The sequence below is a fragment of the uncultured Eudoraea sp. genome, from assembly GCF_947258925.1.
Classification (GTDB): Bacteria; Bacteroidota; Bacteroidia; order Flavobacteriales; family Flavobacteriaceae; genus Eudoraea.
The window spans coordinates 1-115343 of sequence record NZ_CAMYKG010000007.1 but is presented as its reverse complement, the minus strand read 5'-3'; the positions used below and the strand labels follow the sequence as shown (position 1 = coordinate 115343).

At 36.9% G+C, this 115343-nt stretch carries 110 protein-coding genes and 1 pseudogene (1 of these 111 running past the window's edge); 58 read left to right on the top strand and 53 right to left on the bottom strand.

Translation table 11 applies throughout. The features are described from left to right. A protein-coding gene (locus tag Q0X77_RS04080; RefSeq protein ID WP_297793434.1) for a peroxiredoxin crosses the window boundary here: on the top strand, positions 1-188 show its final stretch. It extends 1033 nt beyond the left edge of the window; the window shows 188 of its 1221 coding nt (coding positions 1034-1221); the start codon falls outside the window, past its left edge; the stop codon is at positions 186-188. 41 nt (positions 189-229) lie between these two features. Here Q0X77_RS04080 and leuB read toward each other — a convergent pair whose 3' ends face one another. Together leuB and Q0X77_RS04070 are read right to left on the bottom strand one after the other, a co-directional pair. Further along, positions 230-1348 (bottom strand): 3-isopropylmalate dehydrogenase, encoded by a 1119-nt coding sequence (gene leuB, locus Q0X77_RS04075; RefSeq protein WP_297793431.1) that lies wholly within the window; start codon positions 1346-1348, stop codon positions 230-232. Continuing rightward, positions 1349-2521 carry a 2-isopropylmalate synthase gene (locus tag Q0X77_RS04070; protein ID WP_297793429.1) on the bottom strand — a complete coding sequence of 391 codons (1173 nt, stop codon included), beginning with the start codon at positions 2519-2521 and terminating at the stop codon, positions 1349-1351. A 145-nt stretch (positions 2522-2666) separates the two neighbouring features. Here Q0X77_RS04070 and Q0X77_RS04065 point away from each other — a divergent pair, with 145 nt between their 5' ends. Next, complete coding sequence (locus Q0X77_RS04065) at positions 2667-4211, top strand: hypothetical protein (RefSeq protein ID WP_297793426.1); 1545 nt, start codon at positions 2667-2669, stop codon at positions 4209-4211. Here Q0X77_RS04065 and Q0X77_RS04060 read toward each other — a convergent pair. The 3 genes from Q0X77_RS04060 to panB are packed head-to-tail and all read right to left on the bottom strand — an operon-like array spanning position 4201 to position 6304. After that, positions 4201-4728, bottom strand: coding sequence for a DUF4252 domain-containing protein (locus Q0X77_RS04060; protein WP_297793423.1), 528 nt, complete (start codon positions 4726-4728; stop codon positions 4201-4203). The genes Q0X77_RS04065 and Q0X77_RS04060 overlap by 11 nt on opposite strands. Positions 4729-4781: 53 nt before the next feature. Then, the gene (locus Q0X77_RS04055; RefSeq protein WP_297793420.1) at positions 4782-5480 is read right to left on the bottom strand and encodes an RluA family pseudouridine synthase; all 699 of its coding nucleotides are present in this window, start codon (positions 5478-5480) and stop codon (positions 4782-4784) included. A gap of 5 nt (positions 5481-5485) precedes the next feature. Next, the gene (gene panB, locus Q0X77_RS04050) at positions 5486-6304 is read right to left on the bottom strand and encodes a 3-methyl-2-oxobutanoate hydroxymethyltransferase (RefSeq protein ID WP_297793417.1); all 819 of its coding nucleotides are present in this window, start codon (positions 6302-6304) and stop codon (positions 5486-5488) included. Between the two features lie 108 nt (positions 6305-6412). Here panB and Q0X77_RS04045 point away from each other — a divergent pair, with 108 nt between their 5' ends. The 3 genes from Q0X77_RS04045 to Q0X77_RS04035 all read left to right on the top strand — a co-directional run bounded on the left by Q0X77_RS04045 (position 6413) and on the right by Q0X77_RS04035 (position 10005). After that, positions 6413-6874, top strand: a complete 462-nt coding sequence (locus tag Q0X77_RS04045; protein ID WP_297793414.1) for a nuclear transport factor 2 family protein — start codon at positions 6413-6415, stop codon at positions 6872-6874. 174 nt (positions 6875-7048) lie between these two features. After that, on the top strand, positions 7049-8956 hold the full coding sequence (dnaK, locus tag Q0X77_RS04040) for a molecular chaperone DnaK (RefSeq protein WP_297793411.1): 1908 nt from the start codon (positions 7049-7051) through the stop codon (positions 8954-8956). A gap of 104 nt (positions 8957-9060) precedes the next feature. Next, positions 9061-10005 (top strand): hypothetical protein, encoded by a 945-nt coding sequence (locus Q0X77_RS04035; protein ID WP_297793408.1) that lies wholly within the window; start codon positions 9061-9063, stop codon positions 10003-10005. 55 nt (positions 10006-10060) lie between these two features. On the opposite strand, the gene Q0X77_RS04030 is transcribed toward Q0X77_RS04035, so the two are convergent. Further along, on the bottom strand, positions 10061-10618 hold the full coding sequence (locus tag Q0X77_RS04030; protein WP_297793406.1) for a GNAT family protein: 558 nt from the start codon (positions 10616-10618) through the stop codon (positions 10061-10063). Continuing rightward, positions 10615-11265: an esterase gene (locus Q0X77_RS04025; protein WP_297793403.1), complete on the bottom strand. Its 651-nt coding sequence runs from the start codon at positions 11263-11265 to the stop codon at positions 10615-10617. The genes Q0X77_RS04030 and Q0X77_RS04025 overlap by 4 nt, the downstream gene beginning before the upstream one ends. 58 nt (positions 11266-11323) lie before the next feature. Between Q0X77_RS04025 and Q0X77_RS04020 the strand changes: the two genes are divergently transcribed. From Q0X77_RS04020 to Q0X77_RS03975, 10 genes are all read left to right on the top strand, one after another. Next, positions 11324-11746, top strand: a complete 423-nt coding sequence (locus Q0X77_RS04020) for a PaaI family thioesterase (protein WP_297793400.1) — start codon at positions 11324-11326, stop codon at positions 11744-11746. Between the two features lies 1 nt (position 11747). Then, entirely contained in the window at positions 11748-12797 is a 1050-nt protein-coding gene (locus tag Q0X77_RS04015; RefSeq protein ID WP_297793398.1) for a chorismate-binding protein, read from the top strand. 49 nt (positions 12798-12846) lie between these two features. After that, positions 12847-14604, top strand: a complete 1758-nt coding sequence (gene menD, locus Q0X77_RS04010) for a 2-succinyl-5-enolpyruvyl-6-hydroxy-3-cyclohexene-1-carboxylic-acid synthase (RefSeq protein ID WP_297793395.1) — start codon at positions 12847-12849, stop codon at positions 14602-14604. A 34-nt stretch (positions 14605-14638) separates the two neighbouring features. After that, the gene (locus Q0X77_RS04005) at positions 14639-14983 is read left to right on the top strand and encodes a DUF2853 family protein (RefSeq protein ID WP_297793392.1); all 345 of its coding nucleotides are present in this window, start codon (positions 14639-14641) and stop codon (positions 14981-14983) included. Between the two features lie 60 nt (positions 14984-15043). Then, entirely contained in the window at positions 15044-15874 is an 831-nt protein-coding gene (locus Q0X77_RS04000) for a S1-like domain-containing RNA-binding protein (RefSeq protein ID WP_297793389.1), read from the top strand. 151 nt (positions 15875-16025) lie between these two features. Beyond that, positions 16026-16622: an SPOR domain-containing protein gene (locus Q0X77_RS03995; RefSeq protein WP_297793386.1), complete on the top strand. Its 597-nt coding sequence runs from the start codon at positions 16026-16028 to the stop codon at positions 16620-16622. Next, entirely contained in the window at positions 16622-17530 is a 909-nt protein-coding gene (menA, locus tag Q0X77_RS03990; RefSeq protein ID WP_297793384.1) for a 1,4-dihydroxy-2-naphthoate octaprenyltransferase, read from the top strand. Before Q0X77_RS03995 ends, menA begins: the two co-directional genes overlap by 1 nt. 37 nt (positions 17531-17567) lie before the next feature. Then, a complete protein-coding gene (locus Q0X77_RS03985) occupies positions 17568-18320 on the top strand; it encodes a response regulator (RefSeq protein ID WP_297793381.1) in 753 nt (250 codons plus the stop codon). A 746-nt stretch (positions 18321-19066) separates the two neighbouring features. Continuing rightward, entirely contained in the window at positions 19067-21025 is a 1959-nt protein-coding gene (locus tag Q0X77_RS03980) for a histidine kinase dimerization/phosphoacceptor domain -containing protein (protein ID WP_297793378.1), read from the top strand. 24 nt (positions 21026-21049) lie between these two features. Beyond that, the gene (locus Q0X77_RS03975) at positions 21050-21730 is read left to right on the top strand and encodes a metal-dependent hydrolase (RefSeq protein ID WP_297793374.1); all 681 of its coding nucleotides are present in this window, start codon (positions 21050-21052) and stop codon (positions 21728-21730) included. On the opposite strand, the gene Q0X77_RS03970 is transcribed toward Q0X77_RS03975, so the two are convergent. Then, positions 21731-22525 carry an SDR family oxidoreductase gene (locus Q0X77_RS03970; RefSeq protein ID WP_297793372.1) on the bottom strand — a complete coding sequence of 265 codons (795 nt, stop codon included), beginning with the start codon at positions 22523-22525 and terminating at the stop codon, positions 21731-21733. Between the two features lie 48 nt (positions 22526-22573). Here Q0X77_RS03970 and Q0X77_RS03965 point away from each other — a divergent pair, with 48 nt between their 5' ends. Genes Q0X77_RS03965 through Q0X77_RS03950 form a run of 4 tightly spaced genes read left to right on the top strand, consistent with a single transcriptional unit; the run spans position 22574 to position 27034 of the window. Then, on the top strand, positions 22574-23626 hold the full coding sequence (locus tag Q0X77_RS03965; RefSeq protein ID WP_297793462.1) for an o-succinylbenzoate synthase: 1053 nt from the start codon (positions 22574-22576) through the stop codon (positions 23624-23626). Beyond that, entirely contained in the window at positions 23617-24573 is a 957-nt protein-coding gene (locus Q0X77_RS03960) for a CPBP family intramembrane glutamic endopeptidase (protein WP_297793369.1), read from the top strand. Before Q0X77_RS03965 ends, Q0X77_RS03960 begins: the two co-directional genes overlap by 10 nt. Further along, positions 24574-25644 (top strand): AMP-binding protein, encoded by a 1071-nt coding sequence (locus tag Q0X77_RS03955; protein ID WP_297793366.1) that lies wholly within the window; start codon positions 24574-24576, stop codon positions 25642-25644. Between the two features lie 43 nt (positions 25645-25687). Continuing rightward, entirely contained in the window at positions 25688-27034 is a 1347-nt protein-coding gene (locus tag Q0X77_RS03950) for a M24 family metallopeptidase (RefSeq protein ID WP_297793364.1), read from the top strand. On the opposite strand, the gene Q0X77_RS03945 is transcribed toward Q0X77_RS03950, so the two are convergent. Continuing rightward, positions 27031-28659 (bottom strand): carboxyl transferase domain-containing protein, encoded by a 1629-nt coding sequence (locus tag Q0X77_RS03945; protein ID WP_297793361.1) that lies wholly within the window; start codon positions 28657-28659, stop codon positions 27031-27033. The two genes, Q0X77_RS03950 and Q0X77_RS03945, sit on opposite strands and share 4 nt — an antisense overlap. A gap of 79 nt (positions 28660-28738) precedes the next feature. Here Q0X77_RS03945 and Q0X77_RS03940 point away from each other — a divergent pair, with 79 nt between their 5' ends. The 3 genes from Q0X77_RS03940 to ettA all read left to right on the top strand — a co-directional run bounded on the left by Q0X77_RS03940 (position 28739) and on the right by ettA (position 31759). Continuing rightward, complete coding sequence (locus Q0X77_RS03940) at positions 28739-29722, top strand: Gfo/Idh/MocA family oxidoreductase (RefSeq protein WP_297793359.1); 984 nt, start codon at positions 28739-28741, stop codon at positions 29720-29722. 70 nt (positions 29723-29792) lie between these two features. After that, the gene (locus Q0X77_RS03935; RefSeq protein ID WP_297702568.1) at positions 29793-29975 is read left to right on the top strand and encodes a CAL67264 family membrane protein; all 183 of its coding nucleotides are present in this window, start codon (positions 29793-29795) and stop codon (positions 29973-29975) included. A 92-nt stretch (positions 29976-30067) separates the two neighbouring features. Then, positions 30068-31759, top strand: coding sequence for an energy-dependent translational throttle protein EttA (ettA, locus tag Q0X77_RS03930; protein WP_297793356.1), 1692 nt, complete (start codon positions 30068-30070; stop codon positions 31757-31759). 15 nt (positions 31760-31774) lie between these two features. Here ettA and Q0X77_RS03925 read toward each other — a convergent pair whose 3' ends face one another. Further along, complete coding sequence (locus tag Q0X77_RS03925) at positions 31775-32581, bottom strand: MBL fold metallo-hydrolase (protein ID WP_297793354.1); 807 nt, start codon at positions 32579-32581, stop codon at positions 31775-31777. A gap of 51 nt (positions 32582-32632) precedes the next feature. Then, the gene (locus Q0X77_RS03920) at positions 32633-33097 is read right to left on the bottom strand and encodes a GNAT family N-acetyltransferase (RefSeq protein WP_297793352.1); all 465 of its coding nucleotides are present in this window, start codon (positions 33095-33097) and stop codon (positions 32633-32635) included. A 167-nt stretch (positions 33098-33264) separates the two neighbouring features. Here Q0X77_RS03920 and Q0X77_RS03915 point away from each other — a divergent pair, with 167 nt between their 5' ends. Then, positions 33265-34152, top strand: a complete 888-nt coding sequence (locus tag Q0X77_RS03915) for a hypothetical protein (protein WP_297793349.1) — start codon at positions 33265-33267, stop codon at positions 34150-34152. Between the two features lie 99 nt (positions 34153-34251). On the opposite strand, the gene fumC is transcribed toward Q0X77_RS03915, so the two are convergent. After that, on the bottom strand, positions 34252-35649 hold the full coding sequence (gene fumC, locus Q0X77_RS03910; protein ID WP_297793347.1) for a class II fumarate hydratase: 1398 nt from the start codon (positions 35647-35649) through the stop codon (positions 34252-34254). Between the two features lie 151 nt (positions 35650-35800). On the opposite strand from fumC, the gene Q0X77_RS03905 reads away from it, so the two are divergent. Continuing rightward, complete coding sequence (locus Q0X77_RS03905; RefSeq protein ID WP_297793344.1) at positions 35801-35974, top strand: hypothetical protein; 174 nt, start codon at positions 35801-35803, stop codon at positions 35972-35974. A 42-nt stretch (positions 35975-36016) separates the two neighbouring features. On the opposite strand, the gene Q0X77_RS03900 is transcribed toward Q0X77_RS03905, so the two are convergent. The 7 genes from Q0X77_RS03900 to Q0X77_RS03870 all read right to left on the bottom strand — a co-directional run bounded on the left by Q0X77_RS03900 (position 36017) and on the right by Q0X77_RS03870 (position 44395). Continuing rightward, positions 36017-38548 (bottom strand): TonB-dependent receptor, encoded by a 2532-nt coding sequence (locus Q0X77_RS03900; protein WP_297793341.1) that lies wholly within the window; start codon positions 38546-38548, stop codon positions 36017-36019. A 335-nt stretch (positions 38549-38883) separates the two neighbouring features. Beyond that, complete coding sequence (locus tag Q0X77_RS03895) at positions 38884-39384, bottom strand: hypothetical protein (protein WP_297793338.1); 501 nt, start codon at positions 39382-39384, stop codon at positions 38884-38886. Between the two features lie 140 nt (positions 39385-39524). Beyond that, positions 39525-39872 (bottom strand): arsenate reductase (glutaredoxin), encoded by a 348-nt coding sequence (gene arsC / locus Q0X77_RS03890; RefSeq protein ID WP_297793335.1) that lies wholly within the window; start codon positions 39870-39872, stop codon positions 39525-39527. Between the two features lie 42 nt (positions 39873-39914). Next, a protein-coding gene (prfB, locus tag Q0X77_RS03885) for a peptide chain release factor 2 (protein WP_297793332.1) occupies positions 39915-41010 on the bottom strand; the annotation gives its coding sequence in 2 pieces (ribosomal slippage) (positions 39915-40946 and positions 40948-41010; 1095 coding nt in all). 65 nt (positions 41011-41075) lie between these two features. Further along, a complete protein-coding gene (locus tag Q0X77_RS03880; protein WP_297793329.1) occupies positions 41076-41933 on the bottom strand; it encodes a transglutaminase family protein in 858 nt (285 codons plus the stop codon). Between the two features lie 43 nt (positions 41934-41976). Further along, on the bottom strand, positions 41977-42924 hold the full coding sequence (locus Q0X77_RS03875; protein WP_297793325.1) for an alpha-E domain-containing protein: 948 nt from the start codon (positions 42922-42924) through the stop codon (positions 41977-41979). 7 nt (positions 42925-42931) lie between these two features. After that, positions 42932-44395 carry a circularly permuted type 2 ATP-grasp protein gene (locus Q0X77_RS03870; protein WP_297793322.1) on the bottom strand — a complete coding sequence of 488 codons (1464 nt, stop codon included), beginning with the start codon at positions 44393-44395 and terminating at the stop codon, positions 42932-42934. Positions 44396-44588: 193 nt separating this feature from the next. Here Q0X77_RS03870 and Q0X77_RS03865 point away from each other — a divergent pair. Together Q0X77_RS03865 and Q0X77_RS03860 are read left to right on the top strand one after the other, a co-directional pair. Further along, a pseudogene (locus Q0X77_RS03865) lies at positions 44589-46923 on the top strand (zinc-dependent metalloprotease). A 20-nt stretch (positions 46924-46943) separates the two neighbouring features. After that, the gene (locus Q0X77_RS03860; RefSeq protein WP_297793319.1) at positions 46944-47966 is read left to right on the top strand and encodes a GntG family PLP-dependent aldolase; all 1023 of its coding nucleotides are present in this window, start codon (positions 46944-46946) and stop codon (positions 47964-47966) included. Here the strand turns inward: Q0X77_RS03860 and Q0X77_RS03855 are convergent, their stop codons facing one another. Together Q0X77_RS03855 and Q0X77_RS03850 are read right to left on the bottom strand one after the other, a co-directional pair. Then, positions 47967-48284: a YegP family protein gene (locus Q0X77_RS03855; protein ID WP_297793316.1), complete on the bottom strand. Its 318-nt coding sequence runs from the start codon at positions 48282-48284 to the stop codon at positions 47967-47969. 109 nt (positions 48285-48393) lie between these two features. Next, positions 48394-48720: a YbaB/EbfC family nucleoid-associated protein gene (locus Q0X77_RS03850; RefSeq protein WP_297793313.1), complete on the bottom strand. Its 327-nt coding sequence runs from the start codon at positions 48718-48720 to the stop codon at positions 48394-48396. A 144-nt stretch (positions 48721-48864) separates the two neighbouring features. On the opposite strand from Q0X77_RS03850, the gene Q0X77_RS03845 reads away from it, so the two are divergent. The 3 genes from Q0X77_RS03845 to Q0X77_RS03835 all read left to right on the top strand — a co-directional run bounded on the left by Q0X77_RS03845 (position 48865) and on the right by Q0X77_RS03835 (position 53418). Continuing rightward, complete coding sequence (locus Q0X77_RS03845) at positions 48865-50925, top strand: S9 family peptidase (protein ID WP_297793258.1); 2061 nt, start codon at positions 48865-48867, stop codon at positions 50923-50925. Positions 50926-50994: 69 nt separating this feature from the next. Continuing rightward, complete coding sequence (locus Q0X77_RS03840; RefSeq protein WP_297793255.1) at positions 50995-52035, top strand: PLP-dependent cysteine synthase family protein; 1041 nt, start codon at positions 50995-50997, stop codon at positions 52033-52035. Positions 52036-52158: 123 nt separating this feature from the next. Beyond that, entirely contained in the window at positions 52159-53418 is a 1260-nt protein-coding gene (locus Q0X77_RS03835; protein WP_297793252.1) for an aminotransferase class I/II-fold pyridoxal phosphate-dependent enzyme, read from the top strand. A gap of 48 nt (positions 53419-53466) precedes the next feature. Here Q0X77_RS03835 and Q0X77_RS03830 read toward each other — a convergent pair whose 3' ends face one another. Next, positions 53467-54585 carry a GTP cyclohydrolase gene (locus Q0X77_RS03830; protein WP_297793249.1) on the bottom strand — a complete coding sequence of 373 codons (1119 nt, stop codon included), beginning with the start codon at positions 54583-54585 and terminating at the stop codon, positions 53467-53469. Between the two features lie 104 nt (positions 54586-54689). Beyond that, positions 54690-55784 (bottom strand): transporter, encoded by a 1095-nt coding sequence (locus Q0X77_RS03825; protein WP_297793246.1) that lies wholly within the window; start codon positions 55782-55784, stop codon positions 54690-54692. 86 nt (positions 55785-55870) lie between these two features. Here Q0X77_RS03825 and Q0X77_RS03820 point away from each other — a divergent pair, with 86 nt between their 5' ends. From Q0X77_RS03820 to Q0X77_RS03805, 4 genes are read left to right on the top strand one after another with little or no spacing between them, the layout of a single operon-like run. Further along, complete coding sequence (locus Q0X77_RS03820) at positions 55871-56137, top strand: DUF4834 family protein (protein ID WP_297793243.1); 267 nt, start codon at positions 55871-55873, stop codon at positions 56135-56137. A gap of 21 nt (positions 56138-56158) precedes the next feature. After that, complete coding sequence (locus Q0X77_RS03815) at positions 56159-58594, top strand: hypothetical protein (RefSeq protein ID WP_297793240.1); 2436 nt, start codon at positions 56159-56161, stop codon at positions 58592-58594. 3 nt (positions 58595-58597) lie between these two features. Further along, the gene (locus Q0X77_RS03810; RefSeq protein ID WP_297793237.1) at positions 58598-59884 is read left to right on the top strand and encodes a glycosyltransferase; all 1287 of its coding nucleotides are present in this window, start codon (positions 58598-58600) and stop codon (positions 59882-59884) included. After that, positions 59875-61338 carry a polysaccharide biosynthesis C-terminal domain-containing protein gene (locus tag Q0X77_RS03805; RefSeq protein ID WP_297793234.1) on the top strand — a complete coding sequence of 488 codons (1464 nt, stop codon included), beginning with the start codon at positions 59875-59877 and terminating at the stop codon, positions 61336-61338. The genes Q0X77_RS03810 and Q0X77_RS03805 overlap by 10 nt, the downstream gene beginning before the upstream one ends. Before the next feature lie 130 nt (positions 61339-61468). On the opposite strand, the gene Q0X77_RS03800 is transcribed toward Q0X77_RS03805, so the two are convergent. Further along, entirely contained in the window at positions 61469-62689 is a 1221-nt protein-coding gene (locus tag Q0X77_RS03800; RefSeq protein WP_297793232.1) for a hypothetical protein, read from the bottom strand. A 182-nt stretch (positions 62690-62871) separates the two neighbouring features. Continuing rightward, a complete protein-coding gene (gene uvrA / locus Q0X77_RS03795) occupies positions 62872-65661 on the bottom strand; it encodes an excinuclease ABC subunit UvrA (RefSeq protein WP_297793229.1) in 2790 nt (929 codons plus the stop codon). Positions 65662-65898: 237 nt separating this feature from the next. Between uvrA and Q0X77_RS03790 the strand changes: the two genes are divergently transcribed. Together Q0X77_RS03790 and Q0X77_RS03785 are read left to right on the top strand one after the other, a co-directional pair. After that, a complete protein-coding gene (locus Q0X77_RS03790) occupies positions 65899-66480 on the top strand; it encodes a sigma-70 family RNA polymerase sigma factor (RefSeq protein WP_297793226.1) in 582 nt (193 codons plus the stop codon). Between the two features lie 573 nt (positions 66481-67053). Then, positions 67054-67635, top strand: a complete 582-nt coding sequence (locus Q0X77_RS03785; RefSeq protein WP_297793223.1) for a sigma-70 family RNA polymerase sigma factor — start codon at positions 67054-67056, stop codon at positions 67633-67635. A 231-nt stretch (positions 67636-67866) separates the two neighbouring features. On the opposite strand, the gene nth is transcribed toward Q0X77_RS03785, so the two are convergent. Beyond that, positions 67867-68529, bottom strand: coding sequence for an endonuclease III (gene nth / locus Q0X77_RS03780; RefSeq protein WP_297793220.1), 663 nt, complete (start codon positions 68527-68529; stop codon positions 67867-67869). A gap of 55 nt (positions 68530-68584) precedes the next feature. Between nth and bcp the strand changes: the two genes are divergently transcribed. After that, positions 68585-69034: a thioredoxin-dependent thiol peroxidase gene (bcp, locus tag Q0X77_RS03775; protein ID WP_297793217.1), complete on the top strand. Its 450-nt coding sequence runs from the start codon at positions 68585-68587 to the stop codon at positions 69032-69034. Between the two features lie 58 nt (positions 69035-69092). Here bcp and Q0X77_RS03770 read toward each other — a convergent pair whose 3' ends face one another. Then, entirely contained in the window at positions 69093-70550 is a 1458-nt protein-coding gene (locus tag Q0X77_RS03770) for a TonB-dependent receptor (protein ID WP_297793214.1), read from the bottom strand. A gap of 87 nt (positions 70551-70637) precedes the next feature. Here Q0X77_RS03770 and Q0X77_RS03765 point away from each other — a divergent pair, with 87 nt between their 5' ends. Continuing rightward, a complete protein-coding gene (locus tag Q0X77_RS03765) occupies positions 70638-71402 on the top strand; it encodes an MBL fold metallo-hydrolase (protein WP_297793212.1) in 765 nt (254 codons plus the stop codon). A 49-nt stretch (positions 71403-71451) separates the two neighbouring features. Continuing rightward, a complete protein-coding gene (locus tag Q0X77_RS03760) occupies positions 71452-71946 on the top strand; it encodes a hydrolase (RefSeq protein ID WP_297793209.1) in 495 nt (164 codons plus the stop codon). Here the strand turns inward: Q0X77_RS03760 and Q0X77_RS03755 are convergent. From Q0X77_RS03755 to Q0X77_RS03715, 9 genes are all read right to left on the bottom strand, one after another. Continuing rightward, positions 71943-72602: an alpha/beta fold hydrolase gene (locus Q0X77_RS03755; RefSeq protein ID WP_297793206.1), complete on the bottom strand. Its 660-nt coding sequence runs from the start codon at positions 72600-72602 to the stop codon at positions 71943-71945. The two genes, Q0X77_RS03760 and Q0X77_RS03755, sit on opposite strands and share 4 nt — an antisense overlap. A 1-nt stretch (position 72603) precedes the next feature. Further along, complete coding sequence (locus Q0X77_RS03750; RefSeq protein WP_297793203.1) at positions 72604-72933, bottom strand: hypothetical protein; 330 nt, start codon at positions 72931-72933, stop codon at positions 72604-72606. Positions 72934-72973: 40 nt separating this feature from the next. Then, on the bottom strand, positions 72974-74227 hold the full coding sequence (locus Q0X77_RS03745; RefSeq protein ID WP_297793200.1) for a dihydroorotase family protein: 1254 nt from the start codon (positions 74225-74227) through the stop codon (positions 72974-72976). Beyond that, positions 74224-76146, bottom strand: coding sequence for a BatA domain-containing protein (locus Q0X77_RS03740; protein WP_297793198.1), 1923 nt, complete (start codon positions 76144-76146; stop codon positions 74224-74226). The genes Q0X77_RS03745 and Q0X77_RS03740 overlap by 4 nt, the downstream gene beginning before the upstream one ends. 154 nt (positions 76147-76300) lie before the next feature. Continuing rightward, a complete protein-coding gene (locus Q0X77_RS03735) occupies positions 76301-77308 on the bottom strand; it encodes a glycosyltransferase (protein WP_297793195.1) in 1008 nt (335 codons plus the stop codon). Positions 77309-77333: 25 nt separating this feature from the next. Then, positions 77334-78506 carry a Gfo/Idh/MocA family oxidoreductase gene (locus Q0X77_RS03730; RefSeq protein WP_297793193.1) on the bottom strand — a complete coding sequence of 391 codons (1173 nt, stop codon included), beginning with the start codon at positions 78504-78506 and terminating at the stop codon, positions 77334-77336. Between the two features lie 63 nt (positions 78507-78569). Then, complete coding sequence (locus tag Q0X77_RS03725) at positions 78570-79262, bottom strand: SGNH/GDSL hydrolase family protein (RefSeq protein WP_297793191.1); 693 nt, start codon at positions 79260-79262, stop codon at positions 78570-78572. Between the two features lie 148 nt (positions 79263-79410). Beyond that, positions 79411-80271 (bottom strand): hypothetical protein, encoded by an 861-nt coding sequence (locus Q0X77_RS03720; RefSeq protein ID WP_297793188.1) that lies wholly within the window; start codon positions 80269-80271, stop codon positions 79411-79413. A 219-nt stretch (positions 80272-80490) separates the two neighbouring features. Further along, positions 80491-81978, bottom strand: a complete 1488-nt coding sequence (locus tag Q0X77_RS03715) for a carboxypeptidase (RefSeq protein WP_297793185.1) — start codon at positions 81976-81978, stop codon at positions 80491-80493. A 150-nt stretch (positions 81979-82128) separates the two neighbouring features. Between Q0X77_RS03715 and Q0X77_RS03710 the strand changes: the two genes are divergently transcribed. Then, positions 82129-83259 carry a Gfo/Idh/MocA family oxidoreductase gene (locus tag Q0X77_RS03710; RefSeq protein WP_297793182.1) on the top strand — a complete coding sequence of 377 codons (1131 nt, stop codon included), beginning with the start codon at positions 82129-82131 and terminating at the stop codon, positions 83257-83259. 95 nt (positions 83260-83354) lie between these two features. Here the strand turns inward: Q0X77_RS03710 and Q0X77_RS03705 are convergent, their stop codons facing one another. From Q0X77_RS03705 to Q0X77_RS03690, 4 genes are all read right to left on the bottom strand, one after another. Further along, positions 83355-83741, bottom strand: a complete 387-nt coding sequence (locus tag Q0X77_RS03705; protein WP_297793178.1) for a hypothetical protein — start codon at positions 83739-83741, stop codon at positions 83355-83357. 154 nt (positions 83742-83895) lie between these two features. Then, positions 83896-84660 (bottom strand): TIGR02757 family protein, encoded by a 765-nt coding sequence (locus Q0X77_RS03700; RefSeq protein WP_297793175.1) that lies wholly within the window; start codon positions 84658-84660, stop codon positions 83896-83898. Continuing rightward, positions 84657-85211 (bottom strand): CPBP family intramembrane glutamic endopeptidase, encoded by a 555-nt coding sequence (locus tag Q0X77_RS03695; protein ID WP_297793172.1) that lies wholly within the window; start codon positions 85209-85211, stop codon positions 84657-84659. Before Q0X77_RS03695 ends, Q0X77_RS03700 begins: the two co-directional genes overlap by 4 nt. 1 nt (position 85212) lies before the next feature. Next, positions 85213-85875 (bottom strand): ABC transporter ATP-binding protein, encoded by a 663-nt coding sequence (locus Q0X77_RS03690; protein WP_297793170.1) that lies wholly within the window; start codon positions 85873-85875, stop codon positions 85213-85215. A gap of 182 nt (positions 85876-86057) precedes the next feature. Here Q0X77_RS03690 and folE point away from each other — a divergent pair, with 182 nt between their 5' ends. After that, positions 86058-86657: a GTP cyclohydrolase I FolE gene (gene folE, locus Q0X77_RS03685; protein WP_297793169.1), complete on the top strand. Its 600-nt coding sequence runs from the start codon at positions 86058-86060 to the stop codon at positions 86655-86657. A 42-nt stretch (positions 86658-86699) separates the two neighbouring features. Beyond that, on the top strand, positions 86700-87005 hold the full coding sequence (locus Q0X77_RS03680) for a hypothetical protein (protein WP_297793165.1): 306 nt from the start codon (positions 86700-86702) through the stop codon (positions 87003-87005). Between the two features lie 245 nt (positions 87006-87250). On the opposite strand, the gene Q0X77_RS03675 is transcribed toward Q0X77_RS03680, so the two are convergent. From Q0X77_RS03675 to Q0X77_RS03665, 3 genes are all read right to left on the bottom strand, one after another. Continuing rightward, positions 87251-87568 carry a DUF6787 family protein gene (locus Q0X77_RS03675; RefSeq protein ID WP_297793161.1) on the bottom strand — a complete coding sequence of 106 codons (318 nt, stop codon included), beginning with the start codon at positions 87566-87568 and terminating at the stop codon, positions 87251-87253. Positions 87569-87593: 25 nt separating this feature from the next. Next, positions 87594-88049, bottom strand: coding sequence for a DUF6146 family protein (locus tag Q0X77_RS03670; protein WP_297793158.1), 456 nt, complete (start codon positions 88047-88049; stop codon positions 87594-87596). A gap of 89 nt (positions 88050-88138) precedes the next feature. Continuing rightward, positions 88139-88771, bottom strand: coding sequence for a DUF937 domain-containing protein (locus Q0X77_RS03665; protein WP_297793155.1), 633 nt, complete (start codon positions 88769-88771; stop codon positions 88139-88141). 228 nt (positions 88772-88999) lie between these two features. Between Q0X77_RS03665 and Q0X77_RS03660 the strand changes: the two genes are divergently transcribed. Beyond that, positions 89000-89542: a hypothetical protein gene (locus tag Q0X77_RS03660; RefSeq protein ID WP_297793152.1), complete on the top strand. Its 543-nt coding sequence runs from the start codon at positions 89000-89002 to the stop codon at positions 89540-89542. Next, positions 89539-90045, top strand: a complete 507-nt coding sequence (locus Q0X77_RS03655) for an ATP-binding cassette domain-containing protein (RefSeq protein ID WP_297793150.1) — start codon at positions 89539-89541, stop codon at positions 90043-90045. Before Q0X77_RS03660 ends, Q0X77_RS03655 begins: the two co-directional genes overlap by 4 nt. Here the strand turns inward: Q0X77_RS03655 and Q0X77_RS03650 are convergent. The 3 genes from Q0X77_RS03650 to Q0X77_RS03640 all read right to left on the bottom strand — a co-directional run bounded on the left by Q0X77_RS03650 (position 90021) and on the right by Q0X77_RS03640 (position 93235). Further along, positions 90021-90971, bottom strand: a complete 951-nt coding sequence (locus Q0X77_RS03650) for a D-2-hydroxyacid dehydrogenase (RefSeq protein ID WP_297793147.1) — start codon at positions 90969-90971, stop codon at positions 90021-90023. The genes Q0X77_RS03655 and Q0X77_RS03650 overlap by 25 nt on opposite strands. 56 nt (positions 90972-91027) lie before the next feature. Further along, positions 91028-92092 carry a 3-phosphoserine/phosphohydroxythreonine transaminase gene (gene serC / locus Q0X77_RS03645; RefSeq protein ID WP_297793144.1) on the bottom strand — a complete coding sequence of 355 codons (1065 nt, stop codon included), beginning with the start codon at positions 92090-92092 and terminating at the stop codon, positions 91028-91030. A gap of 75 nt (positions 92093-92167) precedes the next feature. Next, a complete protein-coding gene (locus Q0X77_RS03640) occupies positions 92168-93235 on the bottom strand; it encodes an acyl-CoA reductase (protein WP_297793142.1) in 1068 nt (355 codons plus the stop codon). A gap of 110 nt (positions 93236-93345) precedes the next feature. Here Q0X77_RS03640 and Q0X77_RS03635 point away from each other — a divergent pair, with 110 nt between their 5' ends. Further along, the gene (locus tag Q0X77_RS03635; protein WP_297793139.1) at positions 93346-93696 is read left to right on the top strand and encodes a 4Fe-4S dicluster domain-containing protein; all 351 of its coding nucleotides are present in this window, start codon (positions 93346-93348) and stop codon (positions 93694-93696) included. A 6-nt stretch (positions 93697-93702) separates the two neighbouring features. Here the strand turns inward: Q0X77_RS03635 and speB are convergent, their stop codons facing one another. Further along, a complete protein-coding gene (speB, locus tag Q0X77_RS03630) occupies positions 93703-94494 on the bottom strand; it encodes an agmatinase (RefSeq protein WP_297793136.1) in 792 nt (263 codons plus the stop codon). A gap of 104 nt (positions 94495-94598) precedes the next feature. On the opposite strand from speB, the gene ychF reads away from it, so the two are divergent. The 4 genes from ychF to Q0X77_RS03610 all read left to right on the top strand — a co-directional run bounded on the left by ychF (position 94599) and on the right by Q0X77_RS03610 (position 101443). Then, positions 94599-95693, top strand: a complete 1095-nt coding sequence (gene ychF / locus Q0X77_RS03625) for a redox-regulated ATPase YchF (RefSeq protein ID WP_297793133.1) — start codon at positions 94599-94601, stop codon at positions 95691-95693. 146 nt (positions 95694-95839) lie between these two features. After that, positions 95840-97693 carry a DNA topoisomerase IV subunit B gene (locus Q0X77_RS03620; RefSeq protein ID WP_297793130.1) on the top strand — a complete coding sequence of 618 codons (1854 nt, stop codon included), beginning with the start codon at positions 95840-95842 and terminating at the stop codon, positions 97691-97693. A 31-nt stretch (positions 97694-97724) separates the two neighbouring features. Further along, complete coding sequence (locus Q0X77_RS03615) at positions 97725-100403, top strand: DNA gyrase/topoisomerase IV subunit A (protein ID WP_297793127.1); 2679 nt, start codon at positions 97725-97727, stop codon at positions 100401-100403. A gap of 122 nt (positions 100404-100525) precedes the next feature. Further along, positions 100526-101443, top strand: a complete 918-nt coding sequence (locus tag Q0X77_RS03610; RefSeq protein ID WP_297793124.1) for a sterol desaturase family protein — start codon at positions 100526-100528, stop codon at positions 101441-101443. 62 nt (positions 101444-101505) lie between these two features. On the opposite strand, the gene Q0X77_RS03605 is transcribed toward Q0X77_RS03610, so the two are convergent. From Q0X77_RS03605 to Q0X77_RS03595, 3 genes are all read right to left on the bottom strand, one after another. Then, positions 101506-102321 carry a TerC family protein gene (locus tag Q0X77_RS03605; protein WP_297793121.1) on the bottom strand — a complete coding sequence of 272 codons (816 nt, stop codon included), beginning with the start codon at positions 102319-102321 and terminating at the stop codon, positions 101506-101508. Positions 102322-102323: 2 nt separating this feature from the next. Next, positions 102324-102698, bottom strand: a complete 375-nt coding sequence (locus Q0X77_RS03600; protein WP_297793118.1) for a DNA topoisomerase IV — start codon at positions 102696-102698, stop codon at positions 102324-102326. Between the two features lie 70 nt (positions 102699-102768). Further along, entirely contained in the window at positions 102769-103134 is a 366-nt protein-coding gene (locus Q0X77_RS03595; protein WP_297793115.1) for a helix-turn-helix transcriptional regulator, read from the bottom strand. Between the two features lie 190 nt (positions 103135-103324). Here Q0X77_RS03595 and Q0X77_RS03590 point away from each other — a divergent pair, with 190 nt between their 5' ends. From Q0X77_RS03590 to Q0X77_RS03580, 3 genes are all read left to right on the top strand, one after another. Further along, complete coding sequence (locus Q0X77_RS03590; RefSeq protein WP_297793113.1) at positions 103325-104506, top strand: M14 metallopeptidase family protein; 1182 nt, start codon at positions 103325-103327, stop codon at positions 104504-104506. 107 nt (positions 104507-104613) lie between these two features. Beyond that, a complete protein-coding gene (locus tag Q0X77_RS03585; protein WP_297793111.1) occupies positions 104614-105093 on the top strand; it encodes a winged helix-turn-helix transcriptional regulator in 480 nt (159 codons plus the stop codon). 107 nt (positions 105094-105200) lie between these two features. Then, on the top strand, positions 105201-105716 hold the full coding sequence (locus Q0X77_RS03580; RefSeq protein ID WP_297793108.1) for a DinB family protein: 516 nt from the start codon (positions 105201-105203) through the stop codon (positions 105714-105716). A gap of 2 nt (positions 105717-105718) precedes the next feature. Here the strand turns inward: Q0X77_RS03580 and Q0X77_RS03575 are convergent, their stop codons facing one another. After that, positions 105719-106039 carry a hypothetical protein gene (locus Q0X77_RS03575; protein WP_297793105.1) on the bottom strand — a complete coding sequence of 107 codons (321 nt, stop codon included), beginning with the start codon at positions 106037-106039 and terminating at the stop codon, positions 105719-105721. A 113-nt stretch (positions 106040-106152) separates the two neighbouring features. Further along, complete coding sequence (aroB, locus tag Q0X77_RS03570; protein WP_297793102.1) at positions 106153-107214, bottom strand: 3-dehydroquinate synthase; 1062 nt, start codon at positions 107212-107214, stop codon at positions 106153-106155. 139 nt (positions 107215-107353) lie between these two features. Between aroB and Q0X77_RS03565 the strand changes: the two genes are divergently transcribed. The 7 genes from Q0X77_RS03565 (at position 107354) to Q0X77_RS03535 (ending at position 114787) form a co-directional block, all read left to right on the top strand. Continuing rightward, positions 107354-108520, top strand: coding sequence for a proline dehydrogenase family protein (locus Q0X77_RS03565; RefSeq protein ID WP_297793100.1), 1167 nt, complete (start codon positions 107354-107356; stop codon positions 108518-108520). A gap of 462 nt (positions 108521-108982) precedes the next feature. After that, positions 108983-110416, top strand: a complete 1434-nt coding sequence (locus tag Q0X77_RS03560; protein WP_297793097.1) for an AraC family transcriptional regulator — start codon at positions 108983-108985, stop codon at positions 110414-110416. 73 nt (positions 110417-110489) lie between these two features. Next, positions 110490-111656, top strand: coding sequence for an HlyD family efflux transporter periplasmic adaptor subunit (locus Q0X77_RS03555; protein ID WP_297793095.1), 1167 nt, complete (start codon positions 110490-110492; stop codon positions 111654-111656). A gap of 1 nt (position 111657) precedes the next feature. Next, positions 111658-113835: a peptidase domain-containing ABC transporter gene (locus tag Q0X77_RS03550; protein ID WP_297793091.1), complete on the top strand. Its 2178-nt coding sequence runs from the start codon at positions 111658-111660 to the stop codon at positions 113833-113835. 18 nt (positions 113836-113853) lie between these two features. Continuing rightward, positions 113854-114165, top strand: coding sequence for a hypothetical protein (locus Q0X77_RS03545; RefSeq protein WP_297793088.1), 312 nt, complete (start codon positions 113854-113856; stop codon positions 114163-114165). Between the two features lie 267 nt (positions 114166-114432). Continuing rightward, the gene (locus Q0X77_RS03540) at positions 114433-114603 is read left to right on the top strand and encodes a hypothetical protein (RefSeq protein WP_297793085.1); all 171 of its coding nucleotides are present in this window, start codon (positions 114433-114435) and stop codon (positions 114601-114603) included. Between the two features lie 13 nt (positions 114604-114616). Beyond that, positions 114617-114787, top strand: coding sequence for a Blp family class II bacteriocin (locus Q0X77_RS03535; protein WP_297793082.1), 171 nt, complete (start codon positions 114617-114619; stop codon positions 114785-114787). A gap of 247 nt (positions 114788-115034) precedes the next feature. Here the strand turns inward: Q0X77_RS03535 and Q0X77_RS03530 are convergent. Then, a partial coding sequence (locus Q0X77_RS03530) for a hypothetical protein (protein ID WP_297793080.1) occupies positions 115035-115343 on the bottom strand: 309 nt, incomplete at its 5' end.

Genomic DNA, 115343 nt, shown 5'->3' with positions numbered 1-115343 from the left:
AAAGTAAGGCAAATGAAAAATTACCCATGTTAAACCACGTGCTTTCATACCCTACAACTATTTTTATTGATAAAATGGGGAAAGTCAGGAAAATTCACACCGGATTTAATGGGCCCGCAACCGGTCAAAAGTTTTTAGACTTCCAAGAGGAGTTTGACGGGGATATTGGACTGCTGCTCAAAGAATAAATTAAAATTGAATTCGAAAGGACAGTTTTCCCCTGAGTAAATTAAATTATAGTCGATTTACCCAACCAAATGTTTTCCCGGTTGATGGTAAGGTGATCGTCGGATTCCCTGATATTTGATGAAATAAAATCCCCGACAACGTTTGTCCCATATTTACTGTTTTTATACAGATCCGGGGTTACTATATCGTTCTTCATCGATTTGAGGACAGCTATAACCAGGGCACGGGACTCTTCATCCAGGTCAAAATGGTCCAGTAACATTGCAGCTGATAATATAGAGGCTATAGGGTTAGCAATATCTTTACCCTTAGCCTGGGGATATGAGCCGTGAATGGGCTCAAAAAGGGCATATTTCTCTCCAACAGAGGCTGAAGGCAGAAGTCCGATTGAACCTCCTATGGCACTTCCTTCGTCTGACAATATATCACCAAACATATTACTCGTAAGAATTACATCAAACTGACTCGGGTTTAAAACTAATTGCATAGCCGCATTATCGATAAATAGAAAGTCCAGACTAATCTCCGGATAACTCTCTCCGATTTTTGTAACGACTTTACGCCACAATCTTGAAGATTCGAGCACATTGGCCTTATCGACAAGGGTTATTTTTTTTCTTCTTGATTTTGCGGCCTTGAATGCCATATGAGCAATTTGACTGATCTCCGCTTCTGAATATGTACATGTGTCTGAAGCAACTGTGCCATCATCGCTCAAAGTCTTTTCGCCAAAATAAATTCCACCCGTTAATTCGCGATAGATAATAAAATCAGTACCCTTTATAAATTTTTTCTTAAGTGGGGATTTATCTATTAGAGTTGGAAAAACTTTGACCGGTCTGATATTGCTAAAAAGCCCTAACTCTTTTCGCAGTCTTAAAAGTCCCTGTTCGGGCCTTATTTTTGAGTTAGGGTCATTGTCGTACTTTGGATCACCTATTGCCCCAAACAATACTGCATCCGAGTCTTTGCATAATTGCAAAGTAGTATCCGGCAACGGGTCTCCGGTTTTATCTATGGCCTTGGCTCCAACCGGGGCCTCAACAAAATTAAATTCGTGACCAAATGTTTCCCCAACCGCATGAAGGCACTTTATGGCTTGGGCTGTCACTTCGGGTCCAATGCCGTCACCAGGTAAAAGTGCAATTGTTAGATTCATTTAAGCAATACTTTCAATTTTAATGGGGCTTGCTTCTATTATTTGGTGAATGTCATTATCAACAATTTCCTTTTTCCTGTCAGCAAATTTTAAAAATTCAGTATAAACGCTATCTAATTGAACCTTCGTCAGTTCATACCCAACTTTTTTAGCTCTGTAAGCCAAAGCTGCCCTACCACTTCTTGCAGTAAGAACGATAGAGGATTCATTGACCCCAACATCCTCGGGATCAATAATTTCATAAGTTTCGCGCTTTTTAATCACTCCGTCCTGGTGAATACCCGAACTATGAGCAAAAGCATTTGAACCTACAATAGCTTTGTTTGGCTGCACCAACATCCCCATTTTATTTGAAACCATTTGACTGGTGTCGTATAATAACCTACTGTTAATATCGGTATCAAGATTTAGATCAGGGTGTTGTCTTAATATCATTACTACCTCTTCAAGAGAGGTGTTTCCGGCACGTTCACCAATACCATTAATAGTGCATTCTATTTGTCTGGCCCCGTTAATTACCCCGGCTATTGAATTTGCGGTTGCCAGCCCCAAATCATTATGACAGTGGCATGAGAGTTTCGCTTTTTCAATTCCTTTTACATTTTCTTTCAGGTATTTCATTTTCGCCCCATATTCTTCGGGAAGACAATATCCCGTAGTATCCGGAATATTTAAAACAGTAGCCCCGGCCTTTATCACCGCTTCACATACTCTTGCCAGGTATTCATTATCAGTTCTTCCGGCATCTTCAGCATAAAATTCAATATCTTCAACGAAAGTCTTGGCATATTTTACCGCTTCAACGGCTCTTACCAAAATTTTGTCACGTGTTGAATTAAATTTAAACTTTATGTGAGAATCGGATGTGCCTATACCCGTATGTATACGGGGTCTTTTTGCATGTTTAAGAGCCTCTGCAGCTACTTCAATATCCTTTTTTACAGATCTTGTTAAGCCACAAACGGTTGCCTCCTTTACAATTTTAGCTATTTCATTAACAGAATAAAAGTCACCGGGACTGGAAATGGGAAATCCCGCCTCAATAATGTCTACCCCTAATTCGTCCAAGCGCTGAGCGATTACAAGCTTCTGTTTGGAGTCCAATTTACAACCCGGAACCTGTTCTCCATCCCTGAGCGTAGTATCAAAAATGTCTACCTTATCTATACTCATTATTTTTGCATAATTTTAGTCACTATACGAATATATACCTAGGAAAGTGAATTGCTCCCGGGTCTAAGATTCATTTACAACGTTAATTTACTTTTTAGAATTGCTAAAGTACTGAAAAACAGAGATATAAATTATAATTTTTACGATGACAAATCCCCATAAAGACGCCCTCTTTGTTTTAGTTAAATCTCTTTCGAAATCTGAAAAGAGACAATTTAAACTTTATGTAGGTCGACTTGGAGTTAATACGGATGCTAAATTTCTGGGACTTTTTAATTTGTTGGACAAGCTCAAAGTCTATGATGAAAAGTCAATTTTAGCGAGCGGCATCGTTAAAAAAACGCAATTATCTAACCTGAAAGCTCATCTTTATAAACAGATTTTGGTAAGCCTGAGGTTAAATCCTGTTAACCAAAATATAAGGGTTCAAATTAGAGAGCAATTGGATTTCGCCACTATCCTTTATCAAAAGGGATTATATAAACAAAGTTTAAAGATTTTAGACAAAGCCAAGGGGATAGCAATCTATAATGAAGAGAAGAATATCGCTTATGAAATCGTGGAATTAGAAAAGATTATTGAAACGCAATATATCACCCGGAGTATTCCCGATAGGGCAGATGAACTGGCCGCGCAGGCCCGGAAATTGTCTGAACAAAATGTATTGACAAGCAGGCTTTCTAACCTTTCCCTTCAACTTTATGGTATGATGTTAAAAGTTGGATATGTAAGAAACGATGAAGACCTGAGCCGGGTAAGAAAATATTTTGCTGATAATTTACCGGAATATAATATTCAAGATCTGGGCTTTAGAGAAAAATTATGGCTTTATAAGGCATATCTGTGGTATAGTTTTTTAATTCAGGACTTTTTATCATGTTATAAGTATTCCAGCAAATGGGTAAATCTTTTTTATGAGAATAGGAAAATGATCTATTTAAACCCTGTTTTCTTTTTGAAAGGGAATCATTACTTATTGGAGTCTTTGTTTTTTGTAAAATATAGCTCTCAATTTAAGGATACACTCGAAAAAATGGAAGCTATTGTAGGAGAAAAAGACTTTTCAAAAAATGACAATATTGCTTCACTGGCATTCCAATACACTTATTCGAATAAGTTGAACCTACATTTTCTGGAGGGCACTTTTGATAAGGGACTGTATCTCGTTAAAATAATTGAATATGGCATAAACAAACATCGCGATCGCATAGACCCGCATCATATAATGATATTTTACTACAAAATAGCCTGCTTATATTTTGGAGTAGGAGATAACAAGACATGTATAAAATATTTAAAGATGATTATAGACAATAAAAATCTGAAGATGAGGGAAGATCTTATGTGTTTTGCTCGTGTTTTAAGTTTAGTAGCGCATTATGAGGCAGGAATGGATTACCATCTGGAAATTCAATTAAAGAGTACGTATAAATTTTTACTGAAAATGAATGATCTTGGGGCTGTTCAAAAGGAAATGATCAAGTTCTTAAGGCAGTTGGGGGATATTTACCCGCACGAATTAAAGGCCGAATTTCAAAAATTATATGATGAACTGAAAAAATATGAAGATCATCCTTATGAAAAGCGGGCATTTCTTTACTTAGATATCCTTTCATGGTTAGAAAGTCATTTGCAAAACAAACCTGTGGGGCAAATTATTCGTGAGAAGGCCTTGACAATTACTCGTTGACTTCCTCAGGGGGTAACATGTTAAAATCTTGAACCAGTTTACCGGGCAATTCATTAAACTCACTATTTTTTGCCATCTCACGGACTTTAACAGGGTCAAAATTACCATTAAAGTACAGGAAGGAACCGCGCACGTTATTGTTGTTATAAATCAGTATTTCCTTGACTGCATTACGTTTCTCGCGAATTGAAATCACATTTCTCTTTAATTCATCATTTTTTCGAAACACTTCAATAAATGAATTTCCGGTGATGGAATTCATTTGATTATTTAAATATTGAGTTCGTTCTGGCGTAGCACTTGGAAATTGCATATAGCGCAAATCTTTAGTGTTTCCAATAAGCGACTTCATTTCAGGAGAGATATTGGAGAGGAGTGTAAGCATAAATTGCGGCACGCGAATAGCAGTCACCTGGCTGTCATCTTTATGGGCATTGTAGAAAGCGTCCATAGAGTTAGAACTCCCACAGCCCGCAGCAAGGAATATAAAAATGACAAAAGTAGTTTTCTTAAACATATCAGGGCTTTTAAAAAAAGCATTTTACCAGAATTTCTAAAAGTAATGAAAATTCATGAACAAGCATGCCAGAGGGCATCTTCAGGTGGGGCCGCTGTTAAAAAGACAAGATTCTTTGAAACCGGGTGCATAAATTCAATACTTCGCGCGTGCAGGTGAATACTGCCATTTTTATTGCTACGATCAAATCCATATTTCAAATCTCCTTTAACCGGACAATTTATTGCCGCCAATTGTGCGCGAATCTGATGATGTCTGCCAGTTTTTAAGTCGATTTCCAATAAATAGTAATTGTTGAGTTCCTTTAATATTTGATAATCCAGAATGGCCTTTTTACTGTTGGGCACCTCTTTGGTATGGCCATAGGATTTATTCTGCTTTGTATTTCTTAACAGCCAGTGCACCAATGTATCTTTCTCTTTTAACGGTTTATTTTTTACAATGGCCCAATACGTTTTCTTGGCCAATTTGTCTGAAAATAATTTGTTCAGCCTTGAGAGGGCTTTTGATGTACGTGCAAATAGCACGATACCGGAGGTAGGCCTGTCAATCCTGTGCACTACACCCAAAAATACATTTCCCGGTTTGTTGTATTTTTTTTTAATGTATTTCTTTACTATTTCGCTTAATGGAACATCCCCTGTTTTGTCACCCTGAACAATATCTCCGGGTCTTTTGTTGACAGCTATTATATGGTTATCCTCAAATAATATCTGCAGGTTTTGAGAATTGGTTCTGTCTCTAGTATCCACAAAGTCTAGTATTGTTCATCATCACTTGGGAAATCCCGACTTTTTACATCATCAACATAGCGTGATATCGCATTACCCATATCTTCATAAAGATTCATATATCGCCGTAAAAATCTGGGATTGAATTCATGAGTCATTCCAAGCAGGTCATGAATAACCAATACCTGTCCATCAGCATATTTGCCGCCTCCTATACCAATTGTCGGTATGGAGATACTTTCCGATACTTTTTTTGTTAACGAGGCAGGGATTTTTTCAAGGACAATGGCAAAGCATCCCAGTTTTTCAAGGATTTTAGCATCCTCCATCAACTTCTCGGCCTCGTCTTTTTCTTTGGCCCTTACGGTATATGTGCCAAATTTATAGATGGCCTGTGGTGTTAAGCCCAGATGCCCCATAACCGGGATACCAGCATTTAAGATACGTTTTACGGATTCTTTTATTTCAATCCCACCTTCGAGTTTAACCGCATGAGCGCCGCTTTCTTTCATTATTCTAATAGCCGAGCGAAGGGCTTCTTTTGGATCACTTTGATAACTCCCAAAAGGAATATCAACCACTACCAGTGCCCTGTTTACAGCTCGTATCACTGAAGTAGCATGGTAAATCATCTGGTCCAGCGTAATAGGTAAGGTAGTCTCGTGGCCAGCCATGACATTACTTGCAGAGTCACCTACTAAGATCACATCAACATTGGCAGCATCGACTATCTTGGCCATTGAATAGTCATAAGCAGTGAGCATAGAAATTTTTTCTCCCTGCTTTTTCATTTCTATTAAGGATTTTACGGTAACCCTTTTGTATTCTTTTTTAGAAATAGACATAGTATTTAGTTTGGCGGGATAAATGTAAGGAGATTTGTCCAAATGATCAGACCCGGGCAGGTCTTTAAAATATTCCTATTTTAGCCATAATACTAAAGTATATCTTCAATGAGAATTTTAATAGGCGTCCTTTTATGTTTTAGTTTTAATATAGGTTTAGGACAGGATAGTGACAAAGAAGCCGTTAAGAAGGCGGTTGAAATGTTTTTTGACGGTTTTCATAATCAGGATTCGATGGCCATTAAAGGAACAACCAGCGCGGATATCATTATGCAAACTGTAGGTCGGGATGAAAATGGGATAAGTACAGTTAAACCCACCAAATTCAATAAATTCTTAAAGTCTATAGTTAGCATTCCAGACACTACCAAGTTTCATGAAAAATTGCTTTCATATAAAATTCAGGTAGATGGTAATATGGCCAATGCCTGGACTCCTTATGAATTTTGGATCAATGATACTTTAAGTCACTGCGGGGTAAATTCATTTCAATTGCACAAGAAAAACGGAACCTGGAAGATCATTTACATAATTGATACCAGAAGGCGAGATGACTGCAAATTAAATTAAATAGCTACTTAAGGGGCAGTTATGATGTCCCATATAACCTCAAATAAATCGAAAATACTTCCACTAACAATGCCAGGGAAATGACATCCTGTCAGTTTTTTCCGGTTGGCATACTGTTTGTCATTTACTTGCCGACTGAATTAGGATAAAATATTAACTTATAAAATAAAATAGATGAGCAAAATTATAGGAATAGATTTAGGGACAACAAATTCGTGTGTCTCCGTAATGGAGGGTAACGAGCCGGTGGTTATACCAAATGCGGAAGGAAAGCGCACAACTCCTTCTGTTGTAGCGTTTGTGGAAGGTGGTGAAATAAAGGTGGGAGACCCGGCTAAAAGACAGGCGGTTACCAATCCTCACAATACGATATATTCCATTAAACGCTTTATGGGAAATAAATATTCAGAATGTCAAAAAGAAGTTGACCGAGTACCTTATAAAGTAGTTAAAGGAGATAACAATACACCAAGGGTAGATATTGATGGTCGTTTATATACGCCTCAGGAGATTTCTGCAATGGTATTACAAAAAATGAAAAAGACCGCTGAGGATTACCTGGGCCAGACCGTTAGTTCTGCCGTGATTACAGTTCCGGCTTATTTTAATGATGCTCAAAGACAAGCAACAAAGGAGGCAGGAGAAATTGCAGGACTTAAGGTTGAACGTATTATTAATGAGCCCACAGCAGCTTCACTTGCATATGGACTGGACAAGAAACATAAAGACCAGAAAATTGTTGTATTTGATTTTGGTGGAGGTACTCATGACGTATCTATCCTGGAATTAGGAGATGGCGTTTTTGAAGTATTGGCAACTGATGGTGATACACATTTGGGTGGAGATGACGTCGATCAAAAAATTATTGACTGGTTAGCAGATGAATTTAATAAAGAAGAGAGCATAGATCTGAGAAAAGATCCTATGGCATTGCAGCGATTACGTGAAGCGGCAGAAAAGGCTAAAATTGAATTATCTACTTCTGCACAGACAGAAATAAATCTACCTTATGTAACGGCAACAGCTTCAGGACCCAAGCACCTTGTGATTACCCTGACTCGCTCAAAATTTGAGCAATTAATCGCTGACTTGGTTAAAAGAACTATTAAGCCGTGTGAGACAGCCTTAAAAAGTGCCGGACTTTCAAAAAGTGATATCGATGAAATTATTTTGGTTGGCGGATCTACCAGGATTCCTGCAGTTCAGGAAGCTGTTGAGAAATTCTTTGGAAAAAAACCATCAAAAGGTGTAAACCCGGATGAAGTTGTGGCTGTTGGAGCTGCTATCCAGGGAGGTGTTCTTACCGGAGATGTGAAAGATGTACTATTATTGGATGTCACTCCTTTATCACTTGGTATTGAAACCATGGGTGGAGTAATGACAAAACTAATTGATGCAAATACCACGATTCCAACAAAAAAATCACAGGTATTTTCTACTGCGGCGGATAACCAACCTTCTGTTGAGATCCATGTTTTACAAGGCGAAAGACCAATGGCTACAGATAATAAAACCATTGGACGATTCCACCTGGATGGAATTCCACCCGCACAGAGGGGAGTTCCTCAGATTGAAGTAACTTTTGATATAGATGCTAATGGTATTATAAAGGTATCTGCCACAGATAAGGCTACCAATAAGACTCAGGATATCAGGATTGAAGCTTCTTCCGGACTTACCGAGGAAGAAATCGAGAAAATGAAAGCTGAAGCCGAGGCCAATGCAGAATCTGATAAAAAAGCCAAGGAGATTGCAGACAAAATGAATGAAGCGGATAGCATGATTTTCCAGACTGAGAAGCAATTAACAGAGTTTGGCGATAAATTATCTGATGATAAGAAAAAGCCAATTGAAGATGCTTTGGCTGAACTTAAAACAGCCTACGAAGGTAAAGATGTTGAAATAATTACAGCTGCACTGGAAAAGATTAATGAGGCTTGGAAGGTTGCATCAGAGGAAATGTATAAGGCGCAAGCCGAAGCACAGCAAGGCGGAGCTTCACCTAATGGAGAAGATACAACTTCTGAAGATTCGAAAGAAGGAGACAATGTAGAAGATGTAGATTTCGAAGAGGTAAAATAAAAGTAGAATTGGACTAACAGAAAAGGGTGGTATTTCCACCCTTTTTTTATTTTCGGTATGCTATTTGTTTTCATGTTGTAGTTTAAAAAAGTAATTTTGTCTCAATGCTGAAAAACTACGTTGTTAACATTTTTAAAAACATAGGGATTATAGGATTTTTCCTATTGCCTTATGCGATTTTATCCCAGGAACCACAAATCTTTACAAGAGAAGATTTTGACCTAAGGGGAGATGTAAAGTCATGCCTGGTTATAGCTGATTATGGGAAAGAAGAGTTTGAGTTCAATAGAGAAGGATTGCTTACCAAGAATGTTACTCGATACAATGAAGCCGATTATGACATTACTTATTATAAGTATTTAGAAGGCCAGTTGTTGGAAAAGAGAGATGAGATTTATCGGGAAGGTCAGTTTGACAAACAAATTTCAATTGCACATTTTTATGACGTTGATACCACTAACAATAAAAAAATTTCTGAAAAAATTATTTCTTATACCGGCGACGTTTTGGATATCTATGAATATAACTACAATAAGGCAGGTAATCTCATAGGCATTATCAGATCTAATAATAAAGGTTTAGACGAGACCAATATTGAATATTCCAGTTATAAAGGCGAATCAACAATCACTTATTTGTTAAACGGGGTAACGTTAAAATCAATTAGAACCTCTTTTAAGAAGAATAGAAAAGGCATTAAGAACAAAATTGTATTAACCAAGGAATTTCTTGAGGGGCTACCCAACAAGGCTCTTGAAGAAATCTATGATTCGGAAAATAAATTAATTTCACAAAAAGAATTTCGTTACGATGAAAGTAAGCAGTCTTTTGAAGCGGTAAAGGAAGTAAGTTATTTTTATGATGCAACAGGAATGCTTTCAAAGGAGGTGTCAAAAGTTGATAAAAGTGTAAGATCCAAAGAATATATTTACCAATTTGATGGTGAAGAGGCACAGAATTGGGTCAAGCAGATCATTGCACCACAGAATCTTTTCACTACCCGGAGTATTACTTATTTCCAGGATGAATTACTGAAAACTGAGGAATAACAATTTCAACACCAAATAGATCCAATTAGGCCATACTGGCCTATTCTTATGTTCATTAATGAAGATGCTGCTCCCATTCATTTTTGAGGATACCATAATGGCAGGTATCCCGCTTATAACCATCTAATAAATAAACATTTTGCCTGAGAATTCCTTCCAGGATAGCACCAAGCTTTTCCACTGCTTTTCTGGATTGCGTATTTCGTTTGTCAATCCTGAAAGAAACCTTTTCAAACCCAAGGGAATTAAAAGCACGGTCAAGTAACAGGTATTTCATTTGTGCGTTAAGTCCGGTACCCTGAAATTTTCTTCCGATCCAGGTGGAGCCAATTTCCAATACCTTGTTTTTATGATCTATATTCATATATCTCGTACATCCGGCAAAGGCACTGACTTGTTTATCAAAGATTATAAAGGGCAGTGAGGTTCTCTGCTTTAGTTGATCAAGGGCTATTTCAACATAATTTCTAAGGGCTGCAGGAGTTGCTATATCTGAAGGGGAATATTGAATAAGTTTATCTTCAGCAGCGACAATTTGCAAATTTGAATAGTTATCCAGAGTGAGGGGAGAGAGTCTTACCCGATCATTTTCCAAAATTACCGGCTTCGTCATAAAATTAAGCTTTTTAAAAGTTCTTTTTTAACGATATGACCACCATCAAAAATAAGCTCTTTTGCCCTTCCCTTAAATACAGCCTTGCTTTTTTCTCTCTCATTAGCCAGGACCTCATCTGTAAGGTATTTATCTTGATTACCTATTATTATTGTTATCCTGGTGCTATTTCCCAAATGCTGAAAATCCGATGCATTTAATTCGTGAGGAATGCCCCCTGCATACAGGACCAATTGCTGACAATCAAATTTAGATCGGGCAACCCATCTGGCAGCCATGGAAACTCCCTGTGAGTATCCAAATACAATCACATTGCAATGCGCTGGGATTACTTCTTCCGCTAAAATGGAATTTAGATAATTAAGATTATTTTGAATTTCTGTTTCGGTATTTTCTTTTGTAAGCCAGCTGGCGCCCACATGTTTATATTCGCTCCCCAGATAATATTTAGAAGGTGCCTGTGGTGCAATGATATAGTTTTCCGTAGGATTTAATTCATCAAAATATTTTAGAAAATACTTGCTCAAATACCCAATCCCGTGAAAAACAATCCATACGTTTTTTGTTTCATTGGTAAGGGTGTTTAGTGTTTCATAGGTATTTGTACTCTGATAACGAACAGATTTTCCCAAAGGTGCACTACTCATAGTATTTCAATTGTTATTAGTTGCATTTGAATGCTTAATTTTACGCAAAATAATTTCTATGAACGAATACAAGGACAAAATACTAAAGGTATGCAATGATATTTGTAAAAATACCCTTATGGAGACCCTGGAAATTGAATTTATTGATGTAGGTGAAAATTACCTGATTGCGAAAATGCCGGTAAATTCAAAGGTTCATCAACCCGATGGCGTCTTACACGGTGGCGCAACTGTTGCTTTGGCCGAAAGTGTGGGAAGTGCCGCTTCATATGTGTTTCTGGATGGTCAAAAATTCTTTGTCCGTGGTATTGAAACATCCGCAAATCACGTAAAGAGTATAAGTGAAGGGGAGGTCTTTGCCCGCGCAACAATTATCCATAAAGGCAGAACTACCCAATTATGGGACATAAAAGTAACGGATATTGAAGGCAATCTCATTTCAATATGCAAATTAACCACTATTGCGCTACCAAGAGCCTAGTATGTCTTTAGATCAATTTGGCAGCATTGAAACTCATTGGAAAAGTAAATTACCTCTTGTTGCCTATAGAAAACCAAATACCGATAAAGTCATCTCAATCCTGCAAAATGAAGCAAAGACTCATTATGCAAATGATTTTAATGAATCAGGTTTTGTATTTGCTCCATTTGATAAGGATTCCCCGGCCATACTAATTAGACCGGATAAACAGCTTACAATTGATTACAGGGTCCGTAAGTTTGAATTAAATAAGACAACTTTCGAACCCGGGCATGAAAAGGGAAGGAACTATCACCTTGAAATTGTAAACAAAGGGATTCAAGAAATAGCGCATACAAAGCTTCAAAAGGTTGTGCTTTCACGGAAAATTGAGGTTCCCGTTAAGAGTTCCCCAATTCAAATATTTGACAGGGTCCTAAGTTGTTACCCTAATGCCTTATGCTATTTATGGTATCATCCAAAAATAGGTCTATGGATAGGAGCCACTCCTGAGTTGCTTTTACTCAGGCAAAATTCAACTATAAATACTTCTTCACTTGCAGGCACCATGAAAAATACATCGGGCGACAAACCCATATGGGGAAAGAAAGAACTGGAAGAGCAGGTAATGGTTACCCAACACATCACTAAACAGCTAAGGAGTTTCGTACCCGATTTGTCCGTTGGCAACGTAAATTCTGCAAAAGCAGGGAATTTATGGCACTTAAAGACCAGGATTTCAGGAACAATTGGTGACCATGATTTAAAGAGTATAATAGATGCATTGCATCCTACACCGGCTGTTTGTGGTCTTCCGGTGCATGACGCAGCATCATTTATAAAAAGTCATGAAAATTATAAACGGGAATATTACACCGGATTTTTGGGAGAACTAAATCTGGATAAGGAAAAAACAGCTCATCTGTTTGTTAACCTGCGTTGTATGCAAATAAGGGATAAAGTAGCCTCTTTATATGTTGGCGGTGGCATTACCCGCGATTCCAATCCCGAGCATGAATGGATGGAAACAGTTCATAAAAGTGAAACTATGCTTAACATGGTATTTAATTAGGCCAATTGATTGGATTAACACACTGTTCCGTTGTATTTTTGTGTCGCCTATGAAATATTCTAGTATTCCTTCGGCTCAATCGGTTGTGTTCCATTGTAAATCAAGGGGTATCAGGAATGTGGTAATCTCCCCAGGGTCAAGGAATGCGCCATTAACCATTGGTTTTACCAATGATCCATATTTTTCCTGTTATAGCATAGTTGATGAACGAAGTGCAGGCTTTTTTGCTTTGGGCATGGCACAACATTTACAAAAACCTGTTATAGCCGTCTGTACCTCAGGAAGTGCTCTTTTAAATTACTACCCTGCAGTGGCGGAAGCTTTTTACAGCGATATTCCGCTAGTTATCATTTCAGCAGATAGGCCAGGCTATAAGGTAGATATTGGCGATGGCCAGACAATAAGGCAAGAATCAATATTTGAAAAACATATAGGCTATACCGCAAATTTAAAGCAGGATATCAACCATGCCAGTGATACCATAAAAGGATTTGAACCCTCATTATTTCTTCAAGAGGCTGCTACGGATGAGTTGCAGCTTCAGATTCAATCTTTTAATGATAACGAATTGAACAATGCGCTATGTTTGGCAATTCTGGAAAACAGCCCGGTACACATCAATATTCCTTTTGAAGAACCATTGTATGATACAGAGGAAGATGTAACCGTAAGCCCGGAATGTATTCCATTGAGTTGTGAAAATAACCATGAGAAAACCAATTGGGAGGAACTTGGACAAGTATGGAATAAGTCGGCAAAGAAAATGTTCATTATCGGGGTCAATTATCCCGACCGTATAAATAGTGACTATTTAAACTACATCGCGAATGAGGAATCAGTAATCGTTTTTACGGAAGTTACTTCCAATGTCCATCATCAAAATTTTTTCCCCAGTATAGATAGTATAATAGCCCCCATTGAAAAGTCTGAGGACCGCGATGTAAAGTTTAAAGAACTGCAGCCGAATATTTTGGTTACTATGGGAGGCCTGATCGTTTCTAAAAAAATAAAAGCCTTTCTCAGAAAATTTAAACCAGAGCATCACTGGCACATACATAATAAAAAGGCATATGATACTTTCTTCTCACTTACAAAGCATATAAAAACGGATGAAAACAGGTATTTCGAAAATATGATGAAGCATACTACTGAAGTGCGGAGTAATTATTACGAAACCTGGAGTAGGGTAAAAGAAAAATATCTAAACCGAAGAAAAACGTATCTAAATGAAATTCCATTTACAGATTTTTTGGCTTTTCACATAATATGTGCAGGGATTCCTAAAGGCTATCAGCTTCATCTGGCTAATAGTTCAACAGTGAGATATGCACAGCTGTTTGATTTGGATCCTTCTCTTAACGTATATTGCAATAGAGGAACCAGTGGTATAGACGGCAGTACTTCAACAGCAGCCGGATCGTCAATTTATTCCGTAAGCCCTACTTTACTAATAACAGGAGACCTGAGTTTCTTTTATGATAGTAACGGACTATGGAATTCTTATTTGCGTAACGATCTAAGAATTATAGTGATTAATAATGGTGGCGGAGGGATATTTAGAATTTTACCGGGTAAGGAAAATACTCAAAATTTTGAAACTTTTTTTGAGACTGTTCAGGATTTGGAGTTGAAAAAACTTTGTGCGCTCTTTAAAATAAATCATTATGAAGCTGAAGATGAATCTAGTTTAAAATCAGCGTTGTCAAACTTTTATTTGCCTTCAGATTCCCCCCAACTTTTGGAGGTAAAAACACCCAGAGTCCTGAACGATAAAATTTTGCTTAATTATTTCGATTTCATATCTTAGAACGGACTTAGTTCCAAAAAAGATTACTAACCTTATGAGCAATAAAAGAGTTTTACTTATAGAGCAGTATGCTGCCGATATCCGGGGTAAATTTGGAGAGACCCCTGATATGGATTTTTTAAAAAAAGTAACCGTTGGACTAGGTCCCTCCATTTATAACAGGGATTCTTCAAAAGTTTCCGGAACCGATGCATCTGAACTTGAAACGGTAAAGAAAAACTTCTTAATTAAAAAATTAGGCCTTTCAGATGGTCCCGAACTCATGGAGGCTATCCAAAGCGTTATAGCGACTTATGGTTCTTCGGAAAGAAACAAACATAGGGCTGTTGTTTATTATATGTTGGCAAAGCACTTTAAGAAAGAATCTGTTTATTCTTAGGATATTTAATAGCCGTTCTGATCAAAGGCGGTTTTTTACTTAATAGGTTAAAACCTTTTCATGATAGAATTAGGAAATTATAATACTTTAAAAATCCTGCGGGAGACAGGTGTAGGTTTATTTCTGGGTGACGATGATGTAGATGATTTATTACTTCCTACGAAATATGTTCCTGTAAATTATGAAATAGGGGATGAAATACGCGTCTTTTGCTATCTTGATCACGAAGAACGCCCCATTGCTACAACGCTAAATCCATTAATCAGAAGAAATTCTTTCGGATTCCTTAAAGTTGCTGAGGTAAATGATTTTGGGGCCTTTTTAGATTGGGGATTAGAAAAACATTTGTTAGTTCCTTTCGGGGAACAACAAACAAAAATGATTGAAGGTAAGTCGTATGTTGTCTTTTGTTATCTGGATGAAAAGACTTTTAGGTTAGTGGCTTCTTCCAGGTTAAATAAATTCGTAAAAAACGAAGAGTTATCACTTTCACCTAAGGAGGAAGTGGATCTTTTGGTGAGCAGGAAATCTGATTTGGGTTGGGATGTGATAATTAACAATAAATACAGAGGACTGATTTTCACAAATGAAGTATTTCAGCCAATAGAAGTTGGAATGTCTGTTAAGGGTTATGTTAAAAATATTAGAGAAGATAACAAGGTAGATATATCCCTAAAACCTATTGGCTATTCAAGTCTTGAACCTGCTGCGAAACAAATCTTTGAACAGTTAGAACTGGAAGGCGGTTATATTGCCCTTCATGATAAATCTGCACCTGAGGAAATACAGGAGAAATTCCGGATGAGTAAAAAAGTCTTCAAAAAAGCCATTGGAACCCTTTACAGGGAAAGAAAAATTGAAATAAAAAATGACGGGATATACAGTTTATGAACCGATTTAAGGTATAATGGTTTATAAAAATTGGTAAGCACCTGTATAATTCCTCCGATAAAACGATTACTTTTGACTAAAATCTTATATATTTTGTTGATAATAAGCTTTTTACTTATTTTTATCACCGGACCCCTAAATATAATATGAAATGCCATTTATTGAAGAAAGCGATTTACTAGAACTACATAAAGATATTGACAAAGCACAGATTATAAATGAACGCTTGTTAGATCAAATAAAATTTAAAAATAAAGAGCTAAAAAGGAGTAAGATCCAAAGGAATATCCTAGCAGGGGTAACGGCTCTTTTTTTAATAGGAGCTTTGGCAATTACTTCATTTACGGCCGGACTTAGCAGGTCTAATACCTATGACAATCAAAATTTATTGGTTTCAATAGATAGCCTGGAGGCAGTAAAAACCAGGATAGACAATCTGCAAACAAAAAATGAAGAATTAAGCCTGGTAAAAGAATTCTATCTGGCTAAGAAGTTCTTAGAAAAAGAGAAAATATATTCTGTCCAGGTTAAATCCTTTGTTGATAATAATCTTACCCTGTCTTCTGAATCGTTGGCAAACACTATGTTTGTTAAAACTAATCCGTTTTACTCGTATTCCTTAGGAAATTTTGAAACATTGGAAGAAGCCAGGTCCTTCAGATATCAGTTGGTTAAAATGGGATTTGACGATGCATTTGTAGCGTCCTATCAGGATGGGAAACGAATAAAAATTGAAGATCCCTATTAGTGACCAAATTTAGAGCCTGGCTCAGCGCAGCCCGCTTGAGGACCCTTCCCTTATCATTATCCGGAATATTTGTTGGCACCGCCATGGCCAATATCTATGGCTTTAAGGATTCCATTATTTTTATTCTTGCTCTCTTAACGACAGTTGGTTTCCAGGTTACTTCGAATTTTGCCAATGACTTTGGAGATGGGGTAAAGGGTACGGATAATGAGGATAGAATTGGTCCTAAACGCGCATATCAAAGTGGCCGGTTGTCTAAAAGTGAACTCAAATTGGGTATTCAGGTTTCTGTAGTTATAAATTTAGTACTTGTCTTTCTACTTCTATACGTTGCATTTTACGAGCAGTATATCATGTATGTGGTTTTATTTACCATTCTGGGCATAATTAGTATTTGGGCTGCGATTAAATATACCGTTGGAAAAAACGCCTATGGCTATAAAGGATTTGGCGACCTTTTTGTCTTCTTGTTTTTTGGATTGCTCAGCGTTCTGGGATCAATGTTTTTATATACTAAGTTTTTGACAACTATATCAGTGTTTCCGGCCATTTCCATTGGTCTTCTAAGTACCGCCGTGCTCAATCTAAATAACCTTAGAGATTATGAATCGGATAAAAGGGCTCAAAAGAATACGATAATTGTTAAGATCGGTGTTGCCAAAGGTAAATTATATCAATATACACTCATTATCCTGGCTTTCTTATGTATGCTTTTTTTTATTGGGAATCATTATTATTCATGGAAAAGTGCCCTATGCCTTATTGCATTTATACCGCTATTTGGTCATTTGATAGTCGTAAGTAAAATTAAAGATCCCGGTAAATTTGATCCGGAATTGAAGAAAGTAGCTCTCAGTACTTTTATGTTAGGGTTATTGTTTTACTTGGAGTATTATTATTTTTTGTAAATTTGAAATGACATAACCCCCTAATACTTTACTTGCCTTGGAACAAGCTATTAAAATTCTTATTGTTGAAGATAATGTTATTATTGCCGATGACATGCAATCCATGTTGGAGGAAATAGGATATGAGATTGTAGATAACGTCATTGTTTACGAACAAGCCGAGGAGGTTTTAAAGAATAATCATGTAGACCTCGTACTTATTGATATCATTTTAGCCTCGGACAAAACAGGAATAGATCTGGGAAAACATATTCGAGATAACTACAATATCCCTTTCATTTTCGTTACCTCTAATTCTGATCGGGCTACTGTTGAGAATGCTAAATCGGTTAAACCTAACGGATATCTTGTAAAACCATTTGAACAGCAGGATCTCTATACTTCTATTGAAATAGCGCTTTCAAATTTTGACTACTCAACCAAAGAAGGTGGACAGGAACTTCCTGAAGGTCAGGAAAAAGTAGTCTCCAATTCGGTGCTTAAAGATTCTATCTTCGTTAAAAAACAACACCTTTACTATAGAATTCAGTTTGGAGATATCCAGTTTATAAAGGCAGATAATGTATACCTGGAAGTTAATACGGTAGACAAGAAATTCCTGGTAAGGTCTCCCTTGAAAGATTATCTGGAGAAATTACCTAAAAATAAATTCTACAGGGCTCATAAGTCTTACATTGTAAATGTAGATCATATAGACGCCATAAACTCCAGGGATATCATGATTAATAATACACTTATCCCTATTTCAAAGGATTTTAAAGAGTTTATTATTTCAGCTATGAATTCCTAAAATCAAGCTCTTTATACACTGGTTTAATTAGATAAGTAGGCTTATCTATGCTGTTAATGGCTCCAAAAAGGGTGCTCACCACATATTTGATATAGTTCACAACATTAATTTCTCACAATTGAAGAGTTGATATACTTTAGCTATATAAATAATTGATTAATTTTTTTCATTTTCATATAGTGTTCTCGTAAAAGAGTCTTGTCTTAATTGACAGGGCTCTTTTTGATTATACCAATATTACGGTAAACCGGAATTCTAAACAATGGATATCCCAGGCTCGATAAAAAGCTAAAAAATCGGGTGAAATGCACTTAATCACTATAAAATGCCATTTCACAACATAAATATGCCATTTCACAACAAAATCTCGAATCCTAAATAACTAGGTGATACTTTTGAAGCGCTATTACAGCACCCCAAATCTTATCATTTATATATCACTTTGTAAAAGACTATGCTAGGCGTATAGTCTTTTTCATTTGTCCTTTGTGCATTATTAAAGTATGAATAAGATTTTCATAAGGTATATGGAGCGTGTTTTGGTAATTAAAGTTTGAACGAGATTTAAATCTAACATGGTAACATTTACACTAAGATCATTGGTAGACAACAGTTTCATTCTACTTTACAACAAAAATTTAAACACAAGGTCATTTAGTAGTAAGTTTAGATCAGTGTTGAGGTTGAATACCTGAATAATTATAAAAGGATCAAAATAGTGTTTGGCAAATAGTCCTGAGCTTGTTATGGCAAAATCGCTGGGTAAAATTTTAGTAATAGTTTTTTTCTCTTTATTTCAAAGCGTTGGAGCACAGGTATTGGATACCCTGGATGAAAATGTATTGCAAATATTCAAGGATAAGCGCACGGATGTTGACAGGTTCGACTATTTTTTCAATACACTCAATAGATATAATGAAAATTCAGCTTATGATTGGCTGGATGAAGTGAACATCTATTTAAACTCAGCAGAAAAGTCCGGAGATTCATTGGCAATAAGCAATTACAAGCTTATGCAATCGCAAATTTATTTTGATTTGGGTGACTACGATAAAAGTGTAGCCATTGCTAATGACCTCTATGCAGTAAAGGATATTTTCGATCTTAAGACCAAACGGATACTACTAGATCTAATAGATGATAACTATGCTCAACTAAAACTATATGGGAAACAGGTTGAGATAAGACAGGAGAAAAGAGATTTAGGACTCACAGAAAATATCACTTTCTATGATATTTATTCGAATCTGGGCTTGCATAGAAAAGCCATGGAGGATTATATCATGGATATGAAAAAGACGATAGACAATAGTGACTTATACGGTCTTGCAGAATATAATAACAATGTGGGTCGTTATTTATTACTTGACAAATCCTCCTCAGTTTCACTTAGTAATTTTAAAAAGGCCAAGGGCTATATAGATGTGTATCTTAATGATGTAACCCAGGTTAAATCTGAAAAAGAATTACAGAAGGCTAAATTATTAAAGGGTATAATTGAAGGTAATATTGGGAAATCTTATTTGCAGCTTAAACAATTTGAAGAGGCCTTACCTTATTTGGAAAATAGTATTGAACTAATAAAGGAAAATTATGTTGGACAATATTCTGAAGATGTGATTGAAAATAGTCTGGCACTGGCGGATTGTCATCTGCAACTTGAAAATTTTAATAAGGCAAAGGATATTTTAAATGATGACCTTAATCCTAAAAAGTCCGAGCATATTGTCAAAAAGAATAGATTATTGGCAGCCTATTACGATAGAATTGAAGATTATAAAAATGCTAACTTCTACCTCAAGAAGAATGTAAGAATTGCCGACTCTATTAATAGCAACGATACCTCATTAAAGAAGCAGCAGCTTTCTACCGTGGCTAAATATGAAATTGAGAATTCCAAGCGAATGATTGATGCTCAAAAGCTGGAAATGGAACGTGCAAGAAGTGAAATGCAACAAAAGGACGAGCAAATCAATTTGGTATTTATTTCTTTGATATTCACGCTTTTAGGCTTTGCAGGCTTGGTGTATGCTTATCTAAAGAGTATTAAAAATCAACGCCTAATTGCTGAACAAAATCATATCATTGAAAACTCACTTGTTGAAAAAGATTCTTTGTTAAAAGAAATTCATCATCGCGTAAAAAATAACCTTCAAATGGTATCCAGCCTTTTGAGTCTTCAAACAAAGAACACCCGCAGCAAGGCGGCTATTGAAGCCCTGGAAGAAGGAAAGAGTAGGGTAAAAGCCATGGCTCTAATTCATCAGAAGTTATATCAGAATGATGACTTATCAGTCATTGAAATGCAAGGTTACATAGAGAGTTTGGTAAATAGCGTGCAATCTGTATTCAAGAAAGGTGGTCACAATATAAATATTACTATTGATGCTGAAGGTGTTGAATTAGATATTGACAGGGCCATCCCTTTTGGGCTAATCCTGAACGAGCTTGTATCCAATACTTTTAAATATGCATTTCCCGAGGGTGATGAAAATGGTAAAATATATATCCACCTTCGAAAAAACGGTGATCAGGGATTTTTTGAATATACGGATAACGGTGTAGGCCTTAGTGAAGATTCGGAAGAGAGAGCCAATTCATCAATGGGCGTTCGTTTAATGAAACGTCTCGTAAATCAATTACAATCCACATTAAATATTGATAAAACTACAGATGGTGTTCGTTTTTGGTTCAATTTTAAATAAATTTGAACTATAAATCCGCACATCATGAAAATTACTTTCTTAGGACACGCTTCTATCCTGGTTGAGGTTGGCCAGAATACAATTTTAATTGATCCATTTATTACAGCTAACGAGAAGGCAACCGGAAAGGTTGATATTGGCAGTTTAAATCCTGATTATATCCTTCTTACACATGCCCATCAGGACCATATCCTGGACGTGGAGGTTATCGCTAAGAGGTCTAACCCAACAATTGTAAGTAATTATGAGATTGCAATGCACTATGAAAGCAAGGGTTTCAAAGTACATCCAATGAATCATGGGGGTAATTGGAATTTTGATTTCGGTACGGTAAAATATACGAACGCCATTCATACTTCTTCTTTTCCCGATGGCTCTTATGGGGGTCAGCCCGGCGGATTTATTATTTCCTCGGATAATAAGCATGTATACATTGCGGGCGATACGGCTTTGACTTCGGACATGAAATTAATTCCTTTAACGCATCAGCTTGACCTTGCTGTATTGCCTATTGGAGATAATTTTACCATGGGTGTTGACGACGCCATTCTGGCTGCAGATTTCGTTTCATGCGATAGCATTTTGGGATATCACTATGATACTTTCGGATATATAGAGATAGATCATAAGGAGGCTCTTGAAAAATTCACAAAGGCTGGTAAGAAGTTGCATTTATTACCGATAGGGGAGTCAATGACAGTTTGATCATCTGACCTTACTTCTTAGTACTATTTTATGCAGAAGCTTTGGAAAAATACGCTTCACATATATCCCGCTAATTTCCTTACCCCCTATATATGCCTCAAACTTCTTTCGATGGATTGCGCGTATCATTTTCCTTGCAAATTTATCGGGTGACATACCATTTTCCGTTGCAGAATCATTTCGTTTTTGAGAAGAACCATCCCCGGTCAATGCATTTATTGCAACATTAGTTTGAATAAAACCCGGGCAAATGATAGTGACATCCACACCGTCTTTTTCATGCTCCATTCTTAAAACGTCAAAAAAACCGTGAAGGGCGTGCTTAGCACCGCAATAGCCGGACCTATAAGGAGATCCGAATTTTCCCATCAAACTGCTTACCACAACAAAGTGCCCGCCGCCATTTGTTATAAAATGAGGCAAAACCTCCTTACTTAACGCCACAGTACCCAGGTAATTTACTAGCATTAATTTTTTAAAGACCTCCAGATTCGTTTCTATGATTAGAGAACGCTGACTTAAGCCCGCATTATTTATTAGGATATCAAGCCTCCCGTAAATAGAAATAGCTGTTTTTACAATATTGCGCATGCTGGTCAAATCCTCCAGGTCTAAAGGTAAAATGGCCACCTTTTGTGGGTATTTGCATTTTTCTTTAACTTTCTTGAGTTGTTCTTTATTCCTGGCCGAAATTATTAGCTTATGCCCTTGATAGTTTAATTCATAGGCCAGAGATTCCCCAATCCCGGAGGAAGCCCCGGTTAACCATATTATTTTATTAGCATTTGCCCTCATTCTCTAATTTTTAGATTGAAAATATAGTTAAATTTGGCACCAATTCATATGAAGGCTTTTTACAGGAAATACCATTTGAAATTTAAAAGACCGGCAGGGACCTCCAGGGGAGTACTGATGGATAAAGAAACCTGGTTTTTAATTCTTAAAGATCAGGGGAAGTCGGGCATTGGCGAATGCGGCTTGTTCAGGGGTCTGAGTATGGACGATGTTCCTGAATATGAGGAAGCCCTGTCATGGACCTGTTCAAATATTCATTTAGGGCCTGTACGACTTTTGGAAAAACTAAAAGACTATCCCAGCATAAAATTTGGCGTAGAACAGGCATTTGCATCCCTCCAATCTGAAGACCCGTTTATCCTTTTCCCATCAGACTTTACCAGATCAAAGCAGGGAATAAATATTAATGGGCTTATTTGGATGGGCGATGCAGCCTTTATGCAGGAACAGATAGAACAAAAAATAAGTTCTGAATTCAATTGTATTAAAACCAAAATAGGGGCAATTGATTTTGATACTGAATTGTCTTTATTTGCTACCATTAGAAAAAAGTATTCCAAAGAAGAAATACAGCTCAGAGTTGATGCTAATGGAGCTTTTAGTCCGGAAGAAGCAATAGATAAGCTGCAGCGACTGGCAGAATATGATATACACTCTATTGAACAGCCTATTAAACAGGGATTTCCATTGAAAATGAAGCAACTATGTGAAAATACGCCACTTCCTATTGCCCTTGATGAAGAATTAATTGGCCATAATAGTGTAACAGAAAAAGAAAGCTTACTACAAACCATTAGGCCATATTATATAATTCTAAAACCAAGCCTTTTGGGTGGGTTCAGCGCCTGTAAGGAATGGATTGAGGTAGCTTCAAAACTGGATATTGGCTGGTGGATTACAAGTGCCCTGGAAAGTAATATTGGCCTTAACGCCATTGCCCAATGGACATATACGCTTAATAATAAAATGGCCCAGGGCCTGGGAACCGGGAGTTTATTCACTAATAATTTTCCGAGCCCTCTTGAAATATGCAAAGGGCAGTTGCATTACAATAAAAATTCCGATTGGGAAGAAAATCTAATTGACAAATTATGTATATAGAACAAGGATACAAAGGATTGCATGAATTATGGAGATATGCCATAGGTGTGCTCATAATTATAGTAGGCTGGCAAGTTATTGGGGCAGCACCTTTGACAATAGTTTTTTTGGCAAAGGCATTGCAATCTGGAGATATTCCAACAGATTTAGATCTATCAGGGATATCTAATTTCTTAGGATCTAATTTATTTTTCTTTCTAGTCCTTCTGACATTTGCTATTGGATTTATAGTCTTATATCTCACAGTAAAACTTTTACATAAACAAAGTTTTGTTTCCTTGACTACTTCCAGGAAGCGTATTGACTGGAAACGGGTGTTTTTCACCTTCTTCCTTTGGGCAGTAATTTCTGTGGCGTTTATAGGTTTGGATATCTATTTATCACCGGAGGATTACGTTTATAACTTTCAACCCGATCTATTTCTTGTTTTGTTGCTTATCGCTATTATTTTTATCCCTATTCAAACCAGCTTTGAAGAATACTTTTTGCGGGGTTATTTAATGCAGGGCTTAGGCATTGCGGCAAAAAACAGATGGGTGCCGCTTATAGGGACTTCTTTAATTTTTGGGTTGATGCATATTTTTAATCCTGAAGTAGCTAAAATAGGATATGGGGTAATGGTTTTTTATATTGGGACTGGTCTGTTTTTGGGTATTCTTACTTTAATGGATGAGGGTTTAGAGTTAGCCCTGGGTTTTCATGCAGCAAATAATTTTACGGCAGCACTAATTGTCCACGCAGAATGGACAGCTTTCCAGACAAATTCCATATATAAGGACATCTCCGAACCGGAAATAGGTTGGGAAGTTTTTGCACCGGTTTTTATTATCTATCCCATTGTGTTGCTTATTTTATCCAAAAAGTATGGATGGACCAATTGGAAAGATCGTCTGACTGGGAATTTGATACCTCCTGTCAGTCATAATGAAACAACTGAAATTAAATAAATGGCATTTAAACTACATCCTCAATTTAAACTTAATGGTCATACTTTCTCTAATGAAGAGTTAAAAGAAGTATCATATAGTTTAATTAAAGAAGGAGAAGATTTTGAAAAGGAAATAGGTGACTTTATACTAGATTGGCTATCGGATGATTCCGAACTTACAATACGTACTTCAGGCTCCACAGGCGTTCCAAAGAGGGTAGGTCTAAAAAAAATACATATGGTAAACTCTGCCAAGGTCACTGGAGATTATTTCGGGCTGGAAGCGGGTGACAGGGTTTTATTATGTTTGTCTACTGGGTATATTGCCGGACAGATGATGCTCGTTAGGGCGATGGTCCTGGGATTAGAGCTCGATTTTGTTGCTCCAACTTCAAGACCTTTAGATAGGATAACCAAGTCTTATAAATTTTGTGCAATGGTACCTCTTCAATTGGCATCCTCTTTAAATAATCTAGATAGGATACACACACTTATAGTTGGAGGAGCTCCGGTTTCTTCAAAATTGAAGAGATTAATTAAGGAGAGTACTACCAGGATTTTTGAAACTTATGGGATGACTGAAACCATTACACATGTTGCAGTCAGGCCATTGAGTCAATTCGAAACCGGTGCAGATCATGATGTTTTTGAAATATTAGAGGATATATCCATATCTCAGGATGACAGAAAATGTCTGGTTATAAATGCCCCAAATATTAGTGATAACCCTGTAATCACTAACGATATTGTAGAAATAATCTCAGATAAAGAATTTCGATGGCTGGGTAGATTTGATAACGTAATTAATTCCGGAGGGGTAAAGCTGATACCTGAAAAAATTGAGGACAAGTTAGCCGCGGTCATCAAATCAAATTTTTTCATCAGCGCCATCCCGGATGAGCACTTGGGGCAGAAATTAATTTTAATTGTTGAAGGTAAAACAATTGATAATCTTCAGGAAATGATTGGCGATTTGGATTTGGATAAATTTGAGAAACCAAAAGAGACCCTGTACGTACCCCAATTTAAATACACGGTTAATGGTAAAATAATCAGGGATAAAACTTTGTCATTAATAAAAAACAAGTAATCTTGACCTATCTTAGGTGCTCATTTAAGAAGCTTTATTGTATATGAAAAAAATTATAGCAATCCTGTTGTTTTCCGTAAGTTCTCATTTGTTTTGCCAGCAAATCCTTCCTGAAGAACAACGGGCCCGGGTAGTTGACGAAATTTTAAAAGAGCGGTTTGATGTCCTGTTACCGGAGCTAATGGACAAATCTAATATAGATATGTGGATCCTTATTTCCCGGGAATATAATGAAGATCCTGTATTAAGGACTATGTTACCCTCAACATGGTTGAATGCAAGAAGGAGGACCATTCTTCTGTTTTACAGGGATAAAAGTAAAAATACAATTGAAAAACTGGCAGTGGCCCGTTATGATGTAGGTAAAAATATCTCATCCTCCTGGGACAAGGAAAAAGAACCTGATCAATGGAAACGACTGGTGCAATTGATTGAGGAGCGCAATCCAAAAAAGATTGGATTAAATTTTTCTAAGGATCATAATATTGCCGATGGCCTTGACAAGACTGATTATGATGAATTTTTACAAAATCTTCCAAAGAAATATGCCAAAAGAATTGTTTCAGCAGAACAACTAGCCGTTAGATGGATAGAGACAAGAACTAAACGGGAGATGATCATATACGATCAATTGGTATCCATAACACATGATATTATTGAAGAGGCATTTTCCGAAGAAGTGATAACCCCCGGTATAACGACAACATCCGAAGTGGAGTGGTGGATGAGACAAAAAGTAACTGATATGGGTCTGGAGACCTGGTTTCATCCAACCGTGGATGTACAGCGTAAAAATGAAGAATTGGTAGGGCATCTTTATTCTTTTTCCGGAAGACCGGACCAAATGGTGATTTTACCGGGAGATTTATTGCACTGTGATTTTGGAATCACCTATTTAAGATTAAACACCGATTGTCAGGAACTTGCCTACGTGTTGAAACCAGAGGAGCAGGAAGCACCTTTGTTTTTGAGGGAAGGTTTAAAAGATGGCAACAGGGTGCAGGATTATCTTACTAAAAATATGATTGCCGGCCGCACAGGGAATGAAATATTGAAAATTGCACTAACCCAGGCCAGGGAAGCCGGACTTAGACCGGCTATTTATACACATCCATTGGGATCTTATGGTCATTCTGCCGGAACAACTATTGGGATGTGGGATTCACAGAATGGTGTTATGAAAGATGATGGTGAGAATTATCCTCTCAACCCGAATACGGTCTACGCCATTGAATTGAATACCACAATTACTATTCCTGAATGGAACAGGGATATTCGAATAATGCTTGAGGAAGCAGGCTTCTATGGCCCTGAAGGGTTCAGATATGTAAATGGCCGTCAGACAGAACTATTACTTATACCAAGGGCCACTGAACATTTAGGTAACTAAACCTGCAATACCCCCATATTAAATGCCTTTTCAATAGGGGCATGGTTTGCTGCTTCAATTCCCATGGAAATCCAATTACGCGTTTCTAACGGGTCTATGATTGCATCAGTCCATAAGTGAGCGGCAGCATAATAAGGTGAGATCTGATTATCATAACGCTTCTTTATCTTACTAAAGAGTTCGGCTTCTTTCTCTGAAGATATTTCCTCACCTTTCTTTTTTAAAGAGGCCTTTTCAATTTGAAGTAAAACTTTAGCTGCAGAATTACCACTCATTACAGCAAGTTCGGCACTGGGCCATGCCACAATGAGTCTTGGATCGTATGCTTTTCCACACATGGCATAATTTCCGGCTCCATAGCTATTCCCTATTATTACTGTAAATTTAGGAACAACAGAGTTGCTAACCGCATTTACCATTTTGGCTCCGTCTTTAATAATGCCACCGTGTTCACTTTTACTGCCTACCATAAACCCCGTTACATCCTGCAGGAAAACAAGAGGTACTTTCTTTTGATTGCAATTAGCAATAAATCTTGTAGCCTTATCGGCTGAATCTGAATAAATAACACCGCCGAATCGCATTTCTCCTTTCTTCGTCTTTACCACTTTTCGCTGGTTGGCAACAATGCCCACAGACCAACCGTCAATGCGAGCGTAACCAGTTAGAATTGTTTTACCAAAACCCTCTTTATACTGTTGAAATTCAGAATTATCCACAAGGCGATGGATAATTTCCAGCATATCGTATTGCTCTGTCCTGGACCCGGGTAATATACCATAGATATCTTCTTCCTTGCTTTTGGGCTTAATAGGTTTTTTCCTATTAAAACCTGCAATTTTTGGATCACCTATCTTATCAATCAAGTTTTTAATGGTATCCAGTGCATCTTTATCATCTTTGGCCTTATAATCTGTAACTCCGCTAATTTCACTATGGGTCTCAGCCCCTCCAAGTGTTTCATTGTCAATGTCTTCTCCGATGGCCGCCTTTACTAAATAACTGCCGGCCAAGAAGATACTGCCCGTCTTATTGACTATTAAGGCTTCATCACTCATAATAGGTAAATATGCACCACCTGCAACACAACTTCCCATAATAGCTGAAATTTGCACAATACCCATGCTGCTCATTATGGCATTATTCCTGAAAATCCGGCCAAAATGTTCTTTATCCGGGAAAATTTTATCTTGCATAGGTAGATAAACGCCTGCACTATCTACCAAATAAATTATAGGCAGCTTGTTCTCTATAGAAATTTCCTGAGCTCTTAGGTTTTTCTTAGCCGTAATCGGGAACCAGGCTCCCGCTTTTACTGTCGCATCATTTGCGACAACAATACATTGCCTGCCTTTTATGAAACCTATTTTCACTACAACTCCGCCAGAAGGGCATCCGCCATGTTCTTTGTACATATCATCTCCTGCAAAAGCACCAATTTCTATGGACTTACTACTGTTATCCAACAAATAATCTATTCGCTCTCTTGCAGACATTTTACCTAAGGCATGTTGCTTATCCAGTCGAACTTTACCTCCGCCCAATTTTACCTTGGTTAGCCTTTTCTTTAGCTCTGATGCCAGTAATTTATTTCGATCTTCGTTCTTATTGAAGTTGATATCCATAGTTTAAATAGCGTTTCTTTGATTGGGTTAAAGATAAGGAGTAATATTGATTAACTTTAGCGAAATTCAACAGGACATTATGAAAGAAAAAATTCGGTGGGGAATAGTCGGACTGGGTAATATTGCCCAAAAATTTGTCCATGATTTAAATCTGGTTCCTGATGGTGAACTGGTAGCGGTTGCCTCAAGAGATATTAGAAAAGCGGAACGTTTTCGTGAATTGAATAATGCCAAATTGGCCTTTGGCAGCTATGATGAGTTATTTAATAGTGACGATGTAGATGTAGTTTACATAGCCACGCCCCATACTTCCCATGCTGAATTGAGCATAAGGGCCATGAATTCCGGGTGCAATGTACTTTGTGAAAAACCAATGGGGGTCAATAGTGCTGAAGTAGAAGGGATGATCGCAGCAGCTCGGGAAAATGATGTTTTTTTGATGGAGGCCTTATGGAGCAGGTTTAATCCTGCCATCCGGAAAGTAAAAGAATTGATTGATGATGGCTTAATAGGAGAGATATCCTATCTAAATGCAGATTTTGCTTTTTATGCACTGGATAGAAATCCGGAAGGTCGGCTTCTTAATCCTTTACTTGCCGGAGGTTCACTTCTGGATATAGGGATTTATCCAATTTTCCTGGCATATCTCGTATTAGGTTATCCCGAAAAGATTCTGGCTTCTTCCAAAAAGCATAGAACAGGAGTTGATATTCAAACCTCTTTAATTTTCGAATATTCAAATGCTCAGGCAATTTTGTATAGCGGACTCAACTCGAATTCAGAAATGAAAGCAGAGATTTCCGGAACAATGGGCAACATTTATTTACCTCCCAGATGGCATGAAGCACAAGGGTATTCCATTGAAAAGAATAATGAAATCGAAAATATAGAATTATCCACCAGAGGAAAGGGTTATGAATATGAAATAGAAGAAGTTCATAAATGTTTAAATAAGGGTCAGAAGGAAAGTAGCTTATGGTCTTTAAAGCATACGACTGATTTAATTCGCATCATGGACGAGATTAGAAAACAAACAGAGGTTGTCTTTCCTTTTGAACAATAATCTTTAGTAATTACTTTGAAATAATCTTCTAAAATTTCCGATATTTGAAGACCAAACTAAACAAACTATCATGGGAATGAACAAGAATACAGTCCTTGCATGGGCTACTTTTATAATGATTTTTGTAGGCTTCGGGCTAATTGCCCTGGGCGCATTTCGCTACGACGATGTAGCCGGGTGGGGATTTGCTTCTGTAGGTATTGGTTTCTTTGCTATTGCCTGGGTTTTTAACGCATTAAAAGGGAGGGTTTGAACCCCTCTTAGTTATCTCTAAAGTTCTTTAGTTATCAACGGGTTTAATGACTTGTTGGTTTATTATTAGTATTCAAAAAACATATTAAGTTTATGTCTGACGATAAGAAGGTAATTTTCTCTATGTCCGGGGTTACCAAAACCTACAAAAACGCAAATACTCCTGTCCTTAAAAATATTTATTTGAGCTTTTTTTATGGAGCCAAAATAGGCATACTTGGACTTAATGGTTCAGGTAAGTCCACACTGTTGAGAATAATTGCAGGGGCAGACAAAAATTATCAGGGTGATGTGGTGTTTTCACCTGGTTATAAAGTGGGTTACCTTGAGCAGGAACCCATACTTGATGAAAATAAAACCGTACTGGAAATAGTTAAGGAGGGCGTTTCGGAAACGGTGGCTATCCTTGATGAATACAACAAAATTAATGATATGTTTGGGCTGCCTGAAGTCTATGAGGATGCAGATAAAATGCAGAAATTAATGGACAAACAAGCTGTTCTGCAGGATAAAATAGATGCTTCGAATGCCTGGGAGTTAGATACCAAACTCGAAATAGCTATGGATGCTTTGCGAACTCCCGAAGCCGACAAGAAAATAGCTGTGCTCTCAGGAGGAGAACGCAGAAGGGTGGCTTTGTGCAGATTACTTTTGCAGGAACCCGATATTTTGTTGCTGGATGAGCCTACAAACCATTTAGATGCTGAATCTGTTCATTGGTTGGAACACCATCTTGCCCAATATAAAGGAACGGTTATAGCGGTTACTCACGACCGTTATTTTCTGGATAACGTGGCAGGGTGGATACTTGAGCTGGATAGGGGAGAGGGGATTCCATGGAAAGGGAATTACAGCAGTTGGCTGGATCAGAAAGCGAAAAGACTGGCACTTGAGAGCAAACAGGCCTCTAAAAGACAAAAAACACTGGAAAGGGAGCTAGACTGGGTACGACAGGGTGCAAAAGGGCGCCAGGCCAAGCAAAAAGCCAGACTTAAGAATTATGACAAATTGTTAAGTCAGGATCAAAAACAGCTTGATGAAAAGTTGGAAATCTATATCCCAAATGGTCCCCGACTTGGGACAAATGTCATTGAAGCCAAGGATGTTAGCAAGGCCTTTGGAGACAAATTATTATATGAAAATTTAAATTTTAAATTGCCACAAGCAGGCATAGTTGGGGTAATAGGACCGAATGGGGCTGGTAAGACAACTATTTTTAAAATGATTATGGGTGAGATTGAACCGGACAAAGGTGAATTTATTGTTGGCGACACGGCCAAAATAGCCTATGTAGATCAAAGTCATTCCAATATTCAAAAAGATAAATCTATCTGGGAAAACTTTAGCGATAGCCAGGAATTGGTAATGATGGGGGGAAGGCAGGTCAATTCCAGGGCATATTTAAGTCGATTTAATTTTTCGGGGAGTGAACAAAATAAAAAGGTAAACATGCTTTCCGGAGGAGAACGGAACAGGTTGCATCTGGCCATGACCTTAAAGGAGGAAGGAAACGTTTTGTTGCTGGATGAGCCAACTAATGACTTGGATGTTAATACACTACGGGCATTGGAGGAGGGATTGGAAAATTTTGCAGGATGCGCCGTTGTAATTTCGCATGACCGCTGGTTTCTCGATAGAATTTGCACTCATATTCTGGCCTTTGAAGGTGATTCCCAGGTGTATTTTTTTGATGGTTCCTTCACAGAATATGAAGAAAACAAAAAGAAACGATTAGGTGCGGATATTATGCCTAAAAGAATAAAATATAAAAAGTTAATCCGTTAGATTTTCGGAATTCTATTAAAAATCATCATTGGGATACCAGTCTAGCTGTATCACCTTAATTTCCGGATTTCCCTTGTTTACCAAGTCTTTAAATTTATGGACATCGCTAACATCCGGCCTCCCGCGGTAATGATAAGGGTAAACTTCTTTTGGTTTAAATTCAATTACTGCATTTGCAGCGCTTTCTTCAGTCATTGTATAAGGAAGATTCATACATACAAAGGCCTTGTCAATATTTTTTAATGCCCGCATTTCAGGGATATCTTCCGTGTCACCCGAAAAATATATGCGTTGACTTCCCATATTTAAGACATAACCATTCCCCCTCCCTTTTACATGAAATGATTTAGCTTCTTCCCTTAAATTGTACATAGGGATGGCTTCAACGGTAATGCCGAATCGTTCTTTTGAATCCCCATTATTTAAAACATCTATTTGAGGTGTAAACTTGGAAGGGATTTCGTCTGCAACAGCTTTAGGAACCATAATCTTGGCATTGGAGGTATTTAAGCCCTCAAGGGTTTCCACACTTAAATGATCGCCATGCAGATCTGTGATCAGAATTAAATCTGGTTGCTTTTGGTTTTTAAATGCGCCGGCACCCCCAACGGGGTCAATGTAGACGGTAATGTCATTCCACTCCAGAATTGCTGTTGCGTGAGCAACAGGAATTATTTCAATTTCGGATTGAGGTACAGTCAGCGCTACTGGGTCACTATGTTGCGCTTTTGGATTCAGATTAGATGCTGATTTTGACTTTTCTTTACATCCTATTAGAAACAAAATACAAATTGTTATGATTGGAATTCTTAAATTCTTCATGACATGACAGTTAAGGTTATTCTATGTGGAATAAAGATATTCAATAATTTACTAAAATAAATCAAGTTGCATTTTTATATTGCTTCTTGCATAGGGTGTATCTTTTTCCATAACCACTTCTCTAAACCCAAATTTTTTATAGATATAAATAGCAGGCTTCAGGATAGTATTTGAATATAAAAGTAAGTGTTTCCAATTTTGGCTTTTAGCAAAAGCAATTCCATGTGCCAAAAGCTTTTGTCCAATTTTTTTTCCCTGGCAAGTCTCATCAACAGCCATTTTACCAAGTTCGTATACGGAATCCTGCAGCTTTATCATCGAATAGCATCCTACAATTTTTAAGTCCATCTCCGCAAAGAAAATATAACCCCCTTTGTCGATTATGCTGCTTTTGCAATTTTCAAGTAGTTCAGCATCTTTGGGTTCAACATAAAAGTACTTTTCCAGCCAGGATAGATTCAGATCTCTGAAGTATATTGATAACTCAGGTTTAAAAGGAATAATTTTCAGGGACATGAACAGGGTTCTGTTTTATCATTATTAAAGTTAAGCTTATGCCCAAATAACCCAAAGTAATTGAATTATTTTTTCTAAATAAAAATCTAAAAGCAGATCTATACCGTATATAGACTGATACAAACAAATACTGTTAAAAGTAAAAAAGCTTAATTAATATTTACATCATGACTGAAACAAAAAGTAACAACGGATTAAAAGTAATAGCTGGTCTACTGGCTGTAGTTCTTTTAGGGACTATTATTTACACTGTTAGTCTTTACCAGGATAAGAAAAAGACCACTACAGCACTTACTCAGGAAAAAGATCTTGTAGTTGAAGATTTGAATAGCTTAAAGTCTGAATACGACAAAGCGATCCTGGAAAGTAATGCTACGAATGAAGAATTAGTAAGTGCAAGGGATAGAATTGCCAAGTACATTGATTCTGTTAAGACTATGAAGGCTGATATTGCTTCTTTATCCAGATACAGAAGGCAGGTAAATGTTCTTAAGCAGGAAAGAGAGCAATTGTTGCGTCAGGTAGATTCTTTGACCAAGTCAAATACATTAATTGCCATGGAAAGGGATAGTACTTTTGTTGAGTTAGAAAAACAAACTGTTTTCAACGATTCATTGGTAGTGCAAAATACGCAGCTTGCCGATGCCGTTGAAAGAGGTTCTGCCTTAAATTTATCTTCATTTACTGTTGATGCAGTAAAAGAGCGAAACAATGGTAAACTGGTATCTACATCAAGGGCTAAAAGCACAGACAAATTTAAAATTTGTTTTACCGTTGCCGATAACGTGATTGCTGAAGCAGGAGATAGACAATTTCTTGTTGAGGTTTTAGATCCTCAGGGTAATGTTTTAGGAGGAGGAAACACAAAATCTAGCGAAGATGGCGCCTCTGTATCTTATAGCAAAGAAACTGACTTCTATTATGAAAATAATGATTTGGATGTATGTGATTTCATAAACAAGCCTTCCGGTGACTTCCAAAAAGGAAATTACATGGTAAACGTTTACGATGACAAACTTAAATTATTAGGAACTTCTAAGTTCACTTTAAAGTAATAAACACTATCCATTACCAAAAAAGGGTCAATCTTCGGATTGACCCTTTTTTATTGGATTAAAAATAAACCCATATAATTTAGCTGCAGGGAGCTTAAATTATTTTAAACCTCCTACCATCTCTTCCGGCTTAACCCATTCATCATATTCTTCGGCCGAAACATAGCCCAGATTAACGGCTTCTTCTTTTAAAGTGGTTCCGTTCTTATGCGCTGTATTCGCTATTTCTGCAGCTTTGTAGTACCCAATTTTTGTATTTAGGGCGGTTACCAGCATCAGTGAATTATTCAATAATTCCTTTATCACCTCATGATTTGGTTCAATGCCCACAGCGCAATTAACGTCAAAACTAACTGCTGCATCACCCAAAAGTTGGGCAGATTGTAATACGTTGGCGGCCATTACAGGCTTAAATACATTTAACTCATAATGCCCCTGTGTACCTCCTATAGTTACTGCCACATCATTACCCATTACTTGTGCGCAAACCATGGTAAGGGCTTCGCATTGGGTTGGGTTGACCTTACCTGGCATTATGGAGCTTCCGGGTTCATTAGAAGGAATTATGATTTCCCCTATACCTGATCTAGGTCCGGAAGCCATCATTCTAATATCATTTGCAATTTTATTTAGTGAAACAGCCAGTTGTTTTAAAGCACCGTGACTTTCAACCAATGCATCATGGGAGGCAAGGGCTTCAAACTTGTTAGGGGCCGTTATAAAATCGAAGCCGGTAAATTCCGAGATATATTTTGCTACTAAAACATCATAGCCTTTAGGGGTATTTAAACCTGTGCCCACCGCAGTACCACCTAATGCCAGCTCAGATAAATGACTCAAAGTATTCTTAAGAGCCTTTATCCCATGGTCTATTTGAGAAACATAACCAGAAAACTCCTGTCCCAGTGTTAAAGGCGTTGCATCCATTAAATGTGTTCGTCCAATTTTAACTACATCATTAAATGCGGTCGCTTTTTCATTGAGTGTGTCTCGCAATTGATTTAAACCGGGAATAGTAACCTCAAGTATCTTCTTATAAATGGCAATATGCATTCCTGTTGGAAACGTATCATTGGAGGATTGCGATTTATTTACGTCATCATTTGGTTGTATTGTTTTCTCTCCTTCGCCAATTACTTTTCCTGCCAATTCATGTGCTCTATTAGCGATAACTTCATTGACATTCATATTGCTCTGGGTACCGGAACCAGTTTGCCAGATAACCAGAGGAAATTGGTCATCATGTTCTCCGGCGAGTATTTCATCACAAACCCGGGCAATCAGATCCCTTTTTTCCGTGGACAATACTCCCAATTCACAATTGGCATAGGCGGCCGCCTTTTTCAAATATGCGAATCCTATGATCACATCCAAAGGCATGGAAGCCGGAGGGCCAATTTTAAAATTATTCCTGGATCTTTCGGTTTGTGCACCCCAATATTTATCGGAGGGGACCTTTACCTCTCCCATGGTGTCTTTTTCAATTCGGAAGCTCATAATAGTGTTTTTTAGTATCTACAAAGATAAGATACGAAGCCTTATTTAGATCGTTATAAACCTCATTTTCTATACTATTAAATATTTTTTTGCCTTTGATTTGTTGAAATTGTTATTTTCAAACTATCTTTGTTTTCCAAAGAATAAGAGTATGTTCGAATTTGATCAATATTTGGGATTTTTAGCTTTTTTAACCATTGTTACCATAGGTTTTTGGCTAATGATGTTTTTGTTGTTATTTGTTGTTCCCTATTGGCTGGGAGGGAATCTTTTAGAAATTTGGAAAGAAAAGCGTGAGGCCAAAAGAGCAAAGCTTGAAGAATAAGCAAAGAAGCCCCGGGCTTCTTTTTTATTTCAGGCAATTTGTTTAGGATCCTTCAAATTCAAAATCATCACCGTTGCCATTCCCTCTTCTATTATTTCTCTGGTTTTTCTTTTGATTAAAGCGATATAAAAAAGACAAGGTGATTTGTCTTTCTCTCCATTGAAATTCACTATAAGTGAAAACATTATCTGTCCGGGTTTCACTTCTTCTTTTCCTGCTATTAAAAAGATCACTTACGTTTAGCGATACTGTGGCCTTATCTTTAATAACATCCTTACTGAAAGCCAAATTGGTACTTAATATTCCTTTACGCCGGCTTTGAGCATTCTCAGTAGGACCTCTGTAAAACAAATTAGCCTGAAAATCTATTTTTCCGGGAAGTGGAATTTTTGCACTAAACCTGGTAAACCATGCCAGGTTATCAGCATCAAAATTTTGTACTATTTCCTCATCCTGAGAATTTGTATAGGTGTAGTCTCCCCTCAGTTTTTGCTCAAAAATGTTAAAATTTAAAGTAAAACGCCAATTTCTTTTGGGAACATAAATACTGGTAAATTCCATTCCATAGCGGGTGTCAGTTGCCAGGTTAATGGGGGTTCTGACTTGTATTGGTACCAAAACCGGGTTATCGGGATCATCAGGGTTTTCAATTTCCACAAAATCTCCGGTTTCCAGGGTAATAAATTGAAAAACCCCGGTAGAATAATTGTAATATGCAGAAGCGGTAAGGGTGAATTTCTCCCAGCGTTTCAGATATTCCAAATCAAATACATTGGAATATGTAGGATTGAGATCAGGATTTCCCTGAAATAAATTTGTATTACTGGATCTCGAAGGGAAGGGATTAATAAATCTGGAACGGGGTCTTCGAAGTCTCCTGCTGAAACTAATATTTATCTTATCCAATTCCGAAAAATCATAACCTAAAAATATAGAAGGGAACCAATCTACATACGTCTTGTTATTGATTTCGTTGGTAGTAACCAATTCAATTCCTATATCGGATGCTTCCATCCTTAGTCCTCCGAGGATATTGAACTTATTAAATTTCCTGCCTAATTGGATATATGCGGCATTAACATTTTCTGTATAAATAAGACGGTTGCTAAAATTAGGATCACTAATTAAATTTCCATCTTCCAATATTCCAAATTTAAAATCCGTATCAAAAGTATTAAATGTCCCCCTGTAGCCCAGTTCAAATTGGGATTGTTTGTCCTTACCGAATGGCAGGACATATTCCATTTGAACTAATTGGTTAATTTGTGATTCATCATTGATAGTTTGTTCTGTTGGAAGTTCCTCGTTCTCACCCAGAACAATTTCATTAATTATGGCATTTTCAATTTCTGAACCCGTCGAATATTGATAGTCTATAGCCAACTCATGGCCCTTATCATTGAATTTTTTAGAAAAATTAAACGAATATTGTATGTCACTTTCATCCTCACTTTCTGTGGTAAAACGGTTTCGCTGTACCGTTGGATCATTATTAGCGTCAGAATTAAAGAAATCAATATTTATTAAGTCTTCTCCATCAGAAGTCCGGTAAACAAAGGAATTAGTGATACTCGTTGTTGGATTGATAAATAATTCAAAACCAAAATTGTTATTAAACCCATCACTTTGCCGTTGGTAATCACGGATTTCATTTTGAAAACTGGCGGTTGTTCCATCGGGATTAAAGTTTTCCTGCTCGAACAGCGCATTCCCCGGTGCATTTCTGTATCTATAGGTGGTATTGAGAAAAAAGTTAAAGCTTTTCCTTCGGAGGTTCAGGCTGAGGGCACCACCAAAATTATCGGGGTAACCCGCAAACAGGTTTACAGAGCCGTTAAAACCAGAGTTTTTACCTTGTTTTAAAACGATATTTAGAATACCCCCGGTTCCTTCTGCATCATAGCGAGCCGAAGGGTTTGTGATTACTTCTACTTTTTCAATGGTTTCCGCCGGCAGTTGCTGAAGGGTTTCAGGATTTATACCTGAAAGGGCTGAGGGTTTTCCATTGATCAGGATTCGGACACTTTCATTCCCTCTAAGACTTATATTTCCTTCCACATCTACGGTCACCGATGGAATATTATCTAAAACATCTGTCACCGATCCTCCTCTCACCGTAAGATCCTGGCCCACATTGTAGATTTTCTTATCAAGCCGAAGTTCTATTGTAGTCCGTTCTCCAATTACTTCTACCTCTTCAAGTTGTTCCGCATCTATTTGCAATACAATCTTCCCTAAATCCGTTGATACCCGATAATTCTGATTCTTTAGTTCGTAAGTCTTAAATGAAATGAACTCTACTCTAACATTGTATTGTCCGGGAAACGTTTCCACCCTAAACTGGCCTTCAGCGTCTGTAAGTCCTCCGGTAACGCGTTCCGGATTTCTTACGGACTGAAGTACTAAGGTTGCATATTCCAGAGGTTCACCGGTTTCAGCATCAATAACCTTTCCTGTTATTTCTATAAGATCTGGTTTTTGGGCATGCAAAGATAAATGGCTCAACAAACAAATTAGGGCTAAAGGTATGCCTATCCACCTTGCAAGTTTATTTTGTTCAATTTTCCTTTTCATAATTTATAAATTCCGATAAAATCAACAAACCCATTTAAAAAGATTTGAATGTTTTATTTCAAAGTTGTACTTAATAGGAAGTATTAAGAAATAATCTCCTTTAAACGACATAAGGATTACCCCGAACGACAGGCTTGGGCAATAATGACGTAAGGTTCTTATCGGAAAGGCTAAAGTTTTTGGCCCCAAATCATGGGAATACTTCTGGCAGTGTGGTTTAAATCAAAAAATCCCGGGTGCTAAACAGATACAAAAAAGGTGAAGTAAGGGTTTTGGTAGTTATTTTCAGAAATGCTAACGAAGCGGATGTAATAGTCACTTTATAACCATTAAAGTCATTGACTTTCATCCTTCTCTTTCTTCTCCTTCTTCTTCTTCTTCTCTTTTTTCTTTTTCTTTTTCATTTTAGCGTAACCTTGTCGTTGAAGTTCCGCCAGTTGATTGAATTTTTCTTCAGGAAGACCGGCTTTTAATTCCGCTGCTTGATTTTCCCGAATTTTGTCCATCGCTTCCCTATTTTTATCTGCAGGTAACTTTAATATTTGAAGTTCGATGGATTGTTGTACATATTTGGTGAGAATAGAGGAAACCACGGCCTGTTCAAAGGAATTTAATTCTAAGGCTTCTATGATTTTAGGCATTTCTCTGTCAATAATTTCATCGGCTGTCAGATTCTCTGGTTTACGCTGAGGTTCTTCAATTCGGGGAATGCCACTACCTCGTCTGTTATTCCGATTGTTATAACCATTGTTATAGCCGTATTGGGCATTTACTTCAACTAAGCCCAATGCCAATAACACAAAAAACGGGATGATATATTTGATGATACTTTTCATTTCTTTCACGACTTTGTAAAATTAGAAGAAGGTTTGTATTTATGCGGTTAAATATATGTTAATAGATCACCTCCTTTTAACTCTATGAATTTTCATTTAAAATTACAACAAAGTCTAAACATTCTTTAAATATCTTATCTCTAGTTCTCCAGGAGTTCAATTATATTCTCAGCTGGTCTGCCAATAACGGCTTTATTTCCTTTTATTACGATGGGGCGTTCAATTAATTTGGGATATTTTATCATTGCCTCGATTATCTGATCATCTGTAAGCGCTTTATTTTTGAATTTTTCTTTCCAGATAGCTTCATTTTTGCGCACCAGTTGTAATGGACTAAAAGATAAGCTACTTAAAACTATGGCTAGCTCCTTTTTTGAAGGAGTGTTTTCCAAATATTTAATGATTTTGTAATCTTGTCCCGAAGATTCTACTATGGCCAGGCCTTCCCTGGATTTCCGGCATCTGGGATTGTGATAAATTTCTATCATTACAGGTTCTTTTATTACTTAATTATTTTGTTAGTTTACTATCTATGCTTCCTTTTGCCCCATAGTCATTAGATAGGCCTTCAAAAACTCATCAATATTTCCATCCATTACTGCATCCACATTTCCGGTTTCTCTTCCTGTTCTAACATCTTTGACAAGTTTGTAAGGATGCATTACATAGTTCCTGATTTGCGAACCCCATTCTATCTTCATCTTCGAAGATTCAATCTCACTCCTGGCTTCCTGCTTCTTTCGGAGTTCAATTTCGTATAATTGTGATTTAAGCATTTTTAACGCAGTGGCCCTGTTATCATGCTGTGACCTGGAGTCTGAACATGAAATTTGAATTCCTGTGGGCTTGTGCACTAACTGGACTTTGGTTTCCACCTTGTTCACGTTTTGTCCGCCCGCACCGCTTGACCGGGATGTGGTAATTTCCACATCTGACGGATTTATCTCTATTTCAATACTATCGTCTGCCAGGGGGTAAACATATACAGAAGCAAAAGAGGTATGTCTTTTGGCATTGCTATCGAATGGAGAGATGCGAACAAGCCGGTGTACCCCATTTTCCCCTTTTAGCCAACCAAAAGCGAATTCTCCATCAATTTCCAGGGTAACTGTTTTAATACCAGCAACATCTCCAGGCTGATAATTCAGTTCTTTTACCTTATACCCATTTTTATCACTCCACATCATGTACATGCGCATTAGCATAGCCGCCCAGTCGCAGCTTTCCGTACCGCCGGCTCCCGCAGTAATTTGTAAAATTGCGGTCATATTATCCCCTTCATCAGAAAGCATGTTTCTGAATTCAAGGTCTTCTATGGCTTCTAAGGAAGTATGGTATTGAATAGTCACCTCTTCATCAGACACTTCGCCTTCCTTTGCAAATTCTAAAAGGATTTCAAGGTCATTGATTAAATCCTCTGCCTTATTGAAATCTGTCACCCACTTTTTTTTGGATTGTACTAGTTTCATCTGTGCCTGAGCACTTTGAGGGTCGTCCCAAAAATCCGGTGCAAGTGTTTTTTCTTCTTCGTTTTCTATTTCTATGAGTTTGGCATCTATGTCAAAGATACCTCCTCAACGCACCAAGGCGTTCTATAAGATCTTTATGTTGATCTGTTGTTACCATTTTATTTGAATTTTCGATCAAAAATAATGATCTTTTATTTGGTTTTTGGTTGATTTTTAAATCATTTACTGTTGTTGTTGTGCCACGACCTGTACAGAATGTTTGGTTTTATTTTTTCCACTTGCATAAACTACCCCTCTCAAGGGAGAACAATCCTTGTAATCTTTTCCATGCGAAACTTTAATATGATTGTCACTCGCAATTAGATTATTTGTCGGATCAAACCCTAACCACCCTATGCCGGGGATATAAGCTTCGGTCCAGGCATGCATTTGCGAATCTCCAAAATAACCATTTCCCTGATGGAGATAACCCGAAACATACCGTGCCGGAATCCCATTTTGCTTCGCTATTGCACAGAACAAATGGGCAAAATCCTGACAAACCCCATGTCTGTTGCTGATAATTTCATGCAAAGTAGTATCTACATCGGTAACATTTGTTGTGTAATAAACATGATTAAAAACCCATTGATTGAGTTCTTGAAGGTTTTCAAATATAGATTTGAATTCATCAAACATAAATATTTTTTCATATTTGACCGGTATGCTGGTAAAATTAGTTGTCCTGAGAAATGGCTCAAAGTCTACTTTAAATTCCAACTCGCGAATTCTTCTATAAGCTTGCTCCCTGTTGAGTTCATCCGCAAAATCAAAAGGATTAACCTTCTTTTTTACTAAACTGAATTTGGCTTCAAAAGAAATATCCTTAAATTTTTCCCTTGGTTGCACACGAATAGTTTTAAAACCATAACCGTTAACAGAATGTTCATTTATGGCATGAACCGAGTTTTTAAAATTTAAATTGATATGAGTTTGTGTGTCATTTTCTTCAGGAATGATCAGGAATTGCCAATGTGCGTCAGTAATCCATGTATCATAATGGTTTTCAGCTCTATAGACAATGGAATATTCTAATGACATAAGTATTATAAAGTTGCACTAAAGTAGTTGATAGAAAATGATTTTAGTAGTTAAAATACTCCTTTTCCATTTTTGTGCTGATTTGTGCTAAACTGTTGAGTATATCTTCTATAAAACTCTGAATATTGCCTTCTATTTCTTCAATGTGTTTATATTCATACTCCGATCTTACTTTACCAACCAGGAAGGCAGTAGCATTTTTATTGTAATGTTTGCTAGAGTCCAAATCCCTTATATGCTTATAAACCTGGTTCAGGCTATTCATAATAGATCTTGGGCAGTTTGGGTTTAAAATTAAGAATTCCAAGGTTGAGATACTATTAGGAGGTTTTTTATATAAACGCCTCATCATATCATATGATTCGGCACACTTTAATAAGGTAGTCCACTCAAAACTATTGCTAAACGTATCTCCATAGCTGCCTTGTGCTTCCAGAGCATCCCGATATTTGGCATTAATCATTCGTATTATTTGGGTAGCTCTTTCAATATTTACTCCCATCATTATTATTGCGTAAGCCTCATTGTGTAATAATGTGCCGCGAATTTTACCGCGTAAAATTGCCGTCATTTCGGTAACATTTGTTGTAAAGTCATGAAGACCATTTTTTACTAGAACAGCGGGATCATAGTTTAATATAAAATGGTAAAATTTATTTATGGACTCATATAGTCCGGTAGAGATAAGATCCCGGGCACTATTGGCATTTTCACGTGCATTTTTTACGTTGTTAATAATTGAATATGCTGATTCGGGATTCAGGCCAATATTAAAAAGAACTTCTTCTTCATTAATATCTAAAGTTTGGTCTAGTTGTGGCTCTCCAACCATAAATAGCATTGATCGCAGTACAAATTGCCTGGATTGAGACAAATCGTTAGGTGCATCAAGGGAGGAAAAATAATTAACGCTTAAATATCTGGCAATATGTTCAGAGCGTTCAATGTATCTACCCATCCAGAAAAGATTATCCGCTACTCTTGCAAGCATAATTTATTTATTTTTTTAGCACCCAGGTGTCCTTAGAACCACCTCCCTGCGATGAATTAACTATTAGATTTCCTTTTTTTAACGCTACCCTGGTGAGTCCTCCTTTTAGTACAAACTCTTTATCTTTACCCAGTACTGTAAATACTCTAAGATCTACGTGTCGTTGTTCAAAAGATTCTTTTTTTGCAATATAGGTAGGGTGCACAGAGAGAGACATAATGGGCTGCGCTACATATCTTCTCGGATCTGACTTAACCTGTTTTTTCACTTCTTCAATTTCTTCTTTGGTCAATCTATTGCCTATTGAGATTCCGTATCCACCAGCCTCATCTACGGGTTTGATAACCAGTTGATGAATGTTGTCCAAAACGTATTTTAATTCATCCGGCCGGTTGCAGTGATAGGTCTGAACATTGTTCAGGATAGGCTCTTCATCCAAATAGTACCTTATAATTTCGGGCATATACGTATAAACTGCCTTGTCATCTGCGACTCCCGTCCCGGGAGCATTGGCTATTGTTACATTACCTTTTTTGTATGCAGCGAATAAGCCGGGAACACCTAATGAAGAATCGGGTCTAAATTCTAAGGGATCAATAAATAAATCATCAATACGGCGGTAAATAATATCCACCTTTTGCGGACCTCTGATAGTTTTCATATAAACAAAATCATTCTCTACAAAAAGGTCACGCCCCTCAACTAACTCAACACCCATTGTTTTTGCCAGATATGAATGCTCATAGTATGCCGAATTATACATTCCGGGAGTTATAACAACACAAACCGGTAAATCAACTCCATGTGGTTTAGTTGTTTCAAGTAGTTCCAACAAGTTTTCGGCATAATCGGTGACCGTATGGGTCTGATAATGGTTAAAAACCCCAAATAGGGCCCTTTTAAGAGCTGTTCGGTTACAAATGACGTAACTTACCCCTGAGGGACAGCGAATATTATCTTCTAACACATAATAATTACCATCATTGTGTTTAATAATATCGATGCCGGAGATATGATTATATATATCTCCCGGAGGATCTACCCCCATCATTTGGTGTAAGTAATTCCCTGAGGAACTTATAAGTTCCATTGGTACCAGGCCTTGCTTGATTATTTTTTTTTCATGATAAATGTCCCAAAGAAAAAGATTAAGTGCTTTACTGCGCTGAATTGCACCACGCTCTATAAAGTCCCATTCTTTCGGATCAATTATTCTGGGAAATAAATCAAATGGGAATATTTTTTCCTGAGACTTTTTCTTGCCATAAACCTGAAATGTTATTCCCTGGTTAAAGAAAGAAGACCTGGCCTTGACATTAAGACTGGCGTAATCTTCTATAGAATGCTCCCCATATAAATCAAAAAGCTTTTTGTACACCTCTTTTACATTTCCATCATTATCATAAATTTCATCATATAATGATGGATTTCTTAGGTAAGATGAAAAGATCTGATTCTTGATTTTTGTCATACAAATTACTTTGTTTCAATATAGTGGATTTTAATCAGCTTATGAATAGATATTTCAAAATAATCCTGCTTGTTTTTTAGCTATACATTAAAATATCCAGCGGATTAATGCGGATTTATTTATTTTCACTAAGTACCAAGATTAATACAGATATTAGCGGAATTTATCTAAATTTAGCGCTTAATTCGCAACAATGAGAAACATATTATCCTTTATACTAGTACTTATTTTTTGTCAATTTTCCATTGCTCAATTCACTGAAAAGAGCAAAGCGTTTCAAAAATATGAAGGTTTTTATGACTTCTATTATGACACTACCAGTGATAAGATTTATCTTGAAATTGATGAACTTCAAAAGCCTTTTCTGTACGTGTATTCCCTAAGTAGCGGAATTGGAAGTAATGATATAGGTTTAGATAGAGGACAACTTGGAAATGAGCAGGTTGTATATTTTAAAAAAGCGGGGAATAAACTACTTCTTATTCAACCCAATTTAAAATACAGGGCACTTACAGACAATGATTTAGAAAAAAAATCTGTAGAGCAAGCTTTTGCCAAATCTGTACTTTTTGGTTTTAAAATAGTGGAAGAATCAACAGGTAAATATATTATTGATATCAGTGATTTTTTAGTTCAGGATGTTCATGGGGTTACAAAACGCCTGAAGCAAAAACAGCAGGGAACTTACAAACTTGATAAGACTAAAAGCGCCATGGCACTTGAAAGGACAAAAGCGTTTCCAAAAAATATAGAGTTTGATGTTACATTGACTTTTAAGGGAGAATCCAAGGGCGAATATATCAGGTCTGTAAGCCCAAATCCGGATCTGATAACAGTTGCCCAGCATCATTCGTTTATTGAATTACCCGACTCAGATTATAAACAAAGAATTTTTGATCCAAGAAGTGGCTCTTATCCATTTTCGTATTATGATTATGCAACCCCTATCCAGGAACCCATTCTCAAACGCTTTATAACCCGGCATAGGTTATCAAAAAAGGATCCTGAAGCAGAAATTAGTGAGGCTGAAGAGCCCATAATTTATTATTTGGACAATGGCACCCCAGAACCTGTGCGTTCTGCCTTGCTCGAAGGGGGTCGATGGTGATGCTGATCCTTTGGATGTAAGGTATAACGTAATTCAATGGGTGCATCGTTCCACAAGAGGTTGGAGTTATGGCAGCAGTATTACTGATCCAAGAACAGGAGAGATCATTAAAGGGCATGTAAGTTTGGGTAGCCTGCGGATACGCCAGGATTTTTTAATCGCTCAGGCGCTATCAAACAGTCCATTTAAAGATAATGATGATAATTATGATGAGCTGCTAGAACTTGCTTTGGCCCGCATACGGCAACTCTCTGCACATGAAATTGGACACACACTTGGGTTTACCCATAATTTTGCCGCAAGTACCAATTCAAGAGCTTCAGTAATGGATTATCCGCATCCTCAGTTAAAAATTGTAAATGGCGAGATAGATTTTTCAGAAGCTTATGACACAGGAATTGGAGAATGGGATAAAACCACGGTTGCCTATTCCTATGCGGAATTTGAAAAAGGAACAGACGAAAAGCAGGCTTTAAATAAGATATTGTCAGAAGCCTCCGGCAAAGGATTGCGCTTTATGTCCGATAAGGATGCAAGGCCTTTGGGTGGGGCACATGCCTTAGCACATTTGTGGGATAACGGCAAAAGTGCCAGTGAGGAACTGGAAAATGTATTAAAGATCAGAGCAATTGCCATAGAGAATTTTTCCATTGAAAATATTCGGAAAAATGAACCAAATACTATTTTAGAAGATGTTTTTGCTCCACTGTATTTCTTTCACCGATACCAGACTGAAGCAGTTTCGAAAATGATTGGCGGTCTCGACTACAACTATGCTTTAAAAGGCGATGGGCAGAAAACTGTTGAAACCCTTGAAAGAGACAAACAGGTTAAGGCACTACAGATATTGTTAAAAACATTAGATGCAAATGTAATTGCTATCCCTGAGGCAAAATTATCATTATTTCCCCCCAGAGCCCTGGGATATCCCAGAACCAGGGAATCTTTTAAAGGCAGGGCAGGTATTTCCTTCGATGTTCTCTCTGCTCCTGAAACAGCTTCGGACATGACTTTGGGGTTATTGCTACACCCTGAGAGGGCCTCCAGATTAATACAACAAAAAAGTTTAGATACGCGGCAGATTGGACTGCAATATGTGTTAAATGAATTGGTTGAAAATACAATAGAAAAAGACCTGAAAGACCCATATTTGCATGAAGTTCAAAAATCTGTTAACTATCGTGTGCTCTACCATATCATGAATCTCGCTGCCCATAAAGAAGTACATCCTCAGGTAAATGCAATTGCCAATAATCAGCTCAGGTCAATTAAATTATACTTAAAAAATACTGATGATTTAGATGCCAGAGAGATGATCAGAAGGGTTGATTACTTTTATAAAGAATTTAAGGAATTTAAGGTTATAAAATCACCTAAAATCCCCGATGGTTCCCCTATTGGTATGGATTGTATGAATTAGACAGATACACTAAAAATTTTATGAAAATCAATTTAATAAGTGATACGGTTACTAAACCGTCCCCGGGAATGCTTGAGGCCATGAGGTCTGCAGATGTAGGCGATGATGTTTTTAAGGCAGATCCTTCGGTTAACAAGCTTGAAGCAAAGGTAGCTGCGTTATTTAATAAGGAGGCCGCGCTGTATTTCCCTAGTGGTACAATGACGAACCAAACTGCGATAAAGCTTCACACCAAACCAGGAGATCAATTAATCTGTGATAAATATGCCCATGTATATAATTATGAGGGTGGGGGAGTTAGTTTTAATAGCGGGGTTTCCTGTAAATTAATAGACGGCCATAGAGGTATGATGACTTCAGATCAGGTGGAGGAAGGGATAAACCCACCTGATTTTTACCATAGCCCCTTAACTTCACTGGTTTGTGTCGAAAACACGACAAATAAAGGGGGAGGAGCATGTTGGGATTTTTCGGAACTAGAACGAATTAAGAATGTCTGTGAAAAGCATGGTTTGGCTTACCATTTAGACGGGGCAAGGATATGGAATGCCCTGGTGGAAAAAGGGGAGTCAGCAAAGCAGTATGGAGAATTATTTGATACTATTAGTGTTTGTCTTAGCAAAGGATTGGGATGTCCGGTAGGTTCAGTATTGGTTGGGTCCGAAGAAAGTATTGAAAGGGCTTTGCGAATCAGGAAAATATTAGGCGGCGGTATGCGCCAGTCCGGATATTTAGCTGCTGCAGGTATATATGCACTGGATAATCATATTGAACGACTTTCGGAAGATCACAAGAAAGCTGGTGAAATTGGCTTACTGCTCGAAAGTTTACCCTTTATTAAAAAAGTGGAACCGCTGGAGACCAATATTATAATTTTTGAAATAGATGAGAACTATCTTAGCGCAGAAGATTTTATTGCAAAACTAGAGGACAAGGAAATCTATATTATTGGTATGGGGCAAGGAAAATTACGAATGGTAACCCATATGGATTATACAGATGACATGCATGAAATTTTACAAAAAACCCTAAGAACTTTGTAGCTAGTCAAGTTTTTTCAGGTGGGCTAGTCTATTTTTTAAATTCTTAATACCATTTTCCATACCTGCCTCAGAACTGTAAAGTTGGCTCTTTCCTATGAGTTTTCCCTTTTTATCCTTGAGATCAAAAAGAAAATTCCCGTTATGATCTGTTCTCCGTTCAAACGCATATTGAGGTTTATCAGGAAACCTTAGGCTGTCTACAACATTTTTTATCTCTTCTTCACTGGAAAACCCTATACTATTGAGTAAGGCATTGCCGTGGGGGGTATTCAATGAGAAATTATAGGTGTTATTGTCTTGCTTGTTTATCTTAATCATTCAGGGAGTATTTACCTAAAAGTATTAAAAATTGCTGAAAAATCATAGGGTATTAACTTTTGCAAAAGCCAATTTGACTAATTGTTTGTGCTCCTAAATAAATAGTATGTTATTTAAGGAAGGAATCCATACCCGGAATATCAGGCATACCTTCCTTAGCTACCGCTGCCAGCTCTGTTTCATTGATCTCAGTAGCTTTTTCTATAGCCTTGTTTATGGTAAGAACAAGATAGTCCTCCAACTGCTCTTTGTCCTTTAGGAGATCATCACTGATCTGAATAGTTTTCAAATTTCTGTTGGCCGTTATAGTGACTGAAAGAAGGTTATCTGAAGATTTTTCTTCAAGCATAACAGAATTTAATCTCTCTTTTGTGGCTTTGACCTTTTCCCGGGTTTCTTTTAGTTTACCCATCATACCCATTAAGTCTCCAAACATATATTTCTCTTTAGTGTTGCTAACTTCAAAATTACTAAATTGCGCCCTTAAAAAATATATTTAATGTTATACTTTGTTAAAAGAACGAAGGTTTTCTTCATAATTCTCATTATGGCAGTATCATGCCAGAATCAAAATCAAAATATGGAAGTTGTTAGTGCCCCCACGGCTAAAAAGATGGCTGTTCAATTAGAAAAGCATGGTGATATAAGGATTGATGAATATTATTGGTTAAATGAACGGGAAAACAAAGAAGTTCTTGCTTATTTGGAAGAGGAAAATAAGTATTATGACACACTTACCTATCACACCAAATCTTTCCAGAAGGAATTGTTTGAAGAAATGAAGGGTCGAATTAAAGAAGATGATACTTCTTTACCCTACAAATTAAATGATTATTGGTATATCACCAGATATGAAACCGGGAAAGAGTACCCCATCTATTCGCGTAAGAATAAAATTCTGGAAGCACCTGAAGAAATACTATTCAATTGCAATGAACTTGCAAAGAGGCATGAGTATTATAATTTAAGAGGTGTTTCTGTAAGTCCGGATAATAAACTTGCAGCATTCGGAACAGACACCATCGGCAGAAGGCAATACCATATTCAGATCAAAAACCTTGAAACGAATGAGATTTATGACGATAAAGTAGATAATACCACAGGAAGTGCAGTCTGGGCCAATGACAACAAGACATTATTCTACACAAAGAAAGATCCGGTTACTTTGAGATCAGATAAGATTTATAAACATGTCCTCGGTACGTCAAGTGAAGAAGATGAATTAATATTTCATGAGCAGGATGATACCTTTAACACATTTGTTTACAAATCAAAATCAAGGAAATACATTATTATTGGCTCATACAGCACATTAACATCTGAATTTCAACTACTTAATGCCGATAATCCCAATGGGGATTTTAAATTGTTTTCAAAAAGGGAAAGAGGCCTGGAATACTCTATTTATCATTACGGTAATAATTTTTATATTCTTACCAATAAAGATAATGCCACCAATTTTAAATTAATGAAGGTTGGTGAGGCAAATACTTCCTCGGAAAATTGGGAAGAATTTATCGAACATCGGAAAGATGTCCTCCTTGAGGATATAGAGATCTTCAAGGATTATTATGTCTTAACGGAGCGCGATAATGGTTTAAATAAATTAAAGATCAGCAGATGGGATGGTTCAAATAGTTACTATATCCCTTTTGATAATGAGACCTATGTGGCCTACTCCTATGTAAATCCTGATTTTGATACGAAGACTTACCGTTTTGTTTACAACTCAATGACTGCTCCCTATGCTATTATTGATTTCGATATGGAATCAAAAGAGCAGGAAATAAAGAAAGAACAGGAAGTATTAGGGGATAAATTTAATAAAGAAAATTATCGTTCTGAAAGACTTTGGGCCAGTGCGAGAGACGGCAAAAAGGTTCCAATATCCCTGATTTATCATAAAGACACCAAATTAGATGGCAATAGCCCACTTTTACAGTATGGTTATGGATCCTACGGCAGTACCTCAGACCCTTACTTTTCAACTGCCAGATTAAGTCTTTTGGACAGAGGGTTTATTTATGCAATAGCACATGTGAGGGGTGGTGAATATTTAGGAAGGAACTGGTATGAAGATGGAAAACTTTTGAAAAAGACAAATACATTTACAGACTTTATAGATTGTTCTAAATTTTTGATTGCCAATAAATACACAAGTAAAGAACACTTATATGCCTATGGGGGTTCCGCAGGAGGCTTACTGATGGGAGCAATTGTTAATATGGAGCCAGAACTTTATAATGGGGTAATAGCAGCGGTACCATTTGTTGATGTAATTACGACAATGCTGGATGATTCTATTCCGCTAACTACAGGAGAATATGATGAATGGGGTGATCCAAATAAGAAAGAATATTATGACTATATGAAATCGTACTCCCCGTATGACAATGTAAAAGCACAAAGCTATCCAAATATCCTTGTAACTACCGGAATACATGATTCTCAGGTTCAATATTGGGAACCGGCCAAGTGGGTAGCTAAGCTAAGGTCATATAAAAAAGATACAAATACACTTTTCCTTTATACAAATATGGACGCGGGTCATGGAGGAGCATCCGGCAGGTTTAAGGCATTGAAAGAAACTGCCCAGGAGTACAGTTTTCTATTAGATTTGGAGGGTAAAATCATTAATTAGAAAAAAAAATAGTAATTTTGCCGCAGATTTAATTCTTTATATAAAGATATATCGGACTAACCTTTCTTTATGGAAAACAAAATAAATGCGCATAATTCGATCCTTGATCTAATTGGTAATACACCGCTGGTAAGGCTTAATCGGATTACAGAGGCAATAAAAGGTAATTATTTTGCAAAAATAGAAGCATTCAATCCCGGTCACTCATCAAAGGATAGAATAGCTGCATATATTATAGAACAGGCAGAAAAGAGTGGTATTCTTGAACCTGGCAATACTATCATAGAAACTACTTCCGGGAATACGGGTTTTAGTATAGCCATGGTCAGTATTATCAAAGGATATGAATGTATTTTAGCCGTAAGTTCAAAATCGTCAAAGGATAAAATTGACATGTTGCGGTCAATGGGGGCAAAAGTTTATGTTTGTCCTGCCCATGTAAGCGCAGATGATCCAAGGTCCTATTATCAGGTAGCAAAAAGGCTTCATGAAGAAACAAATGGGTCAGTTTATATCAATCAATATTTTAACGAGTTAAATATCCTGGCACATTACCAAACCACCGGTCCGGAAATTTGGGAACAAACCAATGGAAATATAACACATTTGATTGCCTGCAGTGGCACCGGGGGTACAATTTCAGGTACAGCAAGATATCTAAAAGAGCAAAATCCTAATATCAGGATCATAGGGGTTGATGCTTATGGCTCTGTTTTAAAAAAATATCATGAAACCGGGAAAATAGATAATAATGAGATTTACCCATATCGAATAGAAGGTCTGGGTAAGAATTTAATACCTGATGCTACTGATTTTGATGCAATTGATGAATTTATTAAGGTTACGGATGAAGAGAGTGCGCATACCGCCAGAGAAATTTCATGCAAGGAAGGAATTTTTGTAGGATATACAAGCGGAGCAGTTATGCAGGCTGTAAAGGAATTAAGCGCAAAAGGTGAATTCAAGGAAGACAGCAATGTTGTTGTTATTTTTCCTGATCATGGTTCAAGGTATATGAGTAAAATTTACAACGATCAATGGATGAGCGATCAAGGCTTTTTCGACAGTAAAAATGTGGAAGAGGAACAAGCTGTGCAGTATGTAAAATAAGAAAGACCTATTATAAAATAAAGGCAACAGTAAGTTACTGTTGCCTTTTTTATTTCGAATAAAAATAATTTATGAATCGTGATCAAAATTCCATAATTTTGCGAACGAACTAAACTAGGCCAAATGAAAGATTTATTTGCTAGAATAATAGAAAATAAGGGACCTTTGGGTAAATGGGCGTCTCAAGCTGAAGGATATTTTGTTTTTCCAAAATTGGAAGGCCCAATATCTAACCGCATGAAATTCCAGGGAAAAGAGGTGATTACCTGGAGCATTAATGATTATCTGGGGTTAGCAAATTTACCCGAAATTAAAAAAGTTGACGCAGATGCGGCAAAAGAACACGGAGCTGCATATCCTATGGGAGCACGTATGATGAGTGGACATACGGACTTTCATGAGCAATTGGAAGATGAGTTGGCTAAGTTTGTCCACAAAGAATCTGCATATTTACTGAATTTTGGGTATCAGGGGATATTATCTACAATTGACGCCCTGGTTTCCAAGGACGATATTATTGTTTACGATGTGGATTCTCATGCATGTATCATTGATGGTGTCCGTTTGCATATGGGTAAACGGTTTACATTTAAGCATAACGATATTGATAGCTTAAAAAAGAACTTAGAGCGTGCCACAAAAATGGCAGATCAAACCGGTGGAGGAATTCTCGTGATTTCTGAAGGAGTTTTCGGCATGCGGGGAGAGCAAGGGAAACTCAAAGAAATTGTTGCGCTTAAAAAGGAATATAATTTCAGGTTATTGGTAGATGATGCACACGGTTTTGGGACACTTGGTAAGACTGGTGCCGGGGCAGGTGAGGAACAGGGTGTTCAGGATGATATAGATGTATATTTTGCCACTTTTGCCAAATCTATGGCCGGTATTGGTGCATTCCTGGCCGCTGATAAGGAGATTATAGATTATTTAAAATACAATTTGCGTTCTCAAATGTTCGCTAAATCCCTCCCCATGATATTTGTTAAAGGAGCATTAAAAAGACTTGAAATGCTGCGCACAAAACAGGAGTTGAGGGAAAAGTTATGGGAAAATGTGAATGCGCTTCAAAACGGACTTAAGGAAAGAGGTTTTGATATTGGCACAACTACCAGCTGTGTAACACCTGTTTATCTTAATGGAAGTATTCCTGAAGCTATGGCTTTAGTCAAGGACCTAAGGGAGAATTATGGTATTTTCTGTTCCATTGTCGTATATCCCGTAATCCCTAAAGGCATGATCTTATTGCGAATGATTCCAACTACTACCCATACCCTTGAGGACATAGCTATAACACTAGATGCATTTTCGGCAATAAGGGATCGTTTGCAGAATGGTACTTACAAAAGATTATCGGCAGCTGTAGCCGCGGCGATGGGTGAATAAGACATCTTATTGACAAGACAAAAAGGCTGAAGAATTTTTACAAAGTGGCTAAAAGTCCTTTCTATAGGTTCTTCTGCGCTTGTAGATTTCGGGCTCAAAATGCTTCCACATTTGACGAATAGCAATATTATCCTCTAATTCCGGAGTTCTGTAAAAAGTCTTTATTTTTTTCGCCTTAAAGACTTTGTGATATTCGTTCATGATTATGGCAGTAACACCTTTATTCTGAAAGTCCGGATGAATCCCAATTAAATAAAAAAGGACGTCCTTACTATTTTTTTTAGCATTTAAAAGGTGATAAAAACCAAATGGAAATAGTTTGCCATTGGCTTTTTTCAATGCTGGCCCATAGGAAGGCATTACAATGGCAAAAGCTATTAGTTTGTCTTCACTGTCAACTACAAACTTGATGTACTCCGGATTGACTAAACCTATATATTTATTTTTGAAATAGGCTTTTTGCTCGGCCGTTAAAGGCACAAATGAGGATAACTTCGAGTACGTCTTATTAAAAAGATCAAACATTTGGTCAGCCCATGGCAAAATATCCCTGGATCTGGTAAAATTCATTTCCCTTAGACCATACCTTTTTTTTATTAATCCTTGAATTTTGGTAAAACTTTCCGGTTGGGTACTACTTGCCGGAATTTTATACTCCAGATATTGTTTTTCTTTTTTTAGGCCATAATGATCATAATGGTTTTTATAATATGGATGATTATACCATGTAATCATTGTTCCCATGCTATCAAAACCTTCTATTAATACACCTACCTTATCCAAGTGTGAAAACCCTACAGGACCTTCCATAAAATCGAGATTATTCTTTTTGCCTATCTCGGCTACCTTGTCGAGTAAAGTTTCGGAAACCTCCAGATCATCAATGAAATCAAACCATCCGAAACGCATTTTGCGGATTAGCTGTTCATTTACTTCAATCCAATTGATTATGGCGGCTATTCTTCCCACCAGATTCTTGTCGCGGTAGGCAAGAAAGAATTTTACTTCAGCATTATTGAAATTAGGGTTTTTTTCTTCGTCAAATGTTTCAAGTTCATCTGAAATAAGAGGGGGTACCCAATACGGAGAATTTTTATAAAGGGTAAAGGGAAATTTAATAAACTCTTTTAAATCCGATTTTGAAATAGCTGCCCGGAGCCTAACCATACCATTAATTTGTATGGTTAAGATAACAGATATTTAAATAGGGATAAAACTTTAACACAGTTTTCACTTTTGACTAAACCGAAGAGGAAACTTAAGCCGAATTTTTAGAAATCAATTACGCCTTTATCTTTTGAATTCCTGTTTTTTTTCTTCTCTTTTCTTAGGTCTTTTTTGGATGGCCCAAGGTCTATATCTTCAGCACCTACACTTTTGACTCCCTTTTTTGCGGATTTTGATTTTTTCTTTTTCCGCATGGATTTCTTTTTTATTGCCCCTCCATTTTCTCCAGCTTTCTGATCTTCAATGGGGATTAGGACATCGCGGTGAAAGTCCAGTCTGTATGATGCCCCGATTGTTCCAAAAAACCGGCTTGGAGAATTTTTGAAACTGGCCCCAAGATTGGCATCAACCTGAAAATTTTCATTGACCAAAAAGGCTCCTCCACCCCTCAATAATGCATCGCCATAGCGATCACTACTTATCCCTTGGTGCTCCAAAAACAAACTCCATTTTGGATTTCTGAGTGCATGCGATACAGAGATAATGTAACCTAGTTCGGGATCATCCGAGGAAATTCTATCATAGGCAATATTTGTAATCAGAACGAATCTGGGAGTAAGTCTGCTCTGAGTTGCTAACATCGCCCTGGCAGTAACCGTGGGTTCTGTTGGATAGAAGGGATTATCACCCAACACAAAATTTGCTCCTGCATAAACAGAGATTGCCGGGATCAGGTTTTTAAATTTAAATTTGTGATTTGCCCTCCAGCTATATAAGTTGGGTTTGTTTCTTTCGGGATTTTTATACGGATCAAAGATGAGATACTTTACACCCAGTCGATTTTTTGATAAATCTGTCCTTGAATCATTAAACCCCAAAGCATTATAAGTTATAATCTGATTTTGGTAGGTGCCTTCCCAATTGAGTTCGAGTTTCTCAAGTAACAAACCATATCGAATAGAAAAATCAAGACCGTAGACATTGGAATCATAATCTAAATCTGCATGGTCCCTTTTTTCATAAGATAATCCAAATTCTCCCTGGACGACTCCTTTTCCTACTGCATAGGCACTTACTGACAATCCTGGCCTGTTGGAATTGATAACATCGGTATATTGGCATATACCCGTTAGAGGTAATAGTAACAGTAATAAAATCAATGCATTTGGGAGGTTCTTTAGCTCTTTAATTAGAAACATCAGGTGGATTTTATTATTATTTTATGAATTTTGTAATGTTAATACAACGCTGGAATTGTATTTTTGATATACAAAATTCTCAGATTATGGGTTTTTTAAGAACGATTTTAATAATTCTCCTGGTATATTATATCCTCAAACTGTTGGCCAGATGGTTTGGGCCCAGACTTTTTGGATATGCTGCAAAAAGAACAGAGAAGCATTTTAGAGACAGATTCGAAGAATTTCAGGGCTACCAGAATCAGGAATCATATTCAAAAGAAGGTGAAGTTATTATTGATAAAAATACCGTACAAAAGAAAAAAGATTCCGATCAAATTGGAGAATTTGTAGATTTTGAGGAAATAGAATAACCATTACCACTAAAGCGACCAATGAATAAAGGTACAAAGGCTTTATTTGTCCATTTTTTTGCACTTGTTTTTTTTGTTGTAGCCTCCTTGGCGTACTTCTATCCTGTACTTCAGGGTAAAACGATATTGCAATCCGATATCATTCAGTATACCGGAATGGCCAAGGAACAAAATGATTTCAGGAAAACCACGGATGAGGAACCGTATTGGACCAATAGTGCATTTGGGGGAATGCCAACTTTTCAATTAGGAGCTTATTACCCACATGATTATGTTAAAAAGCTGGACAGGGCCATTAGGTTTCTACCCCGGCCTGCAGATTATTTGTTCCTCTATTTTGTTGGATTCTACATCTTACTTTGTTGTTTGAAAGTAGATTATCGCTTAGCTGTTTTAGGAGCGCTCGCTTTTGGGTTTTCAACTTATCTAATCATCATTCTTGGGGTAGGGCATAATGCCAAAGCCCATGCTATCGCTTATTTACCAATTCTATTAGGCGGTATTATTCTAACTTTCAGAAAAAAATATCTCTGGGGATTTATTGTTACCTCAGTTGCTATGGCATTGGAAATAGGGGCTAATCATTTCCAAATGACTTATTATTTTATGCTACTTGTACTGCTTCTTGGAATTGCTTACCTGGTAGATGCCGTTAGAAAAAAGAAATTAAAGCACTATTTTATTTCCATAGGGATTCTTACAGGAGCAATAGTTTTAGGGGTTACTGCCAATGCCACATCGCTTCTGGCAACAAAGGAATATGCCGATTGGAGCACTCGCGGTAAATCCGAACTCACAATTAACCCTGATGGCACGACAAAAGAAAATGTAACGGGTCTCGATAAGGAATACATAACGCAATACAGTTATGGGATAGTTGAATCGTTAAATTTATTTGTTCCCAGACTTTTTGGAGGGAGCAATAATGAAGATCTGGGAACTGATTCAAAGGCCTATGAATATCTTACCGAACAGGGATTGCCCCGTACCAGGGCCCTCGAATTTAGCAGTGCTCTTCCGCTTTATTGGGGCGACCAACCCGGAGTAGCTGCACCGGCTTATATAGGAGCAATCATCTTTTTTCTATTTGTTTTAGGATTGTTTTTGGTTAAAGGACCCATTAAATGGTGGTTGTTATCTGGAACCTTGCTGTCTCTTTTCTTATCATGGGGAAAGAATTTTAGCCTTCTGACAGATTTTATGATTGATTACTTCCCCCTGTATAACAAATTCAGGGCTGTTTCATCTATACAGGTAATTCTGGAACTCTGCGCCCCTGTTCTGGCGGTTATGGCAATGGTACAAATATTAAAACCGTCCGTGGACCAATCTAAAAAACTTAAGGCTTTAAAAACAAGCATGATCATAGTCGTTGGGCTGGGGATAGCACTTTTATTAGTCAAAAGTTCTTTTGATTTTATAGGTTTAAACGATGCTACTTATCAGAAATATTTTGGCGATGAGGTAATGACCATGATTATCCGTGATAGGGAAGCTGTTTATATCGATGATACCATAAGGTCTATTATATATGTCCTTTTGGCCGGTCTGGCCATATGGATGCATGTAAAGGGCAGGCTTAAGCAAAATTTGTTGATTATGACCCTTGCATTGTTGGTGGTTTTCGATTTAGTGGGCGTTGACCGCAGGTATGTTAACGAAAAAGATTTTGTGAGGCAAAAAAGGATGAATCAACCCTTTTCTCCATTAGCCGTGGATAATCAGATTTCTGAGGATCCGGGGGTTTACAGGGTATATGATCCGGCTGAGGGCCTTAATGGAGCCAGAACATCCTATTTTCATCAGTCTATAGGAGGATATCATGCGGCAAAGCCGGCAGGAATGCAGGATTTATTTGATTTCCATATTTATCGGAATAATTTGCGAGTCCTGAATATGCTCAATGTAAAGTATATTATTCAAAAGGATGAAGAAGGTCAAAATTATGCCATTACCAACCCTGAGGCCAATGGGAATGCCTGGTTTATTCGCAAGCTCATCGATGTAAAAAGTGCCGATGAAGAGATTAAGGCGTTAGACAGTTTAGATGTTCTAAATTCCGCGGTTGTAAATACTGATAAATTTAATAGAATAGATCAATATAATTTTCAAAAAGATTCTTTAGCATCAATAATATTGAAGGATTATAAGCCCAATCATTTGACCTACATTTCGAGCAATTCCAATAATGGACTTGCCGTATTTTCTGAAATGTATTACCCGGGAGATTGGAAGGCCTATATCGATGGGTTGGCTGTAGATCATATTAAGGTAAATTACGTCTTAAGAGCCTTGAATATCCCAAAAGGTGAGCATACTGTAGAATTTAAATTTGAACCAAAAGTAGTTGAAACTGGTGGAAAGATAACCTTGGCAAGTTCCATTTTGATGATGATAATAATTTTAGGGGGAAGCCTAATTTCAATAGTTCGTTTTCAAAAAAAGAAGGAAGGATAAATAATGCGTAAAGTCCTTATAATTACCTATTATTGGCCTCCTGCCGGCGGACCGGGGGTACAGCGCTGGTTGAATTTCGTCAAATACTTACCCGAATTTGATATACACCCGGTAGTTTATATTCCAAAAAACCCCAACTATCCTATTAAAGATGTAAGTCTTTCAACGGACCTCCCGAAAAATGTTACTATTTATAAAAACCAAATTTTTGAGCCCTATTCTCTTGCTGGATTTTTAAGTAAAAAGAAAACTAAACGAATTAGTTCGGGAATAATAGAAGATGATTCCCAATCTATGGCAGAAAAAATATTGTTATGGGTTAGGGGTAATATGTTCATCCCCGATGCCAGAAAGTACTGGGTAAAGCCTTCAGTTCGATATTTAGAAACGGTTATTAAAGAAGAGGGAATAGATACTATAATTACCACAGGTCCACCACACAGCCTTCATCTTATTGGCTTAAAACTACAAAAGAAATTAGCGCTTAAATGGCTGGCTGATTTCAGGGATCCATGGACTTCAATAGGTTACCACAGCAAATTACGACTAAATGACCGCTCTAAGCGGAAACATCTTAAATTAGAAAATGAAGTATTGAATAGTTGCGATAAGGTAGTGGTTACCAGCAAAACTACCAGGGATGAGTTTGAATCTATTACAAGAAAACCAATCAGTGTGATAACCAATGGTTTCGATGTTGCTGAAAGTAATCTTAGTTTTGGCGAGTTGGATAAAGACTTTACATTATCTCATATCGGGTCATTACTCGCCGGAAGAAATCCCGAAAACCTTTGGAAGGTATTGGCAGAATTGATAAGTGAAAATGAAACTTTCCGTAAATGCTTTCGATTAAACCTGATTGGGGTAGCAGGGCAGGATGTTTTAAATAGTATATACGATTACGGGTTAAAAAGTTATACCAAAGTTGAAGAATATGTGAGTCATAAGGATGCAGTAGACTTACAAAGAAGATCTCAGCTCTTACTTTTGGCAGAGATAGATTCCCCTGATACCCGCGGTATTATCCCGGGGAAACTCTTTGAATACCTTGCTGCCAGAAGGCCCATCCTTGCTTTAGGACCTAAAAATTGGGAAGGCGGGGAAATTGTCGCAGATACCAACTCAGGTTTTGTTTTTGACTATACGGCTACTTCGGACCTTAAAGCTGTAATATTAAATTGGTTTCACCTATATCAGCAAGGCAATTTAATGGTATCTTCAGTAAATATTAAACAATATAACCGAAGAAGGCTCACTGAAAAACTGGCTGAACAGTTGGAATGGGAATAATTTTTAAACAATCGTTAAAGAACACGACTATCACATATCTTGGGTTTGGGATAGGAGCTATCAACACCCTTTTCCTTTATACCCGTTTTCTAACTGATGAGTATTTCGGCCTTGTTGGCGTAATTCTCTCTACTTCGGCAATTCTTATGCCCTTAATGGCCTTTGGAGTACCCAATACCCTCGTCAAATATTACAGTAAGTTTGATGGCTCGGAATCAACAGATGGTTTTCTTACGCTAATGTTGGTGCTTCCGTTGATAATTATCTTACCTCTCGCGGGAATCAGCTACTTTGCGAATGAGTTGATCGGTAATTTTCTTGCCAGCAAGAACTCAATTGTTAAAGATTATGTTTGGTACATTTTCTTGATAGGATTGGCAATGGCTTATTTCGAAATATTTTACGCCTGGTCTAAAGTACATATGAAATCGGTTTTTGGTAATTTCATGAAAGAAGTCCTGGTCAGAGTAGGCGTTAGCATACTTTTACTCTCCCTATATGCAGGTTTTATTAGCGTGGATTTCTTCTTAAAGGCCTTGGTAGGCCTTTACCTCTTACGAACCCTGATTATGAAACTTTATGCCTACAGTTTGCGAAGGCCCAGGTTAAGCATACGATGGCCAAGTGGTAGCAGGGCCATGGTCAGCTACAGCATTCTTATAATTTTGGGAGGTTCTACCGCTGTCATTCTTTTGGAGATAGATCGTTTTATGATCAACCAATTTATACCTATACAGAATGTTGCCTATTATACTGTTGCTATTTTTATTGCAACGGTAATAGCAGTCCCGGCAAGGGCCATGCACCAGATTACCTATCCATTAACTGCTGCAATTCTCAATAGGGATGATATTAATGAACTCCAAAGTTTATATCAAAGAAGTTCGCTCACCTTGTTTATTGTATCCGGACTTATTTTTGTTCTGATTCTGTTAAATCTCAATGATTTTTATATGTTATTGCCTGAAGCATATCGCGGAGGATATATAATTGTTCTTCTAATTGGGCTTACCAAATTATTTGATGCTCTAATGGGGAACAACAATGCTATTCTTTATAATTCTGATTATTACAAAGTTTTACTGTTAATGGGTGTGTTTTTGGCAGCTTGTACAATATTGTTCAACTGGATTCTTATACCGGCTTATGGATTAAATGGTGCTGCTTTGGCAACTTTCATTGCTATTTGTATTTATAATTTAATTAAACTTATCTATGTTAAGCGAAAATTTAATATACTTCCATTTACTCATGAAACATTAAGAATTGTTGGTCTTCTTGTATTTACAGGGATTATTTTCTATTTCGTTAAATTTAATTTTAGTCCATTGATCAATATTGCTTTGAAGAGTATTCTTATTACAGTTTTTTATGTAGGAATCTTGTACCGGTTTAAAATATCTAAAGATGTTTTTGAAGTTCTTTCAGGTTTTTTTGATAGGAAAAGGAGATGAAATGGAATTTCACTGAGAGTAGTTTGCGCTTCAACTAAGTGGTGTATGTTGGCTATATGTTTAACTAATAACCCCACAGGGACGAATCCGCTGTGGGGTTAAACAACTAACCAACCTAAAACTATCTTTATTATATTCTTGTACTTCTGCTTCTTGCTGTACTGCCTTTACCAGAATTTCTGGATGGACCTCTACTTGCCTTATTATTGGTGGTACTTGTCCTTTTTGTTACTTTACTTCTTGAGCCGCTACTATGGGGCCTGGAAGCAACAGTTCGCTGTTTTACAGACTTTGTGCTGGTAGTTCTGCTTGTCTTCACAGATCTTTCTGGCCTTGCGTACGTTTTGCTGCTGCGTTGAACAGTTTTACTTCTTGGAGATATCGCTATTTCCTTTTTTGTAACTGTTCTGCCTGATACAGTTCTCGTAGATCTTGAATTCGTATTTCTGATCGCCTCACTCTTAGCAGTGCTACGCGCATTGCCGGTACTTCTCTTTGCAGTATTAGCAACAGTCCTGTTAGACCTGTTTACAGCTGAACTGTTTATTGTCCTTTTTGTACTGTTTCTATTACTTCGTTGGGCAACAGCCGTTGTAGTTCTGCCTGATTTACCAGTCTGATAACCATCAGCTCTGCGAGATCTGCTTTCCCTGGCTACAACTCGTTTATCGTTCCTATAAACTGTGCCTCTGCGGTTATAGTTTTTACTATGGTTATAATAATGACCTGCCTGAACATAAGCTCTTCTATGATTATAATGGTAAGGTCTGTAATATGTATATCGTACAGGATTGTAATATCTTCTGTAAGGGGTGTTATATACAAGACAGAAACCAGTTAGCGGTCTTACAAAATAACCATGGTAAGGCCTGTATGTATAATATTGGTTATATACATTAACAAAACCGTTGTAATGACTATAATAGCCCCTGGTATTGTAATAAACATGCATTCCACCAATTCGTCTCACTCTTCCGTTTCTGTACCATACATTAACACCACCTATTTGGTTAACTCGTCCATAATAGTCATAATATATAGGTACATTTTGTACTTGAATAACTGCGCCATAATTATCATACTGTACATAAGGATTATAGTTATAGCCCGAATTGAATGTAAAATTGGTGTTTCCATAATTGACATTGGCACCTATATTAACCTGATTGTTGATATAAAAATCTAGTTCACCATCAGGATAAACGGAAAACGTAATGCCGTTCTCAACAAAAATGAATGAATTGTTGTAGTTATAAGCATTGCGTATTGCAACCTTATCTTCAACGGTAACGGCCATGGTACTCGCAGTACCTAAAATAAGGGCCGTAAAAAGGAGTATTAAATTTCTCATGATATAAGGTTTTAAATTTCCGAATGCAACTATTTACATTCATACATAGAGTACCAAACAACGTGCCAGAAATAGTGACCTCTCTATAATATACTGAAATACAGGTATTTAAAAATAAATCAAAGCTTCAAATTGAAGTTAAAAGGAATTGTTTAGAAGAGAATTGTAGCCAGTGGTGTTTACTATCTAAGCTTTTCACGAAGGTATCTTGCGGTAAGAGAATTCTTATTTAATGCAACTTCCTCGGGAGTACCAAACGCAACAAGATCTCCTCCCTTGTCTCCGCCTTCAGGCCCGAGGTCTATTATGTGATCTGCACATTTTATAAATTCAATATTGTGCTCTATAACAACAATAGAATGTCCCCTGGAAATTAAGGCGTCAAAAGATTTTAGGAGCTTTTTAATATCGTGAAAGTGAAGTCCGGTTGTAGGTTCATCAAATATAAATAAAGCCTTGTCTTTAGCAGTCCCTTTTACCAGGAAAGAGGCAAGTTTAATTCTTTGGGCTTCTCCGCCGGAGAGGGTAGATGAAGACTGGCCTAAGGTAACATAGCCTAGTCCTACATCCTGAAGGGGCCGTAATTTGCCAACTATTTTTGTTTGCGCATGAGATTCGAAGAAAGCAATAGCATTATCTATGGTCATATTCAGGACCTCATCAATGTTGGTGTTTCCAAACCTGACTTCCAATACTTCTTTTTTGAAACGTTTTCCACCACATGTGTCACATTCCAAATGCACATCGGCCATAAACTGCATCTCCACAGTGATCTCCCCTTCGCCTTTGCACTTTTCGCATCTTCCTCCATCAACATTAAATGAGAAGTGTTTGGCTTGATATCCCCTTAATTTACTTAGTTTCTGAGAAGCAAACAATGCACGGATATCATCATAAGCCTTTATATAGGTTACCGGATTTGAACGAGAGGATCTCCCAATAGGATTTTGATCCACAAACTCAACGTTTTTCACGGATTGAAACTTGCCGCTAAGCTCCGTATATTGACCAGCTTTTTCTCCGTAACCCCCTACTTCTTTTAACAAGATGGGATAGAGTATTTTTTTAACCAAAGTACTTTTCCCACTTCCTGAAACCCCGGTTACTACGGTGAGCATATTTAGTGGAAAGCTAACATCGATATTCTTTAAATTGTTTTCCCTTGCACCTTTAATTTCTACAAAATTATTTGAGCTTCTTCGTTTTTCGGGAATTGCAATTTCCATGCTGCCATTGAGGTAACTTGCTGTGAGCGAGGAAGATTTCAGGATCTTTTCCATAGGACCATGAGCTACGACTTCACCACCATGCGTACCAGCTTCCGGCCCTATATCGATGACTTCATCTGCTGCTATCATTATATCTTCATCGTGCTCAACTACAATAACTGTATTTCCCAAGTCTCTCAAAGACTTTAAGACCAGGATCAGATTCTCAGTATCTCTGGGATGTAGCCCTATGCTAGGCTCATCAAGAATATACATAGAGCCCACTAGACTACTGCCAAGTGATGTTGCCAGGTTTATACGCTGACTTTCTCCCCCGGACAGTGAATTTGATTTTCTATTTATTGTAAGATATCGCAATCCCACTTTGTCCAAAAATCCCAGTCTGGTCTTGATTTCCGTTAAGAGTCTCTTTGCAATTTTTAAGTCGTGTGAACTTAAAGTAAGCTCCTCAAAAAATGCAATTAAATTTTCAATGGACAATTCAACAAGATCTGAGATTGATTTGTCATTAATTTTTATATAATTCGTTTCCTTTCTAAGGCGCTTACCATTACAGCTACTGCATTTGGTTTTCCCTCTGTATCTGGAAAGCATCACCCTATTTTGGATTTTATAGCTCTTTTCCTCTAATTGCTTAAAAAATTTATCAATTCCAATAAAATACGCATTGCCCTGCCATACTAATAGTTTTTGTTCCTCACTAAGTTGATACCAGGGTTTGTGCACCGGAAAATCATACTTATAAGCCGAATTTACCAATTGATCCCTATACCAACTCATGCTCTCACCACGCCAGGGGAATACTGCATTTTCATATACGGATAGGCCGGAATTAGGAATCACAAGATCTTCATCTATTCCAATGACATCACCATAACCCTCACATTTTGGACATGCTCCGTATGGGTTGTTGAAGCTAAAAAGATGTACGTTAGGTTCATTGAAGACCATGCCATCCAATTCAAACTTATTACTAAATTGGGTTACATTGCTGTTGGAGAGTTCTTCAATATAACAATAGCCTTTGCCTTCAAAAAAGGCGGTGTCTATTGCATTGGCTAAACGGTTAAGAAAATCTTCGTCATTTTTTTTAATTATTCGATCTACAACCAACTCAAAATTAGCACCTATATCTTTTAAGGAATCATCGATCCTAAGTACGCGGCCCTTATGTTTTATTCTGGCATAACCTTGTTTTGAGAGCAATTGTAAGGATTTAACAGGATCCCTGTCTTTTGAAATTTTAATAGGAGCCAATAACAAAAGCTTTGTGCCATCTTCAAAAGATTTCACAAAATCGAGAACATCTGTTACCGTATGCTTTTTGACCTCATTGCCAGAAATTGGTGAATATGTCTTGCCTATTCGCGCATAGAGAAGCTTTAGATAGTCATAGATTTCCGTAGTAGTACCCACGGTGGATCTTGGATTGGTCGAATTAACCTTTTGTTCTATGGCAATTGCCGGGGCTATTCCTTTAATATAATCAACTTTGGGCTTATTTAGTTTACCCAGGAACTGTCTTGCATAGGAGGAAAGACTTTCTACATAACGCCTTTGACCTTCCGCATAAAGGGTGTCAAAAGCCAGGCTGGATTTACCGGAACCTGAAAGACCGGTGATAACAACAAATTTATTTCTGGGGATAACTACATCAATATTTTTAAGATTGTGCAGCTTAGCCCCTTTAATTATAATGTTTTGCTTCGGGTTAATGTCGCTAATTTGGGTTCTTTCTTCCATCAGGTTGGCAAAGATACGATATGTTGATTTCAAACCCCAATAAGTGCAGTTTTACATCTATATATGGCAAAATCACAACATTGTTGTTTTTAGATATTATATTTTATCTATATTTGAAACATAATTACTAAATCTATACGCCTATATACGAAAATTACTTTTTTGAGAAATAATCTGAATAACTAAAGTCCTTTACCCAAATAAAGGCCCCTAAGTTTAACCAAAAAAGTAATCAGTATGCAGCTACAGGCAGAAGATCCAATCCTAGTACAGAACTACATGAGCGGGGATGAAAAATCCCTTGAAATTTTAATTAACCGACACAATCAGCGTCTTACCAGCTTTATTTATTCCAAAGTACTGGATAAGGATATTACTGAAGATATTTTTCAGGATACCTTTATAAAAGTAATAAGGACGTTAAAAAGAGGTGCTTATAACGAAGAAGGGAAGTTCCTGCCCTGGGTAATGCGAATAGCTCACAATCTCATAATTGATCATTTCAGAAGAAATAAGCGTATGCCTAAATTTGAGGGTAGCGAGGATTTTAATATTTTCTCGGTCTTAGGCGATAATAAGCTGGATGCAGAGAAACAGTTAATCAAGGATCAGATAGAAAGTGACCTAGGTTTACTAATAGAAGAACTTCCGGATGATCAAAAAGAGGTGCTGGTAATGCGTATATATAAGGATATGAGTTTTAAGGAAATATCTGAAAATACAGGGGTTAGTATCAATACTGCCCTGGGACGCATGCGCTACGCTTTAATCAACTTAAGAAAGATCATTGAAAAGAATAATATTGTTTTAACGAATTAATCGGTTCTATAACGACTAATCCGATAGGGTTCCTTAATAGTTACGTTATTTAAACATAACATTATTATTTATGGAACAGATTTACCCCGGACATCTAGAGAAATGTAAACTAGTTAAAGCTAAACCAGCTACTGTGGAGTTTTTACTACAGTATTCAAAGGCACTGCATGTGACTAAACACAAAGGAATTATTCTTGAAAACAATTTGAATTAAGGATACCTTCTCTTTACAAAATAGATAATCTTCCCTTTGATGCTGCATCAAAGGGATTTTTTATTGCAATAGTAAATAGATTTAGTTTCTATTACAGATGAGCTTTAATATAGATCGTTACCTGTCATCTCAAAAAGGGCCTCCCAACTGTATTATTTTGGATTTATTGTGTTTAAAAGTGCAAAATCGTTCATTGACATCAGAAATCGAGGGTTTGACAACATAGTTTTTCTCAGACCTGGCTATTTGAATACTTTTAACTTGTAATTATGAAATCATAGTTACTGTACTATTAACAAAAATAATCAATGGCCTATCACGAGAAGCCTCTGAAACTTAACCAAAAAATACGACAAACTATGGAATTCGAAATTGATGACTCAGAACTAGTAAGAGATTATATAAGCGGCGACGAAAAAGCACTTGAAGTTCTTATAAAAAGACACAATCAGCGTATAAGCAGTTTTATTTATTCAAAGGTAATGGATAGAGATATTACTGAGGATATTTTTCAGGATACCTTTATTAAGGTGATTAAGACTCTTAAAAAAGGGTCATATAGTGAAGAAGGAAAATTTTTACCCTGGGTAATGAGAATTTCGCATAATCTTATAATTGATCACTTCAGAAAGAATAAGCGTATGCCTAAATTTGAAGGAAGTGATGATTTTAATATTTTCTCTGTTTTAGGAGATGATAAACTAAATGCTGAAAAACAGATTATTAAAGATCAGATAGATAGTGATCTGGGATCGTTAATTGAAGAATTACCAGATGACCAGAAAGAAGTTTTGTTGATGCGTATTTATAAGGACATGAGCTTTAAAGAAATATCTGAAAATACAGGAGTGAGCATAAATACAGCACTTGGAAGAATGCGCTATGCGCTCATAAACCTTAGAAAAATTATTGAAAGACATAATATTGTCCTGACCAATTAATAAGGAGAAATTTTTAAGAACAATATTTATATTATAGTTGCGTTATTAGTACATAACAATACTATAATAATATGGAAAAAATTTACTCTGAAGAAAAAAACACTTGTAAACTGGCAAAAGCCAGCCCTGAAACAATACAGTTTTTACTAGATTATTCCAGGTCCTTCAGAATAACGAAGTACAAGAAATTCAAATTTGAAACAAGTTTGAATTAAGTTATAAAGCCCGCCTCTAGCGGGCTTTTTTGGTTTTATAGTAATTGTTGAGTACTTTCTTTCTCCCTATGGTTTTTGTTATGATATCCTTATCGAGATCCCAACCTCTTGCAGGGGAATATTCACGACCATACCAAATAATTTGAAGATGCAAATCATTCCATAACTCCAATGGGAATAACCTTTTAGCATCTTTCTCAGTTTGAACCACATTTTTTCCAGTAGATAATCCCCATCGATACATAAGTCGGTGGATATGGGTGTCAACAGGAAAAGCCGGGATACCAAATGCCTGGGATACTACCACACTTGCGGTTTTATGCCCAACAGCCGGCAATTCTTCCAGCAAATCTATATCCCGGGGGACTTTACCATCATATTTTTCTATTAGTATTTTGGATAAACCGTAAATCCCTTTGGATTTCATTGGTGATAATCCAACAGGCTTTATGATTTCTCTTATTTCTTCAACAGACAATTTTATCATATCGAAAGGATTATCAGCCCTTTCAAATAATAAAGGTGTTGTTTTATTTACGCGTACATCAGTACTTTGCGCTGAAAGCAAAACGGCTATTAACAGTGTATAAGGGTCTTTATGGTTAAGAGGTACCGGAATAACCGGATATAACACATCCAGCTTTTTAATAATAAAGGATACTTTTTCCGATTTCGTCATTTTTTGTTTAATTTTACAAGGAAAATAATAAACATAAAGTTAAATAAAATAAACTATGAACACACTTAAAGAAGGTGATAAAGTCCGTGATTTTCATTCTGTTGATCAGGATGGCAATTTGGTAAAATTTAGTGATTATTCTGGTAAAAAGTTAGTTGTATTTTTCTATCCAAAGGCAAATACCCCCGGATGCACGGCCGAAGCTTGTAATCTTAGGGATAATTATGCAGAACTGCAGTCAAAGGGTTACGAACTCCTTGGTGTAAGTGCAGATTCACCAAAAAAACAGGCAAATTTCAGGAATAAGTACGAATTTCCATTTCCGCTTTTGGCCGACGAAGACCATACTGTAATTAACACTTTTGGCGTATGGGGTCCAAAGAAGTTTATGGGAAGAGAATACGATGGTATACACCGAATGACTTTTATTATTGATGAAAATGGGGTAGTGGAGAAGGTTATAAGCAAAGTTAAAACCAAAGATCACGCTGCACAGATTCTTTAATGTGCAGGGACCAGAAAAAAAGCCCTGATTTTCAGGGCTTTTTTCATTTAAAAATATTCTAAACTTTCTCCTTAAGCTTTGCCTGGGGACGCATAAAGAGGTGTTCATTTTTAATTTTTTCAGCAATCCCCTCCGGTAGCATTTCTTCCCAATCCTCTTCGCCATTGGTAATTTTCTTCAGGACATCCCTTGAAAAAATATGCATAATTTCAGGATCGTAATCTATGATGTCCATTACTTTACCATTATACTTAAAGAATTTGTACAGCTCTTTCATTCGTGGATGAACCTTCACATTATTGCTGGTCATGATTTGTCCTGTTTCAGGATTTTTCATAGGATAGAGATATACGATGAGTTCTTTAAAAAAGAGCTTACCAAAGGCCTCTAAGATGCCACCACTTAAATGTCTGTAATACTTTTCATCAAAGATGTCTACCAGGTTATTAACGCCCATAGTAAGACCAATCTTTGCCTTTGTATAATTATTGAAATATTCAACTAATTTGTAATATTCCTGAAACTTGGAAATCATTACAGAATGCCCCAGAGAACACAACAGTTTAGCCCTGTCCATAAAATCACTTTCATCTATCTCACCTGAAGCTTTTAGATTCGCCAGTGTAATTTCAAATATGACTATAGAATTATCCTCTTCAACTGCCTGATCGCGAATAAAAATTTCATACGATTTCTTAAACATGTCCATGTTGACTTTTGTCACTGGCCGAAAGCTCCCCCTGAGGGCAAGGATGTTTTTCTTGTATAGAATAGCGGCGGGAAGAAGATTGTTACCGTCGGGTCCAAACATTACAGCGTCCGTCATATCATTTCTGATAAGCTGAAGACTCATAAGCCTGTTATCAACATTTTTAAAATTCGGCCCTGAAAAATTCACCATATCAATTTCAAGCGTATCTCTGTCAATATGATCATAGATATACTTTAATAACTTCCGAGGTTTATTATACTTGTAAAAAGCACCGTATATGAGATTCACACCTACTATTCCCAGAGTCTCCTGCTGTAAGCGTGCCTCGTTCTGTTTAAATCGAACATGGAGGATAATTTCATCAAAATCTTTTTGATTGGGATCTAATTGAAAACGAATCCCAACCCAACCATGGCCCTTGTAACGCTTGGAAAAATCAATTGTTGCCACGGTGTTTGCGTAGGTAAAAAATAGTTTTTCAGGATTTTCATCCCGGCTTATCCGCTCTTGCATCAGATGCATTTCATGGGTAAGCATCTTATGCAACCTGCTTTGTGTTACATACCTGCCATCAGTTTCAATCCCGTAAACCGCATCACTAAAAGATTTATCATAGGCGCTCATAGCTTTCGCTATAGTACCTGAGGCCCCACCTGATCTAAAAAAATGTCTGGCAGTTTCCTGTCCCGCACCTATTTCGGCAAAAGTCCCGTAGATATCAGGATTAAGATTAATTCTAAGTGTCTTAGCTTTAATTGAAGGGATATTTTCAAAAGCCGGATCCTTTTTTAAGACTGACGCCATAAGTATTGTTTGCTTTAAGCAAAGTTAATAAGATTGGGGTATCTATTAAATAAATAAGTTATAAATTTGAAATAAATAGATGACAGGTTGAAAATTACTTTTTTAGGCACTGGCACATCGCAGGGTATACCCGTTATTGGTAGCAGTCATCCGGTTTGTTTAAGTACAAACCCCAAGGATAAAAGACTTCGGGTTTCTGTTCTAATTTCATGGAAAGATTATAATTATGTAATAGATTGCGGACCTGACTTCCGTCAGCAGATGTTAACGAATAAGGTGACCAGGCTGGATGGTATCCTATTTACACATGAACATTCGGATCATACAGCTGGTATAGATGACATACGCCCCTTTTTCTTTAGACAAGGTGATATTCCTGTATATGCTCACGAAGATGTAATCCGTTCCTTGAAACGAAGATTTGACTATATTTTTGCCGGTGAGAACAGGTATCCTGGGGCCCCGGCCTTAGAGGTAAACCTGATTCAAAATAACATTCCATTTAAAATAGGGGATATCCAAGCCATTCCTATTGAAGCTTTCCACAACCGTTTACGTATATACGGATTTAGAATAGGAGACTTTGCGTACCTTACTGATGTTAAAACTATCAGTGATGAAGAAATACATAAGATTAAAGGTGTTAAAGTACTATCAATTAATGCATTGCGAATAGAGCCACATCATTCACATTTAAATTTGGAAGAGGCCCTCGAAGTAATAGAAAGAATTAAACCGCGAATGGCATATCTATCCCATATCAGTCATTATATGGGATTTCATGATGAAGTTGAGGAAAGATTACCCAAAAATGTGCATTTGGCCTATGACAATCTTGTGGTTTCAGTTTGACGTAAAGAAAAGAAGTTATAGTAAGTTGGATAATTGATGATTTTAAAATATGAAAAGCAGAATTTTTATTTACTTATTTATTTTTACCGCTTTAATATCGCTCTACCTCTATGTAAGTGGTAGTGCTATGTTGGAGAATAGAGATTTGAAAATTAAGAACCTGGAGGCTGAAGTAAACGTTTTTCAAGATTCTATCCAAAAATTACAACTACAGGTTTTTGATATGCAATATTTTTCACTGCAGAACAATGATGATGCTTTGGCATATTATGATCACCTTGGAATGGCAGACCCTACACGCTATATTTCGGATAAACTTTTAGAAACTAATGAGCAAAAAGGGGATAATCCGTTAGTTCCTTATGAGGGAATGGAAAATGATTTTAAGATAAATAAGATTAAAATCCTGAATCATCAATGGATAATTACCGATTTTTCTGATGGTAAATATTGGGGAGAACTACTTTTAAAATATACGTTGAATGACGATATGAGTGTAGATTTTACGGTGATAGATCATCTTTTATATACCAGGAGTAATTAAATTTTGTCTTCAAGCCATTTTCTGAAGGAATAAAAGTTTTGAGGAGAAACACCATGACCTACGGGAAATTCTTCATATTTAAATTTAATACCTAACTTTTGCAATATATCAGTTGATTTATGAGCCCATTCAGGCGGAATTACCTGGTCAACCTGTCCGTGAGACGCATAAATATCCAGATTTTTATAATCCTTTTCAGCGAAATTGTCCTTTAAAACGTTCTCATCTATGTACCCACTTAAGGCCACAATATTTTTAATTTTTTCCGGGAATGAAAGTGCAACGGCATAGCTCAGTACCGTTCCCTGGCTAAACCCCAATAGTGTTACATTATCTTCGTCCAGATGATAGGCCTTGCATGCTTCATCTATGAAAGCTACAATTTTGTCTCTGGATGTAATTGCCTGTTCTACATTGCTCCATTTTCCAAATGATGCATCAAAATTAATGGCATACCAGGCATTTCCGAATGGGGGCAGGGGGTATGGTCCCCTGGCAGAAATAATAAAATAATCGGAAGGCAATTCAGAAGCAAAAGAGAATAAATCATTTTCATCACTACCATAACCATGGAATAGAAATATAACCGGCGGACGCCCATTCTTACTATTTGAAGGTTTTATAATGTGATATAGTGATAAGGGAACTGTTTCCATTCTATTGAATAAAGGTGAACCATTTTTGAAATGATGTTCCAAAGATCGGAACTGGTTGTTTTTTGTTGTTTAATGCGCCCAAAAGACCATACATCCAAAGGACAAAATAGAAGATATATAAGCCTATCCAAACATAAATATTAAACCATTCGCTCAGAAAAAGCGCACATCCCAAAAAGACCAAATGCAGGCCAAAAGCTTGCCTTGTATGGAACCTGGCGAAATCATGTTTAGGCTCTAAATTCATTGTTATTGCTATCAAAGACCCAATAATTGTGAAATACGCTATGATCGCCGTTGTTTTGCCCTTTGGTCCTGAATCTTCTCTCAAACCCTAAATTTTATTTATAAATCGTTTAGCAATTATTACATCAGACCAATACCTGATTGTTGGAAATTATTCCATAAACCTTACCTTTCATTTTTTGATCAAAGAACATACTGTTTTTTGAAGTAGAAGCACAGCTCTCTTTTGTTAAAACATACTCCGTCTCCGGATCAAATAAGCTAAGGTTGGCGAGAGAACCCTCTTCCAAGGTTACAGGACCTATTCCAAAACGATCTCTGCCTTTTGATAACAAGTTTACTGCCGTTTCAGTATCCAGTAATCTATTTAGTACACCAAATGCACTTTCAAGACCAATGGTGCCATAGGCAGCATAATCAAATTCTAACCTTTTTTCTTCTATATCTAAAGGCGTATGATCCGATGTCACAAAATCTATGGTGCCATCTTTAAGCCCTTTTAATAGTGCCGTTATATCTTTTCGAGTTCTTAGCGGTGGCAGGACCTTGTAATTACTATCAAAGTTGTCCAGAACATCATCAGTAAAAAGTAAATTATGTATTGCCACACTGCAACTTACATCCAGCCCTTTCTTTTTTGCCTCATTAATTAACCTAACTGATTTGGCAGTAGAAATTGTAGGGATATGGAGATATCCACCTGTGTATTCCAGTATAAAAAGGTCTCTTGCTATTTGAAGTTCTTCTGCCATGGAGGGAATTCCCTTTAAACCAACCCTTGTCGATGGAACTCCTTCATTTACAATTCCCTTACCCATTATTTGTTTATCTATCGGAAAGGAGTACACCAAACCCTTAAAATCCTGAGCATACTGTAAAGCGATTTTTAAGAGATTTGAATTTGAGACAGATTTTTTAAAATCGTAGAAACCGACAGCGCCGGCATTTTTCATATCGTAGAGCTCAGCGAGATTCTCACCTTCGCATTTCATGGTAAGAGTTCCTAATGGATGCAATCTCGTTGGATTTCCCCTGGAGGCATTTTTTAAAAATACAATGGCCCCGCTGCTGTCAGGCACGGGAAAGGTGTTTGGGTTAAGAACAATATCTGTAAATCCACTCCTGCCGGCTACCTGAAGGCCATTTGCAATGGTTTCTCTTTCCTCATATCCCGGTTCTCCAAAACTCACGCTGCTATCAAACCACCCTTTGGAGACATGAAGGTTTTTTAAGCTAAGGGTTTTAATTTTCTTTGCTGGATTAATCAGAGGAGCAATTTTTTCTATAATTCCATTGCTAATGAGAATATCACGCTTTTTAAAATGAAGTTTACTGTTGGTTTTATCAACTATCGTAGCAGATTTTAAAAGTATGTTCATTTAAATAATTTTTGAATAAGAACTTCGGCCAGCATGAAAAGTATAGTAAAAATAGTAAACCATTTCCATAGCTCGGTAACACTATTGTCTTTTTCCATGGTTGTAAAGACTTCCGTCAAATTGCTAAAGTTTGTGTTCGTACCTGGAGGATTTATACTGGAATATCCAAATTTACTTTCCGTTCTGGGATAGTTGAAACTTATATTTTGGATTTTTCGTTCATCTTCACTAATTGTAAAAACCCCATCAATATTTGGATTGTAGTTAAATTTCAACTCTGTTTTATCTAAAAAAGACTGCTGCTCAGGAATGAATTCATAGTCACCTTTATTTACTTTAAGGATTTTATCACTTCCTGTAGCTCCCTTCACGTCTATTGTGGTAACCTGTCCAATAGTATTATATAATTCAGTCGATTTCAGACTATTTGCGCCAATACTATAAAGTGTTGGAACAATAAGGGGCGAATTTTTAAAATTAGAATTAGAGCTATTAATTGCCGCCGTAAAGACGTAAATACCATCTCCTCCTGCAAGGAAACCCGATTGATCTTGAAAAGAGAGAATTGTAGGCGCTGTTGTTCTGGTCCTGAAATAGCTTGTTACCTTAGGATATTGAAAATTTGTAACCCTCTGGGCAAATACATTTGTATACAAAGGATGATCAAAACTTATTCCGGTAATATTGCGTTCTCCTTCAATTTTGTTTATCAGGGAAGTAGAGAAATAATTATGAAGTAAATTATTGTAGCTAGCTATATTTGCATCTATAGCAGGAATAATCAGTAGATGCCCACCTTTTCGGGTATAATCGGTTAAGGTATTACTTAGTGATACAGGAATAGACTTCAATTCATTTAATACGATCAGGTTTTGTGACTCCAGGGTGCTATAATTCAGGTTGTTGGGTTGCTCATTTGTATATATGAATTCATCTTCAGTATATATCCTTTTTAAAAATTGGCTGTCTGATTCGCTTATGGACAAAACTTTGATCTTCTCCTTTTGGTTAATATTAAAATACAACTGATTGTCATAAGTTAATCCCAGATCGGAAATCTCTAATTTTCCTACGATTACCTCATCAGAAGGTATAGTAAAAACGACATTTGATTTTTTGTTTTTATCAAAAGTTGCTGCTGTTTTGGCAATTAACTTATCATCATTGTATAATGAAACAGGGATATTTTCCAAATCTCCGGATGTGCTTAAATTCACAACAAGATCCTGTGTAGACGGATTTACCCGGGCAATAAATGCGGAATCCAATACGGAATTATCCGGCGTTTCCGGCATAACCTGCACTATAAAAGTCTGAACGCTGCCCAGGGAGTCAGATTCTCGGATCGTTTCTCTATTTTGAAAATCAGAGACCAGAACTAAGTATTTAATTGAATTATCATCCTCACTGAAGAAGTTTTGCCCTTTAAGAAATATATCCTTTATTTCTAATTGATCATGGGTGTATGAAAGCGTCAGAAGATCGTCACGAATATCAGCTATATTAAAATCGTTAAATACTTTATCATTTGTAAAAAGACTAAATGTATTTTCCTTTGGTAAGCCCTTCAATAGCCCTTGAACGGCATCTTGAAGCAGTGTGCCATTCTCCGTTTTCGCTTGCATGCTGAATGAATTATCCAGGTAGATAACAGTTTCTTTTGAGTAAATAGCCGCTTCTTTAGCTATATATGGCTGTGAAAAAGCAAGGATAAGACCGGAGAGTAAAAGCAGTCTGGTGAAAAGTAGTAACCATTTTTTTATAGTACTGCTTTTACGAGATTGGGCTACTACTTTATGTAAGAGTTTTACATTGGTAAAAGGTGTTTTCTTAAATCTCCGAAGTTGAAAGAGGTGAATTAAAATAGGAATCAGAAGCAGAAAAAAGGCCCAAAGGAGTTCCGGATATTTAAACAGCATTCCCAAATTTGATTTGACAAATATATAAAGTAATAAGAAGATAATACCTAGGAATTATGACAAAATTGTGAAGTAAAAGGAGTGGATTGAAAAAATGAAATTAATATTAAGAGGCAGTTTGCCTGTATGGCCATGGATTAAATGAATAAAGGTTTCAACAAAAGAAAAAATAATCCACCATGGCAGCTTGATTTAAATCTGATAAATAATTTACTATCATTTCCTGGGCCTCTCCATTTGCAACGGTAACTATGCTTTGGGGCATTTCCAGATGAAGAAGGTGATTAAAATGCTTCATTTCCACCCCATAAATATTTTTGCCAATTTTTTGCGGATTATCACATAACCAATAAAATGGGATATTTCTGTTTTTTAGATCTTTAGCAATACTTTTCCCTTTATTTCCGGCACCCCAAACAGCTAATGGTTTTGTGGGATCATGGTGAAGCTTAAGGAAGTAGTGTAGCTTTATATGCAAAAAATAATTCTGAGCATAGTGTTCGCTGGTTCTTGAGGTTCTCCAGTCATAGTCTCGCCATAAATGCAAGATATTTCTACACGGAATACATTTCAAACCTTGCTCATAAAACCGGAAGGTAAGGTCATAATCCTCGGGATATCTGTCGGAGTTAAAGGCACCAGATTCTTCTAAATCTTTTCTGAAAACCATCCAGCAAGGTGAAGGGATGACACATTCTTTATAAATCTCCGAATAGTTTGTTCCTTTTGCAGTCAGCTCATTGAGCCATTTTTCATAGCGTTCATAGCCATTACTTATTCCACGTTCCGAAAAATAACGAACGCCACCAACCGCTATATGCCCCTCGCCATACTTTTCCAGTGAAGAAACCATAATTTCCAATTTATTGGAAATCATAATATCATCAGAATCCATTCGTGTCAAGAAAGCACCTTTACTCAAAGAAAAAGCTTTTCGAAGTGCTGAAATTATACCTTTTCCATCGTTGGAATAGACCCGGAATCTGGGATCATAGGATGAATACTTATCAAGAATTGATCGACTACTATCTGTCGAGTGGTCATCCACGGCAATTACTTCCCAGTTTTGATAATTTTGAGCCAGAATTGAATCCAGGCACTCCGGCAGGAAATCGGCAGTGTTTTTAAATGGGATTAATACGCTAATTAAATGATTCTCCATATAAGGGGAGATTTTGCAGTTCTATTCATTTCATGATTTCAAGAGAGTCATCCCAAATCGCGGTAGTTCCGGTTTTTGCTGATATTTTAGCCAGCTCGAGGATTTTCATAACAATAGCGTTGTTTTCAACACTGGAAAGCGAAAATGGAGGCAGGTCATAACCATTATGTATTATCTGTTTTAATAAAGTGAATGGATCATTCCTAGCTTCAGGCAAAGGATTTGCTTTTAGTTCAACACTTTGCTTTTTCCCTTTTTCCTGAATTTCCATGTCCTCACTATTTTTGCAATAAATATAACCGGCCTGTCCATAAACCTTCATGTCCTTCACGCTAAGGGGCCAATTCCATGAAGCTTGTATAATGACCTGCGATCGGGGATAGGTGAGGATAATAGTGGCCTCATCCTCCACCTTGGGATACAATTCCGGTTTTATTTGTTGTACCGTACAGGCGACACTTATTGGTTCAATTCCTTTCATTAACCAGGTTGCAAGGTTGGCACCGTAACATCCAAAATCCGTTAAGGCCCCACCACCGTTCAAAACCGGATCCGTCAACCATTCCAGAAACTCCGGATTACAGCCAATCTCTATCGGTCCCTGATGCCCTGTTCGGAATACAATTTTTCTAATCTCACCAATTTTATCGTAATTATATATATCATTAAATGCTGCATAATTACTTGGATACCAGGAAGTTTCATAATTTGTTAATAAAAATATTTTATGTTTTTCGGCTAATTCAATCATCCTTTTGGCATGATCCCAACTCACTGCAAGGGGTTTTTCCACCATAACATGGATACCTTTAGGGGCACAATATTCTACAACTCTTAAGTGATCATATATTGTGTTAAATGCTGTCACCGCTTCAGGATTGGTATTCTGAATCATTTCTTCCATTGAATTGAAGACTAAATTCATGGAATACCCATGCTGTTTGGAATATCTAAGAGCAAGTTCTCTGTTGGGTTCAACGATCCCCACAATTTCTATGTCTCCCCGATCGGCTCTTCCTAATATCCAATGTACATGCGTGTGCACTAAGCCTATTACACCCACTCTGAGGGGTTTGGAAATTCCACTTTCCTTGGATTGAAGGACAGGCTTATAATCCAAACTATGTGCATTGGTTTTTTGCATTAGTAAGAGTGAAGAAATGGTATAAATGGCAATTATAATAATATGTTTTTTCATAGTTATTTAAACAAGGTCTGGTTTTCTGTTTCCATGAGTAAGAATTACTTGTACAAATTTAAATTAAGAGCCTTTTAAAGCTTTTGCAATGGCCTGTTCTGCGAGAGGGGCCATTAGTTCATATCCTTTTTTATTCGGATGTACCCCATCGCTCCCTAATTCTTTCTTCAAACCATTTTTACCATCGGTCATCGCGGAAAAATAGTCGAGATAAACAAAACCTTTACTGTTGGCATAGTCCTTAATAATTTTATTGAGTGCAGGAATTTTTTTATTGGGCATAAGTCCTTTGCGCCATGGATAATCATAAGCAGGCAATACAGAACACAGCACTACTTTTATGCCATTTGCTTCCGCCAACTCTGCCATATTCATAAGATTATCTGCAATCATTTGCAGGGTAGAAGGTCCGGTATTACCGGCAATATCATTTGTTCCTGCCAGAATTACCACCACCTTTGGCTTCAAATCAATCACATCTTGTCTAAACCGTACCAGCATTTGTGGGGTTGTCTGGCCACTAATTCCCCTATTGACATAGGGTTTGCCTTCAAAAAATCCCGGCTTATGATGAGACCAACCTATAGTGATGGAATTCCCCATAAAAACAACGCGGTTTTCATTGGTTTTAGGCTCCAATAACTCTTGATTGGCCACTTTAAAGTGTTTAAGATCTGCCCAGTCCTGAGCGTTTAAAGAGGAAGCAATAATAAGGATACAAAGGATGAAAATACGTTTTAGATGAAACAGGATCATAATGGCAAGATTTATTTTATTTTGAAAAGATACAAAATGTCCAAAACATTATTAATCCGGGGATATGCCTTCTGAAGCAGGAATTAGGCACAAAAAAACCCTGCATCTTTATAAAGGAAGCAGGGTTCTATTTTCTTAGAATGACGGGTTACTCACATTGTATATCGTCTCCGTTACTATCCCAGCAATGCCATTCTTCATCCTCAAAATAATCAAAGGCCCTTACTCTGCCCACAAAGGTTTCTCTGCTCCATTCAATCCTTACATCACTAAAAGCCTCTCTGTTCCTGTCATAGGTATATGCATTGAAATAGGCATCCAGATCTCCATCCTGAAGACCATATTCCAGATAGCTGTCTTTGAACACATCGTCATTTTCCTGTTCATCCAATTCCCTTACCCAGGTATATCGGATATTACCAATTTCGTCATTAGTCCGTTCCCAGTCAATTCTTAACATAGCTTCAGGCATTTCCGGGCTTTGATTCAATAACCAATAACCACTATTTCCATCCATGGAAGAACTTCCCGTAAACCATAAAAACTCTTCAAATGCACCAATACCCATTTTGGTAATATACATTTCCCATAAAACTTCTTCACCGGTTACGGTTCCTGTAAGTCGTGCTGTGTATTCACTCGTAAAGCCATCGACACTGTAAATCCACTGCCAGGTATTTTCCCCCAGGTTTTCTGGAGATTGTGAAAATGCAGCCTTAAATGAAGCTACAGGTACGGCTAAGGTGTTGAAAAGTGCAGAATTCCAAACACCGACAACAATTTGAGAAAAAAACCAATTTCCATTGGGAGCTTTGTTATCGTATACTAAAGAAGCAGATTTTCCGGAATCCGGATTGTCAGCAAAATCTCCAAAATCTATAACCATAGATTCATAAAGGGGAAGTGCGAGTTCATTTGCTGCTTCGGCACTATCATCTGAATTGTCACAAGAAGTTGTAAAAACAAGGACAAAAACCATCAACAGGCCATATAATTTCCAATTTTTCATAAGATCAAAAATTTGTTTATTAATTAAAATGATATGTACTCCTAACGCTTTGGATCTGATAAAAGTGTATAAAAATTGGTTGTTTGTCGAATAAAAAAAACAAAAAATCCGGTCTTTTAAGTACTTACATGCTGTGTATTCTAAATTAATCTGAGTACATGCAGAACAAGTAGTGCTTTTAAAAATTAGAAAATGGTAGAGTATGACAGGTGTCCTATATCAATATTTTGCGGACTTTCCATTCATATCGGTCTTTTTAATGAAGGATCTAATATCGTTATTGGCCTTTTCCAAATCCTCTTTGCGCAAGTACATCATATGACCGCTGCGATAGCCCTTAAAGTCAAATCGATCTTTCATACGACCACTCGGATCTATTTGCCACATCGTGTATTTTGCATTAAAATAGGTAGTAGCCCCATCGTAGTATCCAGACTGTACTAATACGTGCAGATATGGGTTTTGTGCCATGGCCTGCCTCAAATTATCTCGTGTATTGTCCTCTTTATTATCCCAGGGACGTACGGGTCCAAACATATTATACTTAATATCTGTTTTAAATTTAAGTTCTTCTTGCAGGTAATAATTAATTGCAGGAGTGAAACTATGTAACCAGGAGGTGATTTCAGAGTTATAGTCGGGTTCACTACCTGCAATTTCTTTATCCAATCCCAGGTAACGGCTATCTAGTCTGCCAATAGTATAACCACTGCTGTTTCTCAATAATCCTTTCCAGAAATAAGAAGTAGGAACCACTAGGTTATGATCTAAAATTTCTTTTTTAGTGAGTCCTGAATAGTATGCCATTTTTTCTGCTACAGAATTTTTCTCAGCTTCCGTAATAAACCCGCCTTTTGAAATGGCAGGAATAAGTGTATTAATTGTAAAAGCCTCTGATTCGGGCAAAATATCCAATAGATCCTTTTGTTGCAGATCGCTCGATAACGCTTTTTGATACCACGCCGCTGCCGTATAATAGGGTAAATTCAGTGAATTGCTAACGGGTCCATCCTCGCGAATAACCTTGTAATCTGCCGGTGAAACCATTATAACACCATTCAAATACATCCATTGCTGGTTTTGAAGTTCAAGGGCTAAACCCATAACTCTTGTGCCACCGTAGCTTTCACCAATAATATATTTCGGAGAACGCCATCTGTTATTTCGGGTCACAAAAGTGTTGAGCCATTCTGCCAGATATTTTATATCTGCATTGATGCCAAAAAATTTGCTTCGGTCTACTTCTTCGCCACTTTCTGGTATAGTTCGCGAATAACCTGTATTTGCCGGGTTAACATATACTATATCGGTTACATCCAGTATAGAATAAGGGTTTTGCTTTACGCCGTAAGGCTGGACCGGATATCCTTCGTCATCAATTTTTAAGATGCGAGGTCCTGTATAGGCCAAATGCATCCAAACGGAGCCGGAACCTGGCCCCCCATTAAAGGAAATCAATAAGGGCCTGTTTGCACGATCTTTTATATTGTTTCTCGTATAATAGGTGTAGTGTAAAGATGCGATGGGTTCTCCCGAATCATTCCAAACCGGTTGTGTTCCCGTTTTTGCAGTATATGTAAATGAAGTTCCGTTAACGCTTACACTATGTTGACTGGTCACTGCCGTGTCTATAGGTAATTTGCGGTTCTGAGATAGTGAAATACTGCAACATAATAATAAACCGGAAAGAAAGAAAAATTTATTCATATGAGATTCGTTTTAGAAAACCCTAAAATATGCAATTTGACCGATAATTAAGCCTATCATTTATATTATGGTAAAAAAAGAATACAAATATGTTTGTTATATTTAAACGAGGCAGGAATATTTAAGGTTTAACTAGAAAATTCACTGAACATGAAAAATATATCCAGAAGGACTTTTAATAATACATTATCACGTGGAATTGGAGGAGCGGCTATTCTCAGTGCTATGCCATTGGCTTGTGCAATGGGTGGACAAAAGCAACAAAAGAAAAAATTAGGGGTAGCTTTGGTTGGATTAGGAAGCTATAGTACATACCAGTTGGCACCTTCTTTAGTGGATTGTGAACTATGTTATTTAGCGGGGATAGTAACCGGAACCCCTGAAAAAGAAAAGATATGGCAAGAGAAATACAATATTCCCGCTGCCAATATTTATAATTATGAAAATTTTGATAGTATCTCATCTAATGATGATATAGACATTGTTTATGTAGTCCTTCCCAACGCTATGCATGCCGATTTCTCAATCAGGGCAGCAAAAGCCGGAAAACATGTAATTTGTGAAAAACCAATGGCTGTAAGTGTGGAAGAATGCGATGCCATTATCAATGCTTGTAAAGAAGCAAATGTTAAGTTAAGTGTGGGATACAGACTTCATTCGGAACCTTACACCCGTGAAATTAAGCGATTGGTAAAGGATAAGACTTTTGGGAACGTGCAATACATTTCTGCCGAAGCGGCCTATAGATCTATGGGTAACCCGGAACAATGGCGTTTGAATAAAGCACTTTCGGGAGGTGGCGCGTTGATGAATATGGGAGTGTATGCGATCCAAAGTGCAATTTATGGTACAGGAATGAATCCAACATCCGTTACTGCCCAGGAGTTTAGCTCCAGGCCCGAATATTTTAAGGATACGGATGAGACAATTACTGCACAATTGGAATTTCAAGGTGGAGCCTTCGGTAATATCATGACGTCACACAATACAAATGTGAATAGAATGTATGCCTCATGTGACAAGGGATGGTTTGAATTAAACCCGGCCAGTTCTTACGGGCCTTTGGCAGGAACTACTTCCCAGGGCGCGCTAAATTTCCCTCATGAACGCCAGCAAAAATTACAGATGGATGATTTTGCAAACCATATTTTAAATGATAGCCCTAATGTAGCTCCCGGAGAAATGGGTAAGAGGGATATGATAATAGTTGAAGCCATTTATGAATCCATAGCCAAAGGGAATTCAAAAATTGAATTAAATTTGGGTTCTTTGGGCTTATAAATTAGACATTTAAGTAGGTGGTAAAACATTGTTGTCTCTTCTATTAAATAGGTTTGTTTAAATTACGCATTAATTTATAGCATTCTTAACCTTATTTAGCTGAATAAAGGTTCATCCTCTCGGTCACGAATTAACCAGGCTTTGGCATTTTCTAAGGAATCAAATGTGCGTATTAATGCAAGTCTATTCGTGGCTACTTTTTGTAAAAATCTATTGTGGTTTTCACCATCCCAGATCAAAGCAACTTTAAAATGATCTTTCAATACACTTGCAATTTTCTCACCAAGAAAAAATAATTCAACCAGAGGGATATCGCTTTTGAAAACCGGAGAGACATTTACAATGATCTTATTCCTTTTTTCTTTTATGCATTCATTCCTTATAATCTTAGGATACTTTATAAAATCTGTATAGGAATATTTACCCGATATAGTCATTATCAGGATATTTTTTTCTTTTTCAACGGAGTAAAGGCTACTCATACGGTCCTTAATAATGCGGAAAGGTTGTTTAGGCAGAAATAAGGCGTATAAAACTCAATAGACTTAAAGATAAGAAATTATTTACAATTATTCACGGAAATACTGATGTGCCTATAAATATAAGAGTTTGGTCCGTTCAGTTAGATTTAACTTTCTAGAACTTTTCAAATACGCCCAGGCCAAAAAGCGCAAAATCGTATTTAACAGGATCTTGGGGATCCATTTTTCTAAGGGAAGAGTCAAGCTCATTTACGGCCCTGGCGTCATTTTGTTTCCGATGTAATAAACCGAGTTTTCTGGCTACATTACCCGAATGGACATCCAGCGGGCAGGATAATATTGAAGGGGAGATAGATTTCCAAAGGCCAAAATCTACATGAGTACTTTTATCACGAACCATCCACCGCAGGAACATATTTATGCGTTTGGCTGCCGAACCCTTGTTTGGATCAGAAATATGCTTTGTAGTTCTTTTCGGATGAGGGATTTCAAAAAAAAGGTGTTTAAAGCTTGAAATTGCAGGCTGCGTGGAAAATTGGGTACAGTGGTCGCTAAATACGGCTTCCAAACCACCGTGTTGTAAATAGATATTTTTCAAGGCCTTTATAAAATATTCCAGGTCTATACCATTAAATGTACGGTGAACAAAAGGCTTTAAATGCGCCAGTTCCGATTCCTTATGGGAAAGGACAAAATTATAGGGATCATTATCTAATAACTCCATTAAATGAAGGGCGTTCGCAATAATACTTTTTCGGTTGCCCCAGGCAATAGTTGCGGTAAGAAATGCACTAACCTCTATATCTTCTTTTTTATTAAACAAATGCGGAATCTGAATGGGATCTGTTTCAAGAAATTCCCGACTGTTATATTGAATAACCTTTGCATCCAAAAAGTCTTTTAATTCAATTAGATTCATGGATGTATCATTTTCGGAAGACTTATAAGGAGTGGGGGTAGAACTAGAATAAAATTGTGAGCTGCATGTAACATAATTGACCACTTTAGGGCTAATTTAACCCTAATAAACCCAAGGAATATACCGCTAAATAGCTGAGGTAAAACTAAAAAAGGGATTATCCAAACAGGAGGGATTCTTTCAAAATTAAATATATGAACAAAGCCAAACAACAAAAATGAAATATAATAAGCGTATTTAAAGTAGCGGGGATTCTTAAACAAGGCCAAAGGAGCCCTAAAAATAAATTCTTCAATAATAGGAGCCAGGATTACCACCAGAAATAACAGCTTGTGGAGTGGAAAGTCTTCAAAGGCTTTTTGGGCAGCATGCTGCCCCAGGTCAATTTCCAATCCAAAAACCAGTAATGCTGCAAAAACCCCTGCTGCCAGGCTGAATACAATATTTAATTTAAGAAGTTGGATAAATACGTGCTTCCTATACGTTACATCGGTGTTCGGGTCCTGGCGATTGATGGGATTTTTTAAAAATTCCCAGACTTTATTCAACATATTAGTCTATAATATGACCGTCAATCATTGTAAGTTTTCTGTCCGCCATATCAGCTAGTTCCTCATTGTGTGTGACAATGACAAAAGTCTGACCAAATTCATCCCTTAATTGAAAAAAGAGGTGGTGCAGTTTATCGGCACTTTCTGAATCCAGATTACCACTTGGCTCGTCTGCCAGAATTATAGAAGGATTATTTATCAATGCCCTTGCAACGGCAACGCGCTGTTGTTCCCCGCCGGATAATTCATTGGGTCGGTGCTGCATACGCTGAGAAAGTCCAAGAAAACTCAATAATTCCTTTGCTCTGGTTTCGGCCTCTACTTTGGGTGTCCTTTTTATAAAAGCCGGAATACAAACATTTTCTATAGCTGAAAACTCCGGTAATAATTGATGGAATTGAAAAATAAAACCAATATGAGTGTTCCTGAAAGAAGCGAGTGCTTTATCTTTTAAATTGGTAATGTCTATACCATTAATTTGCAATTCACTTTCCTTTTTGTTCGAATGGCTATCCAAGGTACCTAAAATTTGCAGCAAGGTCGTTTTTCCTGCCCCCGAAGGGCCTACAATAGAAACTACTTCACCGGCATCAATGCTAAGATCTACCCCCTTTAAAACCTGAAGTTCCCCAAAATATTTTTGGATATTGGTAGCCGTAATCATCTGTAAAATTTTAGGTTGTGAAAGTAAACAATACACCTAACACTTCAAAATGTATAAAATAATGTGTTTCCGGTTATAGTAAGTGTATTTTAAAAAGTATTTCCTTGTTTTTTTGAACTTTATGAAGTAGAATCCTTTTCTTTGAAAGAATTTTATAACCCATTTGATAATACCTGTTTAACATGTCATCGTACCACAATCTAGAAGAATATAATATAGAGGTTACCAATGAAATAAAAGAACGATTTTCCGGAATAATTAAGGAAATTGGTGAACAGGCTGACCGTGAAGGCTTAGTCAAAACCCCTGAAAGAGCTGCAAAAGCAATGCTTTTTCTAACCCAGGGGTATAAACAGGATGCATCAGCTATACTTAAGAGCGCAATGTTTAATGAATCCTATAATGAGATGGTAATTATTAAGGATATTGAATTATACTCTCTTTGTGAGCATCATATCTTACCTTTTTTTGGTAAAGCACACATAGCTTATATCCCTGACGGAAAGATTGTAGGGTTGAGCAAACTTCCCAGGATTGTAGATGTATTTGCTCGCAGGTTGCAGGTTCAGGAGCGTCTCACAGAGCAGATTCTCGATTGTATAAATGAAAACCTACAGCCTCAGGGGGTGGCAGTTGTGATAGAAGCAGCCCATATGTGTATGATGATGCGGGGTATTCAAAAACAAAATTCGGTCACAACGACATCGGGGTTCAGAGGATCTTTCGAAAAAGAAGAAACCCGAAATGAGTTTTTAAAATTAATCAGTTCGGATTTATCTTAAGTTTTTGGTTAAGGATTAGTCGGTTTCACGTGATACATATTTATGGCCATACAGAAAAAATATAAGAAGCTACTAATAGGTTTACTGTTTGATGGTATTGGTATGCTTTCCTTTATGATACCCGGAGTAGGTGAATTTTCTGACCTTATCTGGGCTCCTATTGCAGGTTGGTTAATGACAAGAATGTATAAAGGAAATCCCGGTAAAATTGCAGGGGTTATTGCTTTTATTGAAGAAATAGTACCGGGATTGGACATCATTCCTTCGTTTACGCTGATGTGGTTATATACTTATATTATTCAAAAGGATAAAACCGTAATTATTGAGGATAACCAGGGTTTAATATAACTCCCAACTACCCTTTAACCTTTTCAAGTTGACTATTGGATTCTTCGGAGGTAACCTCACCGATAAGGGCGTTTAGGGCGCTTCCTTGTAAATAAAAAATATGAAGAATAGTAATGTGAAGCATGTACTGGTTTTAAAACTGTAGGGATAGTCAAAAAAACTATTAACACCAATGCAATTAATGAATGGGATATTTTTTATCAGGCTTCATTTTGGTGCAAAACAATCAAATAAAGCCATTAAGATTATTTAAATAGGAAGCCTAAGCCGATCCGGTCTAACATTTTCTTCTCAAAGTTCCAGAAAAACTTGAACTGTCCGAAAAGCCAGCCAAACAATACCAACAGTATTTGGTAGAATGGGAAAATCAAAACTATTCTCAGCGTCCAGTAGATCCAGGAACCCCACCAGGCATCAGGAAAATTTCCCTGTTCCAGCCCTACCCAATTAAGGAATGGTTTAGCAACATATACCGAAGCGGAACCTGTAACAGAAAATACGATAAGTATTATAATAAGCTGAAAAGTGGATTTAATACCCCAGCGTTTTTTAAGTTTATCCATAATAAAAAAATCCGCGCAAAGATATTCATTTAATTCTAGGAACGAATGGTCCGAGGCGTTGATTATATTTACGCTGAAAATAAAGAAAATAATTATAAAGTTTGTAGTTCACATCATATCCGTAATCAATATTGGGATAATAATTGATCTGCAACTCATATAAATTTGGATTGTAGTTATAAGGATCCAGAACGCGCTGATTCCAATTCATAACATAGATCCTGTTTCTATTTTCCATAAATTTCTGGGTATAATATCCTTTTGGCTGGGCCATAGTCTGAAGCCAGGTTGCAAAACCTACCTCCATTATTATGATATCAAACTGTAAACTATCATTATGTATGGCAACGGTGTCTAATTCAGTATTATTGAATACTTCCTTTTCTTCCTTAGAAATTTCCAGGGCCTTTTTAGATCCGGAACACTGGATGATTAGTATTCCGAAAATCAAAACAAATATGCCTTTAATTATTTTACTCAAAACAATAGGGTTGTCTTATTAGTAATAAAGTACAAAAAAACCATTTGCTAAAACAAATGGTTTTGTTAATTAATGACTAAAAAATGAGCTTACTTTCCAAAAAGGCCACCAAGCATTCCACCGAGGCCACCTTTCTTTTTGGAACCGCCCATAACCATGCCAGCAACATCATCAAGTATGCTGCCATCTCCATCAGCATCCAAAAGGGTAGTGAGCAGACTCTGGTTTTGTTCGGGCTGCCCCCCCAGCATATTCCCCAAAAGACTATTCATCCCGTTGGCATCACTGACCTTATTTTGAGCAGTCTGTTTGGCTAAAACACCCATCACTATAGGCGCTGCAATTTTCAAAATGTTGGCTATTGAAGCGGGATCCATTCCGGAGCGCTGACTCAACGCATTCTCAACATTGGATTGATTATTGCCAAATACGTGACCTAAAATACCCGCTCCATCATCCATAACCGATTTATCTATACCTCCTTCAAATAAACCTCCCAGATTATCAAGGATACTTCCATCATGTTTAGATGACAAGGCGTTCATCAATCCTTGTGCACCCTCCGGTTTGGATACATTTTTTTTCATTGCTCCCAATAGCAATGGCATAGCCATACTCAGAACATCAGCTGTTTTATTTTCGGCTTGCCCTGTTTGACCTGCTACGCCGCTTATGACTTGTTTCCCCATGGGACTGTTTAATAAATCTAATAATCCTTCCATTATTTTAGTATTTTAATACATTTCAGGGGAATGTACAAAATCTTATTCTGCCAGAAGAAAAGTGTTTCAAATAAATTGAACAAAACCCGGAAAGTTAAATTCTGTAGGAAAGAATCTTAAATTTCGATAATTTGATCGCCGCAAATCGGATACCCTATCAGAGACTTTTTTTTGCCTTTGCCGTATTACGGCCAAAATATTTCGCAGAGTTATTAGTTATCTTTGGGCATGACGTATTTGGAACTTCCACCTCAGCCATATCTTTATATTTCATATTTACGTGTAGGGAAGCTCTTGTATTGGTCTATGTTACTATTCATTCTGGAATCATGGTTCTATTGGTATAAATTTGAGTACGCTTTAGAAAACTATTCGCTGATATGGGTTGCTTTTTGGTTTAGTTGTTTCCTATTTTCATTTGTGCATATTTTCCTGTTAATAATGGATGGATGGTCAAGATTTCAGAATTATAAAAGAGCCAAAGATCTTTTTTTTGTTCATGGCTTTAGTTCTAAGGTCGCAGATATGTACTTAGGTTCAAAGTGTCAGCGCAATGCCGCAATAGTAGCCGCAGAAGAGTTAGGCTATAAGCATGAAATAACAACTTATTTTCGATCAAAAGGAGTAAAATGGTTTCATTATTTCCCCTATTTCATGATTCATGATCCACTATTTTTGTTTAAAAATTACTTTTGGGAGAGAACCTTTCTTGAAAAGTCCTATATAGCTAAATTTGACTATAAACGATTACAACTGGAACGAGCGATATGATACTTGAAGCCGGGAATATCTCCAAATCCTTTGGTGCTTTGGAAGTTCTGAAAAACCTGGACCTTGAATGCCACAAGGGTAAAATCTATGGCCTAATTGGGGTTAATGGTGCCGGAAAAACCACTTTATTCTGTATTTTGCTCGGACTTATTAAACAGGATAAAGGAACTGTAGACATTTATTCCCAAAGCATTAAACCCATTGGAGGTATTGTTGAGAAACCTGCCTTATATGAATATCTGTCTGCTTATGGAAATTTAAAAGTTTTTGCCCGGATTCAGGGTTTAAAACTTACCCAAGAACTTTACTTCCAATGCATGCAACAGGTTGGACTTTCACCTGGCAGGAAAGATGCTGTAAGAAATTATTCTATGGGGATGGAACAAGGTCTTGGCAGGCTCCAATACAATGATATTCTTCTCAGTGGTCAGTTTAACGTTTGCAGTAATTTTAAAGGATGCTACGAAGACCTGCATCGTTATTTTAAAAGTGTAATTATCTGATCTGCCAATTCAAGTCCTATGCGGTTTTGCGCTTCAGCGGTGGCTGCACCAATATGAGGGGTTAAAGAGATCTTAGAGTGCATGAGAATTTTTATTTCAGGGGTCGGTTCAGATTCAAAAGTATCAAGGCCTGCGAAAGCGATCTTACCACTTTCAAGACCTTCAATAAGGGCAACTTCATCAATTACACCACCCCTCGCGGCATTTACTATTCCAACTCCGTCTTTCATTAAATCAAATTCCCGCTTTCCAATTATATATTCTTTTTGGGCAGGAACATGCACAGTTATAAATTCAGCATTCTTTAATACTTCATCTTTGGTTTTGCTCTCAAAATTAAAACTTACCGATTGGCCATCAAAAAATGGAACTTTAATAGTAGCCGAATCTATAAACGGATCATGAAATATAACATTCATACCTATCCCAATAGCTATCTTGGCCGTTGCCTGTCCTATTCGGCCAAATCCGAGAATCCCGAGGGTTTTACCTCTTAATTCAACACCTTTGGCATAAGATTTTTTTAATTTTTTAAAACTACTTTCCCCTTCCAGTGGCATGTTTCTGTTGGCGTCATATAAAAACCGAACGCCACCAAATAAATGTGCAAAAACCAATTCAGCAACGGATTCTGAGGAAGCTGCCGGAGTATTAATTACATGCAGGCCTTTTTCTTTGGCATATGCTACATCAATATTATCCATTCCAACACCACCTCTGCCTATAAGTTTTAATGAAGGACAATTATCAATAATATCCTTACGCACCTGAGTGGCACTTCTTACCAGGATTCCGGTTATTTCATTTTTATTGATATAATCTACGAGTTGTTCCTGTGCAACCGTTGTTGTAATTACCTCAAAACCGGCTTTTTCCAGGGCTGAAATTCCATTTTCTGATATGCCATCGTTAGCAAGTATTTTCATTCTATGATATTATATGATTAACTATTTATTTACCTATATTATTTTCCGGTACGAATCTATCCTTTCCTCTCAAGATCACTCATAACATCTACCAGGACTCCTACGCTTTCCAGGGGAAGTGCATTATACATTGATGCCCTGTAACCACCTACGGATCTATGGCCATTTAATCCATTAATTCCCGCCTCTTTCCACATTTCATCAAAAGAATCTTTGAGGGATTCATCAGCCAAGGTAAATGTAGCATTCATGTTTGAGCGATCTTCCTTCTTGGCAAACCCATTAAACAGTGGATTAAGATCAATTTCAGAGTAAATAAGATTTGCCTTTTTTTCATTTATTTCTTCGATAGCAGCTATTCCCCCCAAATCTTTTAACCATTGAAGTGTAAGCATGGAAACATATACCGCAAATACAGAGGGAGTATTGTACATGCTGTCTTTGCTTAAATGAACCTGATAATCCAGCATAGATGGTATTTGTCTTGAAACCTGTCCGAGGATATCATCTTTTATTATGACAAGTGTAGTGCCGGCCGGACCCATATTTTTTTGAGCTCCGGCGTAGATAACATCAAATTTGGAAAAATCCATTTGCCTGGAAAAAATGTCAGAACTCATATCGCAAATTAAAGGAACATTGGTATTGGGAAATTCCTTTATCTGTGTGCCGAAAATAGTATTATTCGAAGTAAGATGCAGGTAATCCATATCCTTGGGAACGACATACCCTCTGGGGATATAGTTGAAATTTTTATCTTTCGAAGAAGCCACTTCTATTACTTCGCCAAATAGTTTTGCTTCTTTTATTGCCTTAGTACTCCAGGTACCAGTATTAATGTAACCCGCTTTGTTTTCCAAAAAATTAGAAGCTACCATAAGGAATTCGAGACTTGCGCCTCCCTGAAGATATAATGCCTTGTATCCTTTACCTTCCAAGCCAAGGAGTTCTAGTGCCAGTGACCGTGCTTTTTCCATAATGGCAACAAACTCCTTACTGCGGTGCGAAATCTCAATAAGGGAAAGTCCAATACCATCCAATTCAACTACCGCTTCGGATGCTTTTTGCATTACTTCTTTTGGCAATATACAGGGGCCTGCACTAAAATTATGTTTTTTCATCTTTGACTTATTTTTTGAGCTCCTAAAGGTCCTAAATTATACCGAATAACTAAGCAGTTATACAGATTTTTTCTATTATGTTTTTAACAGGAATTCAACAGTATCTATGCCATCCGCATAATCCCATAATTCTGGTTTTTGCGTTTTTCCAAAGGGCAAAGAATTTTCAATCATATCTCCGCCAACTATGCACTGTATCATGTCTGCATCCTGAAGTAGCCTTTTTTTTAAATCTTCTTCTGAAGCATAAGTCTCGTAAAAAGCTGTGCCAATTGGTGACGCATATCGCTCATCTTCTTTAAGTAAGAAGAATCCATTGTCAAGGAACAGGAATTCACTCATTAAATATACCGCCTTATTGTAATCATAGTTATTGGAATACTTATTTTGTTCACTCAAACTTTGATACGGTTCTATGCTCTTGAAAAAACTGTCGAAACTATAATTTTCCGGCACGTATAATTTGGAAACATTCCTGCAGCCCAAACCATAATAACGGAATATATCTTCTCCCAGGGCAGCAAGCTGATCTTCCGTTTCCATACCGTTTAGGACGGCAACAGAATTCCTGTTTTTCCTTATGATATTTGGCTTATTACCAAAGTAATAGTCAAAATAACGGGCAGTATTATTGCTACCTGTTGCTATAACCACCTCAAAATCTGTTAATCGACCCTCAGTGAAATTAATTTCTGAACTAAGGTCGGGCTCAATATGTGTCAAATAATTTGCGATAAAGGGTAAGAGTATAGTGTCATTGGAAGAACACTTTGCCAATACCCGGTTTCCACTAATTATGACCGCAATAAAATCATGAAACCCAACAAGAGGAATATTACCTGCCATTATTATTGCAACAGTTTTATGATTATTCTGTTGCAGGGGATATGGTTTTAACCACTTGGTAAGTTTTGGTTCTGTTAGTTGCTCTGCCCAATTATTAATTGCAAACTTTACCTGTTCCTTTGTAAACCAGCCATTTTTGTGCCCGGCTATTACAATGGCTTCGTCAAATTTTGAATGCCATTCGCTCTCCCGATCTACAGCTTTAGAATTTGAATTGGAAGCAGTGGAATTACTATGTTCCCTGAGAAAGTCTCCAAGTTTAACAAAAGCATTAATTCGTTTATCCAGTGCGGCCATTATATTTGTCCATTAGTGTTTTAGGATTTACCTTTGCGCAAAAATATACATGCTGATAGATTGTACCAACAATCATAGCAAGTAATTGCTTATTAAAAGAAAAAGAAATTATGGCTATTATTATTACAGACGAATGCATAAATTGTGGTGCTTGTGAGCCTGAATGCCCCAATACAGCGATATATGAGGGTGCGGATGAATGGCGATACAAGGATGGAACCTCACTTAAAGGAGATGTTGTGTTGCCAAATGGTGTGGAAGTAAACGCCGATGAAGTGCAGGAACCAATCAGTGATGAAATTTACTATATAGCACCTGATAAATGTACGGAATGTATGGGTTTCCATGAGGAACCACAATGTGCTGCTGTGTGTCCCGTAGACTGCTGTGTACCAGATGAGGACAGGGTTGAGACTGAAGAAGAGTTGCTTGCCAAGCAAGGTTTTATGCACCCGGAGTAGTGTACACTATTGTGGATTATTCTCAATCATTTTAGAGGCTATTTCTTTTAAGAATTTAGCACAGACCATTCCCGTCATATCGTTAATATCCCGGGTCGGATTGTATTCAACGATATCAGCCCCTGGTATGGGAACAGGTATTGATTGAATGATAGAAAGTACTTCTCGCGTACTTAATCCGCCTGGTTCATAATGAGAAACACCGGGTGCATAAGCCGGATCCAGGGCATCCATATCCAATGAAATATAAACCGGATTATTTAATTCTAAAGATTCCAATTTATGTAAGCCGTTCATTTCAATTACTTCAACACCAAATTTTTTGGCTTGTTCACGTTGATGTTTTGAAAATGTCCTAATGCCAATCTGAATCAACCTGTTGACTAATTTTTCTTCCATAATTCTTGCAAACGGACAAGCGTGGGAATATGGATCCCCTTCAAAACTATCGTAGAGGTCTGCATGTGCATCAATATGAATAACATCCACGGTTCCGTGGACCTTCTGGAACGCTTTTATCACCGGATAAGAAATTGAATGATCACCTCCTAAAGTCAATATGGAATTTTTACCATTAATATTTTTAGAAGTGATTTCTTCAATATCGAAATACGAACTTATTTGAAAGTCTCCTTTATCATCGAATATATCAGGTGCTATTTCCAAGCCATTTTCTGCAAAATAATTTGCTGAAGGGCTCCTGTAGTGCTCCCTTATTTTTTGTGGTGCAAGCGCCGGTCCTTTTAAAAAAGAGGACTTATCGTCGTACATAATCCCCTGAAGGATAATTTTATTCATAATAGGAATTTTAATTATTCTAAATATACAGGTAAAAACTATATTTGCACCCAAATTATGGCATACCTGGAGCTGAGGGTCGGGATGTTTCAAAGTTAGAATAGATGAAAGCAGGGATAGTAGGATTGCCAAATGTGGGTAAATCAACTCTTTTTAATTGTTTGTCCAATGCAAAAGCACAAAGTGCCAATTTTCCGTTTTGTACAATTGAACCCAATATTGGGGTGGTTAATGTTCCGGATCCGAGGTTAGAAAAATTGGAAGAATTGGTAAAACCGGAAAGGGTAATACCGGCTACGGTGGAGATTGTTGATATTGCCGGACTTGTAAAAGGAGCCAGCAAGGGAGAAGGTTTAGGAAATCAGTTTTTAGGAAATATTCGTGAAACAGATGCTATATTACACGTTCTGCGTTGTTTTGATAATGATAATGTAGTTCATGTTGATGGTTCTATAGATCCTATCAGGGATAAGGAAACCATAGATATGGAATTGCAGTTAAAAGACCTAGAAACGACAGAAAAAAAGCTAGACAAGGTAAATAGAGCGGCCCGAACCGGTAATAAGGAGGCTCAGAAAGAAGCTGCCGTATTGCAGAGTGTAAAGGAGGGTCTTGAAGCTGGGAAATCGGTACGTGCTTTGACTTTTGACAAAGATGACAGGAATGATTTCATAAAGCCCCTACAGTTCATTACAGATAAACCAGTGCTTTACATCTGTAATGTAGATGAGGCTTCCGCAGTTTCCGGAAATGCCTATGTAGAGCAGGTAAGAAGTGCTACTTCTGAAGAGAATGCTGAGGTTATAGTCCTCGCTGTGGGTACCGAAGCCGATATTACAGAACTGGACACTTACGAAGAAAGACAAATGTTCCTGGAAGACCTGGGATTGACAGAGGCCGGTTCAGCCAAAATGATCAGGGCTGCCTATTCGTTGCTCCACCTTCAAACTTATTTTACTGCCGGCGAAAAAGAAGTCAGGGCCTGGACTATTAAGGTTGGTTCAACGGCACCTCAGGCCGCAGGGGTAATTCACACAGATTTTGAAAAAGGATTTATAAGAGCTGAAGTCATCTCATACAGCGATTACATTGCTTACGGTAGCGAGGCGAAGGTTAAGGAGGCTGGAAAAATGCGTGTTGAAGGAAAAGACTATGTTGTTAAGGATGGTGATGTAATGCATTTTAGGTTTAACGTTTAAAAGAACACCCCTTTATGCTGCCATTCTTAGGAGTATATATTGCCACTATCAACAATACGGGGTATTTTATTGTTAATTACTTTCTGTTGTGCCCACTTTGATTTCTGCCTTGAAATTTTATATTAGCATAGGTAAACCCCGAATTCATGGCTAAATCAGTATATACAGAAGAAAATATCAGATCACTGGACTGGAAGGAGCATATTCGCCTCAGGCCAGGTATGTATATTGGTAAACTTGGTGATGGCTCTTCCGCTGATGATGGAATTTATATCCTTTTAAAAGAAACCATTGACAATTGCATAGATGAATTTGTCATGGGTGCCGGCAAGACCATAGATATTTCCATTCAAGGTGAAAAGGTAGTGGTACGGGATTATGGAAGGGGAATTCCTTTGGGAAAGGTGGTAGATGTGGTTTCTAAAATGAATACAGGTGGAAAATATGACACTCGTGCATTTAAGAAATCAGTTGGTCTTAATGGTGTTGGAACTAAAGCTGTTAACGCCTTATCTGCTTTTTTCAGGGTAGAATCTAACCGGGATGGTAGATCTAAAACTGCTGAGTTTAAAGTCGGTGAATTGATAAATGAAGAGCTTTTAGAAGAAACTACCAGGAGAAGAGGCACTAAGATTACATTTATTCCCGATGAGGCTATATTTAAGAAATATAAATATCGGAACGAGTATGTGGAACGCATGCTCAGGAATTATGTGTATTTAAACCCGGGACTGACTATTATTTTTAATGGTGAAAAATTCTTTTCTGAAAACGGATTGAAGGATTTACTGGAAGACAATAACAGCAAAGAAGATTTGTTATACCCGATAATTCACTTAAAAGGAAATGATATTGAGGTGGCTATAACGCATAGTAAAACTCAATATAGTGAGGAGTACCATTCTTTTGTTAACGGACAGCACACCACACAGGGAGGTACGCACCAGGCTGCATTCAGGGAAGCTATTGTAAAAACCATTAGGGATTATTACGGGAAGAATTACGACGCTTCTGATGTTCGAAAATCGATAATTTCTGCTATTTCTATTAAGGTAATGGAACCTGTTTTTGAAAGTCAGACTAAAACCAAACTGGGATCAACGGATATGGGAGGTGACTTGCCTACTGTAAGAACTTATATTAATGATTTTGTAGGGAAACAGCTCGATAATTACCTGCATAAAAATCCGGAAACAGCCGAGAAAATTCAAAGGAAAATAGTCCAGGCAGAGAAAGAGCGCAAGGAACTTTCAGGAATACGAAAGTTAGCGCGTGAGAGAGCTAAAAAAGCAAGTCTGCATAACAAGAAATTACGCGATTGCAGGTTGCATTTAGGGGATATGAAAAGCGACAGGCGCCTTGAATCGACCTTGTTTATAACTGAAGGTGATTCAGCTTCCGGATCTATAACGAAATCCAGGGATGTTAATACCCAGGCCGTTTTTAGTTTGAGGGGTAAACCTCTTAATTCCTATGGAATGTCTAAGAAAATTGTGTATGAGAATGAAGAATTTAATCTCCTCCAGGCGGCATTGAATATTGAAGAATCCATGGAGGATTTGCGTTATAATAATATAGTTATTGCCACAGATGCGGATGTAGATGGGATGCATATTCGACTATTGCTTATAACATTCTTTCTCCAGTTTTTTCCGGAATTAATAAAAGAGAATCATTTATATATTTTACAAACCCCCTTATTCAGGGTAAGGAATAAGAAGGAAACCAGATACTGCTATAGTCCGGAAGAAAAGAATGAAGCTATGTCAAAGTTGACTGGGAAACTGGAAATTACCCGATTTAAAGGACTGGGTGAAATCTCTCCGGATGAGTTCAAGCATTTTATTGGAGATGATATTCGCCTGGAACCTGTAATGCTCGATAAAGCATTGTCCATTGAAGAACTTTTAAAGTTTTACATGGGAAAAAACACCCCGGATCGCCAGGAATTTATTATTGAAAACCTTAAAGTAGAAATTGACTTAATCGAAAGCAATTAACTATAAATAAGATTAATACTAGTCTCTATTAATGGAGGAGAATGAGGAAGTAAATGAAATGCACGAAGAAGACCTTGGAAATGGCCAGGAGGCACTGACCCGGGTTACGGGCATGTATAAAGATTGGTTTTTAGATTATGCTTCTTATGTTATATTAGAACGGGCAGTACCGGCTATCGAAGACGGATTTAAACCTGTACAGCGCAGAATAATGCATGCGCTTAAAGAGCTAGATGACGGCAGGTATAACAAAGTGGCTAATGTTGTGGGTCATACCATGCAATATCATCCCCATGGTGATGCCAGTATAGCAGATGCTATGGTCCAGATTGGCCAAAAAGATTTGCTAATTGATACCCAGGGGAATTGGGGTAATATTTTAACCGGTGACAGGGCAGCAGCCTCCCGATATATAGAAGCAAGGTTATCTAAATTTGCATTAGATGTAGTTTTTAGCCCGAAAATAACGGAATGGCAGGCCTCTTATGACGGAAGAAAAAAGGAACCGGTAAATCTTCCTGTTAAATTTCCATTGCTGTTGGCTCAAGGCGCAGAGGGTATAGCTGTCGGGCTCTCTACGAAGATACTTCCCCATAATTTTAATGAAATTATCGACGGCTCTATCAAACATCTGAAAGGTCAACGATTTAAATTATTTCCAGATTTTCCTACTGCAGGTATCATTGATGTAACCAATTACAATGATGGTTTAAGAGGAGGCAAAGTGAGGGTGAGGGCTAAAATTTCTCAGCTAAATAAAAACACCCTCGTTATTAATGAAATTCCCCATGGTACAAACACTTCTTCATTAATAGATTCTATTCTTAAAGCCAATGATAAAGGAAAGATCAAAATTAAAAAAATAGAGGATAATACGGCCGCACAGGTTGAGATATTAATTCATTTGCCTGGAGGAATTTCTCCGGATAAAACCATTGACGCCCTATATGCCTTTACATCTTGCGAATCGTCAATATCTCCCTTGGGATGTATTATAGAAGATAATAAGCCGCTGTTTATTGGGGTTACAGAAATGTTAAGACGATCTACAGACAATACTGTAGAAATGCTTAAAGCCGAATTGGAAATACAGTTGGCCGAATTACAGGAACAATGGCATTTTGCATCTCTGGAACGGATATTTATTGAAAATCGGATCTATAGGGATATTGAAGAGGAGGAAACCTGGAAAGGGGTTATTGGTGCAATAGATAAAGGACTGAAACCGCATATAAAGCACCTCAGAAGAAAGGTTACCGAAGAAGATATCGTAAGGCTTACAGAGATTCGCATTAAAAGAATATCCAAATTTGATCTGGATAAGGCACAGCAGTTTATTGATAGTCTGGAAGAAAAAATAGCGCAAACCAAAGACCACCTTGAAAATTTGATAGATTTCGCTATTGCCTATTTTAAGAATCTAAAAAGCAAATATGGCAAGGGCAGGGGACGTAAATCCGAAATCAGGATATTTGATGATATTGAGGCTACTAAAGTAGTAATACGCAATACGAAGCTCTATGTAAACCGGGAGGAAGGCTTTATTGGGACTTCCTTAAAGCGAGATGAGTACGTTACGGACTGCAGCGATATAGACAACATTATTGTATTTACTAAAAGTGGTAAAATGATGATCTCCAAGGTAGATTCAAAAATATTTGTTGGTAAAAACATCATTCATGTAGCCGTGTTTAAGAAAAAGGACAAGCGAACAACCTATAATATGATTTATAAGGATGGCCGAGGCGGATCTAGCTATGTAAAACGCTTTTTTGTGACCGGAATAACAAGAGATAAACTCTATGATCTGACAGCAGGTAAAAGCAATTCTGATGTTAGTTATTTTTCAGCAAATCCGAATGGCGAAGCAGAAATAGTGACGGTTCACCTGCGACAGGCGGCTAATATAAAAAAAACAAAATGGGATCTCGATTTTGCAGATGTCCTGATAAAAGGAAGAGGCTCCAAAGGCAATATTGTTACCAAATATGCCATAAAAAGGGTTGAACTTAAGGAAAAAGGACTTTCTACGCTTAAGCCTCGTAAACTATGGTTTGATGATACCGTTCAGCGGCTTAATGTTGATAGCCGGGGAGAACTGATGGGAGAGTTTACCAGTGAAGACCGCCTTCTTATTATTAATCAGAAGGGGATATTGAAAACGGTTATTCCGGAGCTGACCATGCGATTTGATGATGACATTATCGTTTTGGAAAAATGGATCCCCAACAAACCCATTTCAGTAATATATTGGGAAGGAGAAAAAGAATTGTTTTACATAAAACGATTTCTAGTTGAAAACTGCGACAAAGAAGAGAAAATTATAACAGACCATCCAAAATCATATCTGGAAAAAGTATTTACGGATTACAGGCCTATGGCAGAATTAGTCTATGCCAAGAAAAGAGGGATGGATCGGCAAGATAACCTGAAAGTTAATTTAGAGGAGTTCATTTCCGTTAAAGGTATTTCAGCGATGGGGAACAGGCTGACAAAAGATAAAATTTTGGAGATTAACGCTTTGGATCCCTTGCCTTACGAAGTCCCGGAAGTTCATGATACCATGGATATTGAAGTGGTGGATGAAGAGAATATCCTACCGGATATCAAAGATAAAAAGACCAAAACTGAGCAGCCAGCTAAAGTGACTGCCAAGAAAGATACCAAAACTAACAAAGGAGATGAAGACGGTCAGACAAAATTGTTTTAGTCGAAGATTAAGGTTCAATTGATTTTTATTAGAAAGAGCTGCTGCTAAACTTGTTATTAAACTATGTTTTGTCTATACTTACCAAATTTTCTCAAATAAAGAGATTACTACAATAAAATGCTATGGATTTTACAAACCCCCTCGTATACGGTATACCAAGTTTTATCGTCCTAATTATTATCGAACTGGCTTACAGCAAAACACACGGTAAGAAAACTTTATATTATTGGAAAGATCTGCTTGCCAGCGGTACAATGGGAGTTGGAGCAGCAATAATAGGGCCGTTGTTTAAAATAATTTTTGCAATAGCGCTTTTTGAGGTGACCTATGAATTTTTTAACCCTATAAGTGATGGGGTCCGGACCAACCTATTCGGTTACGAATCCTTTGGATATGCCTGGTATGTATGGGTGCTTTGCATGTTTGCCGATGATTTTACCTACTACTGTTTTCACCGTGCAAACCATGAAATAAGGCTATTTTGGGCAGGGCATATCGTCCATCATTCATCTGACAATTACAACCTTGGCACGGCCTTGCGAAATGGCTGGTTCACCATATTACATAAACCATTCTTTTATATGTGGATGCCGGCAATTGGATTTCCACCGGAAATGGTCCTTGTTTGTATTGGGATTGAGATAATGTGGCAATTTCAGTTGCATTCGGTTTATATACCTAAATTGGGTTTCCTCGAAAAAATACTCAATACGCACACCATGCACCAGGTGCATCATTCACAAAACGTCGAATATTTGGACAAAAATCATGGTGGTATACTTAATATTTTTGACAAAGTCTTCGGGACATGGAAAGAATTGGATGATGATACGGAAATTAAATATGGTGTCATTCATTCCCCAAATTCATATAACCCCATTGTTATTCTTACGCACGAGTATAAAGATATCTGGAAAGATGTAAAAAAATCGAGAAAACTGTCACATGCCCTTATGTATATCTTCGGCCCTCCGGGATGGAGCCATGACGGCAGTACTTTAACGGTAAGACAACAACAGAAGAATTTAGAAAATAATTGAACCACCTTAAATGAAGGCGATAGCTTACTGCTAATTTATTGGTAAACTATACGGATTGCGTTCTAACTCTTCTTTTCGGGATGTTCTTTAGGGACATTCTTTTTGCGAATCTTCATATTTAAAAACTCTACAAGTAAAGAGAAGGCTATCGCAAAATATAAGTAACCTTTTGGAATAGCTCCTATCTCCTGGTCAAAGATTTTAGCATGACTTAAATGGGCTGCTTCAGCAATAAGCATGAATCCTATTAGAATTAAAAAAGAAAGAGCCAAAATCTGCATGGAAGGATGATTGTTGATAAAAATCCGAATGGGATTGGCAAAAACCATCATGATAATAATAGAAATAACAACTGCAATAACCATTAGCACAAGAGCGTCCATAGGCTTGTTGCCGATGCCATTTGTCATACCAACGGCTGTTAAAATAGAATCAATGGAAAATATAAAATCAATTATCACAATTTGAACAATTGCCTTTGACAAACTGGTAAGGTTCTTGGATTTAAGCTCCTCTTCATCATGTTGGGGCATCTCAACCTTTTCATGAATTTCAGAAGTGCTTTTATATAAAAGGAAAATACCACCAAAAAACAGGATTAAAGCCTGACCGCTTATTCCTATAGAGATCCAGGACTGATTGATATAATAAAAAGGGATCTTTAGACCAATAAGAAAAGAAACCGCAAATAGCAATATGATACGCTGTAACATAGCCAGCAATAAACCAAAATTAGTGGCTTTTTTTTGATCTTTTGCCGGAAGCTTATTGGCTGCAATAGAAATAAATACTATGTTGTCTATACCTAAGACTATTTCAAGAAAAGTCAGGGTTAGCAATGCTACCCATGCGTCCGGACTGGTTAGAATATCAAACATGCTTATTTAACTTTTATAGCAGTTCCTACAGATTTTTTGGTACTTCCTACTATTCCATATTCAAAAGTATAGGAACTATCTGTCGTGGTCCGTATTTTCATATGAATGGATTTCTCTTCTGCCATATTCTTAGGATTTACCTTTTTAACAATATATTCGCAGTCATTTATCCACCTTACCGAAGAAGTATCGCTTTTACCTTCATAAAAATCGATTTCAATAGCATTTTGCCTAACAAATGTCGTGGTTTTTTCTACATCCTTTATAGTTGTAGTAAATGTGAAGGTACCATTTTTAAAAGCTTTACAGTTCCTCTCTGGCTGGTAACACGACAAATTAAGAGTTAAAATGAAAACAAAGAGATACTGCAATTTCATAAATGCAAAGTAATAAAATAGAACGGATTTCTATATCGGTTTTACTTGAAAATAATGAAGTATACTTGAATTATTTTGCATTTTTATTGAATACCTCAAAACTTCCGTCTTCATAGAATATAATTATCTTATTTATGGTCTTTGAAAGTGAAGACTGTACTGCTGAAGCAACTTTTTCATCCGGGGAGGGTAGGGAAGTTGGTTTTTTCGTAGTGGGGAAGGTGCCTTTTCCATTGAGCAGCCAATACAGGTTTACTTCAGGAAAAGATTTAACCACTTTCAAAACAAACTCAAGACTTGGTTTATTTCTGCCTGTGAGCAGGTGTGATATTGTAGATCTTTGGACTCCTATCTTATCCGCAAAAACAGAAGCAGAAAGCCCATAATAATTCAATATTATTTCCAATCGCCTAACGAATTCCTCTGTGTTTACCATTGTATAAAAACTAACCTATTGCATTGGCTAATCTAAAGATATGCATTACAATAAAAGTAAAATAAATTATATTAAACATATAAATAATAGTATTTAAAATACTGAAATACAGTATATTAAATAATAATTAACTAATAAGCACCAAAGCTGTTTACAAAAGTAATTATAGTTTGGAACCTTAATCGCTATTGTGTTTACAAATGTAACTAATTTTGTCACATTTGTAATTGTTTTTGCGTTTACATTTGTAATTCTAATTTATTTGGTAGTGACATTTTCTTCTTTAAATTATTCTGAAATAAAAGAGTTTACTGTGGAAGGCAGATATATCACCTTTACACAATTTCAAAACTTTTTCCGGAAAGAGGCTAATCGGCAAATAGTTTCTCCGATAGGGAAATCTGTTCAGAAGAAGGTCATTAATAAAATAACATTAGGGAGTGGAAAAATAAAAATATTAATGTGGTCCCAGATGCATGGTAACGAAACTACAACTACCAAGGCGTTGTTCGACTTAATAAATTATCTTCAGACCAACGCGGATTTAGCCAATTACATATTGTCATCAGTCACATTAACAATTGTCCCTCTCTTAAATCCTGATGGCGCTGTTTTGTTTACAAGGGAAAATGCCAATAAAATTGATTTAAACCGTGATGCCCTGGAATTAAGCCAACCAGAGAGTCGGGTTTTACGTGACCTGTATGATGAAATAGAGCCTGATTATTGTTTTAATCTTCATGACCAACGAACGATTTTTAATGTGGGTAATACGGAAAAGCCTGCAACATTGTCATTTTTAGCTCCTGCCCATGATGATCAAAGAAACATTTCCGTCAGCAGAGGCCGCAGTATGAAAATTATTGGGGGTATAAATAAAGCATTGACTTCAATAATACCAAATCAGATGGGAAGATACGATGACGCCTTTAATCCCAATTGCGTTGGGGATACGTTTCAAATGCTGGGCACACCTACCATTTTGTTTGAAGCAGGGCATTTTCCACTCGATTACGAAAGGGAGCGCACCAGGGAACTTATGTTTTATGCGATATTTAAGGCAATTTCAATCATAGCGGAATCTCAGATTGAAGAGCATAGCCTGGACAGTTATTTTGAAATTCCCGAAAACAACAAACAGTTTTTTGACGTATTAATCTCAAATGCACATCTGATCAATAGCAAATACGAACATAGATTAGGAATACTTTATAAAGAAGTTTTGAATAACGAGACGCTTCTTTTTAAACCTTTTATTGAGGCAACAGGGGAATTAAAGGAAAGCTTTGGCCATAAGTATTTGAATTGTGAGAACCAGGATGATCTCGACTTTCTAAAAGATAATCCCAAATTCCTTCAACTCCTATTTTAAATTTTATCACGAAAAACAGGCAAAATATTGCATATAACTCAAAAAAACGGTTCATTTATTACATTTAATTTCTTAATTTTACTGCTTAGTAAAAATTATTACAAAAAATGGGGAAAATAAAATTAGATGAAATAGATCATCAGATTCTGGATATGTTAATTGATAATACCAGAACACCTTTTACAGATATAGCAAAAAAATTACTGATATCTGCCGGGACAGTTCATGTTCGGGTTAAAAAAATGGAGGAAGCAGGCATTATTCGCGGATCTTCCCTCACCCTGGATTATGTGAAATTAGGATATTCGTTTATAGCCTATGTGGGGATTTTTCTGGAAAAGACACATCAGACTAAATTTGTTCTGGAACGCTTGAATCAAATCCCAAATGTTACCGTAGCACATATAACTACGGGTAAATTCAACATCTTTTGTAAAATTAGGGCCAAAGATACCACTCATGCTAAAAATATAATTTTTAAGATTGATGATATTGAAGGCATTAGCAGGACCGAAACTATGATTTCACTTGAAGAAAGTATAAATGACAAAAAGCGACTGATGCATACTATTTTCAATGAGTTGTAAACAGTAAGACCATTTCTTATGCCATTTTAAGTCCTTAAGTTATGCTTTTTTAGTAATATCTTGTCGTTCTCCTGGTGTAACCACTACCCTTTAATTTTCCCATTTTTATGAAAAATTCCGAACTCAAAAAAGAAGATTACAATCCCTATTATGAGCCATATATAGCAGCCTTAGGTGATGTACAACTTTTGGATATGTTAAAACGGCAACTGGTTAATTTTCCACAATTTATAGACAGTATACCTGAGGACAAATTTCATTACAGTTATCAGGAGGGTAAATGGACTGTTGCACAGGTTTTGCTACATATCCTGGATACGGAACGTGTATTTCAATATAGGGCCCTGCGGTTTGCCAGAAAAGATAAAACACCGCTTCCGGGTTTTGATCAGGATAAGTTTGTTATGGAATCCAATGCCGAAAATTGGACAAAGCAGGAAATGATTGATAATTACATAATAATACGTAAATCGACTATAGCGCTGTTTGAAAAATTACCGGAAGAAGCTTTGGCAAGGGTTGGTATTGCCAGTGATTCACCCATGAGTGTTGCGGCTCTGGGGTTTATTTGTTGCGGTCACCAAAAGCATCATAGAAACATCATACGGGAGCGATACCTATAAGACTATTCCAGGTCTTTGTCGTCCTCGTTCCCCAATTCAAGGTTAAGTTCAAGTGAAGTTTCTCCTACCGTCTCATCTTTAACAGCTTCAATCCCTTTGGCCAGGTCTTCGTCAAAATTAGCAATGAAATGTGATAGACTTTTGCTGATCTTTACAAGGTATAACGTATCATCAGTTTGAAGCTCAACAGCTTCTATAAATTCTCCTTTACTATTACGGAACGAAATTATATCCTCGTCTCCATATCCATCCGGATAGGATTCGATTAGAAGTAAGGCAATTTGGTGGTCTAATTTTTTGTAGTCTACAAGTACGCGTTTCATAAGAAGGTATTTGAATTTTACCGCTTTGGTTTTTATCTAATACCTAAACTATACTTTTTTTTCTCTCGAAAATTCAAAGAGTTGTAAAACTGCAATTTTAGTATATGTATAAGCTATTCTTTGTAGTATGAGAAAGCCTGGTTAAGGAGATCATCAGGAACTCTATTGTCAATCTGTGCCTCTCCAATCCTCTTTAAAAGAACAAAGTAAACACTGCCATGAGAATTCTTCTTATCGTATTTCAAAAGATTAATTATGGCATGGATGGCCTTATCGTCAAAATCAACTTTATCAAAATGTTTGAGGATGGTTTCCTTAATATCTACCAATTGGTTAATTCCCAAACCGGTAAGCTGATGCGACAAAAACGCCTCCATGATCATACCAATGGCAATTGCCTCACCATGTAATAAGGTGTCTCGTTCCGTATTCTCTAAAAAATAAGATTCAATGGCATGCCCCAGGGTATGGCCAAAATTCAAGATTCTTCTAAGGTTTTTTTCCCTGGGATCCTGACGGACCACCTCATTTTTTATGACTATGGAATCGTAAATATGATCCTCAAATTGTTCTGCGGAATCTACCTGTTTAAGGGTTCTCCAATAGGGCTCGCTTGTAATAAGGCCGTGTTTTAGCATTTCCGCAAACCCACTGTTTAATTGTCTCTTATCCAGTGTATTCAGGAATTTGGGAATGATCAGTACCATTTTAGGCTGGTTAATTACGCCAATCTGATTTTTTAACAAGCCCAGATCAACCCCCGTTTTTCCACCTACTGAGGCATCCACCATAGCCAGCAGGCTGGTGGGGATATTAATAAAATCTATTCCTCTTCTGAATGTAGATGCTACAAAACCACCTAAATCAGTGATGACCCCTCCCCCCAGGTTTATGAGCAAGCTCTGCCTGTCTGAACCTTTTTCAGATAAGGCATTCCAAACTTTCATGCACGATGAAATACTTTTGTTTATTTCACCCGATTCAATCTCCACCACCTCAAATTTGGTTTTGCCACCAATGCTGGCCAAAAAGATGGGAAGACAGTGTTCGCGTGTATTCTCATCTACCAGAATAAAAACACTGGAATAGTTTGTTCTTTTCAGAAGATCTTCCAGGGCTTCATATCCCATATAATTGAAATGGATTTGGGCAGAAAATGAGGTAATTGATTCCATTGGATATAATTTATCGTGCCTTTCAGGCTATTCTCAAAGAGGCGAAACTATTAAAAACAAACTACAAAATAAAGGCTATTTTTTAGTAAATGAATACAATTTCTGTTATTATATTTGAATTAGTAACTTTTTCATAATAATGGACAGAATTTTTGAAGATACCTCAACTGCATTTTCACTTAAATCGGATTCTGAATTAGAGCGTGCCTATTTTCTTTTTAAGATGATCGCCAATGAACCACTGGTTAAAATAGGCACGGCCATGACTAATTTTGCGCTGAAAGCAAAATTACCGGTTGACGGTCTTATCCGGGCTACGGTATTCGATCATTTTTGTGGCGGTGTGAGTGAGGAAGATTGTATGTCGGTCGTGGATAAAATGTGGACTGAAGGGGTTAGCTCTGTGCTCGACTATTCAGTTGAGGGTAAGGAAACAGAAGATCCGCTCGATGCCGCACTTGAGAAAAACCTGAAGATATTGGATTTTGTAAAGGAGTTGGATGCCATTCCTTTTGCTGTTTTTAAACCAAGTGGATATGGCAGGTTTGCATTGTTTCAGAAAATCAGCGAAGGAAAGCCTTTGACTAAAAAAGAGGAACAGGAATGGGGAAGGGTAGTGGGCCGTTTTGAGTCGACATGTAAGAAAGCGTATGATCTCGATGTTCCGCTGTTAATAGATGCCGAAGAAAGCTGGATGCAGGATGCAGCGGATGATCTGGTTGAAGAAATGATGCTTAAATACAACAAAGAAAAGGCAATAGTTTTTAATACGCTGCAACTGTATCGCTGGGATCGCCTGGATTATCTGAAAAAACTACATGCGAAAGCCCGTAAAGAAGATTTTAAGATTGGAATCAAGACCGTGCGCGGGGCTTATATGGAAAAGGAAAATGAAAGAGCTGAAGAAAATAAGTATCCCACACCAATTTGTGCTACAAAGGCTGATACTGATGTTAATTATGATACTACGGTGGCCTATATCGTAGATCACCTGGACCGGATCTCACTTTTTTCAGGGACTCATAATGAATTGAGTTCGTATAAGCTCATGGAGTTAATGGAGGAAAAAGGGATTGCCCATAATGATGACCGCATTTGGTTTGGACAGCTATTTGGCATGAGTGATCATATCTCGTTCAACCTCGCTAAGAAAGGCTTTAATGTGGCCAAGTACCTGCCTTTCGGTCCTGTCCGTGATGTAATGCCATATCTGATACGGCGTGCGGAAGAAAACACATCTGTTGCAGGGCAGACGAACAGGGAATTGGAACTCCTAAAGAAAGAACGGATCCGAAGAAAAATATAGGTAATTTCTGTTGCTATCTTCATTGTATTGGGTTTTGCTCAATTTCAGTTCTGGAATTACCCAATTGCATCTATTAAAATCATCATAGTATTTAATCCATAATAAAAGTTTAGTACAATCTAGTTGTAGGATAAACGTTACATTTTATAAATACTTCAATTAAAGTAATAGTTATATTTGATTTGCTATTTAAACTCTTTTATGAATTTTTTCTGGACTTGTCTTCATAGGGTTTTGATTTTTAACTCCCTCATAGTATTTCTTTGTTGCTTTACGAGTTTAAATGCACAGGAATTTTCTAGTGAAAGTCTATTTGAAATGTCTTTTGATTCTTTGCGAAAAATAGAAGATAGTTTGGGTTATGAATCCCCATATATACCGGAAGTACTAAAAGTTCATACGAAGAAGGCAAAATATTTCAATGATACCTTGGAATTGTTTGAAGCATATTGGATAAATGCTTTGATTAATGAATTTGAAAATGAAGGGAAAACCTATGTCGATTCCATGATTCTTCTATCTGAGAAACTAAAAGATAAGCAATACTTAGCTATCGCACATTATACTAAAGGCGGTTTACTTTATCGGTTAGATAGACCACAAGAAGCTATTGATGAAGCTATAAGGAGCTATGAACTTGCAGCCTTGGCTAACTATCATTTAGGCATTTTTAAGTCATTAACTCTTATTGCTGCATTAAAGAGTCAACATGGAGAGGAGGATGAAGCCATTTATATGGATATACAAGCATTAAATTATCTTAAAAACCACAAGGATCAAATTGAAGAATATGATGTACACCACCTGTTAATGCTTGATAATATTTCTAGGACCTATGTGCATAATAAAAAACTTGATACAGCAGCTTATTATACGAATAGTGGTATAGAATTAGCTAGTAAATTAGAAGACAAACATTCCCTACACAGATTTAAACGGTTACAGGGACAAATCAATTATTACAACAATAATTTGGTAAAGGCCAGAGACACGCTTTATAAGTACATCATTTCGGCGCAAGGAATTTCCAAAGCTGATAGCTATTATTATCTGGGAATGATTGAAGGAAAATTTGGTTTTAATGATAATAAGCGGAAATATTTCAAAAGCATTGATAGCATTTTGGCGGTTGAAGGTCTACCAATAATTGATAATGTAAAAGAAATATATCAATTCTTACTAAAAGATGCCCATCATAATAATGATAAACTTGAAGGAATATACTTGAACAGGCTTTTCCATTATGACAGCCTTATTGAATCCACAAATAAGAAAATTAAAAATATCACCTTAACCAAATTTGAACTCCCATTAAGAGAGCTGGAAAATAAAAATAATTTTGATAAAATTGAAAGAAAGAACAAAGCACTTACTATCCTCTATATAGTAGTGGGCTTTATCCTGGCAGTACTTTTATTCTTTATCTCCAGATATATCAAAGTAAAGATCCTTTTAAAAAGACTGATGAATGAAGATATTGAGCCCATTTCTGAAGTTAACAATATCGTAGATGCGAAAAACATAAATATCGATAAGGAAGTTATTGAAAGGACCCTTTTAAAACTTGATGATTGGGAGGATAAGAAAGGATTTTTAGATAAGAACATTGACCAGAGTTCTTTGGCCAAAGAACTTGACACTAATAGTACTTACCTATCGAGGATCATAAATACCTATAAAAAACAAAGCTTCTCTAGTTACATTAAAGATTTAAGGGTGACCTATGCTATTAATTACGTGAAGAAAAACCCTGCCATTGTTCAGACAAAATCAATGATTCAATTAGCCGAATCTTTCGGTTTTAGTTCCTTAGATGTTTTCAATAGGGCATTTAAATTTAAAGTAGGTTTAACTCCAGCAGTATTTTTTAAGCAAATAAAAAAAAGCAATTTATAAATTGAGTAGCTAATTTGTAAATAGCGGAAAATTCAATTTGCATTTCTATTGAGATAAAAGCATTTTTATTTCCATGGAAATTTTCCCAAAAGAAATAATAGAAAATACGGTACAGGCTTATGTGCCAAAGAATAAAACTAAAAGCAAAGTTATCTATGGCATAATACTACTTTTATTATGTACGGTATTTATTTCTCTTCCCTTCATTAAAATTAAAATTTATACAACCTCAAGGGGCGTCATTAAACCAGACCAGGAACGTATTGCAATTAACAGTATAAATTCAGGTAAGGTTTTGTATTCTGATATGCATAGTAATAAATATGTAAAACAAGGAGATGTTTTACTTGCTATCAAAAGTGATGTGCTCGATGATCAGATTGCGTTAACGGAATATGAAACTCAAAAATTTACGGTGCAAAGTGAAGATTTGAAATATTTGATTAATGATAAGAATATAAGCTCAGGTAAAATTAAGTCGCCAAAATATCGCAAAGAATATTTTCAATATCAAGAAAAGAAAAATGAATATAACACCCGCTTAAAAAAAATAAAGGTTGATTATGAGCGAAACAAACTATTATTATCCAAAGGTGTCATCGCTAAGGTTGAATATGAAGATATAAAACTGGAATATGACTTGGCTCTAAATTCTTTCTATCAATTCAGAAATCAACAAATAAGTACCTGGCAAGCAACTTTATCAGAATTAGAGACTTTTTTAATAACGACTGGGAATAAAAATTCTCAATACAAAAAAGCTAAGAGCGAGTATATCATTACTGCTCCATTAGATGGCACATTAATCAACATATCAGGAATAGAAAAAGGGAGTATTATTTCATCTGGTGCCATCTTAGGAGAAATATCTCCGGACACTGAACTTTTGGCGGAGTGCTACATAAGCCCCTTGGATATTGGTCTTATCCGCGAATCAAAGCCGGTGAGATTTCAAATTGACGCTTTTAATTACAACCAATGGGGCCTAGCGACAGGAAATATTATAGACATATCTGAAGATGTTGAAATCATTGACAACCAACCTATTTTTAAGGCAAAATGTAGAATAAATGAAGAATACCTACTATTGAAGAATGGCGCTAAAGGTAAGTTAGGTAAAGGAATGACGTTCAATGCCAGATTTGAACTTGCTGAACGAAGTTTATACCAATTATTATATGATAAAATAGATGATTGGATAAATCCCGGATTAGAAGATAAAGTAGCTTCTACAAAATAGTATGGCAAAGAAAACAATCAAACAACACGATATTACGGACTGCGGGGCTGCCTGCCTGGCGTCCATAGCAGCACATTATAATTTTCAAATACCCATTTCAAGAATAAGGCAATACGCAGGTACTGATAAAAAAGGGACAAATGTATATGGCCTAATAAAAGCAGCCGAAAAGCTTGGCTTTGAAGCGAAAGGAGTTAGGGGTGACTTCGATAGCTTGTTTAAAATACCAAAACCTGCTATTGCACATGTCATTGTTAATGAAAGACTTCATCACTATGTGGTCATATATGAGGCAACTAAAAAGTACATTAAAGTCATGGATCCTGGTACGGGTAAAATGGAAAAACGAACAATTGAAGCATTTAAAAAAGAATGGACAGGAGTTTTGGTATTGTTATTACCCAATGAAGAATTCACCGAGAGTAATGAAAAAACATCAGTTTTTAAACGCTTTTGGTATTTATTAATGCCACACAGAACCGTGCTTACTCAAGCCTTTTTTGGTGCTTTGATATATACGTTATTGGGTTTTTCTACTTCAATTTACATTCAAAAAATAACAGATTTTGTTTTGGTTGATGGTAATTCAAATCTTTTAAACCTGCTTAGTGTAGCAATGATTGTTTTATTAATTGCTCGTGTACTAATAGGGGTTTTTAAAGATATATTTCTAATCAAAACTGGTCAACAGATTGACGCCAGATTAATCTTAGGCTATTATAAACACCTGATGAGATTGCCACAGCAATTTTTTGATACCATGCGTGTTGGGGAAATTATATCAAGAATTAATGATGCGGTAAAAATTAGAAACTTCATAAATGGAGTAGCATTGAATCTAACTGTCAATATCTTAATAGTATTTTTCTCATTTGCCCTAATGTTTAGCTATTATTGGAAGCTTGCCCTTTTGATGACTATTATAATACCTATATACCTTTTACTTTACTTCATAGTCAACCGCTTAAACAAAAAAGTGGAACGTAAAGTGATGGAACAATCTGCTAATTTGGAAAGTCAATTGGTTGAATCATTGAATTCAGTGGGAACAATAAAAAGATTTGGACTGGAAGACTTCGCGAATGTTAAAACAGAAACCGGTTTTGTTCGTCTTTTAAAAACAGGTTATAAATCGGCCTTAAATAGTGTTTTTTCCGGGACAAGTTCAAATACAATTGCACAAATATTCACCATCATATTACTTTGGTCGGGATCTGGTTTTGTTATTGAAAGGCAAATCACACCGGGGGAACTCCTATCCTTTTACGCTATTGTGGGCTATTTTACCGGACCTATGATTAGTCTTATTGGTGCAAATAAAGAAATCCAAAACGCATTGATTGCAGCCGACAGATTATTTGAGATTTTGGACCTGGAGCGTGAAGAAGTTGAAAATAAAATAGAGCTTACCAAGAGTAGTTTAGGGGATATCAAATTTAAAGATGTCAATTTTAGCTATGGTACCAGGACTGAGGTATTTCAAAAGTTTAGTGTAAACATTGAAAAAGGAAAAATTACAGCTTTGGTTGGTGAAAGTGGTTCAGGTAAGTCAACTCTGATGTCTTTATTGCAAAACATATATGCGATTAACAAAGGCAGCATTACAATTGGAAATATTGATTTAAAATACATTGACAATGACAGTTTGCGTAAACTTGTAAGCGTTGTACCTCAAAAAATTGATCTATTTGCAGGGAATATTATTGAAAACATAGCGGTTGGCGAATTTGAACCCGATATGGATTTTATACTAAAAATATGCCAGGACATTGGAATTTTAGATTTTATAGAGAGTTTACCCGCCGGATTCAACACCTATTTAGGTGAAAACGGAGCAACGTTATCAGGAGGACAAAAACAACGAATTGCTATAGCACGGGCTTTGTATAAAAAGCCAGAAGTTTTGGTCTTGGATGAAGCTACGTCCTCTTTAGATAGTAGTTCTGAAAATTTTGTCCAAAAAACCATTGACAAATTAAGGTCAGAGAATAAGACCATTGTAATAATTGCCCATAGGCTGAGTACAGTGGTCAATTCTGATAAAATCGTTGTTCTTGAGAACGGAGAAGTACTAGAGCAAGGTTCACATGAGGTCCTATTTGAAAAAAAAGGAGCGTATTACAATCTATGGGGTAAACAATTACCAAAATTTATTTTAAAGTTGAAATCAGCCAGTTGAATATTAAATATCAATTATATGAAGCAGATAGTAAAGCAATTAGCATTATTGGAAAGGGTAGATCAATTGATCCGCCTAAAGGCTACGGGTCGTCCAAATCAACTTGCCAGGCGCTTGCAGGTATCGGAGGCAACAGTCTTTAGAATAATTGATACGATGAAGGAAATGAATGCCCCAGTTTGCTATGACTTAACAAGGCAAAGCTATATATATGAAGCTCCTACTAAATTTAAATGCGGTTTTTATTTAGAAGTTTTAGATGAAGCGCAAGAAAAAAATCTATCTGGGGGAATTGCTTTTATAAAAATGCCAAAATTGCTATCCTTTTAAAATACAATATATCAACTAAAAATTTTAAATGCAGCAGGTGTTCCATAGACAACTCTATTTTTTGGAATTTTGAATGGTCAGAAGTAGGGAAGGGGTGGAATGGTATAATTTCTTCCCCTATGCTATTGTAGTTATTTAACAATTTTCTTAGCATGACTATCAATATTTGAGAGTGATTGCCACCATATTTGAAGTGTAAGACAAAGCGGTAAAAGAATACTTTCGCTTTGATTACAAAAAAAATAGTAAAATTTTAAAAATTTTAAAATGGAAAATTTAAATGTTAAACAATTAAGCGAAAAAGAAAGCCTAAGTTTAAATGGCGGTCATTTTAGCGGTGGACCACAAACTGAAATAGCGAATATGGCAATGCTCAGCATAAATGCTGCGGTAGGTTTTTTGACAGGAGCTTTTGGAGCCTACGATCTTTTTAACTAAAAAATTATATATCATGAAAAATTTTATGGAACTAAGTGAAGTAGAAACTAGAAATATTTATGGAGGAACGGAAAATAGATGGTCATATTATGTAGGTTTTGCCATAGGTGCAGCAATAGGCACTTCCCTAGCTTTAGCTGAAGATGTATTCAACGCCATTAATGGTATTGTAGAAGAGATGTAATGTCAAAAGTTGTATGCTATTTCCCGACAGTAGGTATTATTTATTCCTACTGTCGGAAATATTGATTATACTTATTTTATTTAACAATAAATGTAGAGTTGAGGGAAATAATAGAAATTATAATATCTCCTTTTTTGGATTTTTATGGGAGTATTAGTTGCTTACTTATTGTTTGAACTATAACTGCCTGCTATTCGAATTATATCTATTTTGTTATAGACAAGTTTTTCGATTAGGTAAAATGAATTTATCGTTTTACATTAATTAAGACAGCTTCGCAACTAGACAGGTCAGAATTCAGCACAATATTTTCCGAATTGCTACCATCTTTAATTTCAATAGAGACCGTGTTTGGTGGAAAATTACCCAGGTTATGGGCGTAGAGAAATAAATCATTGGTGGCAGTTGGGTTAAGCTTAACCTCAAAACTCTTTTTCTTATAAGTGAGTACGTGCTTGCCCACTACCTCTTCACCATTTAGGTATATAGAAACGATATCACCATCTTGTCTCCCGTGATCGTAAAGATTAATAATGATGTTTTCGTTCTCAACCAT

Bases quoted from the DNA above. Each gene is read 5' to 3' on its own strand.
- leuB (WP_297793431.1), bottom strand. From the start codon at position 1,348: ATGAATCTAACAATTGCACTTTTACCTGGTGACGGCATTGGACCCGAA.
- Q0X77_RS04070 (WP_297793429.1), bottom strand. From the start codon at position 2,521: ATGAGTATAGATAAGGTAGACATTTTTGATACTACGCTCAGGGATGGA.
- Q0X77_RS04065 (WP_297793426.1), top strand. From the start codon at position 2,667: ATGACAAATCCCCATAAAGACGCCCTCTTTGTTTTAGTTAAATCTCTT.
- Q0X77_RS04060 (WP_297793423.1), bottom strand. From the start codon at position 4,728: ATGTTTAAGAAAACTACTTTTGTCATTTTTATATTCCTTGCTGCGGGC.
- panB (WP_297793417.1), bottom strand. From the start codon at position 6,304: ATGTCTATTTCTAAAAAAGAATACAAAAGGGTTACCGTAAAATCCTTA.
- Q0X77_RS04045 (WP_297793414.1), top strand. From the start codon at position 6,413: ATGAGAATTTTAATAGGCGTCCTTTTATGTTTTAGTTTTAATATAGGT.
- dnaK (WP_297793411.1), top strand. From the start codon at position 7,049: ATGAGCAAAATTATAGGAATAGATTTAGGGACAACAAATTCGTGTGTC.
- Q0X77_RS04035 (WP_297793408.1), top strand. From the start codon at position 9,061: ATGCTGAAAAACTACGTTGTTAACATTTTTAAAAACATAGGGATTATA.
- Q0X77_RS04030 (WP_297793406.1), bottom strand. From the start codon at position 10,618: ATGACGAAGCCGGTAATTTTGGAAAATGATCGGGTAAGACTCTCTCCC.
- Q0X77_RS04025 (WP_297793403.1), bottom strand. From the start codon at position 11,265: ATGAGTAGTGCACCTTTGGGAAAATCTGTTCGTTATCAGAGTACAAAT.
- Q0X77_RS04020 (WP_297793400.1), top strand. From the start codon at position 11,324: ATGAACGAATACAAGGACAAAATACTAAAGGTATGCAATGATATTTGT.
- Q0X77_RS04015 (WP_297793398.1), top strand. From the start codon at position 11,748: ATGTCTTTAGATCAATTTGGCAGCATTGAAACTCATTGGAAAAGTAAA.
- menD (WP_297793395.1), top strand. From the start codon at position 12,847: ATGAAATATTCTAGTATTCCTTCGGCTCAATCGGTTGTGTTCCATTGT.
- Q0X77_RS04005 (WP_297793392.1), top strand. From the start codon at position 14,639: ATGAGCAATAAAAGAGTTTTACTTATAGAGCAGTATGCTGCCGATATC.
- Q0X77_RS04000 (WP_297793389.1), top strand. From the start codon at position 15,044: ATGATAGAATTAGGAAATTATAATACTTTAAAAATCCTGCGGGAGACA.
- Q0X77_RS03995 (WP_297793386.1), top strand. From the start codon at position 16,026: ATGCCATTTATTGAAGAAAGCGATTTACTAGAACTACATAAAGATATT.
- Q0X77_RS03980 (WP_297793378.1), top strand. From the start codon at position 19,067: ATGGCAAAATCGCTGGGTAAAATTTTAGTAATAGTTTTTTTCTCTTTA.
- Q0X77_RS03975 (WP_297793374.1), top strand. From the start codon at position 21,050: ATGAAAATTACTTTCTTAGGACACGCTTCTATCCTGGTTGAGGTTGGC.
- Q0X77_RS03970 (WP_297793372.1), bottom strand. From the start codon at position 22,525: ATGAGGGCAAATGCTAATAAAATAATATGGTTAACCGGGGCTTCCTCC.
- Q0X77_RS03965 (WP_297793462.1), top strand. From the start codon at position 22,574: ATGAAGGCTTTTTACAGGAAATACCATTTGAAATTTAAAAGACCGGCA.
- Q0X77_RS03960 (WP_297793369.1), top strand. From the start codon at position 23,617: ATGTATATAGAACAAGGATACAAAGGATTGCATGAATTATGGAGATAT.
- Q0X77_RS03955 (WP_297793366.1), top strand. From the start codon at position 24,574: ATGGCATTTAAACTACATCCTCAATTTAAACTTAATGGTCATACTTTC.
- Q0X77_RS03950 (WP_297793364.1), top strand. From the start codon at position 25,688: ATGAAAAAAATTATAGCAATCCTGTTGTTTTCCGTAAGTTCTCATTTG.
- Q0X77_RS03945 (WP_297793361.1), bottom strand. From the start codon at position 28,659: ATGGATATCAACTTCAATAAGAACGAAGATCGAAATAAATTACTGGCA.
- Q0X77_RS03940 (WP_297793359.1), top strand. From the start codon at position 28,739: ATGAAAGAAAAAATTCGGTGGGGAATAGTCGGACTGGGTAATATTGCC.
- Q0X77_RS03935 (WP_297702568.1), top strand. From the start codon at position 29,793: ATGGGAATGAACAAGAATACAGTCCTTGCATGGGCTACTTTTATAATG.
- ettA (WP_297793356.1), top strand. From the start codon at position 30,068: ATGTCTGACGATAAGAAGGTAATTTTCTCTATGTCCGGGGTTACCAAA.
- Q0X77_RS03925 (WP_297793354.1), bottom strand. From the start codon at position 32,581: ATGAAGAATTTAAGAATTCCAATCATAACAATTTGTATTTTGTTTCTA.
- Q0X77_RS03920 (WP_297793352.1), bottom strand. From the start codon at position 33,097: ATGTCCCTGAAAATTATTCCTTTTAAACCTGAGTTATCAATATACTTC.
- Q0X77_RS03915 (WP_297793349.1), top strand. From the start codon at position 33,265: ATGACTGAAACAAAAAGTAACAACGGATTAAAAGTAATAGCTGGTCTA.
- fumC (WP_297793347.1), bottom strand. From the start codon at position 35,649: ATGAGCTTCCGAATTGAAAAAGACACCATGGGAGAGGTAAAGGTCCCC.
- Q0X77_RS03905 (WP_297793344.1), top strand. From the start codon at position 35,801: ATGTTCGAATTTGATCAATATTTGGGATTTTTAGCTTTTTTAACCATT.
- Q0X77_RS03900 (WP_297793341.1), bottom strand. From the start codon at position 38,548: ATGAAAAGGAAAATTGAACAAAATAAACTTGCAAGGTGGATAGGCATA.
- Q0X77_RS03895 (WP_297793338.1), bottom strand. From the start codon at position 39,384: ATGAAAAGTATCATCAAATATATCATCCCGTTTTTTGTGTTATTGGCA.
- arsC (WP_297793335.1), bottom strand. From the start codon at position 39,872: ATGATAGAAATTTATCACAATCCCAGATGCCGGAAATCCAGGGAAGGC.
- Q0X77_RS03880 (WP_297793329.1), bottom strand. From the start codon at position 41,933: ATGTCATTAGAATATTCCATTGTCTATAGAGCTGAAAACCATTATGAT.
- Q0X77_RS03875 (WP_297793325.1), bottom strand. From the start codon at position 42,924: ATGCTTGCAAGAGTAGCGGATAATCTTTTCTGGATGGGTAGATACATT.
- Q0X77_RS03870 (WP_297793322.1), bottom strand. From the start codon at position 44,395: ATGACAAAAATCAAGAATCAGATCTTTTCATCTTACCTAAGAAATCCA.
- Q0X77_RS03860 (WP_297793319.1), top strand. From the start codon at position 46,944: ATGAAAATCAATTTAATAAGTGATACGGTTACTAAACCGTCCCCGGGA.
- Q0X77_RS03855 (WP_297793316.1), bottom strand. From the start codon at position 48,284: ATGATTAAGATAAACAAGCAAGACAATAACACCTATAATTTCTCATTG.
- Q0X77_RS03850 (WP_297793313.1), bottom strand. From the start codon at position 48,720: ATGTTTGGAGACTTAATGGGTATGATGGGTAAACTAAAAGAAACCCGG.
- Q0X77_RS03845 (WP_297793258.1), top strand. From the start codon at position 48,865: ATGGAAGTTGTTAGTGCCCCCACGGCTAAAAAGATGGCTGTTCAATTA.
- Q0X77_RS03840 (WP_297793255.1), top strand. From the start codon at position 50,995: ATGGAAAACAAAATAAATGCGCATAATTCGATCCTTGATCTAATTGGT.
- Q0X77_RS03835 (WP_297793252.1), top strand. From the start codon at position 52,159: ATGAAAGATTTATTTGCTAGAATAATAGAAAATAAGGGACCTTTGGGT.
- Q0X77_RS03830 (WP_297793249.1), bottom strand. From the start codon at position 54,585: ATGGTTAGGCTCCGGGCAGCTATTTCAAAATCGGATTTAAAAGAGTTT.
- Q0X77_RS03825 (WP_297793246.1), bottom strand. From the start codon at position 55,784: ATGTTTCTAATTAAAGAGCTAAAGAACCTCCCAAATGCATTGATTTTA.
- Q0X77_RS03820 (WP_297793243.1), top strand. From the start codon at position 55,871: ATGGGTTTTTTAAGAACGATTTTAATAATTCTCCTGGTATATTATATC.
- Q0X77_RS03815 (WP_297793240.1), top strand. From the start codon at position 56,159: ATGAATAAAGGTACAAAGGCTTTATTTGTCCATTTTTTTGCACTTGTT.
- Q0X77_RS03810 (WP_297793237.1), top strand. From the start codon at position 58,598: ATGCGTAAAGTCCTTATAATTACCTATTATTGGCCTCCTGCCGGCGGA.
- Q0X77_RS03805 (WP_297793234.1), top strand. From the start codon at position 59,875: ATGGGAATAATTTTTAAACAATCGTTAAAGAACACGACTATCACATAT.
- Q0X77_RS03800 (WP_297793232.1), bottom strand. From the start codon at position 62,689: ATGAGAAATTTAATACTCCTTTTTACGGCCCTTATTTTAGGTACTGCG.
- uvrA (WP_297793229.1), bottom strand. From the start codon at position 65,661: ATGGAAGAAAGAACCCAAATTAGCGACATTAACCCGAAGCAAAACATT.
- Q0X77_RS03790 (WP_297793226.1), top strand. From the start codon at position 65,899: ATGCAGCTACAGGCAGAAGATCCAATCCTAGTACAGAACTACATGAGC.
- Q0X77_RS03785 (WP_297793223.1), top strand. From the start codon at position 67,054: ATGGAATTCGAAATTGATGACTCAGAACTAGTAAGAGATTATATAAGC.
- nth (WP_297793220.1), bottom strand. From the start codon at position 68,529: ATGACGAAATCGGAAAAAGTATCCTTTATTATTAAAAAGCTGGATGTG.
- bcp (WP_297793217.1), top strand. From the start codon at position 68,585: ATGAACACACTTAAAGAAGGTGATAAAGTCCGTGATTTTCATTCTGTT.
- Q0X77_RS03770 (WP_297793214.1), bottom strand. From the start codon at position 70,550: ATGGCGTCAGTCTTAAAAAAGGATCCGGCTTTTGAAAATATCCCTTCA.
- Q0X77_RS03760 (WP_297793209.1), top strand. From the start codon at position 71,452: ATGAAAAGCAGAATTTTTATTTACTTATTTATTTTTACCGCTTTAATA.
- Q0X77_RS03755 (WP_297793206.1), bottom strand. From the start codon at position 72,602: ATGGAAACAGTTCCCTTATCACTATATCACATTATAAAACCTTCAAAT.
- Q0X77_RS03745 (WP_297793200.1), bottom strand. From the start codon at position 74,227: ATGAACATACTTTTAAAATCTGCTACGATAGTTGATAAAACCAACAGT.
- Q0X77_RS03740 (WP_297793198.1), bottom strand. From the start codon at position 76,146: ATGCTGTTTAAATATCCGGAACTCCTTTGGGCCTTTTTTCTGCTTCTG.
- Q0X77_RS03735 (WP_297793195.1), bottom strand. From the start codon at position 77,308: ATGGAGAATCATTTAATTAGCGTATTAATCCCATTTAAAAACACTGCC.
- Q0X77_RS03730 (WP_297793193.1), bottom strand. From the start codon at position 78,506: ATGAAAAAACATATTATTATAATTGCCATTTATACCATTTCTTCACTC.
- Q0X77_RS03725 (WP_297793191.1), bottom strand. From the start codon at position 79,262: ATGATCCTGTTTCATCTAAAACGTATTTTCATCCTTTGTATCCTTATT.
- Q0X77_RS03720 (WP_297793188.1), bottom strand. From the start codon at position 80,271: ATGAAAAATTGGAAATTATATGGCCTGTTGATGGTTTTTGTCCTTGTT.
- Q0X77_RS03715 (WP_297793185.1), bottom strand. From the start codon at position 81,978: ATGAATAAATTTTTCTTTCTTTCCGGTTTATTATTATGTTGCAGTATT.
- Q0X77_RS03710 (WP_297793182.1), top strand. From the start codon at position 82,129: ATGAAAAATATATCCAGAAGGACTTTTAATAATACATTATCACGTGGA.
- Q0X77_RS03705 (WP_297793178.1), bottom strand. From the start codon at position 83,741: ATGAGTAGCCTTTACTCCGTTGAAAAAGAAAAAAATATCCTGATAATG.
- Q0X77_RS03700 (WP_297793175.1), bottom strand. From the start codon at position 84,660: ATGAATCTAATTGAATTAAAAGACTTTTTGGATGCAAAGGTTATTCAA.
- Q0X77_RS03695 (WP_297793172.1), bottom strand. From the start codon at position 85,211: ATGTTGAATAAAGTCTGGGAATTTTTAAAAAATCCCATCAATCGCCAG.
- Q0X77_RS03690 (WP_297793170.1), bottom strand. From the start codon at position 85,875: ATGATTACGGCTACCAATATCCAAAAATATTTTGGGGAACTTCAGGTT.
- folE (WP_297793169.1), top strand. From the start codon at position 86,058: ATGTCATCGTACCACAATCTAGAAGAATATAATATAGAGGTTACCAAT.
- Q0X77_RS03680 (WP_297793165.1), top strand. From the start codon at position 86,700: ATGGCCATACAGAAAAAATATAAGAAGCTACTAATAGGTTTACTGTTT.
- Q0X77_RS03675 (WP_297793161.1), bottom strand. From the start codon at position 87,568: ATGGATAAACTTAAAAAACGCTGGGGTATTAAATCCACTTTTCAGCTT.
- Q0X77_RS03665 (WP_297793155.1), bottom strand. From the start codon at position 88,771: ATGGAAGGATTATTAGATTTATTAAACAGTCCCATGGGGAAACAAGTC.
- Q0X77_RS03660 (WP_297793152.1), top strand. From the start codon at position 89,000: ATGACGTATTTGGAACTTCCACCTCAGCCATATCTTTATATTTCATAT.
- Q0X77_RS03655 (WP_297793150.1), top strand. From the start codon at position 89,539: ATGATACTTGAAGCCGGGAATATCTCCAAATCCTTTGGTGCTTTGGAA.
- Q0X77_RS03650 (WP_297793147.1), bottom strand. From the start codon at position 90,971: ATGAAAATACTTGCTAACGATGGCATATCAGAAAATGGAATTTCAGCC.
- serC (WP_297793144.1), bottom strand. From the start codon at position 92,092: ATGAAAAAACATAATTTTAGTGCAGGCCCCTGTATATTGCCAAAAGAA.
- Q0X77_RS03640 (WP_297793142.1), bottom strand. From the start codon at position 93,235: ATGGCCGCACTGGATAAACGAATTAATGCTTTTGTTAAACTTGGAGAC.
- Q0X77_RS03635 (WP_297793139.1), top strand. From the start codon at position 93,346: ATGGCTATTATTATTACAGACGAATGCATAAATTGTGGTGCTTGTGAG.
- speB (WP_297793136.1), bottom strand. From the start codon at position 94,494: ATGAATAAAATTATCCTTCAGGGGATTATGTACGACGATAAGTCCTCT.
- ychF (WP_297793133.1), top strand. From the start codon at position 94,599: ATGAAAGCAGGGATAGTAGGATTGCCAAATGTGGGTAAATCAACTCTT.
- Q0X77_RS03620 (WP_297793130.1), top strand. From the start codon at position 95,840: ATGGCTAAATCAGTATATACAGAAGAAAATATCAGATCACTGGACTGG.
- Q0X77_RS03615 (WP_297793127.1), top strand. From the start codon at position 97,725: ATGGAGGAGAATGAGGAAGTAAATGAAATGCACGAAGAAGACCTTGGA.
- Q0X77_RS03610 (WP_297793124.1), top strand. From the start codon at position 100,526: ATGGATTTTACAAACCCCCTCGTATACGGTATACCAAGTTTTATCGTC.
- Q0X77_RS03605 (WP_297793121.1), bottom strand. From the start codon at position 102,321: ATGTTTGATATTCTAACCAGTCCGGACGCATGGGTAGCATTGCTAACC.
- Q0X77_RS03600 (WP_297793118.1), bottom strand. From the start codon at position 102,698: ATGAAATTGCAGTATCTCTTTGTTTTCATTTTAACTCTTAATTTGTCG.
- Q0X77_RS03595 (WP_297793115.1), bottom strand. From the start codon at position 103,134: ATGGTAAACACAGAGGAATTCGTTAGGCGATTGGAAATAATATTGAAT.
- Q0X77_RS03585 (WP_297793111.1), top strand. From the start codon at position 104,614: ATGGGGAAAATAAAATTAGATGAAATAGATCATCAGATTCTGGATATG.
- Q0X77_RS03580 (WP_297793108.1), top strand. From the start codon at position 105,201: ATGAAAAATTCCGAACTCAAAAAAGAAGATTACAATCCCTATTATGAG.
- Q0X77_RS03575 (WP_297793105.1), bottom strand. From the start codon at position 106,039: ATGAAACGCGTACTTGTAGACTACAAAAAATTAGACCACCAAATTGCC.
- aroB (WP_297793102.1), bottom strand. From the start codon at position 107,214: ATGGAATCAATTACCTCATTTTCTGCCCAAATCCATTTCAATTATATG.
- Q0X77_RS03565 (WP_297793100.1), top strand. From the start codon at position 107,354: ATGGACAGAATTTTTGAAGATACCTCAACTGCATTTTCACTTAAATCG.
- Q0X77_RS03555 (WP_297793095.1), top strand. From the start codon at position 110,490: ATGGAAATTTTCCCAAAAGAAATAATAGAAAATACGGTACAGGCTTAT.
- Q0X77_RS03550 (WP_297793091.1), top strand. From the start codon at position 111,658: ATGGCAAAGAAAACAATCAAACAACACGATATTACGGACTGCGGGGCT.
- Q0X77_RS03545 (WP_297793088.1), top strand. From the start codon at position 113,854: ATGAAGCAGATAGTAAAGCAATTAGCATTATTGGAAAGGGTAGATCAA.
- Q0X77_RS03540 (WP_297793085.1), top strand. From the start codon at position 114,433: ATGGAAAATTTAAATGTTAAACAATTAAGCGAAAAAGAAAGCCTAAGT.
- Q0X77_RS03535 (WP_297793082.1), top strand. From the start codon at position 114,617: ATGAAAAATTTTATGGAACTAAGTGAAGTAGAAACTAGAAATATTTAT.